Origin of the sequence: Stenotrophomonas sp. SI-NJAU-1, assembly GCF_020883215.1 — a bacterium.
Classification (GTDB): Bacteria; Pseudomonadota; Gammaproteobacteria; order Xanthomonadales; family Xanthomonadaceae; genus Stenotrophomonas; species Stenotrophomonas indicatrix.
The window spans coordinates 1460711-1571895 of record NZ_CP086598.1 but is presented as its reverse complement, the minus strand read 5'-3'; the positions used below and the strand labels follow the sequence as shown (position 1 = coordinate 1571895).

Sequence of the window (111185 nt, the reverse complement as noted above, 5' to 3'; positions counted from 1 at the left end):
CTGGATCTCTCTATCCGCTCCAGGGCCGCAGTGGCCTGCGCTGGCGGCGGTGGAAAACTAGTTCTTCTTGAAGACGACTGGCGTTCGGATGAACACTGTCCCGGGGCGAGAGGTATGCCCCTTGAAACGCCACTGGCGCGTCGCCCTCAGTGCTGCCTCGTCAAAGTCCTCGTATCCACTGGATTTCTCCACGACCGCCCCGATGGTTCCCAGCTTATCGTCCAGCAGCACGATCACGACAGTTTCGCCTTCGCGATCCTGCCTGTACGCCGCAGGTGGGTAATGGGCGAACGGTTGGTCCACGACCTGGACTTCGTATTCGTCGCCAAGATCCGGCTCAACGAAGCTGCCCGGACGGCAGCGACCATCCGCCGCACTTGGAACCAGGCTGACACGCATCTGCACGCCTTCATTCGGTTCCACCACGCCCTCCACAGTGTGGGGTATCGCATCCGTCACGGTCGTGCCGCCGCAGCGGGAGGTAGCCAGTGCGGCAAGTACGTTCCTCTGAGCGTCTGCAACCCTCAGGCTACTGGCCGTGCCTTCGAAATAGCATCCAGATCGATCCTGCTGCAGGCGAACCCCGCTTATCCTCGAATCAATAAACCGGAGCGAGGCAGGTAGCATCCGGCACCCTGACTGAACCACATCAGCCGCTCGTGCGTTGGCGCAACCGGCGAACAGCAGGGTTGACAGCGCGATACCCGGCAACAAGCTTTTGCGAACAGGCATGAAGGTTGCAAACTTCCGATTGGAGCGGGCGCAAAGTCTAGCAACTGCCGCAGCCGCTTGAGTCTTCAACAGTCCTGGAATGAGGAAGATCATCAGACGGCCTGCATCACGGCAACGTCCGATGTGCAGAAGGTGTTGTCCGCCAGGCGCCTGCAGCGCACGGAGTCGTTCGACATTCCGCGGCCTCGGTCTTGTTCATTTCGCCGGCCTTGAGCCGGCCCAGCGCCAGCCTGCGCTCAGATCGCCCGCGAATAACGCGGTTGCTCCTGCGCAGCGCGCAGATAGGGATCGAAGCACATCGCCAGCAGGCGCAGCAACGGCCGCCCCGGCTCGCTGGCACGCACCACGCCATCGCGGTATTCGGCCAGGCCATCCTGTTGCAGGCGCTGCACGGCCTGCAGGTCTTCAGCGAAGTAGGTCTCGAAGTCGATGCCATGGCGCTGGGCCAGTGACGTGCCATCCACCTCACCCTGGCACATCAACTGCTGGATCAGCTCGGCGCGCAGCTGGTCGTCGGCACTGAGTGCGACGCCGCGCCAGACCGGCAGCTGCCCCTGGTCCACCGCGCGCTCCCACGATGGCAGGTCACGCGGATTCTGGCTGTAGGTAGCACCCACATGGCTGATCGCACTCACGCCAAGGCCGAGCAGATCGGTGTCGGCGTGGGTGGTGTAGCCCATGAAGTTACGATGCAGCTGGCCGGCGCGCTGGGCACGCGACAGATCTTCTTCCGGCAATGCGAAGTGGTCCATGCCGATGTACTGGTAGCCGGCTGCGGACAGGCGCTCCACCGCCAGGCCAAGCAGCGCAAGCTTGTCTTCCGGCGAGGGCATCCGGCTTTCGTCGATCTGCCGCTGCGCGCGGAACAGGTGAGGCAGATGCGCATAGCCATACACCGCCAGTCGATCCGGACGCAGCGCCAGCACCAGTTCCAGGGTGCGGCCGAAGCCCTGCAGACTCTGCCCTGGCAGGCCGTAGATCAGATCGACGTTGACCGAACGCATGCCGCTGTCGCGGCACGCACGCAGGATATCCAGCGTCTGCCGTACGCCCTGCACCCGGTTGATCGATTCCTGCACCTGCGGGTCGAAATCCTGCACGCCCAGGCTGGCGCGGTTGAAGCCCAGCCGGGCCAGCATCGCTACGTCGCTGGTGTCGATGAAACGCGGGTCCAGTTCGATGGAAAAATCACGCTGCGACGAACCGCTGAAATCGAAGCGGCGGCGCAGGCCCTCGACCAGTGCGGTCATCGCATCGGCATCGAGGAAATTCGGCGTACCACCGCCGAGGTGCAGCTGGATCACTTCACGACCATCGGCGAACTGCGGTGCCAGCAGGTCCGCCTCGGCCAGCACGCGTGACACGTAGCTGTGGCCACGCCCGCGGTCGCGGGTGATCACCCGGTTGCAGCCACAGTAGAAGCAGGGGCTGGAGCAGAATGGCACGTGGACGTACAACGACAACGCCCGCGCCAACGGGTTGCTGTCGGCGATCGCCTGGCGCAGCGCGGGTGCATCGAAGCCGTCATGGAAGTGCGGCGCGGTGGGATAGGAGGTGTAGCGCGGGCCGGGTCGGTCATGCCGTCGCAGCAGATCGGGATCGAAGGTCCAGGCCAGGCCACCGGCAGCGGGAGAGAACGTGTCCATGGCGCCAGCATCGCCCCAAGCCTGCAGGTGCGCCTTGACCCAGATCAATCCCTGGTGGGCACGCCCAGCACCGGCAGCATGACCTGCGGCCAGCGCAGCATCTGGTAGCGGCGCCAGAAGGTGTCGGCGATGCGGGCGGCCACATCGTCGGCCAGCGCCTGCATGGGCGGGTTGTTGCATTCGGCCGTGGTGATGTGGAACAGCACCAGCCAGCGGTCGAACAGATCCTTTTCCAGATCGATGGCCATGTGCTTGGACATCGGCGAGCCCTTGAACCTGCGGGTCCCGCGCAGCATCGCCGACCAGAAATCGACGAGCTGGGCCAGGTGTTCCGGCCAGTCGCGCACATGCCCTTCGAATACCGGCCCCAGACGCTCCTCTTCACGCACGCGCGCATAGAAATCGTGGACCAACCGGGTCACTTCCTCCTCGCTGCACAACTCTGGCGAAGCAATGGGAAGGGCAGTGGTGGGCGTTGCGTTCATCAGGGCACCAAGTGCGGATCGGCAGTGTGCCGCATGCCGCCACCACCGCTGTTGATCCAGATCAATGTCAGCGCACTGCGGCGCACCTAGGCTGGCACGCTTGCAGGAAGCATGCCCTGCGGATGCTGCGCCAACCACGGCGAAGTATACGCGCCGCCCTCTTCTTCAACCCGAACCCGCATGAACACACCGACTTCCAGCCGCCAGCGGCGTATCCAGCATTGGGGTGCAGTCCTGTGGCCCAGCTTCATCGCCGCCGGCCTGGCCTGCGTGGTGTTCTTCGCCTTCGTCGATCCACTGCGGCTGCAGGCGATCAGCTTCCCGGGTACGGCCATCAGCCGTGAGCTGGGCTACACCGCAGGTTTCTTCATGTTCTGGGCGGTCACCGCACTTTCCAGCGCGGTAACCGGCTACCTGCTGCGGCCGATGCCGGACGAAGAGGATGAGGAGCTGCCACTGGGATGAGCATCACCGCCTCCTCGCCCCTGCGCGCATGGCGCTGGCGCCGCACCCTGGGCCTTGCGTTGCTGGTCCTGTTCCATGCGCTGCCGTGGCTGCAGTGGGATGGCCGGCAGGCCCTGCTGCTGGACCTCAACGCGCGCCGCTTCGACCTGTTCGCCTGGACCCTGTGGCCGGATGACATCGGTGTGTTGCTGGGACTGCTGGCGGTGATGGCGGTGGCCCTGGCCCTGCTCACCCATCTGGCCGGTCGCCTGTGGTGCGGACATGCCTGCCCGCAGACGCTGTGGACACGAGCGTTCGACGGAATTGCGCAGGCATTGGCCCGCGTGCTGCCGGCGAAGCTGGCGCGGCCGGCCACCCAGCTGGCCTGGTTGCTGCTGTCGCTGTGGACCGGGATCACGTTCGTCGGGCTGTTCAGCCCGATCCGCGAACTGGTCGCCGGCGCGTTCGATGGCGCATGGAGTGGCTGGGAGACCTTCTGGGTGCTGTTCTATGCCGGCGCCACGTGGGGCAACGCCGGGTTCCTGCGCGAGCAGGTGTGCCGATCACTCTGTCCGTTCGCGCGCATGCAGCCGTTGCTGACCGACCCGCACACCCCGCGCATGCTGTATGACCCCCGCCGCGGGGAGCCGCGCGGCGCCCGCCCACCGGCATTGGGCGGCGTGCTCAGCCGCGGTCGCGGCCTGCTCGACCCCACCACCGCGCAGGACTATGTCTTCCGTGCCGCGCATCCGCTGCTGGCCGGACCGATGCCCACCTTCAGCGCGGATCGGCTGGGCGACTGCCTCGATTGCATGGCCTGCGTGCGCGCGTGCCCGATGCAGCTGGACATCCGCCATGGCCCCCAGGCCGACTGCTTGGCCTGCGGTGCCTGCCTGGACGCGTGCACGCAGCAGCAGCATCAGGCCGGTTTCGGCCCCAGCCTGGTGCGCTACTGCAGCCCGCAGGTGATGGCAGGCCAGCCGCGCCGGTGGTGGCGCCCCCGCACCACGGCCCTGGCTTCGGTGCTGCTGGCCCTGCTGGTGTGCGGCGCTTGGCGCCTGCTCTGATCAGCCCGGCTCGCCCGGACGCGGCGGTACCAGCTGGGCGCGACGGACGATGCCCAGTTGTTCGATGATCAGCGCCATTTCATTGGTGACATCGGTTCGCCCGGTCCCCTGTGGAACCAGACGATCAAGCACCTGCTGGTAGGTATCCCAGAACGCCGGACCGCATCCGTGTTTGTGATAACTGGCTTCCAGTTCGCGGCGTACCCGTTCAGCCAAGCCATGCATGCCGTATTCCATACGACCTCCGTTGGACTTGTTCTGCATCGTTGACGGTCGACCGATTCACTTGCGAGCTACTGAAAGACTCCCGGCCTTCACAACCGGTTGATGCCAATTAGTCATAGATTTCACGACACGTCAATTACAGACCGCGACTTTCGCGATTGAAATTATTAATCGTTCATGAAAAGCCCTGGCGATCGGGATCGGAACAATCCGTGCCGATGTCGACAAAGCCAGCCGGCGAACCCGGGTAGCCATCACAGTTCGGACCATTGCTGGGGACACGTCGATCGATTGTGTCAATGTTGATAAGCATGCTTAGCAAATTGATTTTAGCGGTCTGTCTGCGACAGCCCTCGACGCATCTCATGCTGTTTCGTCGTGCGAGTCGTCATCCATCGGGAACAACGCAGGGTATCGCTGCTGCAGGATGTAGCGCCTCAGCGGCGGGATGGGAAAGCCTCTGGGCCATTGCGAGACAGCGGATCTGCTTATTCCGAACAACCTGGCGAGCTCTGCGTCGGTGGAAAAGCCCAGCCGTGTGCGGACCTGCCGCTTGCTCCAGAATTCGTCCATTTTCGATCCCTTTCATCATCAAACTTATTCTTGCGCCAAGGCCTCTTTCGCTTCCACGCGTTAAGCTGGCTTGCATAGATGAATACTCTTGGACAACGACTCGCGGTCGCCATGAAGGACGCCGGGCATGCACGCCCTGCCGACCTGGCGCGTGCCGCAGAAACGACGACGGCAACGGTCAGCAACTGGCTCAACGACCACGTCAAGGCCAACCACGTGAAAGCCGAACAGCTGTTCCGCATTGCCGATGCGGTGAAGCTGGACCCACGCGAGCTGCTGTTCGGCCCGCTGGGACAGGGAGTGGGCGAGCGCGGCACGGCCTACATGCACATGCCCAGCGAAGCCCATCTGGATGTCTGGCAAGCGGCCTATGAGCTGGTCGCCCACATCCTTGACGAGCGCGGCCTGGAGGTGGGCTACCGTCGCGAAGCCACGCTGGGATTGATGGCCCATGACCTGCTGATGGAGGGCGTCAGCCGCGGCAAGGTCGCACGCGTGGTGATGACTGCCCTGCCCTGACCCATCGCGGGCTGGTAGCATGGCCGTCGATGGGGATGGGGCTCCCCCGATAACCGCCTGAGATGGCTGATGGCTCCTGCTGAGACGAATCCGGCGTTCGTCGATGGCAGGCCGTGCCCGCCATTGCGTCCGCCGTCGAACCTGCGAACACGCACTCGAGGCAAGCAATGCAGACGTTCAACAACTATGTGCTGGTATTCCTGGGCGGCGGTGTCGGCGCCTGCCTGCGCCATGCCTGCAATCTGATCGGCGCCCGGGTGGCCGCCGGCAGCACCTGGCCCTGGTCGACGTTCCTGGTCAACATCAGCGGCGCCGTGCTGATGGGTGTGGTGGTGGAGGCGTTTGCGCTGCGCAATGGCGCGTCGCCGCAACTGCGCCTGCTGCTGGCCACCGGCGTTCTTGGTGGCTACACCACGTTCTCCACCTTCTCGCTGGAAACCGGCATGCTGCTGCAGCGCGGTCAGCACGGCCTGGCCGCACTGTACGCCGGCGGCTCGGTAGCGCTGAGCCTGGCCGGGCTGTTCGCCGGCATGAAGCTGACCCGGCTCGCGCTGGGGTGACACTCAGCCGGCAGCAGCGCGCGCCTGTCCCCGCCACTGCCGTGGCGATTGCCCGGTGTGCGCCTTGAACGCCCGCGACAACGCCGCCTCGCTGCCATAGCCAACCTCGTCGGCGATCCGTTTCAACGGTCGCCCCTGGCGCAGCGCCTGCTGCGCCAGGCCTACCCGCCAGCCCTGCAGGTACTGCCCGGGCGTGGTTCCCATGGCCTCGCGGAAACTGGCGGCGAACACGCTGCGCGACATGCCTGCAACGTCGGCCAGATCTTCCAGTGTCCAAGCCTGGGCGGGTGCCTGGTGCATGGCCACCAGCGCCAACCGCAGCCGTGGGTGGCCAAGCCCGGCGAACAGGCCGCCGCGCATCTCGCCCCCCTCCATCAACTGCCGCAGCACCTGGATCATCACCACCTCGAACAGGCGGTTGACCATCACCGTGCGACCGCAGCGCTGCTCGAATGCCTCCTCGAACAGCAACTCCAGGGCGGCATGGCCGCCATGCAGTTCAGCCAACGGCAGGCAGATGAAATCGGGCAGGGCGGCACTGATCGGGTTGAGCCTGCCGCCCTCGAAATGGAGGTTGGCGCAGGCCATGTCGGCGCCGTGCTGAGGATCGGTGTGGAAGCGATGTGGCAGCGGGCGCGGATACAGCAGCAGGCTGGGAACGTCGACCTGCACCGTCTGCGAGCCATGACTGACCTGCAACGGACCGCGCCGCACCAGGTGCAGCTGGCCGGCGTCGCCTTCGGCCTCCAGGCTGTTGATGCCGCACAGCGCGCCGGCATGGAACACCGAGGCGGTGACCGCGAAGCGTTCGAGCAGGATGGCGAGGCGATCGACCATGGCGGGACCCCAGATCAAATGGAAGGGAGCAGATACGGCAGATCGTATCGAATTCGATTGCATTGCGTCAGGGGCTAGCCACCGCGCAGGGGCAGCGCTATACAGGCGGCACCTTCCGCGCAGACCGCACCGGCCAGGGCAAAGACCATGATGCGAACCTTCCACCGGCTGGTCCTGGCACTGGTCCTGCTGCTGCCGCACGTGTCGCAGGCCGCCGCGCCGCCCGCCCCGCCACGCACCTCCAGTGGTGAGCTGCAGGGCGCGCGCTGGCGCCTGGACGTGCCCGCTGGCTGGAACGGCGAACTGGTAATGCTGGCGCATGGCTATGAACCCGTGGGCGTGCCGCAGCCATCACCAATGCCGGCTAACGACAGCACCGCCAGCCTGCTTGCAGCGGGCTATGCCGTGGCGCAGAGCGCCTATGCCAGCCAGGGCTGGGCAGTGGCAGATGCGGTCGTGGACATGGAACGCCTGCGCGCGCACGCCCTGTCCGAATTGAAGGACGTGCGTCGCACCTGGATTCTCGGCTTTTCGATGGGCGGAGCGGTGGCCATCGCCACCCTCGAACGCCTGCCACGGCACTACAACGGCGGCGTGTCGCTGTGCGGGGCCAACCTGCCCGGCGAACAACTGGCCAATGACCTGCTGACCACCCTGGTGGCGTTCGATTATTTCTTCCCCGGGGCCAAGGGGCTGCCCCGGCAGGGCCTGGCATCGGCGGAAGCTGCGGCACTGCCGCAGATGGAGCTCTATCAAGGCATCACCGCCGCGCTTCAGACCCGCCCGGCCGTGGCTGCGCAACTGGCTGCACGGCTGCAGGTAAGCGTGGAGGCATTGCCGGGCACGATCAGCCTGCACGCGATGATCCTGCACGAACTGGCCACGCGCGCCGGCGGCATGCCGGTCGGCAACGTTACGACCGTCTACCGCGGATTCGGTGACGACAAGGCGTTCAACGCGGGCGTGCAGCGGCTGGCACCTGCTGCGCCGGCACAGCGACACGTGCGCGAAAAGCTGGCGTTGACCGGCGCGCTCAAGCGACCGCTGGTGATCCAGTTCAACAACAACGACCCGAGCATCGTGCCGCGCATGCAGGCGATGTATCCGCAGCTGGCCGAGCACGCTGGCGCCACGCCATTGCCGCGCGTACTGCCTGCGGTGGGCGAAGGGCACTGCGGCTTTACGGATTCACAGGTGGTCGAGGCGTTGAAGGCAGCCGCGGCTCCCTTCTGAGCAGCCGACTGCATCAGTGGCCGAGCGTACCCATGGTGAAGGTATAGCCGGAGCGCATGAGGAAGTCGCGCATGCGCAGTTCGGCGCGGCGCGGAGACGGAAGATCCGGCGGACCATACAGGGCATAGACCACGCCAGCGCCCTCGATACTCTCCCGGCGCACATCGCAATGACGGCTCTCCGAGGCGACGACCCAGCCATCCTTCAGTTGATCGGGGCCGATGGACTGCCCGTTCTTCAGCCGGAAAGTAAGCCAGCGCACATCTGCGGTTGACCTGCTCATTGCCGACCAGCCGCATCGTGCATGCGGCCCCTCATGTCCTTGCCTGCCATTGCTGCTCCCGAAGACCAGGACTCCGACCATACCCCGTCGCAATGTCGTGGCCGGCTGAGACTGCCGGCGGCGCGCGGCGGGCCTCAGGCGCGTACGTCGAACAGCCTGCGGAATGCCTCCTGCCCCGCAGGGGTGACCTGCAGGTCGCGCCGCCCCGCGAGGCGACGCAGCCAGTGGTTCTGCAGGAAACTCTCCAGCAGTGCTTCACCCACCATGCCGGCCATGTGCGGGCGCCGCTCGGTGCAGTCCAGGCAGCCGCGGCAGTATCGCGCGGGCGTCACCTGTGGCGATCGCGCGATCAACGCTTCCAGCGGCTGACCCACGGCGCTCAGGATGGCGGCGCCATGGGACGTCATCTGCCAATGGTCTGCAGCCGTGAAGATCGCCCCGATGGTCAGCAGGTGGTCACAGATGGCAACGGCGTATTCGCCCGCCAGGTGCCGGTAGCAGGTGCGCGCCCGGCGGAAGCCGGCATCAACTCGTACCGCTCGTGGAGAAAGCGGTGGCCGTTGATCGCTGAAACGCAGGATGCCCTCCAGCATGTCGGCGACCTCGGTCGAGGCGAGCCGGTGATAGCGGTGGCGTCCCTGCACCGCCACGGCCAGGATGCCGCCATCGAGCAACCGCCGTAGATGACTGCTTGCCGTCTGCGGCGAGATGCCAGCCACGCCGGCCAGCTCGGACGCCGTGTGCGCCCGGCCATCCATCAACGTCAACAGCATGGCCGCGCGTGCATGGTCACCGACCAGCGTGCCGACATGGATGAAAGAGCGGGACGTCTGGACCATGGCCGCATTGTGGCATGCCGCTTTCCGCGCATCGTTCGACCCGGATCGAAGCATGCGCGCCCCTGCCCAGGGCACAGTCATCGCCCGAACGCCACGAGCCCAGGCATGCCACCGCAAGACTTCCAACGCCGCTGCATCACCCCCTCCGTGCTCTACCCGGGAACACCGGTGGTGCTGATGACCACGTTGAATGAAGACGGCAGTGCGAACATCAGCCCGCTTTCGTCATTCTGGGCGCTGGGCGACCGCGTGGTGCTCGGCATCGGCGAACAGGGCCAGGGCTGCAGCAATCTTCTGGCACGCGGCGAATGCGTACTGAACTTCGCAGGTGCCACGCAGGCGGCGCAGGTCGAGGCCATCGCCCGCGCCACCGCTCGTACCCCGGTGCCGGAGTCGAAGCGCGCCATGGGTTACGTGCATGTGCCTGACAAGTTCGCATTGGGTGGCTTCAGCCGCGTCGACTCGGTGCAGGTGGCACCGCCGGCGATTGCCGAATGCCCGCTGCAGGTGGAGGTAGCGCTGCTCGCCTCGCACCGGCCCAGCGGAACGCAGGATCAGGGCTTCATGATCGTCGAAGGACGGATCTGCCGGGTGCATGCGCACGAGGCGATCACCGTTGCCGGTACCCAGCACATCGACGTGCAGCGCTGGGCACCGTTGATCTACCTGTTCCGCCACTATGTGGGCACCACCACGCCGGTGGCGCGCAATTTCCGCGCCGCAGAACCTGCCTCGTCGCAGGTGTGAGCACGGCAATCAGAAGCGTTTCAGTCAGCACGCCGGTCAGCGACCGCCCCGCGCAGCCTCATTGCGTGCATGCAACCGATCGGCCAGATCTTCGATGGCCTCGCGCAGGGCCAGACGTTGCAGCCAGAGCTGTGGAATACCGGCCGCGCCATGGAACGCACCGGCCAACTGGCCGACGATCGCCGCGGTCGTATCCGCGTCGTCGCCCAGGTTGGCAGCCTCCAGCACTGCGTCGGCAAACGTCTCATGGCGGTGAAAGCACCAGAGCGCCGCTTCCAGGCTGTCGACCACGTATCCGCTACCGCGGATCCGATCGCGCGTGGTGTTCTGGTGGGCCCCCGCTGCAATGGACTGGAGGCGCTCACCCTGCAGGGGAACATCATGCAGGGCCAGTACCTTCTGCTTCGGCAAGCCCGCCAGTGCACGCTCCATTGCAACAGCCAGCAGTCGGCAGGCATCCAGGCACTCTTGCGCGGCATGGGTGGTGCGCGAACTCTGCTCGGCCATGACCGGAAGCTCCCGAAGCCCGGCGTAGCGCAGTACCACAGGGGCCAGGCGCATGATCGAACCGTTGCCTGCACTGCGCGGATCGTCGTTGCCCGCGAGCGGCTCACCGCTCGCCAGGAACCGTTCGATCGCAGCACGCGTGGCCATGCCGATGTCGAAGCATTCGCCAGTCGCGCTCCAGTAGCCGTGCCGGTACCAATTGGCGTAGCGGGTCATCTGGTCGCGTGCATCGAACCCCTCGCAGCGCACCAGACTCTCGGCCAGACACATCGCCATCGAAGTGTCGTCGGTCCACTGCCCTGCCTGCAGTTTGAAGGGGCCGCCCCCCACCATGTCGGTGAGTGGGGCAAAGCTGCCGCGTGGCTGGAACTCGACGGTAGTGCCGACAGCGTCGCCGCACGCCAGCCCGAGCAGCCCGCCGCGGAAATGATCGATCGCGCTCATGCGGTGATTGTAGCGGGCAAGGGCAATTCAGGTGCCAGCGGGGCGTGTCCGCAGCTCCAGCGCGGCGAAGGTGTACCAGCCGAACGCCGGCAGCACCGCGATGCGCTGGGTGAGGCCGCGATAAGGCTCCGGGTCGAAGCCGGAAAGCATCAGCCACAGATAGGCCATCCCCAGCAGCGAGATGGCACGCGCAATCCAGGCCATCCGCGTCGACGCAGCAGGGCCCAGCTCGGCCAGGAACAGCAGCGGGGTCAGGATCGAGAAGATGCCGATGCCATAGAGGCCATGCAGCGGGCTGCCCGTGGTGAAGACGCCATTGCTGACCATGGACACCCCGAACAGGGTGGAGGTGAGCACCGTGAGCGCGAAACGGCGGCTTTGCGCCAGCAACGCAAGGCTGAAGACGATGATGGCCGAGCCACTGACCACCGCGCCGACCTGCACCGCCTTGGCTGGCAGCCCCGGCATCAGGCCCAGCTCGCTGAGATGCTGGGAGAGCGGGTGGTAGCCGGGCACGGTGAATGCGAAAGCGATCAGCGCCAGCATGGCACCGAGGGGAACGTATACCGCTTGCTGGATTGCCAGGTTCCGCACTGCAGTCACCACCGCTGAAGAGGAGTGCGGCGACGTTAGCAGCCGGTCCCGCCGGGTCGCATGTGCAGTTTGGTACCCCTGCTGGCGCCAGGGGGACGCGCAAAGAAAAAGCCCTGACCGGAGTCAGGGCTTTTCAATTGGAGGCCTCAAGCGGAATCGAACCGCTGTAAACGGATTTGCAATCCGGTGCATAGCCACTCTGCCATGAGGCCAACGTACTGCGATCAGGAACGACGCCCCTGACATGACAAAACCCCGCGATGGGGCCTGTCGGAACATGGAGCGGGAAACGAGACTCGAACTCGCGACCTCAACCTTGGCAAGGTTGCGCTCTACCAACTGAGCTATTCCCGCATAAGCCGTATGGTACCGGAAGCCCGGGACACACACCAGCCATTTCACAACAGTTTTCACTTTTCTGACTGCGCGAAGAGCCTTGTGGCTCAACGTGCCCCGCCTTGCCCTGGCGGGAGAAAAACAAGGCCCCAACCGGGGCCCTGTGCTATCTGGAGCGGGAAACGAGACTCGAACTCGCGACCTCAACCTTGGCAAGGTTGCGCTCTACCAACTGAGCTATTCCCGCAGATTCTCCGACCTGCGTCGAAGGAGCGCTATTGTGTCCAAATTCCTTCACGCCGTCAACAGTCCGCAGCACCGATGAACCCGCCCACGAGACCTCGTTTCGCCCGCCTGTGCTGGAGCCTTGTCGCCCTGGCCTGGCTTGCGGTGATTGCTGCACTGATCAATGCGGGCTTCACCCCGGACTATTGGATGCTGCGCCACTTCGAAGGCGCAACCCTGCCCTACCCCACCGGCGCGGTCATCCAGTTCGCTGTACTGGCCGGAGCGGAACTGTTGGTCACCGTGCTGATTGTGCGTCCCTGGAAACCAGGGCGCGTGTGGTTGCGGCTGCTGATCGCCCTGATGCTGCTGCTGGCCTGGTCGTTCCCGTGGCTGGCCGCTGCCCTGCACCAGGCGCCGGTGCAGGGCATGCATCTGCTGTGCCTGCTGCTGCTCGACCTGGCTGTGCTGCTGGCGCTGTGCGTGGTGTCGCTGGCCAGTGCGTGGCGGGCGTTGACCGGGAAACAGACCCGACGCGCGCGCGCCTAGCGAAGCACGCCCCTACCTGTGGAACTCCACCCGCACATGCTGGCCGACGCGCGCCTTGGCGGCGCTGTCGAACTCCAGCACGCACTCCACCACCTTGGCCACGCCGCGCCCTGCGTCTTCGGGCAACCGTGCCTGCGCGAACACCGGGCTGATGCGGACCACACGTGCCACCGGCAGTGGCTTGCCCTCTGCGCCATCGCTATCGATCACCACCGTCGCGCGCATGCCAACCTGCACGGCATCGGCGTAGGCCGCACTCAGCTCGGCACGCACCTGCAACGGTCGCGCCGGCAACAGTGACATCGCCGGCTTGCCGGCCTGCACGAACGCACCCACGCCCGGCACCTGGCCGACCACGGTGCCGGCGTCCGGTGCGGTCAGCGACATCTGTCGCAGCTTCAGCCTGGCGTGCTCCAGCTTGTGCAGGGCCATGTCGACCTGCGCTCCGGCCACATCCACATCGGCGCGAACGCCGGCCAGCTGCTGCCTGGCTGCGTCGGCCTGCTGGCTGGACGACACGCCTTCGCTGGCGCCGGTGACCAGGCGGGCGGCGTTGCGCTCCAGTTCGCGCAGTTGCGCCTGGCTGCCCTTCAGCCGGTCGATGGCCAGCGCGAGATCGGCATTGGCCATGCCCACCTCCTGTTCAAGCAGTGCGCCATCCAGGGTGAGCAGGACATCGCCCTTGCGCACCACCGCCCCTTCCTTCACCGGCGTGCTGCTGACCGAACCCTCCATCGCTGGTACCAGTGCAATCAGCCCGCCTTCCACATCGATGATGCCGCGGGCGACGGCGACGTTGTCCGCGCTGGCGGACATGGCAGCGGTCGGCTGCGCGGGTACGGGTGCATCCTTGCTGCAGGCACCCAGCAGCAATGCCGCGCCCAAGGAGAAGCTGAGGGAGAACAACGGCGGCATTCTGGTCATGGGCTGGGCTCTACGGTTTCGTTCTGGCGGCGGTCATCGCGGACCGTGCCGTCTTCCATGGCGATCACCCGATCCGCATGGCGGATCAGGCGTGGATCGTGGCTTACACACAACACCGTGGCCTGATGCGCGCGTGCATAGCGGTGCAGGATGTCGATCACGCGCTGGCCGTTCTCGGCGTCCAGTGCGCTGGTGGGTTCGTCGGCGAAGATCAGCGTGGGTGACTTGGCGAACGCACGGGCGACGGCTACGCGCTGCTTCTCGCCGCCGGACAGCTGTGCCGGGCGCATGTGGCTGCGGTGCGAAAGGCCGACCTCGTCCAGCGCCTGCCGCGCCAACGGCTCGCTGTCGCGGTTGCGCATGCCGCGATAGCCCAACGGCAGCTGCACCTGCTCCAGCGCCGTCAGCGCCGGGAACAGATTGAAGCCCTGGAACACGAAACCGACGTGGTGCAGACGGAAACGCTCCACGTCGCTGCGGGTCATGTGGCTGACGTCCTGGCCAAGCGCATGCACGCGACCGCCATCAGGCGTTGAGAGCCCGGACATCAGCGACAGCAGCGTGCTCTTGCCGCAGCCCGAGGGGCCCGATACCAGGGTCAATTCGCCGGGATAGATGTCCAGCGACAGGCCACGCAGCACGGGCACATGCACATCGCCGGACGCGAAGCCCTTTTCGAGCGCGTCGGCACGCAGGGACGGGATCGCGATGGGAGCATTCGTCATCGGTGGCCCCTCAACGCAACAGCAGCGATGGATCGGAACGGACGACGCTGCGCACCGCCATGATGCTCGACAGCATGGCCATCACCGCGACCAGCGCCACGCAGCCAAGAACCACCGTCGGCGTCAGCTGTACCGGTACGCGCTGGGTCTGCGCGGCCAGCAGCACCACCGTGCTGAAGGCTGCGGCCAGCAGCATGCCGACACCACCGATCAGCACGGCCTGTTCGAACACCACACGGGCCAGCGCGTAGCGGCCTGCGCCGAGCGCATTGAGGGTGGCGTACTCGCGAACCGACCCGGCCACCACCGCGGCAAACGACTGGTTGGTGATCACCGCGCCGACGAAGCAGACAATGACCGCCATGAACAGCACTGCGATGCCGGCGCCGGTATCGAGCAGCCAGTATTGCTGCGAACGACTGGCGAACTCCGGCGCTGTCCAGAACTCGACGGGCGTGGCGCGGCCCGTCGATGCACTGAGGCGATCGCGCACGCGCGCGGCCAGCTCCGGTGAGCGCGTGCCCGCCACGAAATAGGTGCTGCCTTCATGCGGATCGGTTCCGGCGATGGCACGCGCGGTATCCAAAGACGCCAGCACGTTGACGCCGCCAAGGCCACGCAGGCCGGGTTGCGCTGCAACCACACGCACGGCCCTGCCATTGATCCACGCGCGGTTGCGGTGCAGATCGACGCCCAGCGTATCCAGGTCCGCGCTGTCGACGATCACCGCACCGGGTTCGCGCAACCGGGCACGCAGATCGGGCGACAGGATGCGCGAGAACATCATCGCGTTGCCTGCCGTGGAGATGCCGGACAGATACACCGACACGTTGCCGGCACCCTGTGCGCTGGAGCGCCACTCGCCATCGACCCACTCGTAGGGTTCGACGCGGGTGACATCCGGGTCCATCCGCAGGCGATTCTCTACATCCGCACTGATCGCATGACCGTAGTTCACGCTCTGCGTGCCGGCAAAGCCCGCCCAGACATCGGCGCTGGACGCCTTCACGTAGATCGCGGCGGTGCCGAAGATGCCCAGCACCAGCGCCGCCTGCACGATCAGCAGCACGCCGGCGAAACACATGGCCAGCACTACCGGCAAGAAACGGCGCCACTCGTAAACCAGGGTCTTGCGGGCAAGCGCGATCATTGCGCGTCGCCTTCAGGCTCGGCCGGCAAGGGGGCGCCGCCCACTGCGCGATAGAGCGACGCGAATGCAACTACGCGAGCACCCTGCGCGCCGATCAGGTCGGCCTGCGCGGACAGCGCGGCACGCTGGGTTTCCAGCCCGTCGAACTCACTGGAAAGACCAAGCTGCACCTGCCGGGCCTGTCGTACGACCTGCTGCCGGGCAGCTTCGTCGGCCACCTGCAACGACTGGATGCTGCTGTCCTGGCGGGCCAGGTTGCCCAGTGCACCCTCCACTTCCGCCACGCCCTGCAGCACTGCCTTGCGATACCCCAGCAAGGCTGCATCCAGCTGCTTGTCGTCGGATCGATAGCGCGCGTGACGTTGGCCCCAATCCCACAGAGGGATATCGATGTAGGGACCAATCGATGGGCTGGAATCGGAATTGGAGCGAGCGTTCTGGGTCAGGTTGTAGGCGTACAGGATGGAACCGCCCAGGCTCAGTTTCGGAAACATCGACGCGCGCGCACTGCCCTTTTCGGCAGCAGCCTGCAGCACATCAGCCTCGGCCAGCAGGATCTGCGGGCGATGGCGCAGCAGATCGGCGGGTACCTGCTGCAGGGCGAAGGCGCTCAACTGCGGTGGCGTGCGGTAGGCATTCCAGGCCGGATCCGGACCATCGCGACCCAGCAGCAGCGCCAACGCGCGCGCGGCGTTGCCCGCGTTTTCATTCGCCTGTGCAATGGCCGCGCGCGTGGCCGCCCGCCGCGCGCGCAGGCGATCCAGTTCACCGGGCTCGTCCAGGTGCAGGCGCTGCCGCATCAGGCCCAGTTGCTCGCCACGTGCGTCAACCGCCTGCTGCCTGCCCAGCAGATCCACCTGCGCCTGCGCGACGGAAAGATCCAGGTAGCTGCGCACCACATCAGCGATGACCGCCACCTGTGCCGCATCGCGCAGTGCTTCGGCATTTCCGTTGACCGCCTGCGCGCTCAGACGGGCACTCTCCGCTGCGCCAAACAGGCCAAGATCCCAGATCGCTTCGACGCCTGCGTGGAAATAGGTGTCGACCGCGGCGGCGTCCTGCACCTGCTTGGCACTGGCGGAGACTTCCGGACGGAAGCGCGCATCGGAGGTGCCCGACAGCAGGCATACTGCCTGCAACCGCAGGGTGGCCTGGCGCAGTTCCAGATTGCCGGCGACGGCCTCGTCCACCAGCGCGTTCAAGCGCGCATCGGCCAGCACCTTCCACCACTGCCGTGCGTCGACCGCTACGCCCTGCCCTGCCGCGGTCTGACTCCACACTGCTGGTACGCGATCAGGCAGATCGGGAACCGGCACCGACATGCAGCCCACCAGCATCATGCTGGTCAGCAGCGCCCCGGTACCCAGGACGATGCGTGGGACGACGGCATACCGTTGCGCGAACGCTGCCGGGAAAGTGATGCGACTGGCCACCCGCCCGCCTTCGTGGAGAGAGAAGCCGAGGAGGCTACGCCGCGATTGTGGAGTGGACATGGAGAATCGGTCGGAGGTGCGTTACAGCGCGTGTGCGGTGCATGCATTGCGAACCCTCGGCCTTTCCACAGCCTTTCATCGGCGCCGCCAAGCTGAACGCTGGACTGTCCGCGGGCGCTGCGGCACATTGTCCTGAACGCTTCCACCGGCAGGCAATACGCTTGAAATCCGCCCTTCGCCGTACGCTCGGCATCTTCGCGACCGTGCTCATCGTGGCCACAACGGCGATCTGCCTGACCACTCCGTTGGCGTCGAACGCGGCCATGCTGCTGATGGACCGCAGCAACTTCATTCCCGCGCAGTCGTCGATCTTTTCCTTCGAGCCCTACGTGATCAACGAGGGCTCGTCGAACTACTGGTTGTACGGCCAGGACCGGAACTACTACTACCACTTCACCTACCGGGCCGACGCCCCGTATCTGTACATCACGCGGAAGAACGCCTGCGCCGGCTTCGATCGTGCGGACGTGCGAACCTGGTGCGGTGCGGGCCGAGGCAGCCCGCGCTAGCGATCACAATCCCTTTCCGGTGCGCAAACGAAAAACGCCCCCTTGCGGGAGCGTTTTTCTGAATCTGGAGCGGGAAACGAGACTCGAACTCGCGACCTCAACCTTGGCAAGGTTGCGCTCTACCAACTGAGCTATTCCCGCAGATTCCGTTCGACCTGCGTCGAAGGAGCGCTATTGTGTCGGGATTGCTGCACGGCGTCAACAAGATTCTGCTGCCCTCTCATGAAGCAGCGTTCAGCTTCAGGATCACATCCGCACGCCCCGCCGATGGAAGTAGATCTGCTCGGCCAGCCCGCGCATCGGGCCGGTGCGCAGCAGCGCATTGACCGGCCAGTCCCGCTGCAGGTGGTCCATTGCCCAGCGCAGCATGCGCTTGCGGTGAAAGGTGGGGGCGGCCTGACGCGCCACCTGCTCTGCGGCCGGCCCCTTGCCGCGCCGGTGCAACCCGATCGCATCACCGACCGCCCAGCCATGCCGCCATGACGAGTGGATGCCGCCGGCCGACAGCGGCGAGACGACACCTGCCGCATCACCGGTCAGGATCACGCCCGGCGCGGTGATCGGACCATCCGGCAACCCGCAGGGCACCAGCCCCGCGCGGGTGCCGGCAACCTGGGCCGAGTGCGGAAGTCCCACAACGTCGCGCACGTGTTCAAGGAATCCCTCGATATCCGGCGGGCGTGCATGTGCGGGATCATGGCGCAGCGCCAATCCCACCTGCACGCCGGTGGGGTTCTGCGCGGCCCAGCCTATGTAGCCGGGTGCGAACCGGCGGCTGACAAAGCAGTGCAAGGCATCGCCTTCCGGCAGCTGCACGCCGGCAAACTCGCGCTCGACGCCATACAGGTTGTCGCGCACCTGACCCAGGCCGGTACGCTGGGCAACACGTGATCGTGCGCCATCAGCGCCGACCAGATAGGCCGTGCGCCCCACCCCTTCAACCTGCCACGCGTCGCCGTCGCGGCAGGCGTCGGTGAACGACTGCTGCAGCCGTAGGTCCACGCCACTGGCGCGCAGTTCGCTGGCCAGCCAGCGCATCATGTTCGGCGTATCGGTGGTGAGGAAGTAGTAACCCGGTGCGGTCAGCAGCACGTTGTGCAGGTTCGGCGCATACAGGCGCACGCGTGCGACGCGTTGCACGAGATGATCGGGCATGCGCCCCAGCCAGGTCTGTTCCATCGCCTCCTTCACCACGATACCGGTGGTGTGCAGGCGTTCGCCAGGGTCGGCCTTGCGCTCGAGCACGCAGACGCGCAGGCCGTACTGAGCGGCGGCGAGTGCGCAGGCGGCACCGCCAAAGCTGGCGCCGACGATGACCACGTCGTAGTCGTTGGCAGGGGGAGTGTGAGGCATCGCGGCATCACCTTGCTGGATCCGGGAGTACAGCGTGGGATCGGCAGATGGTGAGGCGATGGAGTGGCGGTGAAGTGGGGATGAAGCCGCTCCGGCCAAACGAAAAACGCCCCCTTTCGGGAGCGCTTTTCTTGAATCTGGAGCGGGAAACGAGACTCGAACTCGCGACCTCAACCTTGGCAAGGTTGCGCTCTACCAACTGAGCTATTCCCGCTTGGGAGGCGAAATTTTACCTGTTCCAAGGATTGCGTCAAGCGCTTTTTTTCAGGGATTTGCGGGAGTGGCCGACATTGCGTATCCACGCATGGCGTGGATCTACCGCAGACCCACATTCCCGTAGATCCACGCCATGCGTGGATGAGGTATCCCGCGTAGAACACATGCCCAGTAGATCCATGCCATGCGTGGATGGTGACAGCGATGGGGTCAGAGCCCTTTCCTGCGGAAAGGGATCCGACCCCGGTACTCAGTTGCCCAGCTTCTTCTGCCGCGCACGCTCGCGCGCGGCGCGCTCGTCGTCACGCAGGCTGGGCCAGGCGGCGTGCAGGTACTGCAGGCCCGACCACAGGGTCAGCACGGCGGCAATGGCCAGGGTCCAGTCACCGATATGGAATACCGGCGGGCCCATCCAGATGTCGTCGACCGGAACGTTCGGCGCCACCGAATACAGCAGGCACAGCAGCGCGACCATCTGCGCGGTGGTCTTGACCTTGCCGATCATCGCCACCCGCACCTTGGCGCGCTGGCCGAGTTCGGCCATCCACTCGCGCAGCGCCGACACCGCAATCTCGCGGCCGACGATCACCGCCGCCCAGAACGCCATCCACGGCGTCGGGTGGCCCTGCACGATCAGGAACAGCGCCACCGCCACCATCAGCTTGTCCGCGACCGGGTCCAGGAAGGCGCCGAACGCCGATTCCAGGCCGTAGCGCCGCGCGATCCAGCCATCGAGCCAGTCGGTGATCGCAGCCAGGCCGAAGATCGCCGCCGATGCGAAGTTGGTCCAGGTGTAGGGCAGGTAGAACACCAGCACCAGCACCGGGATCATCACGATCCGCAACAGGGTCAGCCAGGTGGGCAGGGTCAACGTCATGCGGCTTTATTCTCTCTCTACTCGGCCGGATCCGGCGCGGCCAACCCGTGCAGGTTAGCGTAGATGCGCGCTGCGAGGGCGTCATTGATGCCTTCCACCTTGGCAATTTCCGCTTCTCCGGCTGCTTTCAGGCCGACCAGACCGCCAAAATGCTTCAGCAGGCTGGCGCGCCGTCGCGGCCCGATGCCGGGGATGTCTTCCAGTTTGCTGGTCATCCGGGCCTTCTGCCGGCGCCCGCGATGGCCAGTGATGGCGAAGCGGTGTGCTTCATCGCGCACCTGCTGGATGAACTGCAGGGCGGGATCGGCCGCACCCGGGCGCAGTTCGCGGCCATCGGGCATCACCAGCGCTTCGTGGCCGGCACGGCGTTCCACGCCTTTGGCCACGCCCACCAGCAGCACGTCTTCCACGCCCAGATCGGCCAGCGCCGCCTGGGCCTGTGCCAGCTGGCCGGCGCCACCGTCGATCAGCAGCACATCCGGCAGCACGCCCTGCTCTTCCACTGCACGGCGGAAGCGGCGGTCGATCGCCTGGCGCATCGCGGCGTAGTCATCGCCCGGCTCGATGCCACTGATGTTGAAGCGGCGGTACTGCGCGCGCACCGGACCGGCCGCATCGAACACCACGCACGAGGCCACGGTGGCTTCGCCCATGGTATGGCTGATGTCGAAGCACTCCACCCGCTTCACCGGTTCGGCCAGCCCCAGCATCACCCGCAGCGCTTCGCTGCGCGCGTGCTGCGCGGTGCGGCTGTTGATCTCGGTGGCCAGGGTCAACTGTGCGTTGCGGCTGGCCAGTTCCAGGTAGCCGGCGCGCTCGCCGCGGACGTTCCATTTCAACTGCACCTTGCGCTCGGCCGAGGCCGACAGTGCAGAACCGATCAGATCGGCATCGGGAATTTCGCGGTCGAGCAGGATCTCGCGCGGCGGCTCGAATTCGATGTAGTACTGCGAGACAAAGGCCGCCAGCACTTCATCCGGGCTTTCCTCGCCATTGGTGCGGGGAAAGAACGGGCGGGTGCCCAGGTTGCGGCCATCGCGGAAGGCCAGCAGCATCACGCAGGCCTGCGAGCCCTGCATGGCCACCGCCAGCACGTCGAGGTCGGCCGCGCGGCCGTCCACGTACTGGCGGGTCTGCATGCTGCGCAATGAAGTAATCAGATCGCGCAGGCGCGCGGCCTGCTCGAATTCCAGCGCTTCGCTGGCCGCCTGCATCTGTTCGCCCAGCTCCCGGGTCAGCTCATCGCTCTTGCCTTCCAGGAACATCGCCGCGCGGCGCACCGACTCGGCGTAGTCCGATGCGGGCACCAGTTCCACGCACGGCGCGCTGCAGCGTCCGATCTGATACTGCAGGCAGGGCCGCGAACGGTTGCGGAACACGCTGTCTTCGCAGCTGCGCAGCTTGAACAGCTTGTGCATCAGGTTCAGCGTCTCGCGCACCGCGGTGACGCCGGGATACGGCCCGAAATAGCGCCCGGGAATGGCACGCGGGCCACGATGCAGGGCGATGCGCGGCCAGTCTTCGCGGGTCAGCAGCACATGCGGATAGGTCTTGTCGTCGCGCAGGGACACGTTGTAGCGCGGCGACAGCGACTTGATCAGCTGGTTTTCCAGCAGCAGCGCTTCGGCTTCCGAGCGCGTTACGGTCACATCCATGCGCACGATCTGCGAGAGCATCGACATGATGCGCGCGTTCTTCGGACTGCCGTTGAAATAGCTGCCCACGCGGTTGCGCAGCGCGCGGGCCTTGCCGACGTACAACAGTGTGTCGTCGGCCGCGTACATGCGGTACACGCCCGGGGCGGTACTCAGCTGGGCCGCGAATGCCTTGCCATCGAAGGTCGGGACAGGAACAACGGTCATTCGCTGATCGGCACTTCGCTGAGCACGCCGCTGTCAGGGTCCAGGCGCAGTACGGCGTGGGAATCGGTTTCGGCGATCCACACCGCGCCGGCACCGACGGCCAGCCCGGCCGGGCCATGCAGTCGCCGCGGCAAGGGCTGGGTGGTCAGTTCGCCGCCGCCCAGGCGCAACGTGCGCAGGCGGCCATTGCCGGTATCGGCGATCCACAGCAACGGGGCATCCGGGCTCAGTGCGATCGCCTGTGGAAACTGCAGGCTGGCCTGCGCACGCGGGCCATCGTCCTCGCCGAAACGCCAGGTGCCCTGCCCGACCAGGGTCTGCACCAGGTCGCCGCGCAACTGCAATGAACGGATCGAAGAGCCCAGCGCATCGGCCACGTACAGCACCTGCTGGACCACGGCCACGGCGGTGGGCTGAGCGAACGCCGCCAGATGGCCGCTGCCGTCGCGCTCGTCGATGGCGCCGCTGCCGGCGCGCCACTGCAGGCTGCGCTGGCCGAGGTGGTAGCTCCAGATGCGGTTGTCGCCGGCCATGGCGATGTGCAGCTGGTTTTCGGCGATGGCCAGGCCAACCGGATGATCCAGCGACACCTGCCGTGGCTGCGTCACCGGCCCTTCCACGGGGGCGCCCGCACGGCCGTTGCCACACAGCGTATCGACCAGGCCGGTCAGCAGGTTGATGCGGCGCACGGCATGGTTGCCGGTGTCGGCCACGTACAGCGACTCACGCTCCAGCGCCAGCGCCTGTGGCCTGTGGAAAGCGGCTTCGGCGAGGTTGCCGTCCATGAAGTCGGCGGTCCCCAGACCGAACTGGCGCAGCACCCGGCCGCCATGACTGCATTCCAGGATGCGGTGGTGGCCGCTGTCGGCGATGTACAACCGTTCCTGGTTCACCGCCAGACCCATCGGGAACCGCAGCGCCTGGCGCGGCTCGGGGTGCAGTTCACTGCCGCCGCGCGAAGGGGCCGACGGCGCGCCCTCGCAGAGGGCATTCAGGGCCCGCTCCAGCTCGCCGGGCACGCCCTGGCCGATCAAGCGCTGCTGTTCGCGGCCCTGGGCGTCCAGCAGCACCATGGTCGGCCAGGCGCTGACGCCGAAGCGGCGCCAGCCATCCCAGTCGGCATCGAGCAGCACCGGCATGGTCAGGCCCTGGCGGCGCAGCAGTTTCAGCGCAGCCGTGGCATCACGCTCGAAGTCGAAGCGCGGCACCTGCAGCACCAGAGGTTGCAGCTTGCCGGGGTGGCGTGACAGCCACTGGCTGAACTCGGCCAGCCGTTGCGCGCTCCATGCGGAAGCCGCGTTGACGAACAACAGCGCGACCGGCCGGCCACGCAGTTCGGTCAGGGTACAGGGCGCGGCATTGAGCCAGGCGGCGAACTCGGGAAGGTCCGGAACGGGCTGGATGTTCATGGCCCGATTATGCCGGAGTCGGCGTGATGCAACAGGCGTGCCACAGTGCGTTCGGCGGCAGCGTCGACCAGCGACCAGACCTGTTCGAAATGATCGCTGCCACCGGTATAGGGATCGGGAATCGCACGTTCGCCCTGCCCGCCCGACCACGGCAGGTACAGCGCCAGGCGCTCGCGCTGGGTGGCAGTGGCAAGGCGTGCGGCATCACGCAGGTTGGCCTCGTCGGCGCACAGGATCCAGTCGAAAGCGTCGAAGTCATGCGATTGCAGCTGCCGCGCGCGCAAGCCGCCAAGATCCACACCGTGGCCCGCCGCACATGCAATGGCACGCCGGTCGGGTGGCTGGCCCACGTGCCAGTCGCCGGTACCGGCCGAATCGACCTGCACCCGCCCGGCCAGCGCAGAGCCCTCCAGGCGGGCGCGCAGCGCGCCTTCGGCCATCGGCGAGCGGCAGATGTTGCCCAGGCAGACGACCAGCAGCCTCATCGCACCGCCATCGCCTGCAGCAGCATTTCGGCGCGCTGCAGGTCTTCAGGGGTGTCGATGCCCGGCGGGAAGGGTTCGGGCGAAATCGCCACGGCGATCGGGAAGCCCGCTTCCAGCACACGCAGCTGCTCCAGCGATTCCACCTGCTCCAACATTCCCGGCGGCATCGAGGCGAACTGCTGCAGGAAGCCGGCACGGTAGCCATAGATGCCGATGTGGCGCAGCCACTGATGGCCCTCGGGCAGGGTGTCGCGGCTGCGGGAAAAGCCATCGCGATGCCAGGCGATGGGCGCACGGCTGAAGTACAGGGCCTCGTTGCGTACGTTGCGCACCAGCTTGACCACATTCGGGTCGAAAAGCGTGTGTGCATCCTCGACCGGCGTGGCCAGGGTCGACATCGGGGCGTTGCCCGCCACCAGTGCCTCGGCCACGGCGCGGATGCCGGCAGCCGGCGCGAACGGTTCATCACCCTGCAGGTTGACCACCACGGTGTCATCGGCCCAGCCAGCGATGCGCGCACACTCAGCCAGGCGATCGGTGCCCGAGGCATGCGAGGCAGCGGTCATTGCTACCTTCACTTCCCCCAGGCCGGACAATGCGTCGGCAATACGCTGGTCGTCGGTTGCGACCCATACCTCACCTGCGCCGGCCTGCAGCGCGCGGCGCGCCACATGCAGCACCATGGGCTCTGCGCCCAGCAGGCGCAGCGGCTTGCCCGGCAGCCGCGAAGCGGCATAGCGGGCCGGGATGGCAACAACGAAGTTGGTCATGCGGGCGGTACTCGGAAGGCGCGATACAGCAGGAATGCGGCCGGCGACGTGCATTTGCAAGCGTCGCACGGCCCCTCAGTTCGGACGCAGCTTGTCCAGTCGGTCAGTCAACGCGATCCAGAAAGCAGCAGGCATCTCGGCACGCAGCGGCACGGCGTACTGCCAGTCGTTGGCGAACGCGCGGCACTTCACCGCGTCCTTTTCGGTCATCAGCACCGGCAACTGGCTGCCAAAGGACAGATCCTGCGGCTGGTAGGCATGATGGTCGGCGAAGGCGTGCGGCACCACGCCGATCGCACGCGCGCGCAGCATGTCGAAGAAGCGTTGCGGATTGGCGATGCCGGCCACGGCGTGCACGCGCTGGCCCGCGAAGTACGAAAGGGGACGTGCGCGCCCGCCGGCCAGCGGCTGTGCACTGTCGATGTGCAGGGACATCGGCCATTGGCCGAAGCCGCAGGACTGGGCAGCGGCCGCTTCATCCGCCTGGCCCAGGTTGACCACCCGGAAATCACACTCAGCGGCACGGCTGACCGGTTCCCGCAACGGTCCAGCGGGGATCATCCGGCCATTGCCATAGCGGCGCTGGGCATCGACCACCTCGATCTCGATGTCGCGCGCCAAGCGGTAGTGCTGCAGCCCGTCATCGCAGACGATCACGTCGCAGCCGGCCGCGATCAGCGCCTTGCCCGCCGCCACCCGATCACTGTCCACGCGTACCGGCACGCCCGTCTTCCAGGCGATCAGCACCGGCTCGTCGCCCCCCAGGGCGGTCGGCGTATCGGCTTCCACCCAACGTGCCCTGTCCGCTTGCTCACGGCCGTAGCCGCGGCTGGCGACGCCGGGCTTCCAGCCCGCGGCCCGCAGCCGATCGACCAGGGCGATGGTCAGCGGCGTCTTGCCGGTGCCGCCGGCGGTGATGTTGCCGACTACGATGACTGGCACCGCCAGTGCATGGCGCTTGCGCCAGCCACGCCGGTACAGGCGCCGGCGCAGCGCGGTGACGCCGGCATACAGCGGCGCCAGCAGTCGCATCGGCCACGGAGCGGGGCTGCCGTCGTACCAGTACGGCGGGGTCTGGGTACCGTTGCCCGCCATCAGTCCTGCCTTTCGCGGAACTGCATGTTGTGCAGGTGCTGGTACAGGCCGCCCATCGACAGCAGTTCCTGGTGGGTGCCGCGCTCAACGATACGGCCATGGTCCATCACCAGCACCTGGTCGGCATGCTCGATGGTCGACAGGCGATGCGCGATCACCAGCGTGGTGCGCTCGGGCATCAAGCGCTGCAGCGCATCCTGCACCAGGCGCTCGGATTCGTTGTCCAGCGCCGCGGTGGCCTCGTCCAGGATCAGGATCGGTGCGTCGCGCAGGATGGCGCGGGCGATCGCCAGGCGCTGGCGCTGGCCGCCGGACAGCAGCGCGCCATTCTCGCCCACCGGCGTCTGCAGCTGCTGCGGCATGCGTGCAATGAATTCCCACGCATTGGCCGCCTCGGCAGCTGCACGGATCTGCTCGTCGGTGGCATCCATGCCGTAGGCGATGTTGGCCGCGATGGTGTCGTCGAACAGCATGACCTTCTGCCCGACCATGGCCACCTGCCGGCGCAGATCGGCCAGCGGGTACTCATCCAGGGCCACGCCGTCGAGCAGGATACGCCCGCCATTGGGCTCGTAGAAACGCGGCACCAGCCGGATCAGGCTGGTCTTGCCACTGCCGGAGCGGCCGACGATGGCGGTGACCGTGCCCGGGCGGGCAACGAAATTGATGTCGTCCAGGGCAATGCCGCTGTCTTCGCGGTAGCGCAGCATGACATGCTCGAAGGCCAGCTCGCCGCGTACGCGCTGCACCGCGTGCTTGCCGTCGTCGCGCTCGACGGGCATGTCGATGATGCCGAACAGGCGCTCGGCCGCAGCCACGCCGCGCGAGATGGAGGTCTGCACGCTGGTCAGCCGGCGCAGCGACGGAATGATGGCCATCATCGAGGTCATCAGGCCCATGAACTGGCCCGCATTGAGCTTGCCGGCCAGTGCTTCGCGGGTGGCGACCCACACGATCACCGCCAATGCCAGCGCTGCCAGGAACTGGACGACGCTGGAGGCGGCGGCACGGGTGACCTCCACCTTCATGTTCAGCGCCAGCATGCGGTTGGCCAGGCGCGAGTAGCGCGAGATCTCGTGCTGCTGGGTGCCGTGCACCTTCACTTCCTGCTGCGCGGCCAGCGACTGCTCGGCGGTCTGCGCCATGGTGCCCATGCCGTCCTGGATGCCGCGGCTGATGCGCCGGTAGCGCTTGCCCACGTAGGACACGATCACCCCGATCAGCGGCACCACCACCAGCATGGCCAGGGTCACCTTGATGCTCATCTGCAGCATCACCGCCAGCATCGCGATGATGGTCAGGGTGTCGGCCACCACGGTCTTGAGCGCATCGGCGCTGGCCTGGGTGACCTGCTCGGTGTCGAAGTTCAGGCGGCTGACCATCACCGGCGTCGCTTCGGCATCGAAATGGGAGGACGGCAGGTGCAGGTACTTCTGCAGTACCTGCTCACGCAGGTCACGGACCACGCTGCGACCGGTCTTGGCCAGGGTGTAGTCACTGACCCAGGTGGCCACGCTGCGCATCAGGAACAGGCCGAGGATGGTCAGCGGCAACACCACGGCCGCGCGCGGCTGCGGGTCGACGAAGCCGTCATTGACCAGCGGTTCCATCAGCTTGGTGAAGTGGTAGCCGGCCAGGGCCTCGACCACCATGGCGATCACCGCCGCCACCATGAATACCCAGTAGGTGCGGGTATAGCCCAGCAGTCGTTTGTAGATCGGCCACACCGGCGCGTGATGGGAACTCATGGACGCACCTCTGGCGCTGTTGCAATGGCGATACGACGGAAACCGAGCTGGCCCAGCGCATCCTGCGCGGTCACCACGGCCTGGTAGGGAGTGCGCGCGTCGGCGCGCAGCAGCACGGTCTGCTCGCGGTCGCTGCCGGCAACGGCGGCAATGGTCTGCTTGACCGACTCGACGTCGCTGCGCAGCACTTCCTGATCGTTGACGAAGTAGCGGCCGTCAGCGTTGATCAGCACGCTCAGCGAGCGCGGCGGCTCGTTGGTCTGCTGCTGGCTGGCGGTCGGCAGCTGCACCTGCAGGGTCGATCGCGCGTCGAAGGTCGTGGTGACCACGAAGAAGATGATCAGCACCAGGATGACGTCGATCAGCGGCACCAGGTCGATATGCGGTTCATCCTGGGCCCGGTCGTTGCCGATACGCATCGATCAGGCCTTTGCCGTAGCGGCGGAGGGCGCGCGCGTGGCGGGGGCCGGAGTCATCACCCCGGGGCGGCCATCCAGCGTATCCAGCAGCGCGCTGGCTTCCTGCTCCATCTCCACCACGTAGCCGTGGATGCGGCCCTTGAAGAAGCGGTGGAACATCAGCGCCGGGATCGCCACGATCATGCCGGTGGCGGTGCACACCAGTGCCTTGCCGATACCGCCGGCAAGCTGGTTCACATCACCCACGCCGTGGTCGAGGATGCCCAGGAACATCTGGATCATGCCGACCACGGTGCCCAGCAGGCCCAGCAACGGGCCGGCCGAGGCGATGGTGCCCAGCGCGTTGAGGAAACGCTCCATGCGGTGCACCAGATGGCGACCGGTGTCCTCGATGCGCTCGCGGATCTGGTCGCGCGGGCGGTTGCGCGCTTCCAGCGCGGCGGCCAGCAGGGCACCCAACGGTGAATTGGCACGCAGGGTCTGCAGGTGCGCCGGGTCCAGCTTGCCGCGCGCGGCCCAGTTGCGCACCTCCTGGCCCAGGCCAGGCGGCAGCACCTCGTTACGCCGCAAGGACCAGAAACGCTCCAGGACGATCGCCAAAGCCAGTACGCCCAACAGCAGCAGCGGCACCATCGGCCAGCCACCGGCCTTGACCAGTTCCCACACGTTTCAACCCTCCGGCCCAGCGGCCGCTTGTTCGATCGGCGATAGGATAGCAGCCGACCGCGCCCGCCCAGCGGCATCCCACCACCGGGCGGCGTGGATACGCTGTTCACGCAGCTGCAGGCCTTGTGCGCCAAGCCATACGCGGATCGCGCCGGACTCGGCGGTGGACAGCACTTCGGCGCCCGCCGCCTGCCAGCGCCGCACCACGTCACGTTTCGGGTGGCCAAAGTGGTTCCGGTGCCCGGCCGAGACCAGCGCCAGCTGCGGCGCCACCGCCTTCACCCAGTCCGGCGTGGAACTGCCTCCGCTGCCGTGATGGGGCACCAGCACCACGTCCGCACGCAGCATATCGGCGGCGCCCGCCAGCAGCGCCTGCTCGCCCTGCCGGCCGATGTCACCGGGCAGCAGCACGACCCCGTGCGCGCCAGCAACCCGCAGCACGCAACTGGCTTCGTTGTCGGCGCCCTTCCCGCCAGCGGCAGGGAACGCGGCGGGCGGATGCAGCACCTGGAAATCGAGCCCGTCCCATTGCCAGCGCAGGCCCTGTTGGCAGCTGCCGGTCGTGGCAATCGCACTGCCCGGTGGAGCCAGTACGTGCAGACCCGGCCATTGCCGGCGCAGCGCGGCAAGGTTGCCGCTGTGGTCCAGGTGGTCGTGACTGATCATCACCCGTGCCGGCGGCTCCTGTCCCAGCGCCCGCAACGTCGGCAGCAGCATCCGCTCCTCGCCTTCGCCGCCGGCCGGCGGGCCGACGTCGTACCAGAGTGCGTGCTGGGCGGTCCGCAGCAGCACCGCCGCGCCCTGGCCGACATCGTGCACCACCAGTTCCAGCTCACCCTGCTGCGGCCCCGACCGTGCCGGCCACAGCAACGGCAGGCACAGCAGAGAACCGGCAAGCCCGGCCCCAGCACCGCGTGGCAACAGCCACCAGAACACCCCCAGCAAGGCCGCCGGCAACGCCCAGGCCGGCCCCTGCGCCAGCCACCACATCGCCTGCGGGTGCTCGGCCAAGGGTTGCAGCAGCTGCCAACTGGCCTCGAACACCCAGGCAGCCGTGCGCCAAGGCCACTGCCCTGCCCCGGTGCGCAGGGCCTCCACAGCGGTTCCCAGCAGAGCCAGAGGCACCACCAGCAGGCTCCACAGTGGAATGATCGGCAGGTTCACCAGCGGCCCCAGCCGTGCGCTGCCACCGAACAGTGCCACTGCCAGCGGCAACAGAGCGACACTGGCCACCCCCTGCCCTGCCAGAGCGCCGCGCAGCATTGCGGCGCCCCCTTTCGGCCGCCCCTGCGGCAGGCACCACAGCAACCACAGAACGCCGCCGAAACTGAGCCAGAAGCCCGCAGACAGCACCGACAGCGGCGCCGGCAGCAGCATCGCCAGCGCAGCCAGCGCCAGCCCCTGCGCTACCGTCACCGGACGGCGGGCGACGCGCGCCAGGGCCAGCACCGCAATCATCAGTGCGGTACGCACGGTCGGCAGCTCGCTGCCTGCAACGACGGCATAGCCGGACGCAGCCACCGCTGCCGCACAGGCCGCCGCCTGCGGTCGTGGCCAGAACCTGGCAAGCCCCGGCCAGGATCGCCAGAGCGCAGAACACAGCAATGCGGCGAAGCCCGCGACCAGACCGACATGGAAGCCGGAGATGGCGATCAGGTGGGTCAGGCCCAGCGCACGCAGCTGCGCCCAGTCGACGTCGGACAGGCCACGGGTATCGCCCAGCGCCAGGGCCTGGATGAACCGTGCAGACGGGTGTGCGACCTGCCTGGCAATGGCGGCACTGGTGCGCTCGCGCCACGCAGGTAGACCATGCGCAGGGCGCAGCTGTCGCGTGGAATTCAAGTCGCGCACGCTGGCGTTCCCTGCCAGCCCACGCAGCAGCGCATGCCGCTCGCCATCGAAGCCCCCCGGATTGATGCGTGAACGTGGTGGTCGCACGCGCAGCGACAACTGCCAATCCGCCCCGGCGTGCAGGAGACGTCTCTGATCAAGCCCGGCGTCGGTCGGCCCACCCCGTGGCGCGTGCCAGAGCACCTGCAGCCGCTTTCCACGCAGCGTCGGCATCGCATCGGACGCATCCACCCGGAATTCGAAGCGGGTGTGTGCAGGCGTTTCCTTCGGCAGATCGATGACCTGCCCCCGGACGAGCACATCCTGCGCAGCAGAACCGGCCGGCAGCTGCGTCTGCATTGCCCAATACCCGTGGCAGCAAGTCCAGGCCAAGCCGAACAACAACGCAGCCGCCGCGCGTCCGCGCCAGCGCAACACCCAGCCCAACGCGGCCACGACGGTCGCCGCAACAGAAGCCCACAGCGGTGGCAACACCGGCAGCAGCACGCAGACCAACGCACCGGCAACCAGAGCGGCAGCGCACGCGGGGCCAAACAAGGGCGACAAGGTCCGATCGGCTGCCATCGACACAGCGTGCCGAGGCGCGGCCTCACCCAGCCATCAGGCAACACCGTGTGGCGTTGTCAGCGCTCGGCTAGCGACGCACGCTGCCGCGGTGGAAGTTGACCCGGAAGCTCGCGCCGCCGCCGACGGCCTCGCCCACGCTCACCGTGCCGCCGTGGTGCTGCACGATCTCCTTGACCAGATGCAGGCCGAGGCCGCTGCCACTGCCAGCAGCACGCAGGCGGTGGAACGGCTCAAAGATCGCCTCGCGGTCACCGACCGGCACGCCGGCGCCCTGGTCGCTGACCTCCAGCAGGCCCTGCCGGTCCAGACGCACGCAGATGGTGCCGCGCCCGCCGCCATGGACGATGGCGTTGTGCACCAGGTTGGCAATCACCCGCCCCAGAGCGAGGCCATCGCCATGGATCCACACCGGCGTCTCCGGCGCATCCACTTCAAAGCCGTAGCCGGCGCCAACCACCAGAGGCGCAAGGTCGGCGGCCGCTTCGCGCACGACATGCGCAAGGTCCAGGCGCTGCAAGGCTGCGACGTTCCGGTCCAGGCGCTGCAGGTCGAGCAGGTGCTCGGCGACGTTGCCGAGACGGGCGACATCGGTCAGCAGCTGCGATTTGAGCTCCCCCTGCGGCAACTGCGACAGGCGCGCCTGCACCACCGCAATCGGTACCCGCAGCTCATGGGCGGCGTCGGCCAGGAATTTATCGCGTGCTGCGTAGCCCTGCTGCACCTTGTCGATCGCATCGTTGAACGCTTCGACCAGAGGCGCGACCTCGGTCGATACCAGCTGCGCATCCAGGCGCGCACCGGGCTGGCCGATATCCAGCTCCTTGGCCTGCTGCGCGGACCGGCGCACGCCACGCATGGCGCGATGGATCACCGTCGGCATCACCAGCAGCGTGACCACGATCAACGGCAGGAAGAACCACAGGCCAATCAACCGCAGCACCATCAATGCGCCATCCAGCAGGCCGCCCTTCGGCGCCCCCCCCACCATCACCGTGATGCGGCGGCCGTCTTCGTTGCGGATCATCACCCGCGCCACATCCAGGTACGGCGGCACCAGCGAACCCAGCTCGGTGGCACCCAGTGTCGGCAGGCGGGCCAGCAGCGGCGCGTGGATGGCAGGCAGCGTGCCGCGCTGCAGCCATGCACCGCGATCGTCCACCGCCGCGAACCACAGGTTGCCACCGGCACGCGCATCGAGCTTCTGCCAGCGCGCTTCGTCCAGCACCAGACGGCCGCCTTCGCTGTGCACCGCATTGGCTGCGCTCTCGGCCATGAACATGTCCATGCCCCAGGTGTCCTTGTCGCCCCAGGTCAGGATCAGCGCGACGACGGCGAACAACACCGTGAAGGCCTGCGCCAGGAACAGCCGCCATGCCAGTCCAAGAGTGATCGAACGGATCGGTCGTGCCATCTCAGGCCTCCGCCAGCAGGTAGCCAACGCCGCGGATCACGTGGATCTCCACGCCTGCCCCGGCCTGCTGCAGCGCCTTGCGCAGCTTTGAAATGTGCGCATCGAGCGCATTGGACTGGATCTCATCATCGAATCCGTACACCGCCGCTTCCAGCGCGCTGCGGGTGACCGTGCGCCCCTGCCGCATCGCCAGCGCCTGCAGCACCAGCACCTGCCGCCGCGGCAGTGCAACCGGCTGGCCGTCCACCTGCGCCTGCAGCGATTCGAAATCGAACTCCAGCCGGCCCAGCCGCAACCGGGGGGTCACCATCGCCGACGGTCGACGCGAGACGGCGCGGATGCGCGCCATCAGCTCTTCGATCGCCACCGGCTTGACCAGGTAGTCATCGGCACCGACGTCCAGTCCTTCCACCTTGTCCGACAGCCCGCCCTTGGCAGTGAGCATGATCACCGCCAGGTTCGGCCGCAGCGTACGGGCGGTCGCCACGAAGCCCACGCCATCACCATCGGGCAGCTGCCGATCGAGCAGCATCAGCTGATGCACCGGCTCACGCAGGGCGAGCGCAGCCTCGGCCAGGCTGCCGACCACGTCGGCGACCACACCCTGGCGCTCAAGCCCGGACTGCAGGGCTCGCGAGAGATCGGGGTCATCTTCGACCAGGAGAATGCGCATCGGGGGCTCGGCAACCGGAAACGGTGCCGATCATAGTGCCTTCGGCGTGCAGGTGGCGGCGATGCCAGCAGATTGCGCCTGCGCAATGTTCCGACAATGTTGCGCGCGCAGCATGCATCGCCATCCCTGCAACGCACTACATCGATGACCTCACTGTCCCCCGCCCTGCTGCGCCCCCTGCTGTGCACCGTCGCTCTCTCCACGCCGCTGCTGGCCACCGCGCAGGAACAGGCTCCGGGGGTACAGGCCGGCATCACCTTCGGCGCGACCACTGGCGCCTACGCGCACTATGACGACAAGCCGCTGGTGCTGCCGGCGCTGTCCTGGCAGGGCAAGCGCTTCTTCGCCAGCCCCGGTTCGCTTGGCATGAACCTCTACAAGGCCGACGGCCTGCGCCTGTCGGCGGTGGCGACGCCCTACACGTTGCGCTTCAAGACCGACGACGTGAACGATCCGCAGCTGCGCCGCCTGCATAGCCGGCAGATGTCGGCGATGGTCGGCATCAATGCCGACTACAGCGCCGACTGGGGCGCGGTGGCGGCCAGCGTGAAGCGCGAAGTAAGCGGGCACGGCGGCGGTGTTGAATCCAGCCTGCATTACAGCTATCCGATCCAGGCCGGCCGTTTCACCTGGGTGCCGCGCGTGGGCGTGGTGCATTCCAGCGCCCGCCTGCTCGACTACTACTACGGCATCAGTGACGAAGAAGCGCTGCGCTCCGGGCTGGCGGCCTACACGCCCGGCAGTGCCACCTCGCCGAGCCTGCAGATCGCGGTCAGCACGCCCCTGGGTACGAAATGGCGCGCAACTGGCGTCGTCGCCAACCAGTGGTTCGGTGATGCCGTCGAAGACAGCCCGATGGCACGGCGCAGCAGCCAGACCTCCGCTTTCATCTCGCTGATGCGCGCGTTCTGACCGAACCTGCATCCGCCCCACGGACAACAAGGATCCCGCATGGCCGCTGTCACCCCCACCGCCGATGCCAACGCGATCCTGCGCGCGCCGGATCTGGACAGCGCCGAGCGCGCCTACCTGGGCCTGCTGCCGGACATGGCTCATGTGGACGCGTTGACCCGACGTGCACTCGGCCTGTCACGCGCTGCCGATGCTGCGCGCGGATACGCACTGTCGATGACCCTGGTCGGCCTGCGCCTGCAGGAGCTGGAAATGGGCGAGCCGTGTGCGGCCGAATATCGCCAGGCGACGCTGCGCAGCCTGCGCCAGGCCTTCGCTGCGGCCTGAGCGTCGCGTCAGCGGAAGGTCGTCCAGGCCAGCACCGCAGACAGCAGTGCGACCCAGATCACGGCCTTGAAGGTGCCTTCCAGCATGTTGCCGCCGAACAGCAGTTCGATGATCGGGTTAGGCCGGGAAACGGGAGCATGGTCACTCATGGTGGCGTCCGGAGGTTTGGGAACTGCGTCACCGATGATACAAAAGCTTGACATTCCTGTTGCTCTCTCCGGTATGGTCGATGCAACGCGGCGTTCAAGGATGATCGATGCTCAAGCGTGCACTGTTTCCCGTAGTCGCCCTGCTGCTGGCCGCACTGGTCATCATGCTCTCCTGGCAGAACCGCCAGTTGCGGCAGCTCAACGAACAGATGGCGGCGCAGCTGCAGCAGACGCAGCTGGACGCGCATGGCCTTGCAACCGGCACCCGGCCTGAACCGTTGACCCTGCGGACGACGCAGCAGACCCATGTCGATATCGGTGGCGCGCGCGGCGTGCCGCAGATCCTCTACTTCTTCTCTACCGCCTGCCGTTACTGCCTGGCCTCGGTGCCACAACTGCAGCAGATCGCGGCTGCGCGAGGCAGTGCCGAGCTGGTGGGCGTGGGCCTGCCACCGTACGACCAGCTTGCCGACTACGCAGGCAAGCACGCGCTGGCGTTTCCGATCGCCGTGGACGATCAGGGCGAAGTCTCCAAGCGCTACCGCGCCACGCTGACACCAATGCTGATGGTGCTGGCCGCAGATGGCAGCATCGCCTACAAGCATGTCGGCCAGCTCGACGCCGGCACTGTCCAGGCCGTCGCCAACGCAATGAATCCGGGAAGCCACACCAACTGAAGGAGATACACATGATCGGGAAGAAAACGCTGTTCTCGTCCGTCGCCGGTATCGTCATCGTTGCTGCAATGTCATTCGGGGCCGCACAGGCCTTCGCCACGCCGGTGAAGACCGGCTTCGCGCCGGGGTGCAAGGAACATCCGAGCTGCCCCTATGGCAACGCAGGCTCCCACGGCCTGCTGGCCTGCTGCGATCCCATGTAACCCGCCTCGAAGCGCTGCAAAGGAGATACAGATGATCGGAAAGAAGAAGCTGTTCTCGTCCATTGCCGGCCTCGTCGTCGTGGCCGCCATGTCATTCGGCGCCGCGCAGGCCTTCGCGACCACCCCGGCCAAGACCGGGTTCGCACCGGGCTGTGAGTACACGCCGGGCTGTCCTTACGGCGGCAACGGCCGCTGGAGCGGCGGACGCGTCTGCTGCCAGGTTCCCTGATCCACCCCATCCAGCGCAGGACCTGACTTCGGCTTCCCGGCCACAGTTCCTGCATGGATGAGGCGCCCCGTCTGCACTGGGCGTTGCACCGGGCCGTCCGATTGGGCGGCCCTTTTTTCTGCGGCCCGGATTCATCCTTGCAGACGGCACTTGGCACGCGCTTTTCCGGTCTTCGTCGCATGCCGATTTCACAGCGCAGGCCACAGTGCAACGCTGGGCTCCCTTCTCCGGAGCACCGTGCCATGCCGATGCTTGCCCTGCTGCTGTTGATGGCCGGTCTGTGCAACCGCGACGGCGGTACCGGAAGCGATTCGCTGCGGATGCAGATCCTGCAGGCCGACGCCCAACGTGCCGTCCGCGCGCATGCCAGCTACGGCCAGACGGACAGCCAGAGCGTGCAGATCCTGCGCCTGAGTGCGGATCGCGTACTGCAGGTGGCCCACGCTCGCGTGCACGGTGATGCCGACGGTATACAGCGCGGGCAGTCGCACGCCCGGGGAATGCTGCAACTGTGGCAGCGCGTGGATGGTCATTGGCAGCTGCAGCGCAGCGCCAGTGTCGAGCAACGCAGTTGACGCTGGCAGCAAGCCGGCCAGGCTGGAACGAGCGCGGATCGCAGGCACAAAAAAGCCGGCCCCGGGGCCGGCTTTCATCGTTTCCACCGCTGCTCCGGCCATGCCGGGAACCGGTGGTGGGCGGTACAGGGTTCGAACCTGTGACCCCTACCATGTCAAGGTAGTGCTCTACCGCTGAGCTAACCGCCCAAATATTCCGTGCAGCCCGCAGGCTGGTGCTTCTACGTAAAAACCCGGCGCCAGGGCCGGGCTTTTGATCCTCACGACAGCCCCCTGGGGAACTTCGTGGTGGGCGGTACAGGGTTCGAACCTGTGACCCCTACCATGTCAAGGTAGTGCTCTACCGCTGAGCTAACCGCCCGTTTGTTGCTTCTGCAGCGCCGCGATTGCGTTGGTGCAGGCCGCGTATATTACGGACGACGACCGGCAAGCGCAATACTTTTGTGAAGAAAAGCCGCTTTACCGCGTTCAGCCCAGGCTGGCCTCCTTCAGCTGCCTGATCTGGTCGCGCACCCGGGCGGCATCCTCGAATTCCAGGTCCTTGGCATGCTGGTACATCCGCTGCTCCAGGGCCTTGAGGCGAGCGGCCAGCTGCGCCGGACTGAGCGACCGGTAGTCGATCGTGTCCTCTGCCACCCCGGAACGGCCTTTGCCCTTGCCCTTGCGGGACTCCTTCTCGGCGGCGTCCGAGCGTGCGCCCTCCAGCACGTCGACGATCGGCCGCGCCACGGAGCGCGGAGTGATGCCGTGCTCCAGGTTGTACTCGACCTGCTTGGTGCGGCGGCGGTCGGTCTCATCGATCGCTGCCTGCATCGAACGGGTGATCTTGTCCGCATACAGGATCGCCTTGCCGCGCACGTTGCGGGCCGCACGGCCGATGGTCTGGATCAACGAGCCGGTCGAGCGCAGGAAGCCCTCCTTGTCCGCATCCAGGATCGCCACCAGCGAGACCTCGGGCATGTCCAGCCCCTCGCGCAGCAGGTTGATGCCGACCAGCACATCGAACTTGCCCAGACGCAGGTCACGGATGATCTCCACGCGTTCAACGGTATCGATGTCCGAGTGCAGGTAGCGCACGCGGATGCCGTGCTCGGTCAGGTACTCGGTGAGGTTTTCGGCCATGCGCTTGGTCAGGGTGGTGACCAGCACGCGGTCACCGGCCTTGATCCGCTCGTTGGCCTCGCTCATCAGGTCATCGACCTGGGTGCCGACCGGGCGGATCTCCACCACGGGGTCGATCAGGCCGGTCGGGCGCACGACCAGCTCGGCCATGTCCTCTCCGGCCTCGCGGAATTCATACGGACCCGGTGTCGCCGACACATAGATGCTGCGCGGGCAGCGCGCCTCCCACTCCTCGAAGCGCAGCGGACGGTTGTCCAGCGCCGACGGCAGGCGGAAGCCGAACTCGACCAGGGTTTCCTTGCGCGACCGGTCACCCTTGAACATGGCACCGATCTGCGGAATGGTCACGTGCGATTCGTCGATCACCAGCAGCGCATCAGCCGGCAGGTAATCGAACAGGGTCGGCGGCGGCTCGCCCGCGTTCTTGCCGGTCAAATGCCGCGAGTAGTTCTCGATGCCGTTGCAGAACCCCACTTCGGCCATCATTTCGAGGTCGAACTGGGTGCGCTGGGCCAGGCGCTGCGCCTCGACCAGCTTGTTCTGCGCGTACAGCTGCTCCAAGCGCTCCTTCAGCTCGACCTTGATGGTCTCCACCGCCGCCAGCACCCGTTCACGCGTGGTCGCGTAGTGGGTCTTCGGGTACACGGTGAAGCGCATGAGGTTGCGCATGGTCTCGCCGGTGAGCGGATCGAACATCGTGATCTTTTCCACCTCGCCATCGAACAGTTCGATGCGCAGGGCCTCACTGTCCGATTCCGCCGGGAACACGTCGATCACTTCACCACGCACGCGGAAGGTACCGCGCTGCAGCTCGTATTCGTTGCGCGTGTACTGCAGCTGGGTCAGGTGATTGATCAGGTCGCGCTGGTCGATGCGCTCGCCCTTGGACAGGATCAGGCGCAGCGACAGGTAGTCTTCCGGCGCACCCAGGCCGTAGATGGCCGACACGGTCGCCACCACGATCGCATCCGGCCGTGACAGCAGGGTCTTGGTCGCCGCCAGCCGCATCTGTTCGATGTGTTCGTTGATCGAACTGTCCTTCTCGATGAAGGTGTCCGACGACGGCACGTAGGCTTCCGGCTGGTAGTAGTCGTAATAGCTGACGAAGTACTCCACCGCGTTGTGCGGGAAGAACGCCTTGAACTCACCGTACAGCTGCGCTGCCAGGGTCTTGTTCGGCGCCATGATCAGCGTCGGCTTCTGGATCTGCTGGATGACGTTGGCGATGGTGTAGGTCTTGCCCGAGCCGGTGACGCCCAGCAGGGTCTGCTTGGCCACGCCAGCCTCGAAATTGCTGGTCAGCTTGGCGATGGCATCGGGTTGGTCGCCCGCCGGCGAATACGGCGAGACAAGTTGGAAACTGTCGCTCATGGTGTTGCCAGGTCCCGGGGAAGGTAAGTATAGAGGGCGTCTGGTGACGGTCGGCTGAGGGGAAGTCTGCCCGCGAGGCAAGGGACAGGCTGATGGTCGCCATCAAGGCCTGCAGCCACGCTGTGGCCATGCCTGCGGCCACTCTCCTTCCCCACCCTGCGCGCCTGTCGCGCGGCCTTCACCTGCTGGAACTGGTGATCGTGCTGATGGTGTTGTCGGTTCTGCTGGCCTTGGCCTGGGGGCCGTGGCAACGCACGATCCGCCATCTGCAAGCCGAATCACTGCGCGCCGAACTGGCCACCAGCCTGGCACTGGCGCGCAGTACAGCCACCACCCAGCGCCGAAGAGTGACGGTCTGTGGGTCGGACGACGCCGTGAACTGCGGCAACGCCTGGAATCAGGGCTGGCTGGTACGGATGGAACCTCCGCCCTGGGCAGCGGCGACCGACGCCGCCGTCATCCACGTGCGGGAGCCTCTACCGGCAGCTGTGCGGATGCAATCCAGCCAGCACCGCCTCCATGTGCAGTTCCTGCCGGATGGTCGCAATGCCGGCACCAATCAGTCACTGCTGCTTTGCGTGGACGGCAAGGAACACAGCAGGGTGATCATCAGCGTAGGCGGACGCGTGCGCAGCGAGCGACCACGCTCTGAAAAGCCCTGCTGAACGCGGCCGACACCGGCTCCAAAAAACGAAAAAAGCCGCGATTTCTCGCGGCTTTCACGAATCTGGCGCCCGAAGTTGGACTCGAACCAACGACCCCCTGATTAACAGTCAAGTGCTCTAACCGGCTGAGCTATTCGGGCGGGGAGGCGCATTCTAGACGCTCATTGCGACGGTTGCAACACCCCCGACCGTTACCAGCATCCCGCCACCTTGGCTGCGGTGGGCGTCTTGCGACCGGCCTGATCCAGAGTGAGGGTGCCGCACTTGTCTTTGTCCTGACCAGTCCCCGGCACCGCCTGCAGCGTGAATGCCGATGACGTGGCCGCACCGGACAGCGACAGCGTGTAGTACGACTTGCCATCCCGAGGCGACTGGGTGAACGGCAGCGTCATCCCGCTGTACGTGTTCTGCACGGTATGGAAACGCTCCAGCTGCTGTGCCAGTTCCACCAGGTCCGCCTTGGCCTGAGCACGCCGGGATTTACGGACGTGCTCGCTGTAGGAAGGAATGGCGACGGCGGCGAGGATCGCAACAACGGCGACCGTGATCATCAACTCGATCAGCGTGAATCCGCGGGCCATGCGGCGGCGGCTGCAAGTCTTCATTCTTCAATGTCCTCGAACTGCATCATCAGCGGATCTGGCGCCACGACTGGCGACCGCAGGGACGCGGCTTGTACAGCGGATCGGCGCCGGGACTGCGCAGCACGAACGTACAGGCTTCGGCCTCAAGCAGCTTGTCGACCGTACAGCTGGAAGTGGTCGGGTCGCAAGGCGTCAGCTTGGGCACGAACATGCTGGTATCCGTCACCGGCGGCCCCTGCCCCAGATCTCCACCCTTGGTCAGCGCCACGCCCGCACAGTTGCCAGTACAGATCGAGGTTCCACCGATGGTCGAACTCAACCCACTCATGGCTCCTTCGCCGGTCAACAGGTTCAGGCCGTACATCCAGTTCACGCCACCACCGCTGCCACAGATGGCCGTGCCGGGAACGTAGGTGGTGAAGTACACCGTGCCACCCTGCACGTTCGGGTTGCCCACGAAGCGTTCACCTTCGATGCTGCCGTTCACCACCAGGTCCACATACCAGCCGCGAACGGTGCCGTACACGAAACTGGTGCTGCTGACGGCACGCGCCGAGTAACCATCGGTGGCCGTTGTGGTGATGATGTTCTGCTGCACCAGGTTGGCGCGACCGCCAGCCGCCGTCTGCAGGTTGTCCCACACACCGTACAGGCTCTGCACCGGCGACGAGCTGCTCACTGCATTGTCATCTGCAGCGAAATACTGGCCCGTGCCAAAGAACAGGCTGACGCCACCGCTGGGACCACGGGTTACTTCGATGCCGCCCATGATCGGCTGCGGTTTGCTGTTACGCACAGCTGTGAACAGCGGCGCCCCACCCAGTGCCACGCCCCAATTGGCCGGGTTGGCATCGGACAGATCGAACTTCCACAGATTGCCCTGCATGTCGCCGCTGTACACCGTATCGGTGATGCCGTCGTTGTTCTTCAGCGCCACTGTGGCGACGTTGATCAGCCCGTTGCGGTTGGCGTAGGCCGCACCGGTCGGGGAGATCCTGCGCAGCACCTTGCCGGTGGCGATGTCGACCACGAACAGAACGGGCTTGCCGCTGGTGGAATTGACGCCGTTGCCGAACAGCGCGACGAAACGTGGCTGGCCACCAGCCGTGGTCCCCGATACCGGAACCACCACCGGCTTGCCGAGTACGAAACCCAGATCCGACTCGGTCTTGCCCGAAACTTCCCACAGCACGTTGCTGGCAGCGAAACCTGTCGGATTGCCCACATCGAGCGCGAACACCGAACCATTGCTGGCCTTGCCGCCGCTGGGCGCGACCGACGAGCCGCCACCACCGGTGGTACCCACCAGCACGGTGCGCCAATTACTGCCGTCGTATACGTCCGACGATGTCAGCGGACCATCCACGTAGTAGCGGTGACCATACTTGGGATTGGCCAGTTCAGCGATGTGCTGCAGCGATGAAGACGGAATGAAGGCCAGCTCCTCGGTCCCGGCTGCGGCAGTGTCCGAGCCGTTGAAACCATGCAGCATGCCGTCGTTGGCACCCACATAGACCATCGTCGGTGGGCCACTGCTGGCCTGCTTTGCCTTCAGATACGTGGCGTACGACGTTCCCAGCGTCTTCTTCCACGCGGCTGCCTGGACGCTCCAGTAGCTGTAACCAAAGTCATCACGGTTGGAGACAACCTCGGTACCCGAGTTGACGATATCGCCCAGCGGCGAGGTGCGAGTACGGAAACCACTGATGGCCGCGCCGCGCAGGTAGCTGACCAGATTGGCCGATGTCTTGCCGGTGTACCAGTCCGGACGCGTGACCAGGCCCAGGGCCGCCGCCTTCGCATTGTCGTCGGCGCCGGGCAGGTTGGCCGAAGTAAACTCTGCCACCTTCGCAGCAGTAACCGTATCCTTGGCCGAATCGGTTGAGGTGGGTGCGGTCGCCATGTAGATGCGCCGGGTTGAAGAGGCGATCTTGCTTGATGCTCGCCACAGCTCTGCACCGTCGGCGCCGGTATTGGTGACCCGCGTGGCGATGACATCACCGGTCCAGTCGTTGCTGCCGGAGGGTACGCGGAAATGCGACGCTACCGTGAACGAACCGGTGCTGATGCGCGCGCCCGAGCCACTGCCACCCACAGGCGCATCGCCCTCGGCCGCGCTGTCGAAGATCTCTTCCAGCGCCTGTTTCAGCTTGGTCGGGTTGCGAGCCAGGAAGTAGTTGTCCGGCACGCCCTTTTTTTTGCTGTCCCATGCCTTGCCACCCGCAGGGACGCCGTACTTCGCCGCATACCACAACGGGCTTTCCAGCTGCCCGGCAGCGTTGGTCGACGCCTTGTACTTGATGACCACCGGCTTCTGCCAGTTGCTGGGGAAGTTGTTGGTGGTGCTCAGCACGGAGCCGTTGGAGTTACCCGGGCGCAGCGCGAGGCGCTGCACGGTATTGGATGCGTTGGAACCGGTGATCGTATAGCCCGTCAGCATCGCGTTGCCGGCATAGGCAGACAGGTTTTCGATGCGGACCAGCACCTCATCCTCAGCCACGGTGCCGCTGACGGTACCGTTTGTGTTGCAGACCGCAGCATTGTTTGCAGCGCTGACACTTTTGCTGGTATCGGCACGCCAGCAGATGTTGTTGAAGCCGGATGCGTCGTTGCAGGTCGCGCCCACACAGTAGCTCATCATGGCCACAACGTCATTGTCGTGGTCATTTCCCCACAGCGAGTCTTCCCATACCAGCGAAAAACTGCCGGCCTTTGCATCTGGGCGGTAAGGACGGCCATAGACGAGGTTGCCACCGCTGCTGTTGGCCTCCTTGATGCCGATCCCCACTGAACCCAGGAAGCAGCTGCGCCAGCCGTTGGTGGTCTGCGTCGCGCTGCCGGAATTGTTGGCCTGGCACAGCGGCGCCAGACCGATCTTGCGTCCGCCCACCGCAATTTCAAACTGCGGCAGGTTTTCGGCCATCGCGACGGTATAGGTAGTCGCCGTCAGCTTGTACGACGAGGGCTTGCTCTGCACGCCCGGGCGCATGTCGGTCTCGGCAGCCGCTTTGGCCAGGCCAGCCATCATGTAGCTGCCCTCCATCGAAGGGATATCGGGGCAGATGCCGCGCGCCTTGCTCAGGCTGGTTACGGCCCGACCTTGGCAGATATCTTCATGGGTATTGAGCGAAGTGCCTTTAGGGGTGTCGCCGATACGGCCGATCATGTACGTGTTGCCGGCGATGCCTTCGGCAGCGCCGATGGCATCGGTAGCCGTGGTGGCGGCGGCCAGATTGGCCACCGAGCCGATATTGTCGCTGTCGAACGAGGGCAGGCCCGAGGACAGGACCAGGATGCTGCAGGTCGCGCAGTAGGAGTTGCCACCATCTGCAGGCAGACGATAGGGATCCTTCCAGGCCACGCTGGTTGGCAGGCCGCTGAGGTCGCCACTGTCCCCGTAGATCTTGGCACCGCCCCCCACGTAGCGAAGTGCCTCGGCGTACATCTCCGCCAGAGGATTACCCCAGGCACTGCACTTCTGGCCACTGGTGCCCGGGTCGGCCAGGTTGCCATTGCCTCCCTGGTCCTGACGATTGAGGATGCCGTAGGTATTGCAGTCGTTCCAGTTGTTGCTCCAGTTCCATTGATCAATACGGAAGTTGGAGATCGTGTTGATGATGCCTTCGGCACCACTGGCCAGCGTGCTGCAGAACTGGCCAGTGGACAGGTTGATCTCATCGCCCGCGGCACAGAACGTGGTGCCGTTGCCGGCGATCTTGCCGATGTTGCGACGCAGGACGCCGCCGTCGCGCGGACTGGAGTAAGTGCCACTGATCAGGCCGAAGCGCAGGCGCCCGCTCTCACCATAGGTCTGCAGCACGCCAGCCGGCTTGTAACGGTCTGTGGCACCATCGTTGTACTTGCGGCAATTGCTTTCGCGCAAGGCTGCGTTGGTCGAGCCGCACACTTCGGCACGCACGGTGTAGTCAGCCGTCGAGCGCGGCGTATCCGCACTGCCCTCGCCAGAGCGATTGACGCCGCACTGGTAGGACGCGGTGGACGCCCACTCAGACCAGTTGCCCGACGCAACACGCATCAGCGGCGCACCATTGGCGGCGATGGTCGCATTGCAGAATGACTGGGTGCCGGAAAGTGGCGTGAAACTGCCGATGTCGCTGCCGCTGTAGACCTTGACCCAGGCATGAAGATCATTGGGAATCTGCGCGCGCTCGATGACAGTCTTGTCCTTCGTGTCTTCCGAACGCTGTCCGCCATAGAGCACGCCGCGCATCACGTCCAGGCGGCTCATCGTCACCCAGTTGAGGAAGTTGCCGGACCAGGCACTGCTGCAACTGTGGCCGTTTGCACCACCTGCGGTGGCAGACGCCTTGAACACGCCACTGGCGTACGCATAGCACAGCTTGGAATCGAAGTAGCCGCCGTACTCGAATGCATCCAGATAGGTGGTATCAAGAATGCCGTCCGGCTCCCCGCCCGGCCCACCGCCGATGTCGCTGTAGTCGCTGTAGGCCTTGTTGAACAGCTGCTCGTCGCGCGACATCACCATCATCATCAGCGGCGGCTGGCTCTGCTTGGTGTACAGCGGCTCCTGGGCGATATCGTAGTCGCCGAGCGCGGCCTGCAGCGGAAGAATCAGCGCGGCCAACCCGGCCAGCACAGCGACCCCGGCCCCGGCACGCAGCCAGGTCGAAGTGCGGAGACGAAGGAAACGACGTTCGTTGTTCATGGGATGAAGACCGTGTCGATGACGGCACTTGCGGAGGCGTCGGTGGGGGCATCACTGGCCAGGGCCGTGACCTGGTAGGTGTTTCCGGTTTCTTCGTTGGCGCGCTTCCCGGTCTTGATGCTGGAGCCGGTGGGGCCGGAAGAGCACTTGTCGATACGCCGGGTATAACTAGCTGCCGTCTTGCTGACACCGTTGGCCCAGGTCAGCGGATCGTAGGTCGGGCTGCACTCTTCCTGGTCGGCACTGAAGACGTTCGCGCTGTCCAGCGCGGTCTTGATGCTGGTCTCGATCTGGCGTGCACTGGATTCGGCATTCTGGAACGCCAGGTTCGTGCGCAGGTAGTTGGAAGCCATGCGCTCCTGCATGCTGGTGACCTGCATGCCGGCGATGCCGATCAATGCCAGCAGAATGAGCATGATGAGGGCTACATAAAGCACCGCGCCGCGTTGGCGGTGGGGAGCGACGGGCCGGAATCGGTGGGAGCGCATGATGACCTCAGTTGCCGAACAGGCGGTTGCGCAGTGCGACGGTAGTCTGGTAGACCGCGCGCATGCGTCCATCGGTAGGTGCGGTATAGGTGACCCCCATGGATACCAGCGCGGCGTTGGTGTCCGCCTGGCGGGCCGCTGCCGGATCCGGACTTGATACGAGCAGGCCCACCTGGACTACACCGACCCGGCGCCAGGCCAGCCCGACGTCGCTGGGCAATGACTCCTGCACCGCCTTCGCCGTACCCTGGCGATCGATGTAACCCGAAGGCCGGGCGCCCAGGCTGCGGTCCTGGCCGTAAAGCAGCTGCAGGTTCTCCACGCCCTCCACCATCGCTTCGGGGCTGGACGCCACCAGGTCGCCATTGGGCGCCGCGCCAAAGCGGACCCGGTACAGCGAGCTTTGCTTGGTGTTCGCGTCATAGCCAACGTAGTAAACAGCGCTTTCCGCGCGATACAGCATCGCCTGACCGAGCATGTAGCCAGTGCTGAAGGTACGTGAGCCGTTCAACTTCACGGTGTCGAAGGTGATGGTGCCGGCCGTTGCGTTGACTGCGCTGGCCTGGAAAACCGTGGCCGAACCACAATCGGCAACGCCGAAAAGCCCCGGGTTGGTGACGCCGCTGCGCAGCACCGGCCAACGCGCGGCCTCAAAGGAGTACACCGGCTTTTCGATGGTCCCGCCAATGGCCGTGATCGGAACGCCGTCTGGCATCAGATAACGCAGGGCGATGATGTCGCTGCCGTCGACCCGGTTGGTCAGCGCGCTGGCGATGGCCGTCGGCAGCGCCGGGTTATAGGCGGTTCCGCCCGTCGCCGGAGTCGCCGCCAGCGTCAGCGCCTTACCCGGCTCGGTGCCGGTGGCTTCGTAGCCCTGGACGGAACGCATGAAATCGAGCCCCGGATTGGCAGCGCCATCCAGCGTCGAGCGCAGCGTGGACGTCAACTCCATCGTATGCGCCTGGTCATTGGTACAGCCGAAATGGCCGGCCATTCGGATCTCACGCTGCAGCGTATCCATTGCGAAACGGCTGTTCTCCTGCACGCGGGCAAGACCCTCGGACAGCTGATAGGCGGTGCGCGAAGCAGAGAACACCTGCACCACGGCCAACAGGATGATCAGGCCGATGACCAGCGAGATCATCAGCTCGATCAGCGACAGGCCATGCATGCGCCGGGGAGATGAGCTGACGCGGCTCACAGGCGGGTACTCGCGGTGAAGGTGGTGTCGACCGCATCTGCCTTCCAGCGTTCGTCGCCCCAGGTGACCTGAACCGAATACAGGTTGCCATTGCGGGTGACCGAGGCTTTACTCTCCGCGCCCAGCGATTTACCCAGCCGGCAGCGCCAGTCAGTCATGTAGGTCTCCTTGGCGATGGCCGTGCCGGTAGGTGGTGCGCACTTGGTGGTTGTTGCGGTGTAATCACCTACGTACAGCGGTGCTGCAACGCGGTTGGCACGGATCTGGTCCAGCAGTTCGTAGCTGAGATTGGTGGCCTGGGTCCGGAAATTCGCGCTCTGCACGTAGCGGACGTTCATTGTCTGCAGCAGCGCGAAGCCCAGCAGGCCGAAGCCCAGCACGAGGATCGCGATCAGCACTTCGATCAGGGTGAAACCCTGCTGCGTGCGCCCGGAAAAACGACGGCGTTGATGCGCTGCGCGTGTCACTTGCAGGCCTCCTTCTGCAGGCGGGTCTGCCCGGTAAGCGAAATGGTCAACCGCCGCTGCAGCGGTTGGCTGCCGCAGTCGCTCGGACGCAGAGTGATGTCCTGCGCGGTTACGGCGCGGCTGCGGCCACGGGGGTCGAAGGCGATGGTAAGGGCCTGGTCGCTGACGCCCTGCATCTTCGTCCGCGCCTCTGCGTAGCGCAGCACGACCTCACCGGCATCGAAGCTGCCGTTGCCATTGGCATCATTCCAGACCATCCAGCCGTCGGCCCAGGTCTTGCCATCGCAGCTGGTGCCGGCCGTTGAAGCACATACCCCGCCGCCGTGTGTCCCACGGATGGCTTCCGAGCGCGCCAACGCCAGCGAGGCCATCAACTCGTTGCTGGTGGTGGCCATGCGATTGGAGCGGATCGTGCCCTGGAAGCTGGGATAGGCAATGGTGCTCAGGATCGCCAGCACGGCAATCGTGACCATCAGTTCGACCAGCGTGAAGCCGTTGGACCGGCGAAAGAACATTGGACGCTCCCCAGCGTGTTGGTGGCCACGATGGCGCACCGGCCTGCCGCCGGCAAGCGGCGGCAGGATGAACGGTCAGATCCGGGCGACGGGCGTCAAAGCCTTGACATCCCGCCCTCCCCCACCGGTCCGGCGCGGTCCCCGCCGCGCCGTCCAGCCACCCTCGCCTCGCTTACGCCAGCACCTGGTAGCAGGGCTGGTATTCACCGGAGATCTTCATCCGGCGCTGCTCGACGAAGGCACGCAACAGCGCGTCCAGGGCCTGCATCATGTCGGGGTCGCCATGGATCTGGAACGGCCCGAACTCCTCGATGCGGCGCATGCCGTCTTCCTTCACGTTGCCGGCGACGATGCCCGAGAAGGCCCGGCGCAGGTCGGCTGCCAGCGCGTGCGGCGCACGCCCGTGGTGCAGGTCCAGCGCCGCCATCGCTTCGTGGGTCGGCACGAACGGCTGCTGGTATTCCCACGGAATCTCGATGGACCAGTTGAAGAAGAACGAATCCTTCTGCGCCAGGCGATGCTCGCGCACGCGCTTGATGCCGGCCGACATCTTCTTGGCCACCGCCACCGGGTCGCCGATGACGATTTCGTAGCGCTCGGCCGCGGCGTCGCCCAGGGTCAGGCGGATGAAGCGGTCGATCTGCTCGAAGTATGGCGCGGCCACGGTCGGGCCGGTCAGGATCAGCGGGAACGGCAGGTCCTTGTTCTCCTCGCGCAGCAGGATGCCGAGCAGGTACAGGATCTCTTCGGCGGTACCCACGCCACCGGCGAACACGATGATGCCGTGGCCGATGCGGACGAAGGCCTCAAGGCGCTTCTCGATGTCCGGCATGATCACCAGGTGGTTGACGATCGGGTTCGGCGACTCGGCGGCGATGATGCCCGGCTCGGTCAGGCCGATGTAGCGCGTCACGGTCCGGCGCTGCTTGGCGTGGGCGATGGTGGCGCCCTTCATCGGGCCCTTCATCGCACCCGGGCCGCAGCCGGTGCAGATGTCCAGGCCGCGCAGGCCCAGCTCGTAACCGACCTGCTTGGTATACAGGTATTCGTCGCGCGAAATCGAGTGGCCGCCCCAGCAGACCACGAGGTTCGGATCACCCGGGTTGAGGATGCGCGCATTGCGCAGCAGCCCGAACACCGCATTGGTGATGCCCTCGGACGACTCCAGCTCGGCCGCGTAGGCCGGGCCCATCTCGATGGCCATGTACGCCAGGTCGCGGACCACCGCGAACAGCAGCTCGGCCACGCCGCGGATGATCTCGCCATCGACGAACGCCATCGCAGGCGCATTGGCCAGGTCGATGCGCACGCCGCGATCCTGCTGTGCGACCTGGATGTCGAAATCGGGGTAAAGATCGCGCGCGGCGCGCGGATCATCGGAGGCACTGCCACTGGTCAGCACGGCCAGCGCGCAGCGGCGCAGCAGCTCGTGCATGCCACCACTGGAGGCGTCGCGCAGGCGCGCAACCTCGGCCCGCGACAGCACATCCAGGCCACCACGCGGGTAGATCCGCGCGTCCTGCACCGGCAGCGTCCGCGCTGCCTTTTCATTCGTTGTCATATCCACTTTTCTGCTTCCTTCAAGGTTTCCGACTGTACTGCCGCCCCCTTAAAAAGCAAAACGGCCGGGAAGCCCGACCGTTGGATAGGTGCGTCCCGCGTTCGCCGCTCCGGGACCGCTTCGGCGGCATCTGCGCCGCGCACGCGGGCTGATGCTACGCCGATGCCCTGCCCCTCGCAAGGATTATCACCTGAACGGAAAACGGCCGGGTTTCCCCGGCCGTTTCCCTTTACTGCTTCAGGCTCTGAAGGATCAGAACTTGTACTTCAGGGTCAGCTGCATCGACCAGCGCGACACGGCGGTGTTGCCCTTGTCGTTGTTGTTTTCCTGGATCGACGAATCGTCAGCACCGGTGAACGAGTACACATACTTGCCGGTGGCCGGATCGATACCGGCGTAGTTGGCAACACGGCGGGTCGAGTAGAAGCCGTAATCGTCGATCAGGCCCCACTTCTTGTTGATCAGGTTGCCGACATTCATGATGTCCAGCGCGATCTCACCCTTGTGGCTCTTCACGAAGCCCGGGAACTCCTGGCTGATGCGGACATCGAAGGAGTTGATCCACTTGGCACGGTGCTGGTTGGCCGGGACGACGCTGCCACGGTAGGCCTCGAGCTCCGGATTCTTTGCGAGCCAGTCGAAGAAGCTCTTCTCCATCGCCGCGCCACCGGTGAACAGCACGTCGCCCGGTGCATTCGGCACGTAGAACAGGTCGTTGGTAGTTGCACCATCGCCGTTGGCATCGTTGTAGAAGATGTAGCTGTACGGACGGCCCGAGCGACCTTCGTAGAACAGGCCGATGCGGGTGGCGTTGTCACCGAAGAAGTTGTGCTTCCATTCCAGAGTGCCGGTGATGCGGTCCTTGATCGCGTAACGCGAATTGTAGGCCACGTCTTCATTGGCATTGAAGATCAGCGTGTTGTTCCAGTTCGAGGTGTTCTGCGAGCTGGACAGCGGGCTGACTTCCTTCGACTGGGTGTAGGTGTAACCCAGCGACCAGCCCCAGTTCTCGGTCAGCGGCTTGGCCAGCGAGAAGGTCGCCTGGCTGCCACGGCCCTTGTCGGTGTTGCGCATGACCAGTACATCGCCCATGTCGCTCGGACGGTTGGCGCGGTCACCCGCCCCCTTGGTGCCGGTGGACATGCCGAAGTTGGTGCCCTTTTCGATACGGGCGTTGGCCGGGTTGCGACCCGCTTCGTTCCAGTAGATGGCACGGCCGTCAGGGCCGTAGGTGGTCGGCGCGGACACGTCCAGGCGGTCGAAGTAGATGCCGTCCTTGACCTTGGTCACCAGCAGTTCGGCCGACGCCACGATGCCGTACCACGGCAGCTCATGGTCGAACGCCAGGTTGGCCTTCCACACCGACGGCAGGCGGGTGCCCGGCGCGATGATGTCCACGTTCTGACGGGCCGAAGCCGGGCCACCGGCCGGAACATACGGGTTGTTGCCGTCCGGGGTGAAGGAACCCACCGGCGGGTTGCGCTGGTCATACTCGATGTAGTTCAGACCGGTGTTCTGGTACGCACCGGCCAGCCAGACGTTCGGGGCGGCGCCACCGAACAGGCCCACGCCACCGCGCAGCTGGGTCGGACGCTCGCTGTCGAAGGTGTAGTTGAAGCCGACACGCGGCTGCACCAGGTTCTTGTCGACCAGCTTGGTGTTGTTGAAGCCGTACAGCTGCTCGATACGGGGGTTGTACAGGCGCTGGCTGCTGAAGTCAGGCATGTCGATGCGCACGCCGAACATCAGGTTCAGGTTGTAGTTGATCGCCCAGGTGTCCTGCACGAACACGCCGGTGTTCTTCAGGGTGAAGTCGGCCGGGATGTCACTGCGGCTGCCGTCGGCGCGCGGCGCACGCAGCTGGTAGCGCGCGGCCCTGCCCGCCAGGAAGTCGTTGACGCTGTCGAATTCGTAGACGCCGTTGAGATTGCGGCCATAGAAGTTCATCAGCTCGTTCTTCGAATAATCGAAGCCGAACTTGACGGTGTGGTCACCGACGTACCAGGTACCCGCACCGAAGGCGCTCAGCTCCTTCGACTCGACGATGTTGACGTGGGAATTCTGCTCGGTACCGACGTACAGCGAATCGTTGCCCGAGCGGATGCGGATCTGCGGCATGTCGACCAGCGGCACGCGGTTGGCCGAGTAATCCTTGTGCGAGACCTTGAACTCGGTCGAGAAGTTCTCGGACCAGTCGCTGAACAGTTCACCCATCCAGGTTTCGTATTCGGTCGGCTGCTGGTACCAGAAGTTGCTCAGCGAGATCGCGCTGCTGCTGACCTGCGGGAAGCGAACGACGTTCTGCTCCATCTTGTTGTAGCGCAGGGCGGCACGATGGTTCTCGTTGATGTTCCAGTCCAGCTTGACCGCGTACTCTTCGATTTCGGTCTTGCTGTTCGGCGCAGCCAGGCTGCCCGGGTCATACCCCAGGTTGCCCAGGTAGTTCTGGACATCGGTGATCTGCTGCTGGGTGATGGTGCCCTTGCCGATCGGGGTGTCGCTCAGGCTGATGCCGGCGGCCGAACGCTCGTACTTTTCGTAGTTGCTGAAGAAGAACAGCTTGTCCTTGACGATCGGGCCGCCGAAGGTCATGCCATAGGTCTTCTCGTCTTCGAAGCCGTTGAAGTCCTGGCGGTCGCCTTCCAGGCGCGAACGGACCATGTCCTTGTCGCGGTACGAACCGTACACGGTGCCGTGGAATTCATTGGTGCCCGACTTGGTCACGGCGTTGATCACCGCGCCGGTACCACCAGCGATGGTGGTGTCGTAGTTGGCCAGGTCGATGTTGATTTCCTGGATGGCGTCCATCGACACCGGCTGACGCTCGGTCGGCAGGTTGTTGGAGCCCAGGCCGAACGGATCGGAGGCACTGATGCCGTCGATGCGGATGGCGTTGTAACGGGTGTTCTGGCCACCGGCCGAAATCGCACCGTCAGCCTTGCTGACCTGCGAGATGCGCGGGTCGAGGCGGACGTAGTCCTGGATGTTGCGGTTGGCCGACGGCAACGCATCCATCGTTTCGCGGGTCACGTTGGTGCCGGTGCCCATCTTGTTGGCGCTGAAGATGTCCAGGCCACCCGCGGTCGCGACGACGTTCACGGCATCCAGGTTGGTGGCGGCAACATCGCCGGCCAGGTTGGCGTTGACCGTGTTGACCTGGTTCAGGTTCAGGTAGACACCTTCTTCGGTCTTGGTGCCCTCACCCGGCTTGGTGATGGTGATGGTGTACGGACCACCCACGCGCAGACCACGCGCGTTGTAACGACCCGACGCATCGGTGGTCGCGCGCGAAACAGTGCCCGACTCGGTGTGGGTGATGGTGACTTCAGCACCGGCCACGGGGGTGCCCGCGTTGGACACGACCTGGCCGCCGACACCGGCAGAGGTGCTCTGGGCGAAGGCGGGAGCGGCGGCGAGCGCAGCCACGAGACCAAGGGTAAGCTTGGACATCCGGAGTGGGTGGGTCATTTTTCGGTAGCCTCGATGCGAGTTGGGCGATGGCGGAAAAAAAGCGCATCCAAGCAGCCTTGCGGGTGGCTGACTGGACATTTATCTGGGGTTCCCTACCGTGAACGGCAGCTGCCGCAACGGTTAACACTAGATTAACACGCTACGCTTTGAATGTGACGGTTGTGCGACAAACGGCACCGGATCGCAACGCTATCGTGACGGAACCTTCATTCCGCTTTACGAACGCCTTCACCCGCCGATGGCGGATTGCCCGCATCGAACACCTGCCCACGCCATGCCAGCCCAGCGGCGGACAAGAGGGTTACGGCCGCTGCAGCAGCGGCCTCCGGACCACATGCGGCCGGATCCTGGTCGATCGAGTAGGCCCGCGCCCGCAGGGCGGTGCGCAAGGGGCCGGGATACAGGCCACTTACCCGCACCGGGCTGCGGGCCAGCTCGTCATGCAGGCTGCCGATCAGCCCGCGCAGGCCGTACTGGGCGGCACCGTAGCCGCCCCAATACGCCTGCCCGACCCGTTGGGGGGCATCGACGGTGAACACCAGCGCCGCATCTTCACGCTGGCGCAGCAACGGCAGGCAGGCCTGGGCCAGCCAGGCCGGAGCGGTCAGGGTGACGTGCACGGCGCGGGCGAAGCTGGCCGGGTCGGCCAGCTCGAACGGGGTCAGGCCGGGAAAATGCGCTGCGCAGATCAGCAGGCCATCAAGGCGCCCCAACTCCTGCGCCACTGCCTGGGCCAGTTCGGCATAGTCGTCGGGACCGGCACCTTCCAGATCCATCGGGTACAACAGGGGCTCCGGCCCGACCGCCTGCACCTGGGCGTAGACCCTGTCCAGTCTTCGTGGCTTGCGCCCCAGCAGGACCACGGTCGCCCCCGCCTCGGCAGCGGCAACAGCGGCAGCGCTGCCGAGCCCGCCGCCCGCACCGGCAATGAGTACCACACGATCCTGCAACGGGCGGCCATCGAGCGCCCCGTCTGCCGGTGACGTCGATGGCCAGGCGCTCATCCCTGCGCGGCCTCTTCGACGATGCGCTTGAGCTCGCCGGCTTCGAACAGTTCCATGACGATGTCGCAGCCGCCGATCAACTCACCGTTGATGAACAGCTGCGGGAAGGTGGGCAGATTGGAGAAGCGCGGCAGGTTGGCGCGGATCTCCGGCTCTTCCAGCACATTGACCGTGCGCAGTGCGACGGCGCCTGCGGCCATCAAGGCCTGCACGGCGCGGCTGGAATAGCCGCACATGGGGTACTGCGGGGTGCCCTTCATGAACAGCACGAGCGGGTAACGATCCACCTCGGCCTGGATTTGCTGCATTACCGCCACACCTCACTCCTTGCTTCGCCGGACGAACCAACCGCGATGGTCGGCTAGACTGCCCACGGTAGCCGCCATTGTAAGCCGATGGTACCGGCTGCCGCCGCCCCCTGGCCACGAACCTGTCCATGCCCGTCGAACTGCCCGCCCTGCCCTACCTGCCCTCGTCCCTGCAGCCGCACCTGTCGGCACAGACCGTGGAACTGCATCACGGCCGCCACCATCGCGCCTACATCGAGGCGGTCAATGCCGCCATTGTCGGCACCGAATGGGAAGAAGCCACGCTGGAGGACATCGTCCGCCACGCCCAGGGCGCGCTGTTCGATGCCGCCGCACAGGCCTGGAACCACGGTTTCTACTGGCAGTGCCTGCGCCCGCGCGGTGGTGGCGAGCCGCAGGCCCGCCTGGGCGAGCTGGTCAAGCGCCAGTTCGGCGACGGCCAGCGCCTGCGCGAGGAGTTCAATCGAACCGCGCTTGGCCTGTTCGGCTCCGGCTGGGTGTGGCTGGTGCAGCACCCCGGCGGGCAGCTCGGCCTGCAGGCCACCCGCAATGCGGGTACGCCGCTGACCGGCGACAGCACGCCGCTTCTCTGCTGCGATGTCTGGGAGCACGCGTACTACACCGACTACCAGAATGATCGTGCACGCTATCTGGAAGCATTCTGGCAACTGGTGAACTGGGAGTTCGCCGAGAGCCAGCTGCGCTGAGACCGACGGGCATCCGCATCCGCCGGGCATGGCCCGGCGCTACCGGCATCACGCCTGGCCGTAGTGGATGCTCATCCTGGTCGGCCTGTTCTGGTAGATGCCCACCTTGGTGGGCGTTGCTCTGGTAGATGCCCACCTTGGTGGGCGTTGCCGGCCAGCGGCCGGCACTACCGGGTTCAGCGGCGCCTGCCGGCCGACGGCCGGCATCACCTTGGTCAGCCGTTACGCAGCGCGTGTACCGCGGGGGCCACCTGGGCCTGGCGGTCGAGCTCCAGGCCTACCTGCTCCAGCGCATCGGCCAGTGCGTCGGCATCATCATCACGCAGGGTGGCGTGACCCACCTTGCGGCCGTCACGCGACTCCTTGCCGTAATCGTGCCAATGGCCACTGGCCTGCTGCAGCACCGGCGCCGGATCGGGCATCGCCCCCAGCCAGTTCAGCATGCAGGCATGGCCGAGCATGCGGGTACTGCCCAGCGGCAGGCCGAGCACCGCACGCAGATGGTTCTCGAACTGGGACGTCTCGCTGCCTTCGATGGTCCAGTGACCGGAGTTGTGCACGCGTGGCGCCATCTCGTTGGCCAGCAGTTCACCGTCGCGGCAGAACAGTTCGAGCGCGAACACCCCCACGTACTGCAGGTGTTCGGCAACACGACGGGCATAGCCGATCGCCGCTTCGTGCTCGGCAGCGGACAGCACCGCCGGTGCGACGCTGGCCGACAGCACGCCGTCGACATGCCAGTTGCCGGTGACCGGCCAGGCCTGGAAGCTGCCATCGCGGCCGCGCACGGCAATCACGCTGACTTCGCGCTGGAAGGCGACGAAGCCCTCGAGGATCAGGCCGGTGCGCTCGACCTGCGCGCCCAGGGCCTGCCATGCCGCATCGATGTCCGCTTCGCTGCGCAGGCGGAACTGACCCTTGCCGTCGTAGCCCAGTCGGCGGGTCTTGAGGATGCACGGCAGGCCGAATTCGGCGGCCCTGGCAGCCAGCTCGTCGCGGCTGCGGATATCGGCGAAGGCCGGCAGCGGAATGCCCAGCTGCTGGAACAGGGTCTTCTCGCTCAACCGGTCCTGGGCCACCGCCAGCGCCGACGGCGGCGGATAGACCGGCACGCGGTCGGCCAGCCATTGCGCGCTGCCAGCCGGCACGTTCTCGAAATCAAAGGTGATCACGTCGACTCTGGCAGCGAAGTCCGCCAGTGCCTGGCGATCATCGAAGGCGCCGACGGTGAGCGGCGCCAGCGGGCCACTGCAGGCGTCGGCCGCCGGATCGTACAGTTCGAAGCGCAGTCCCAGCGGCGCACCGGCCAGGACCATCATGCGGGCGAGCTGGCCGCCGCCGAGGATGCCGACGGTCAGGCTCATTGGCGCGGATCGTCGTGGGCCATCACGTCTTCGGTCTGGCGCGCGCGGAAGCTGTCCAGCGCCTGGCCGATGGCCGGCTGCTCGCTGGCCAGCATCGCGGCGGCGAACAGCGCGGCATTGGACGCGCCGGCATTGCCGATGGCGAAGGTGGCGACCGGGATGCCGGCCGGCATCTGCACGATCGACAGCAGCGAATCCATGCCGTTGAGGGCCTTGGACTGCACCGGCACGCCCAGCACCGGCACCGCGGTCTTGGCCGCGATCATGCCCGGCAGATGCGCGGCACCGCCGGCGCCGGCGATGATCGCGCGCAGCCCGCGCGAACCGGCCTGCTCGGCATAACTGAACAACACATCCGGCGTCCGATGGGCGGACACCACCTTCACTTCGAACGGAACACCCAGAGCTTCAAGCTTCTGGGCGGCGTGCTGCATGGTTTCCCAGTCGGAGCGGGAACCCATGACGATGCCGACAAGCGGCGCGATCGGGTTGGGGGTCATTGGCCGTCACCTGCCTTAAAGACGTATTCTAGCCATCTTCCACGCAAGACGAAGAACCATGGATCGCAAGCTGCTCGACCTGCTGGTGTCGCCCGACACCCGCCAGCCCCTGTCCCTGCTGGATGGCAAGGGCCTGGAAGCCCTCAACCGGGCGATCGCCGCCGGTTCCGTCAACCGCGCCGATGGCAACCCGCTGGCGCAGCCGCTGCGCGAAGCCCTGGTCACCCGCGACCGCAAGCAGGTGTTCCGCGTCGACGACGGCATCCCGGTGCTGCTGGCCGAAGAAGCCATCCCGACCGCACAGATCGCCGACTTCCCGGCCTCATGAGCGCGCTGCCGACGCCGGATCCAGCCGTCGTCGCGGCCGATGTCGCCCGCGCGTTGGCCGAGGACCTGGGCAGCGGTGACGTCACCGCCGCCCTGCTGCCCGACCAGCCCGACAGCGCCTTCCTGCTGTGCAAGCAGGATGCGGTGATCGCGGGCCGTCCGTGGTTCGACGCCACCCATCGCGCACTCGATGCGGACGTGCGGATCGAGTGGCGGGTGGCTGAAGGCGACAGCGTCAGCGCTGGCACCGTGCTGGCCCTGCTGCATGGGCGCAGCCGCAGCCTGGTCAGCGCCGAACGCACCTCGCTGAATTTCCTGCAGACCCTGTCCGGCACCGCCACCACCACGGCCCGCTACGTGGCTGCGGTGGCAGGCACGGGCACACGCATCCTTGATACCCGCAAGACCCTGCCCGGCCTGCGCATGGCACAGAAGTACGCGGTACGGTGCGGTGGTGGCGACAACCACCGCTTCGGCCTGTACGACACGGTGATGCTGAAGGAGAACCACATCCGCGCGGCGGGGTCACTGGCTGCCGCCGTGTCGGCCGCCCGCCAGCAATGGCCACAGCTGCCGCTGGTGGTCGAGGTCGAGGACCTGGAACAGCTGCGGCAAGCGCTGGAAGCCGGCTGTGAACGCATCCTGCTGGACGACTTCAGCCCGGAACTGCGGCGCGAAGCGGTGCGCATCACCGAAGGCCGCATTCCACTGGAGGTGTCCGGCAGCGTCGGCCTCGGCGGCCTGCGCTCGATCGCCGAAGATGGGGTGGACTGCATTTCCATCGGCGGCCTGACCAAGCACGTGCAGGCAATCGACCTGTCGTTGAAACTGGGTCCGCCTCCGGGTTGAGGGTGGATTGGCGGATCGTGATGTTGCCGGCCAGCGGCCGGCACTACCGTTCTCACACCCGGCGTTCACAACGGCGCTGCGACGCTGCGGCCATCCCCCACAGGAGCCGCGCATGCGCCGGATGCTCTTGCCTGCCTGCCTGCTGCTGGCCGCGACGCCTTTCTCGGCCGCCGCTGCCGAAGCCTGCGATGTCCCACCGCGTTTCGGCCTGAGCCCATTGGCGGTCGCCATCCGCAACACCGCCTGCAACGAGCATCGGCTCTGGTATCGCCCCTTCATCGACCGTGACGGCCGCGCCGCCAGCCTCAGTGTCACCGAGGCCGAAGGCGATCATCTGGCCGACAACGGCCTGATCGCCTGGCAACGGGTCACCAGCTACTGGCGCGAAAGCGGCACGCTCAACGCGCTGGGCAGCCAGCCCGGCGCCAGCAGCTGCCTGGCGCCGCTGGGCACGCGTTACACCGACAGCGATTGCCGCGCCTTCCTGATCGACAATCCGTGGTCGGCGGCCTTCATTTCCTGGGTGATGGTGCGTGCCGGCGTACCCGGCTTCAATACTTCCCCACGCCATATCGACTACATCCGCGCCGCCTACCAGGCAGGCCCTTCCGGCGTGCCCTACCGCCTGGTGGACCCGGCCACCGCCAAGCCTGCGCCGGGCGATCTGCTGTGCTTCCTGCGCGACCGCAGCAGCACGCTCAGTTACAGCGGATTGGTGCAGGCCCTGGGCAACGGCTCGGTCGGCCATTGGAAATCGCATTGCGAAGTGGTGGTGGCGGCCAACCTCGGTGGCGACCAGACGCTTTACCTGGTGGGTGGCAATGTCATGAACACCGTGGCGATGCGCCTGCTGCAACTGGATCGCACCGGCACGATCAAGCTGCCGCCGCCGCGCGAGCGCGACACCACCGGCATCGACCCGACCTGCACGCCGGGCCGCGAGGACGAATGCAGCTTCAACCGGCAGGATTGGGCCGCGCTGCTGCAGTTGAATGCCACTGCGCCGCAGCTTGCACCGCTTCCAACAGTGATTCCCGCTGCACCGCCGCAGCAGTCGGTGGAGCCCGGCAGCGTTCGCTGAGCACATGCCGCTTGATCCGGTCGCCATTCGTCGCCATCTTTGGCGGATCGACACCTGACGGCTGACGCCATGCCCACCCTGCTGTTGCTGCTGATTGCCGGCGGTATCGTCTACTTCTTCTGGAACGCAGCGCGTTCGGCCGCCGAACGTGCGATCGAGCTGGGCCGCAACGCCTGCCGTGCCGCCGATGTGCAGTGGCTGGACCAGGCAGTGCACGCCACGGGCCTGCGCCTGTCGCGCGGGGAAGACGGACGGCTCGGCTTCGAACGCACCTTCAAGTTCGAGTATTCCTACGACGGCATCGATCGCCATGTCGGCCGCATGGTACTGCGCGGCGACCAGCTGGTTTCATTCACCGGCCCGGGCGCGGCGCGGATCAGCCAGATCCGTGCGGGCACCGAAGATGCCGAGGACGTGTAGGGGCTGAAGGTGTGCCGACCAGCGGTCGGCCCCACCATTACTTGACCACGCGCAGGGTCGGGCGGCCTTTCGGCGGCGGACCAGCCGGCGGCGTATCGTCCGGCGGCGTCTGCTCACCGTCGTGCAGCAGCTCGTCGCTGGCCGGCGCCGGCTCGCCACCGGGAATGTCATCCGGCAGCGCCATGCCCTGCCCGGTTTCGCGGGCATACACCGCCAGCACGGCGCTGATCGGTACCTGCACCGGGTAGCTGGTGCCGGAGAAGCGCGCCGAGAAGCTCACCGACTCGTTGTCGATCACCAGCCGCACCACCGCGCGTTCGGCGATGTTGAGCACCACCCGGCCGTCCTTGATGGCCGAAGGTGGAACCTGCACGCCGGGAACGCCGGCGTCGACCAGGATGTGCGGCGTCAGCTGGTTGTCATTGATCCATTCCACCAGTGCCCGCAACAGGTACGGTCGGTGGCTGGTCATGTGGAAGAAGTCTTCGGTCATGCGTGAAGTGTAGCGCCCGACGCCCCGGTCGGGGCGTATCGCCTGCACGCCGGTCGGCGTGCAGACGGGAAAGCGGATGGCCGATCAGCCCGGCAGATCGCGCAGTTTCTTTTCCTGCTCGGTCAGGCTGCGGACGAAACCGGGGTGGCGGAAGATCCGGTTGCCGTAGTCCTCGATCGCCTTGCCGTCCTTCGGCAACGGTACATCCAGCGACTGCAGGCGCCAGATGATCGGCGCCATCGCGCAGTCGGCCAGGCTCATTTCCGGGTTGAGGAAGAACTTGCTGGCCTTGAACAACGGCAGCGAGGCCGTCAACAGTTCCTTCAGCCGCTTGCGCCCTGCCTCGGCCTGGGTCTTGTTGCCCAGCTGGATCGCCTGCACCTGCGGCACCCAGTCGTGCTCGATACGCAGCATGGCCAGGCGGATCCGCGCGCGCGACAGCGGGTCGACCGGCATCAGCGGCGGATGCGGATAGCGCTCGTCCAGATACTCGCTGACCACCGACGCGGCATACAGCACCAGCTCGCGCTCGACCAGGGTCGGCACCGAGTGGTACGGATTGAGATCGATCAGATCTTCCGGCGGGTTCTGTGGATCCACCGGTACGAAGTCGAAACTCACGCCCTTGGCCGCCAGCACCAGGCGCACACGGTGGCACAGTACATCGTCGTTCGAGGAAAACAGCGTCAGTGTATTGCGCATGCGTACGCTCGCCGCCATCAAAGGCTCTCCTACGACAGGAGACCGCCTGCCGTATCGGCGCCGCCAGCACCGTGCTGACGGTCGACTCCTCCCCGAGTGTGCAACCGACCATCACAAAAGCCAATAGGCCCGTTGCGATGGCCGGCCCTGGATCAGTGCACGTCCTTCCAGTATTCCTTCTTCAACAGGTACACCAGGAAGGTCAGCAGGGCCAGGAACAGGATCACCCAGACACCGAGCTGCTGCCGCTTCAGCGCGGCCGGCTCGCCGGCGTATTCAAGGAAGTTGGTGATGTCGCGCACGGCCTGGTCGTACTGCGCCGCATCGACCGAACCCGGGCTCTCGATGCGCAGGCCCGTCACCGGCGGGTCCATGCCCGCCGCTTCGGCCTTGCCATGCACCGCATGCTGCAGGCCCTGCATCTCCCACAATGGATTGGGCATGGATGCGTTGGCGAACAGCGCATTGTTCCAGCCCAGCGGGCGGCTGCTGTCCAGGTAGAACGACTTCAGGTAGGTGTAGATCCAGTCGCTGCCGCGCACCCGGGAAATCAGGCTCAGGTCCGGCGGCATCTTGCCGAACCACTTTTCGGCCTGCTCCTTGGGCATCGCCACCGGCACCGGATCACCGATCGCCGAGCCGGTGAAGTTGAGGTTGTTCATCACCTCTTCCTCGCTCAGCCCCAGGTCCTCGCCCATCCGCGAATAGCGCAGGTACTTCAGTGCATGACAGCCACTGCAGTAGTTCATGTACAACTGGGCGCCGCGCTGCAGCGACGCCCGGTCACCCAGGTCGTTGCCGGCCTGCAGCAGCTTGGTGCCGCCCTCGGCGGCCATGGCCAGGGTACTGCCCAGCATCAGGGCGGCCGCCAGGGCCAGCCGGACCATCCAGCGCTCAGTCATGCGTGGTCACCCTTTCCGGTACCGGCTTGGTCTTGTCCAGCCTTGTCCATATCGGCATGGTGATGAAGAAGGCGAAGTACAGGAAGGTCAGCACCCGCCCGACATAGGTCTCGTGTGCATCGGTGCCCGGGCCGGAGCCGATCACGCCGAGCCAGACGAAACACACTGCGAACACCCCCAGCAGCACCCGCGAGAGCACGCCACGGTAGCGGTAGGACTTGACCCGTGCGCGGTCCAGCCAGGGCACCAGGAACAGGATGGCGATGGCCGAGAACATCACGATCACGCCACCCAGCTTGTTGGGCACCACCCGCAACATGGCGTAGTACGGCGTGTAGTACCAGACCGGCTTGATGTGCTCGGGGGTGACCAGGCGATTGGCTTCGGTGAAGTTGTCGTGTTCCAGGAACAGGCCACCGAAGGCCGGTGCGAAGAAGATGATGAAGGCCGCGATGATCAGCAGGAAGCCCGCACCGACGCCGTCCTTGAGTGTGTAGTAGGGATGGAACGGGATGCCGTCGGTCGGTGCGTTCGGTGACCAGCGGTTGCCCTTCGGGCCCTTCTTGATCTCCACGCCATCGGGATTGTTCGATCCCACTTCATGCAGCGCGCCCAGGTGCAGCACCACCAGCAGCAGCAGGACCAGCGGCAGCGCGATCACGTGCAGTGCGAAGAACCGGTTGAGCGTGGCGTCGCTGGGCAGGTAATCGCCCATGATCCATTCGGTCAGGCCATTGCCGATCACCGGAATGGCGCCGAACAGCGAGATGATCACCTTGGCACCCCAGAACGACATCTGGCCCCACGGCAGCACGTAGCCCATGAAGGCCTCGGCCATAAGCACCAGGTAGATCAGCATGCCCAGGATCCACACCAGCTCGCGTGGCTTCTGGTAGCTGCCATACAGCAGCCCGCGGAACATGTGCAGGTAGACCACGATGAAGAACAGCGAGGCACCGGTGGAGTGCATGTAGCGGATCAGCCAGCCCCACTCCACGTCACGCATGATGTATTCGATGGAGGCGAATGCTTCGGCGGCATTCGTCTTGTAGTGCATGGTCAGGAAGATGCCGGTGACGATCTGATTGACCAGCACCAGCAGCGCCAGCGAGCCGAAGTAGTACCAGATGTTGAAGTTCTTCGGCGCGTAGTACTCGCTGACGTGCTTGCGGTAGATCGGCATCAACCCCGGCGCGCGGGCATTGACCCAGTCGGCCACGCCGGTGGCGGTACGGCTGAGGATGTTGGACATCAGGCAGCCCCCTGCGGATCGACACCGATGATGATGGTGTTGTCGTCCTGGTAGTGGTGCGCGGGCACCTTCAGGTTGATGGGTGCGGGCACGTCCTTGAAGACGCGGCCGGACATGTCGAAGCGCGACTTGTGGCAGGGGCAGAAATAGCCGCCCTTCCATTGCGGATCGTAGGGCTCGGGGCGGATTTCACCCACCATTTCCGGCGAACAGCCCAAGTGCGTGCAGAGACCAACCAGCACCGAGATCTCGGGCTTGATCGAGCGCAGCTCCGGGTTCTGCTTGAGCACGTACTCCGGCTGCTGGTCCTTCTCGCCGGACTCGGGGTCCTTCAAGCGGCCATCCAGCCCATGCAGCGCGTCAAGGATCGCCTTGGACCGTTTGACGATCCAGATCGGCTGGCCACGCCATTCCACGATCAGGCGTTGGCCTTCCTGCAGGGCGCTGATGTCGGCCACCACCGGTGCGCCGGCAAGCTTGGCGCGGGCACTGGGGTTCCAGGATTTGATGAAAGGAACTGCGGTGAATCCGACGCCGACGGCGCCCACCACGGCTGTGGTGGCAGTAAGAAAACGCCGACGTCCGGTGTTGACTGGATCGTGTACCCCATCGTTGGCCATCCGGCACTCCGATATTGATTAGGTAGCTTTAAGGCTGCCAGCGGTTCCGGTGGGGGCCAGAGCCGCATTGAATCTCGGTCGAGTGTAGCGGAACCGTTGCGCGCCACACAACGCATTGCAACAACTCTTTCAGATCCTTGCCGACTGACAGTCGGCACCTACCTGTTCAAAGGTGTGCCGGCCAACGGTCGGCACCTACTGCTTGGTCAGGGCGGTGCGATAGCGCTCGGCCAGCTGGCCGACCCGGCGCACGTAATACTGGGTCTCGCTGTAGGGCGGCACGCCGCGATGGCGATCGACCGCGCCCTCGCCTGCGTTGTAGCCGGCAGCCGCCAACGTCAGATCACCGTTAAAGCGCTTCAGCAACCACGCCAGATACTGCACACCGCCACGGATGTTCTGCCCCGCGTCGTAGGAATCGCTGACGCCGAAGCGCGCGGCGGTGGGTGGCATCAGCTGCATCAGGCCCTGGGCGCCGGCACGGCTGAGTGCGGTCGGGTTGTAGGCCGATTCGGCATGGATGATCGCGCGTACCACGGCCTCTTCCACCCCGAATTCGCGTGCGGCCGAGGTGATCTCGCTCTGGAAGGCCGTGGTGTTCAGGCGCACGCTGCCGAAATCGACGCGCGGATTGACCCCACAGGCGTAGCAGCGCTCCATGAAGCTGTAGCGGATCGTCCGCACCGGGCCGAGGTTGGCGACCTGGGTCGGGCGTGCGCTGGTGTAGTGGCGCACCCCGTCCTGCATGTACGAATAGACCTGTCCGCTGACCATCCTGCCGCCGCGCGGACTGGCCGGCGTAGAGCTCGTTGCGGGTGCCGGGGTCGCTGCGACAGCAGGACTGGCCGCAGCGGCGGCGACCGCGACCGGATTACGCTCGGCGCTGGCCACCACTGCAGCAGGTGCCGCAGGTACTGGTACCGGCGCCGGCGTGGCAACGGGAGCGCGCGCCGCCCTGCCCGCGCTGCGGGTGTAGCTGATGGTGCTGCAATGGGCACCGGCCACCCGCTTGCTGACATAGCTGGTGACACCGTCGGCGCCGAGGCACTTGTACAGGGTACCGGCGCTGGCCGGCGCAGCGGTCAGCGCAGCGATGATGATCGCCGTTATCCCCAGTCTCCCCTTCATGGCCGCGAGTGTCCCAGCTTCGCTGCGGCTTGCCAAGGGCGCCGGCTCAGACCGTGACGGCGGGCACGGCCAGGACCTGGCCAAGCCCGGTCAGGCGCTGGGCCAGCTCCTCGCGCAGCTCGGCCGGCGTGGTCCACAGCGCCACCGGCAGGCGATCCAGGCTGAGGATCTGCGCCAGCATCATGCCGCGGCTCTCCGCGCCCATCCGCAACAGGCAATGCGCTGGCCCGTCGGCCTCCAGCACACCGCACCAGGGCGGAATGCGCCCGGTCAGCTCCGCTTCGCTGCCGGCCAGGCGCAGGACGGCCTGCAGCGCGAACGGCGCCTGGCTGACCGCCTGCCGCACCATCACATCCGGCGGCGCCGGAGTGCGCCGATGCAGGCCGGGCTCTGGCAGCGGACGCACTGCGCCCATCCGGTCCACGCGCAGCGTGCGCCAATCCTGCCGCCCCAGGTCCCAGGCCAGCAGATACCAGCGCCGTCCGTAGTTGACCAGGTGCTGGGCCTCGACCTCGCGCTGCGTCACCGCGTCCTGCGCGCTGCGGTACTCGAAGGCCAGCCGCGCGGCCTGCCGGCAATGCTGGGCCAGCCGCCCGAGCAGGCGCGCGTCGGTGGATGGCAGGTCGGACAGGGTTGCGGTGGCGGCATGTACTTCGCCGGCCTGCTGGCGGCGACGCGCCGGCACCAGCGGGTCGAGCTTGGACAGCAGGCCGCGTGCGGTGTCGTCGATGCCGGACACCGTGGCCGACGCCGCGCGCAGGGCAATCGCCAGTGTGGTGGCCTCCTCCTCATCCAGCAGCATCGGCAGCACCGGCGCACCGGCGCCCAGCCGGTAGCCGCCACCTACACCGGCCGAGGCCTGTACCGGATACCCCAGCTCACGCAGGCGCTCGACATCGCGACGGATGCTGCGCCGGTCCACGCCCATGCGCTCGGCCAGCTCGGCGCCGGACCAGTGACGGCGGGCCTGCAGCAGGGAAATCAAGCGAAGCAGGCGATGGGCGGTATGGCGCATGACGGATCGCGGACAGAATTCGTCCGCAATTGTGCCCCAGCATGGGTCCCACTTCACCACCACCTGCAGGGAGCAATGCCATGACGTCACGCCAGATCACCCTCTACCACGCCGCCCGTTCACGCTCGAGCGGCGCGGTGGCCCTGCTCGAAGCACTGGGCGCCGACTACCGCATGCAGGTGCTGGACCTGAAGGCTGGCGCCAACCTGGCCCCGGCCTATCTGGCGATCAATCCCATGGGCAAGGTGCCGGCCATCGTCCACAACGGCGCCCTGGTGACCGAGCAGGTGGCGATCTATCTGTACCTGGCCGACCTGTACCCGGAAGCCGGACTGGCACCGCCGATCGGCGACGCCCTGCGCGGCCCCTACCTGCGCTGGATGGCCTTCTATGGCGCCTGTTTCGAGCCGGCGATGATCGACAAGGCCATGCATCGCGAGCCGCCGCCGCGCCTGATGTCGCCCTACAACGATGCCGATACGGTGCTGCAGGTGATCGAGGCGCAGCTGGCGCAGGGGCCGTACCTGCTGGGCGAGGTGATGAGTGCGGCCGACGTGCTGTGGGGCAATGCATTGGCCTGGACCAGTGCGTTCGGCCTGGTGCAGCCGGCACCGGCGACGGCCGCCTACATCGCACGGATGAGTGCGCTGACCGCGTTCGACCGCTCGCGGCAGATCGATGCGGAGCTGGTCGCGGCGTAAGGCACCCGGCCCGGCGCTGCCGAACGGCACGGGATGCAGGCAGCGCGGGGCCATGCCCCGCGAGCGCGCAGCGTGGCGCCGCTGCCGTTGCGCCGGGCGCACGCCCTGGGATGCGGGTAGAATCGCCCCCTTTCCCGCCACCCGAATGGATTAAGCGCCATGAACGGGACGCCAGACGTCTTTCCGCCCGCCACCCAGGGCGGCACCCCGCTCGTTGCCCTGCCCTCTGGTCCGCGCAAGCCCGACCAGGTGAAGGGCAAGCTGTACATCAAGACCCACGGTTGCCAGATGAACGAGTACGACTCGGCCAAGATGGCCGACGTGCTCGCCGCCAGCGATGGCCTGGAACTGACCGATCGCCCGGAGGACGCCGACGTCATCCTGGTCAATACCTGCTCGATCCGCGAAAAGGCGCAGGAGAAGGTGTTCAGTCAGTTGGGCATCTGGAAGAGCCTGAAGAACCAGGGCCGCGAGGTCATCATCGGCGTAGGCGGTTGCGTGGCGTCGCAGGAAGGCGAGGCGATCATCAAGCGTGCGCCGTTCGTCGACCTGGTGTTCGGCCCGCAGACACTGCATCGCCTGCCGGAACTGATCCGCGCCCGTCGCGAGCAGCAGCGCCCGCAGGTGGACATCAGCTTCCCGGAAATCGAGAAGTTCGATCGCATGCCCGAACCGCGTGCCGATGGCGCATCGGCATTCGTATCGATCATGGAAGGCTGCTCCAAGTACTGTTCGTTCTGCGTGGTGCCCTACACGCGTGGTACCGAAGTCAGCCGTCCGTTCGAGGACGTGGTGGTGGAAGTGGCACAGCTTGCGGCACAGGGCGTGCGCGAGATCAACCTGCTCGGCCAGAACGTCAATGCCTACCGCGGCCCCTATGGTGACGGCGAGCTCGCCGACCTGGGCCTGCTGATCCGCACCATCGCCGAGATCGACGGCATCGGCCGCATCCGCTTCACCACATCGCACCCGCTGGAGTTCAGCGATTCGCTGATCGACGCGTTCCGCGATGTACCGCAGTTGGCCAACTTCCTGCACCTGCCGGTGCAGGCAGGCAGCGACCGCGTGCTGTCAGCGATGAAGCGCGGTTATACCGCACTGGAATTCAAGTCGAAGATCCGCAAGCTGCGTGCAGTGCGCCCCGATATCTCGATCAGTTCGGACTTCATCGTCGGTTTTCCTGGCGAGACGGATGCTGATTTCGAGAAGACCATGAAGCTGATCGAGGATATCGGCTTCGACCACAGCTTCTCCTTCATCTATTCGCGTCGCCCGGGCACGCCGGCTGCAGACCTGGAAGACACGATCAGCGACGCGGAAAAGCATGCGCGCCTGTCGCGGCTGCAGGAACGGATCAACGCGCATGCCGCGCAGATCTCCGAAACGATGGTCGGCAGCATACAGACCGTGCTGGTGGAAGGCCCTTCGCGCAAGAACCCGAACGAACTGACCGGCAAGACCGAGAACATGCGTTCGGTGAACTTCCCGGCGCACCCGCGCCTGATCGGCCAGTTCGTGGACGTGGTGATCACGGAAGCGATGACCAACTCGCTGCGCGGGCGCGTCGTGACGGAATAAGGTGTGCCGAACAACGGTCGGCACCTATCGAGGAATTGAGGTGTGCCGAACAACGGTCGGCACCTACCGGGGTGGATGCCGACCGTTGGTCGGCGTGCTTCAATCCAGGCGTTTGCGGAAGCGCAGGATGGCCAGGGTCATCATCGCCACGATGAACACCAGCAGTGCCAGCGCGTCCGGCCACAGCTCCCACAGCGAAGCCCCGCGCAGCATGATGCCGCGGACCAGGCGCAGGAAGTGGGTCAGCGGCAACACTTCCGCCAGCCACTGCACCGGCCGGGGCATGCCGGCGAACGGGAACATGAAGCCCGACAGCAGGATGGAAGGCAGGAACAGGAACAGGGTCATCTGCATGGCCTGGAACTGCGAACGCCCCCGGGTTGAAATCAACAGGCCCAGCGCCAGGTTGGCCAGCACCAGCAGCACGGCGGCAAGATAGACATCCAGCAGGCTGCCGCGGATCGGGACCTCGAACAACCACGTGCCCAGCAGCAGCACCAGGGTGGTCTGCAGCAGACCAATCGCTGCGTATGGCAATACCTTGCCGACCATCAGTTCGCTGCGCGATACCGGCGTGGCGATCAGCAGCTCCATGTTGCCGCGTTCGCGCTCGCGTACCACCGCCACTGCAGTGAACATCACCAGGGTCATGGTCAGGATCACCCCGATCAGGCCGGGCACGATGTTCACCGCTGACCGTCGTTGCGGGTTATAGAAGCTGATGACGCTTACCGGCCCGCTGGCAATATTGCCCTCGCGCAGCGGCCGTGTGTTGCTGGTCGGCCGCGTGTCCAGCGGCACCTGCGCCAACTGGATCGCCGCACTCTGCACCACCGTGTCGCTGCCGTCGACCAGCACCTGCACCGCTTCGCGGCCTTCGTAGCGGCGTCGTTCGAAATCGGCGGGGATCACAATGCCCACGCTGATCCTGCCCTGCCGCAGTGCCTGCATCAGCTGGTCGGGCGTATAGGCTTCGCTGCGCGGTGTGATCACCCCCGTGGCGACCATGTCCTGCACCAGCGCACGCGAGGCGGCGCTGTTGGCCTGGTCGGCGATGCCCGCATCCAGGTGCCGCAGGTTGAGGTTGATCGCATAACCGAACAGCAGCAGCTGCATCACCGGGATGCCGATGATCATCGCCAGGGTGATGCGGTCGCGGCGCAGCTGCCGCAGCTCCTTGAGCATGATCGCCCACAGCCGGCGCGGGTTCATGCGGCCGGCTCCCGGCCACGGCCGCGAGTGGCGGCAACGAAGACATCTTCCAAGTTGGGCGCCACCGGTTCGATGCTGGCCTGCGGATCGGCGTCGGCAAGGGCCTGCGCCAACACGCGGGTATCGGCCGCGCCCTCGCTGCACAGCACGCGCAGTTCGGTGCCGATCTGCGCCACGCTGAGCACGCCCGGCAGCGCCGCCAGCGCGCGGCTGGCCTGCCGGGGTTGCGCGGTGGTGACGGCCAGGGTGCGGCCCTGCAGTTGCGCGCACAGTTCGGCCGGCGTGCCATCGGCTACCAGGGCACCGCGATCAAGGATCGCCAGCCGGTGGCAGCGTTCGGCCTCGTCCATGTAATGGGTGGACACCAGCACCGTGGTACCGGCATCGGCGAGTTCGAACAGCGCCTCCCAGAAATCACGACGCGACTCGGGATCGACCGCACTGGTCGGCTCATCCAGGAACAGCAGTTCCGGCGCATGGATCACCGCACCGGCCAGCGCCAGCCGCTGCTTCTGCCCCCCACTGAGGGTGCCGGCCAACTGCACCTGGCGATCCTGCAGGCGGTACTGCTGCAGCAGCGCATCGACCCGTTGCCGTGCCTGCGCGCGTGGCAGATCCTGGATGGCGGCAAGGAATTCCAGGTTCTCCCGCACCGACAGGTCTTCGTACAACGAAAAACGCTGGGTCATGTAGCCGATGCGGCGGCGCAACGCCTCGGCCTGCGCCGGGATCGCCAGGCCCAGTACGTCGATCTCGCCCGCGCTCGGCTCGAGCAGCCCGCACAGCATGCGGATGGTGGTCGATTTGCCCGAGCCGTTCGGGCCGAGGAAACCGTATACGTGCCCACGCGGCACCTGCAGATCGACGTTGTCCACCGCCAGCAGGTCGCCGAAACGGCGGCTCAGGCCCCGCGCACGCACGGCGATGTCATCGACCGGATTCAGAAACGCACCTGCACCGGCAGCCCGGCGGGCAGCGCCTGCATGTCGGCACTGTCGTCGATCTCGATCTCGGCCAGGTAGCTCAACCGCGAGACGTCATCACCAGTCAACGCGTAATAGGGGGTAAAGGAAGGTTCGCTGCGGATCGACCGCACATGCCCTTTCAGTACGGTGTTGGCGCCGTCCAGCTGCACCAGCGCGGCCTGCCCGACCTTCACCTGCAGGCGCAACGGCTGCGGCAGGTACACGCGCGCATACGGCCGTTCGCCCACCAGCATCACCACCAACGGTGCACCGATCGGTGCCTGGTCGCCTTGCCTGTAGGGCAACGCATCGACCACGCCATCGCGCGGTGCGCGCAGCTGCAGCTTCTGCAGGTTGACGGCCTGCACGACCTCCTGTGCCTGTGTCGCCCTGGAGGCGGCCTGGCCCTGGGCGATGTCCTCACGACGGTTGCCGCGCTGCAGCTGCAGCCATGCCTGTTCGGCAGCACGCACGCTGGCCACGGCGTTGTCGGCGGCCGCGCGGGCCCGGTCCAGATCAGCGGCAGCCACCAACCGCTGACGGGCCAGCGGTTGCACCCGGCGGTAGTAAGCGGTGGCTTCCGCCGCCTGCGCGCGCAGCGCGGTGAGCTGTGCCTGCGCCTGGGCGATCTGCTCCGGACGCGGGCCCACCTGCAGTTCCTCGAGCTGTGCCTGCGTGCGGGCCGTTTCGGCCTGTGCGGCGTCGAGCTGGGCTGCGCCGCGGGCAGGGTCCAGGCGCATCAGCAGCGCGCCCGCCTTGACCGCCTGCCCCTCGCGCACGTCAACGGTACTGATCACTTCAGCCGCCGGTGCGGGCACGCTGATCCGGTCCCATTCAAGCGTACCCAGTGCTGCTGGTGGTGCTTCGCCGCAACCCGCCAGAAGGCAGCTGCCCAGCAATCCCATCCTGCGCACCCACGTGCCCACGGCCATGCGCCACCTCCTGCGATGGCGCCACGGTGCCATGCTCCCTGTGCACCCGCAATGATCCAGATCAGCGCTGGCCAATAATTGATCAGTCGCTGCCAAGGCCACTGCCGCAAGGCTCGCTGCCACCTATCCACAGGTTCGTGGCAACACCGTCCACACCGCATGTGGAAAACCCTGCAGGCACTGGCACAATTTTCACCACGGCATCATCTTCCTTGTGGCACAAGCCCTGCGAAGATCTATCCACAGGTTTCTTCGGCGCCGGTCCACACCCGGTGTGGAGAACTGTTGTCATGCCGGCTTGCGCGTTACCCTTGTCGTCCCTGACTCCATCGCGGTGGACGGCGACCCCGCCCCACCCCAAGCAATGAAAAGCATCGAGCATCGAGACTTCACCCTGTCGCCGGAAGACAACGCGCAGCTGGCCAACCTGTGCGGCCCGTTCGACGGCCACCTTCGCCAGATCGAACTGAAGCTTGGCGTGGAAATCGCCAACCGGGGCTTCGTGTTCCGCGTCAGTGGCCCGGCCGAAGCCAGTGCCGAGGCACAGAAGCTGATCGAGGCGCTGTACGAGGAAGCCGCCGAGATCACCTTCGACAACCACGCCATTCACCTGCGGCTGAACGCGGCCAACATCGAACAGATCGCCGACCGCTCCTACGAAGCGCAGGACGTGGCGATCAGGGTCAAGCGCGGAACCGTGCGCGGCCGGGGTTCCAACCAGAGCCGCTACCTGCACCAGATCGTCAGCCACGACATCAACTTCGGCATCGGCCCGGCCGGTACCGGCAAGACCTTCCTGGCCGTGGCCAGCGCGGTGGAAGCACTGAACGAATCGCGCGTGCAGCGCCTGATCCTGGTGCGTCCGGCGGTCGAGGCCGGCGAGAAGCTAGGCTTCCTGCCCGGCGACCTGAGCCAGAAGGTCGACCCGTACCTGCGCCCGCTGTACGACGCCCTGTATGAAATGCTGGGCGTGGAAAAGGTGCTCAAGCTGCTGGAAAAGAACGTCATCGAGATCGCGCCGCTGGCCTACATGCGCGGCCGCACGCTCAACGATGCATTCGTGATCCTGGACGAAGCGCAGAACACCACCATCGAACAGATGAAGATGTTCCTGACCCGCCTGGGCTTCGGCTCCACCGCCGTGGTCACCGGCGACCTGACCCAGACCGACCTGCCCAAGCATGTGAAGTCCGGCCTGCGCGATGCGATCGACGTGCTGCGCGATGTGGAGGGTGTCAGCTTCACCTTCTTCGAAGCCCGCGACGTGGTCCGCCACCCGCTGGTGGCGCGCATCGTCAGTGCCTACGACCGCCGCGACCTTCATGAGATCCAACCTGGAGCGGAATGACACTACACTGCGGGCTCCTGTGCACATAAGGACGTGTCATGGTTCGCCCGGGTCTGCTGCTGTCGTTGTGCCTGCTGGCCCTCGGGCCGGTCCATGCACTCGCCTCTCCCCCGCCTGCCGCCGAAGCGCGGGCGTATGTTGAATCCAGCTATGTGATTGCTCCCTACCAGGTGGAGGATTTCACGCTCGTACGCAGCAGTTACAACCCGGACGACCGATTGGCGGGGGCCGGGTTCAGTTACCGCAGCCGCCTGCACCCAGAGGCGGCGATCAGTGTTTTCGTGTATCCGGCGGGCCGATTGGACCCGCAGGTTGCCGTGGACCGCGGCATGCAGGCCTTGCAGGCGGACCTCAGGCAGGCGGTTGCGTCCGGCGTCTACGCGGACCTGCAGGAGCTGGGACAGGAGCCCTTCCCGTTGTCGGCCGAGGCAGTTGCTGCGGAAGGTGCCAATGACATCGACGCAGCGGTGATCCAGGCCATTGCCAAGGCCGAGCAGGTCCGAGGCGAGAAGCTGCGCCTGAGCCTGCTGCACGTGTCCAGCAACCAGCCGCTGCATTCCAATGGCTATCTGTTCTATAAGCAGCTGCATTTCTTCAAGCTGCGCATCTCGGCCAATCAGTCCGTCCTGCCGCGCGAGGCATTCGATGTCCTCGCTGATCGCGCCACGCGCGGCCTGATCCCGGCGCTGGAAGTGGCCAACGTAGGCGGCTGTGCCAACGCCACCCTGTATGTGGATCCCGATGCGGCGCCGGAGCAGGGGGCAATCCAGTTGGCCAGACAGGTGACGCTGCAGAACGGCTACAACTGCCACCCATCGACCGGCGGTGCCGACATCCAGGGGCGTGCGGCCAAGGCGTCGGTGATCGAAATCGCCTACGAAGCCGGCGACTGGAAGTCGCAGTGAACGGCGACACGCGCGATACTGTGACCTCCTGTTCGATCTGAAATGCCGGTGTTGCCATGACCAAGGGTCCCGTCCGCCTCGATGTCGCCGTCAGCTATGCCCTGCCCCGTGCCGGGCTGCCCTCTGCCGTCAGCTTCCGCAAGTGGGTGGCGGCGGCGCTGAAGGGCCGGATCCGCGAGGCCGACCTGGCCATCCGCGTGGTCGACAGCAAGGAAGGGCAGTCGTTGAACCGGCACTACCGGGGCAAGGACTACGCCACCAACGTGCTCAGCTTTCCGGCCGACGTGCCGGAGGGCCTGCCCAAGGGCGTAAAGTTCCCGCTGCTGGGCGACCTGGTGATCTGCGCACCGGTGGTGGCGCGTGAAGCCGAGGAGCAGGGCAAGGGGCTCAATGCCCACTACGCGCACCTGACCGTGCACGGCGTGCTGCACCTGCTTGGCTGGGACCACGAGGACGACAAGGAAGCCGAGGCGATGGAACAGCTGGAGCGCGAGATCCTGGCCGAGCTTGGCATCGACGACCCGTACGCCGGCGAGCGCTGAAGCGGGGGCAGCGCTATCCTGTGCCTGCACCCCTGCCGGAGACATGGATGATGATGGGCAACATCGGGCCGCTGCTGGCCGGAACCGGAAGTGCGATCTTCGCCCTGCTGCTGGTGGTGGCCGCCAATGTGGTGCACCGGGTCAGCGCCCGCCACCCCGATGGCCGGCACTGGCTGCTGCGCACGCTGGCCCTGCTGGCGCCTGTCAGCCTGCTGGCGGGTGTGGCCGTGGGCATGGTCGGGCCCCATCTGCTCGGCGGCGATGGACCGGTGAACAGTACGCCGGCGCTCTGGATGACCGCGATGGTGCTGATCCTGATCGGTGCGCTGTGCGCACCGGTGAGCTGGCGCGTGGTCCTGCAGCAGCGCCTGGGGCGTGCAAGCGGCAGCCTGCCTTTCTTCCATGCAACGCGTGCGCAGCTGCGGATGCTGTTCCTGCTCGCCGCGGTGTACATGGTCGCTATCCGCCGGGTCAGCACGGACCTGCCGGACGGGCTGCTGGAGCCGGCTGCACTGCAGGTTGCGGTCGGTGCGGTGATGCAGCTGGTCCACATGGCAATGCTCTCGGCGTTGCTCACCTTGCCGGTGATGGCGCTGCGCGCCGTGGCCCGCTGGCCGCTACGGCGCATGCAAGCGCGGCTAGGCCGCACTTCGCAGGACTGAGCGCGCCCCTGTTATCCGGCTCGCAGCGGTTCCCGCCCTGAACCGGCCGGCGCGGTCGCCGGACACGGCGACGGCCGCTACCATGCTCCGGTTTCCTTCCATCGCGGACCTTCTGCCTGTGCTGCTGCGTACTGCCCTGCCCCTGCTGCTCGTTGCCTCCACCGCTTCCGCCGCGCCACTGGACCTGCCTGCGCTGATCGAATGCCGCCAGGGCGTGGCCGAGCACGCCGCGCTGGCACCGCTGCTGGCCGATCCGCTGAAGGCCGTGGCGCATGGCCTGCAGCCGCTGCCGCAGGGCAACCAGTTCATGAGCGAGTACCGCCTGGCCGGCCCGATCACCGTGTTCGGCCAGCAGACCGAGCGTGTGGCCGTGGCCGGCGCCAGCATCATGGCCGTGCTCGACCAGGCCGATCCGCGGCCGCTGGCCAAGCAGCTGGCCCTGGAGATCGGCTACGACCAGGACGGCAAGTTCATGGCCGGGCGCGAGCTGGTCAGCCGCGATGTGACCGACCCGAAGACCGGGGAGGCGCAGATCGAGTCGATCATCCTCAGCGTATCCACCGTCGCCAGCCACCCCGGCAGGACCCTGGCCGGCTGCACCTACAGCCTGGACCTGCCGGCCGAGGACGAGGGCCCGGCCGCCACCGCCCCGGCGGCCGGCGGTCACTGACAGGCCCCCACATCCTGCTAGACTTGGGCCATCGCCCGGCCTGCCGGGTGCCTTTTTTCCAGAGATGTCAGAAGACGACAGTAGTAGCTCCTCCGTGGAGCACAGTGAAAAGAAGCGCGGCTGGCTTGAACGCCTGACGTCTGCTTTTTCCGGCGAACCCCACACCCGCGACGAGCTGGTCGCTGTCCTGCACACCGCGCAGGAAGAAGGGTTGATCGCCGCCGATACCCTGAAGATGATGGAAGGTGCCATTTCGGTGGCCGAGCTGACCGTGGGCGACGTGATGATCTCGCGTTCGCAGATGGTCTCGCTGCCGGTCGAGGCGCCCTTCCTGGAGCTGATGAAGCAGGTGGTCGAGTCCGGCCATTCGCGCTTCCCGGTGCATGGCGAGAACAAGGACGACATCCTCGGCGTGTTGCTGGCCAAGGACCTGCTGCGCGGCGTGGTTGCCGACAACGGTCCCGGCAACGTGCGCGAACTGCTGCGCCCGGCGGTGCTGATTCCGGAAGCAAAGAAGCTCAACGTGCTGCTGAAGGAATTCCGCCTGTCGCGCAACCACATGGCGATCGTGGTGGACGAGTACGGCGGTGTCGCCGGCCTGGTCACCATCGAGGACGTGCTGGAGCAGATCGTCGGCGAGATCGACGACGAACACGACGAGGCCGAGGATTTCTCCGCGCAGATCGCCATCCAGGCCGATGGCCAGTACGTGGTCGATGCACTGACGCCGATCGGCGATTTCAACGAGCGCTTCGGTGCCAGCTTCTCCGATGAAGACTACGACACCATCGGCGGCCTGGTGACCGAAGCGGTGGGCCATCTGCCGGAAGTCGGTGACGAACTGGCGCTGGACCGTTTCATGTTCCGTGTGGCCCGTGCCGATGCGCGCCGGGTGCAGGCCTTCCATGTAACGGTGCTGGCACCGGACGCGCAGGACGACGCTTGAAGCACCGTGGCCTGATCCTGACGGTGTGGCTGGCGGTGTGCGTGCTGGCCACGACCCTGCCACTGACCGCGTTCGCGCAGGCGGCGCCACCGGCCGTTTCGACGGCCAGTGATGCCCCTGCCCCGCGCGTTGGTGTGGTCACCATGCAGCCCGGCACCGTGTTCTTCGAGCGCTTCGGCCACGATGCCATCGTCGTGCTGGACCCGGTGAGCGGCGAGGCGATCTCGTACAACTTCGGCTACTTCGATCCGTCCGAACAGGATTTCATCGGCCGCTTCGTGCGTGGCGACATGATGTATTACCTGGTGGCGCTGCCACTGCAGCAGGACCTGTCGTACTACGACGAGACCGGCCGCGGTGCCAGCGTGCAGTGGCTGGATATCACCCCTGACCAGGCGCGCTCGCTGGCCGCCGACCTGGCCGAACGGGCCAAGCCGGAAAACGCGCGCTACCACTACGATTACTACACCGCCAACTGCGCCACGATGGTGCGCGACACGCTCGACAAGGCTCTGGGCGGCGGGCTGCATTCACAGCTGTCGGGCCGTTCGCGTGGCAACACCTATCGCAGCGAGTCGGTACGGCTGGCGTCCCCGGCCCCGTGGATGTGGCTGGGCTTCGATATCGGCCTGGGCCCGTTTGCCGACCAGCCGCTGTCGCGCTGGCAGGAAGCCTTCGTGCCGATGCGCCTGGCCGATGCCCTGCGGCAGGCCCGCAACAGCGACGGCCGCCCGCTGGTGCAGTCCGAGCAGGAACTGCTGCCGCACCGCATCGACCCCGAACCGAAGGAATTCGCGCGCCACTGGTGGCCGTGGCTGCTGTGTGGCCTGGTGATTGCAGCGGGCGTACTGGCGCTGCGCAGGCGTACGCGCCTGCTGGCCGGCCTGGCCCTGCCGCTGTGGCTGCTGTGCACCATCGCCGGTGGCCTGCTGGTGTTCCTGTGGGGCTTCAGCACGCACTACGCTGCCTGGGCCAACCGCAACCTGCTGCTGCTGTCGCCGCTGTGCGTGCTGCTGTTGCCGGGGGCGATCCGCCTGCTGCGGCGGCGCGTGCCCGGCCGCATGTTCAGGATCGTGCTGTGGCTGGTGGCGGTGCAGGCGGTGGCTGCCCTGGTGCTGCACTGGCTGAGCCTGCAGGCGCAGTACAACGTGCAGTGGATCGTGCTGCTGCTGCCGGTCCACGCGGCGCTGGCCTGGGTGCTGGGGCGCCGTCCTCACTTGTCGGAAACGCAGCACTGACGCACGATGGCGGGCATGTCATTGCCCGCCCCACTGCCCGCCCCACTGCCCGCCCCTGCTGCCGCCTCCGCCGCAGCCAATCCCACCTGCGTCATCAACTGCGTCCACTACGATGACGACGGCAAACGCCACGACATCAGCCTGGATGCCATCAGCGATGTCATCGCCAGCAACAATGGTTTCGTCTGGGTCGGCCTGTACGATCCGAACGAAGACGTGCTGCTGAAGCTGCAGGAAGAATTCTGCCTGCACGACCTGGCCGTCGAAGATGCGCGCAACGCGCACCAGCGCCCCAAGGTGGAGGCCTACGGCAACTCGTTGTTCGTGGTGGTGACCACCGCGCAGATGGTTGACGAGCGCATCCAGTACGGCGAGACCCACGCCTTCCTCGGCCCACGGTTCCTGGTGACCGTGCGCCATGGCGCCTCGCTCTCGTACGCACCGGTGCGCGCGCGCGTGGAGCGCGAACCACAGCTGCTGAAGATGGGCCCCTCGTACTGCCTGTACGCCGTGGCCGACTTCGTGGTCGACAATTACCTGCCCATCACCAACCGCTTCCGCGACACCCTGGAACTGCTGGAAAAGGACATCTTCGCCGACAGCTACAAGCGCAGCACGGTGGTGCGCCTGTATGAGCTCAAGCGCGAGTTGAACAAGATGCGGATGGCGGTGGCGCCACTGCAGGATGTACTGGCACAGCTGCGCCGCTACCAGGGCGAGCTGTTCCCGGACGAAGTGAAGCTGTATATCCGCGACGTGCACGACCATGCGGTACGCATCAGCGATGTCATCGACACGCTGCGCGAGATGCTGGGTACGGCCCTGAGCGTTAACCTGTCACTGGTGACGCTGGCCCAGGGCGAGACGGTGAAACGGCTGGGTGCTTGGGCCGCGCTGCTGGCCGCACCGACGCTGATCACCAGTTGGTATGGCATGAATTTCAGCCATATGCCGGAACTGAACCAGCCGTGGGCCTACCCGCTGATGATCGTCGCTGTCGGTGGCATCTGCGTTGGCCTGTACCGGCTGTTCAAGCGGGTAAAGTGGCTGTAGGGCGTATCGACCAACGGTCGATACCCACCGGACCGGTAGGCCACGACCGTTGGTCGTGGCACATGACCTGCCTTGGGTAGTGCCGGCCGCTGGCCGGCAACCAGGCAATGCCGGCCAGCGACCGGCACTACCGTTGGGAATCAAGCCACGTAGATGGTCTTGATGTTCATGAACTCATGGATGCCGTGGTCGGCCAGTTCACGGCCGAAACCTGATTCCTTGCTGCCGCCGAACGGCAACCGGGCATCGCTCTTGACGATGGCGTTGACGAAGGCCGCGCCGCATTCCATGCGCTGGGCGAAGGACTCGCCACGCACCGGGTCACGCGTCCACACGCTGCCGCCGAGGCCGAAGCGGGTGTCGTTGGCCACGCGCAGCGCTTCGGCTTCATCCTTGACCCGGATGACGGCAGCGACCGGCCCGAACAGTTCTTCGTCATAGGCGGGCATGCCCGGCCCCACCTGGTCGAGCACGCTGGCCGGGTAGCCCGCATGCGAACCGGCGATCGGTTCGCCGCCGATCAGCACCCGCGCACCTTTGGCGACGCTGGCCTGCACCTGCTTGTGCAGTTCGTCGCGCAGGTCGGCACGGGCCATCGGCGCCAGTGTGGTGCCGCGCTCGTTCGGGTCGCCGTACTGACGCTCGCCCGCGGCCTCGACGAAGCGCCGGGTGAATTCATCGGCCACCGCTTCAACCACGATGAAGCGCTTGGCGGCAATGCAGGTCTGGCCACTGTTGTCGAAGCGCGACTTCACCGCGGCGGCAACCGCCTTGTCCAGGTCGGCATCATCGAGCACCACGAAGGCGTCGCTGCCGCCCAGCTCCATCACCGACTTCTTCAACTGGCTGCCCGCATTGGACGCGATGGAGCGCCCTGCCCGCTCGCTGCCGGTCAGGGTGACTGCCTTCACCCGTGCATCGCGCAGTACGTCGGCCGCCTGGTCGTTGTCGATGTGCAGCACGTCGAACACACCGTCCGGCAGGCCGCCATCGCGGCACACCGCCAGGATCAGGTCGGCGCACTGCGGCACGTTGCTGGCATGCTTGAGCAGCGCCACGTTGCCGGCCATGAACGCCGGGGCCAGGAAGCGGAACACCTGCCAGATCGGGAAATTCCACGGCATCACCGCGAACACGCAGCCGATCGGTTCATAGCGCACGTAACTGCGCTGGGCCTCGGTATCGATCAGCTGCGGCTTCAGGTAATCGGCGGCGTGGTCGGCATAGAACTCACAGGTGGTCGCGCACTTTTCCACTTCGGCCAGGGCCTCGGCCTTCAGCTTGCCCATCTCGCTGGTCATGGCCTGCTGCAGGTCATCGCGGCGCGCACGCAGCTGGCCGGCAATCTGCTTGAGGATCGCCCCGCGATCCTGCAGCGAGCGCTCGGCCCAGCGTGGGAACGCCTCGGCTGCGGCCTGCAGGCGCTGCTCGATGGCAGCGGCATCCATCAGCTCATGGCGGTAGGTCACCTGGCCGGTGGCCGGGTTGATGATCTCGACGGTCATGGGGGATCTCCATCAGGTAGACCCCCATTGTGCGCCGGCCGCCGTGAGCCGGATGTTGCCGGCTCAGCCGTTGTCCTGGCGGGCCAGCTGCAGGTCGCGCTGGCGTCGCTTCTCCGCACGCGCATTGATGTACCAGCCGATCACCGCAGCAATGGACACTGCAGACACCAGCAGCGTGGCCAGCGCATTGATCTTCGGGCTGATGCCCATGCGAACCGAGGCGAACACCTTCATCGGCAGCGTGGTCGAGCCCGGCGTGGCAACGAAGCTGGCCACCACCACGTCATCCAGCGACAGGGTGAACGCCAGCAGCCAACCGGCCACCAGCGCCGGGGCGATGATCGGCAGGGTGATGCGGGTGAACACGGTCAGCCGGCTCGCGCCGAGATCCATCGCCGCTTCTTCCAGCGACAGGTCCATCTCCTGCAGGCGCGAGGACACCACCACGGTGACGAAGCACAGGGTGAAGGTGACGTGGGCGATCCAGATGGTGGCCAGGCCGCGCGCCGGGAAGCCAGGTATCGCGCCCATCGAGGCCAGCAGCGCCATCAGCGAGAAGCCGAGGATCACATCCGGCATCACCAGCGGCGCGGTCACCAGCGCACCGAAGAACGGCTTGCCGCGGAAACGCTTGAAGCGGGTCATCACCATTGCCGCCAGCGTGCCGAGCACGGTGGCGGTACAGGCGGTCCAGAACGCGACCACCAGGCTGGTCCACATCGCCTCCATCAGCGCGCGGTCGGCAAACAGGTCGCTGTAGGCACGGGTGGAAAACCCGGCCCAGACCATGGCCAACCGCGAGCTGTTGAACGAATAGAACATCAACAGCAGGATCGGCAGGTACAGGAAAGCGAAACCGAGCAGCAGCACGCCCAGGCCCAGGCCCTTGGCAGAACGCGGGCTCATGCCTGCTTCCCTTCCAGCAACCGCTGCTGGGATCGGTTGAACAGCAGGATCGGCACCAGCAGCAACAGGATCATCGCCGCCGCCATCGCCGAGGCGCCCGGCCAGTTGCGGTTGTTGAAGAACTCGTTCCACAGCTGTCGGCCAACCATCAGCGTTTCCGAGCCACCGAGCATTTCCGGAATCACGAATTCACCGATCGCCGGGATCATCACCAGCATGCAGCCGGCGATGATGCCCGCCTTCGACAGCGGCAGGGTGATGCGCAGGAACGCCTGCCACGGCTTGGCGCCGAGGTCGTAGGCTGCTTCCAGCAGTCGGTGGTCATGCTTGACCAGGTTGGCGTACAGCGGCAGCACCATGAACGGCAGATAGCAGTACACGATGCCGATGTAGGCCGCAGTCGGGGTGTCGATCAGCTGCAGTTTCGGCAGGCCCATCGAGGTCATCAGCGACTGCAGGCCGGTGTACTGCAGGAACTGGTCGAGCAGGCCGTTGCGGTCCAGGATCGCTTTCCATGCATAGACGCGGATCAGGAACGAGGTCCAGGACGGCAGCACCACCAGCATCATCGCCACGTTGCGCGCGGCCGGCGACAGGCGGGCGATGGCATAGGCCATCGGATAGCCGATCAGCAGGGTGAGGAAGGTCGAGATCGCGGCGATCCTGATCGAGCTCAGGAACGCCTGCGCATAGATCGAATCACGGAACAGCGCCAGGTAGTTCTCGAGGTTGAGCTTGAGCGAGAGCCCACCATCGACGTACTGCAGCAGCCAGGTGTACGGCGGCGAGCCGACCCGGCTGTGCGAGAAACTGATCATCAGCACGATCAGGAACGGCACGGCGAAGAACAGCAGCAGCCACAGGTACGGAATGCCGATCACCGTGGCACGCAGCCCCGGCAGCCAGCGCTTCAGGCCGGCGGCGCTCATGAGGTCAGCACCACGCCGTCGTTGTCGCGCCAGTGCACCCACACCTGGTCGCCCCAGGTCAGGCCATCACTGGCCCAGCGCTGCGAGTTGGCGAAGTTGGCCAGCACCTTGGCGCCGCTGGGCAGGCGCACGTGGTAGACCGAATGGCTGCCGAAGTAGGCGATGTCCTCGATCACGCCCTGCGCCTTGTTGGTGTGCCCTTCCGGCTCGTCCTTGCCGATCATCACCTTCTCCGGGCGCAGCGCGAACGCGACCGGCTGCCCTTCATAGCAGGTGATGCCATGGGCGATGTAGACCGGCGCCGGGAACAACGGCGAGCGCACGGTCACGTATTCGGGCAGGTCCTCGTCGATCACCCCGTCGAACAGGTTGACCGAACCGATGAACTCGGCAACGAAGCGGTTGGCCGGCTGCTCGTAGACCTCATCGGGCTTGCCGACCTGCTGGATCCAGCCGGCGTCCATCACCGCGATGCGGGTGGCCATGGTCATCGCCTCTTCCTGGTCGTGGGTGACCATCACGCAGGTCACGCCCGACGACTCGATGATGCTGACCAGCTCCAGCTGCATCTGCGAGCGCAGCTTCTTGTCCAGCGCGCCCATCGGTTCGTCCAGCAGCAGCAGCTTGGGCCCCTTGGCCAGCGACCGCGCCAGCGCCACGCGCTGCTGCTGGCCGCCGGACAGCTGGTGCGGCTTGCGCTTGCCAAGATGGCCCATCTGCACCAGGTCGAGCATCTCGCCCACGCGCTTGGCGATGGCCTCGCGGCCGAGTCCGTCCTGCTTCAGGCCGAAGGCGATGTTCTGCTCCACGGTCATGTGCGGGAACAGCGCATAGGACTGGAACATCATGTTGACCGGCCGCTGGTACGGCGGCAGCGCGTCCATCCGCTGGCCATCGACGGTGATGCTGCCCTTGGTGGGTGTCTCGAAGCCGCCCAGGCAGCGCAGCAGGGTCGACTTGCCGCTGCCAGAGCCACCGAGCAGCGCGAATATCTCGCCCTTGCGGACGTCCAGGTTGACGTCGTCGACGGCGACGAAGCCATCGAATTCCTTGCGCAGATCACGAATGGAGAGATAGCCGGGCACACCGGTCGCTTCGACGACGGCGGCTTCCGGCTGGGCTTCAACGGGCATGGGGGCTCCGGGAGCGGGCGGTGGACAGCGGCCGCCATTCTAACGGCCGGGGGCCGATGGGGATATGACGACGGCGGGCGGGAAGGCGCCGCTGGCCGTCCTGGAGTACCGGACCGGTGTCGGGTTTGGCCCGCAAATGGCGCACTCCAGGCGCAACACGCGCCCCCCTGCGTGGCCGTTGCCTGGTGTTTCCGCCTTGGCCTGCGGGTGCCGCGCCGAATCTGCAACGTTTTTCAGAACCGGGAGCCTTGATCGCCCGCCACTACCCCGTCGCAATCCCCAGGATCGAGGCCGACCATGGACGAACACGCGTGACATCCGCAGACACTTCTGTCTTCGCCCCACCCGCCCCCCAGCCCTCGTCAGCTGATCGGCTGGAGGTGGCCATCATCGGCGCCGGCCAGGCCGGGCTGTCACTCAGCGCGGTCCTGCAGGAGGCCGGCGTCGCGCATCGCGTACTGGAGGCGGAAACCGTGGGCGCCAGCTGGCGGCGGCGCTGGGATTCCTTCCAGACCAACACCGCCAACGCGACGATGGCCCTGCATGGCCACGCCTATGCGGGCGACGACCCGGAGGGCTTCATGGCCGCACCGGAAGTGATCCAGCGGCTTCGCGACTACGCCAGCGAAAGGTCACTGCCGATCCACGAAGGCTGCGCGGTCCTGCGTGTCACGCCCAAGGCGGGCGGCTACGCCATCGAATGCAGCCGCGGACCGATCCAGGCCGCTGCGGTGGTGGTGGCCACCGGCGAATACGGCCGTCCCCGGATGCCCCGCGTTCCCTTTGCGCCCGGGCCGGCACTGGCGGTACTGCACTCCAGCAGCTACCGCAATTGCCGGCAGCTTCCCGACGGCGCGGTGCTGGTCATCGGCGGCGGCCAGTCCGGCGCGCAGATTGCCCAGGATCTCCGCGCCAGCGGCCGCAACGTGTATTGGTCGCTGGCCGAGCGCCATTCGCATACGCGCCGGCTGCGCGGCAAGGATTCGATGACCTGGTGGGACATGGCCGGACGCATCCACCAGCATGTGAGTGAATCGGCCGGGGTACTCGCCGGGGAGCCGGACGCGCTGCGCAAGGCCCGGACCGCAGAGTTCCCGCTGATTTCCGGCAAGGGACGCGCAGGCCTGGGCAGCTCGATCAGCCTGCTGTCGATGCATCGCGAGGGCATCACACTGCTGGGCCGCCTGCAGGGCTTGGACGCGGACATCGCGCGCTTCGCCGATGTCCGCCCACAGCTGCGCACGGCGGTCGAGGCGACGCGGGCCGAGTACGCCTATCTCGATTCACTGGCAAGCGGGTACTACGCCACGCGGCCCGAACCGCGCACCGACGACGCCCGCTACATTCCCGAAGAGGTGTACCTGCACTGGGAGCCGGACGCATCGCCGCGCGAACTGGATCTGAACGCTGCCGGCATCCGCTCGGTTGTCCTCGCCACGGGCTTCGTCGCCGAATGGCCGTGGCTGCATGTGGACGGCGTGCTGGACGAACACGGGTACCCGCTCGGCGAGTTCGGTGTCTCCCCGCAGCCTGGCCTGTTCTTCATCGGCATGCACAACCTGCAGCGGATGAGCTCATCATTCCTGTGCAACGGCGGTCGCGATGCGCGCGACCTGTTGCCCGCCATCCTGCGGCACCTTGGCCGGGCCGGTGGTGCCGCTTCCGGGAAGGGCTGAGGCCATCCGCCGGGCATGGCCCGGCGCTACCACTTTCTTCCAGCGGGCAGGACCGCTTACCTGCCGGTCTTCACCTCGGTCCACAGCCGGGTGTAGAGCTTGTCGGTCTCCGGCGTGTTGATCGAATAGGTGAACATCTTCGCGGCCACGTCGGCCGGCGGGTAGATGGTCGGGTCGGTGCGGATCGCCTCGTCCACCAGCGGGGTCGCGGTCGGCACCGGGTTGCCGTAGTGGATGAAGTTGGTGTTGGCCGCGGCCACCTTCGGTTCCAGCAGGTAGTTGATGAACGCGTAGGCCGCTTCCGGGTGCTTGGCATCCTTCGGGATGGCCAGCATGTCGAACCACTGCGGCGCGCCTTCCTTCGGGATCGAGTAGGCCACGTGCACGCCGTTGCTGGCTTCCTCGGCGCGGTCGCGGGCCTGGATGATGTCACCCGACCAGCCCACCACCAGGCAGGTGCCGCCGTTGGCCAGCGAGCCCACGTACTGCGAGGAGTGGAAGTTCTGCACGTACGGGCGGATCGACTTCAGCAGGTCGGCCGCCTTCTGCAGGTCGGCCGGATCGCCGCTGTGCGGGTCCAGGCCCAGGTAATGCAGCGCGATCGGAATCATGTCCGCCGGCGTGTCCAGGATGGTCACGCCGCAGTCCTTCATCTTGCTGATGTTTTCCGGCTTGAACACCAGGTCCCAGCTGTTGGCGATGTCGGTGCTGCCACCGAAGCGCTCCTTCAACATGTCCACGTTGTAGCCGATGCCGGTGGTGCCGATCATGTACGGCACACCATACTGGTTGCCCGGATCCTGGGTGGCGATGCGCTTCATCACCTCCGGGTCGAGGTTGGCCAGGTTCGGGATCTTCGACTTGTCCAGCGGCAGGAACACGCCGGCCTGGATCTGCCGGCCGAAGAAGTTCAGCGTCGGCACCACCACGTCGTAGCCGCTGTTGCCGGCCAGCAGCTTGGTCTCGACCATCTCGTCGCTGTCGAACACATCGTAGGTGACCTTGATCCCGCTCTGCTTCTCGAAGTTGGGGATGGTGTCTTCGGCGATGTAGTCGCTGTAGTTGTAGACGTTCAGGACCTGGCTGTCCTGTCCGCCGCCGTTGCCGCCGCCACAGGCGGAAAGCATGGCGGAGGCCAGGCCGAGCGTGAGGATACGCAGCTTCATCGGGTGCTCCAGAATGCGGAAAGGGGGGCCGGCCGGGCCGGCGACGGGTGCCAGCCTACCCCCCGGCGAGGGATTTTTCTATTCGCGGCCTTCACACGTTCAGCAGCAGGAACTCGCGCTCCCACGAACTGATCACGCGGAAGAAGGTCTCGTATTCCTTGCGCTTGACCGAGGTGTAGGCGCGGCAGAAGCGCTCGCCGAGCAGGGCCTGCAGCTCGCTGCACTGCTCCAGCCCGTCCAGCGCTTCACCCAGCGAACGCGGCAGGTCGTAGCCCAGTTCCTTGGCACTGCCGGTCACCGGCGCATCCGGCGCCAGGCGCTCACGGATGCCGAGCAGCCCGCAGGCCAGGGTCGCGGCCATCGCCAGGTAAGGGTTGGCATCGGAGCCGGCAAAGCGGCTTTCCACCCGCATGTTCTCCGGCGTATCCAGCGGCACCCGCAGGCCGCAGGTGCGGTTGTCGAAGCCCCAGTGCACGTTGCTCGGCGAGACCTCACCGAACACCAGGCGCCGGTAGGAATTCACGTTCGGCGCGAAGAACGCCATGGCCATCGGCACATATTTCTGCAGGCCGGCCAGGTAATGGGCGAACAACGGACTGAAATCCTCACCACCGTGCTCGCCGGTGAACACGTTCTGGCCATCGCTGATGCGCAGCAGGCTCTGGTGGATGTGCATCGCACTGCCCGGCTCGTTCTCCATCGGCTTGGCCAGGAAGGTGGCATACACCCCATGGCGCATCGCCGATTCGCGCATGGTGCGCTTGAACAGGAACACCTGGTCGGCCAGATCCATCGCATTGGCGTGGGTGAAGTTGACCTCCAGCTGCGCTGCGCCGGATTCGTGGATCAGCGTATCCACGTCCAGCTTCATCGCATCGCAGTAGTCGTACATCAGGTCGAGGATCGGATCGAACTCGTTGACCGCGTCGATCGAGTACGACTGCCTTGCCGTTTCCGGGCGGCCGGAGCGGCCCGCCGGTGGCAGCAGCGGAAAATCCGGATCGGTGTTCTTCTGCACCAGGAAGAATTCCAGCTCGGGCGCGACCACTGGCCGCAGGCCGAGCTCGGTATAGGCATCCAGCACCCGGCGCAGCACGTTGCGCGGCGCCAGCTCATGCGGCTCGCCGTTCTTGGTGTAGCAGTCATGGATGACCTGCGCGGTCGGGTCGGTCGCCCACGGCACCATGCGCACGGTGTCCGGGTCGGGGCGCAGGATCATGTCCGAGTCCGACGGCGAGGTCAGGTCGTAGTAATCGTCCGGAAATTCGCCGGTGACGGTGGTCGCGAAGATGCCTTCGGGCAGGCGCGTGCCGTAATCGTGCGAGAACTTGTCGGCCGGGATGATCTTGCCGCGCGCATTGCCGGTGATGTCCGGAACCAGGCACTCGACCTCGGTGATGCGCCGCTCCTTCAGCCAGCGCAGCAGGCTGCTTTCCTGCGGGGGCGGGGGCGTGGCCGTCTTGCGCGGGCGCGTTCGGGAACTCATGGGGATTCCAGTCGATTCTGTTGGTGCTGCCGGCAAGCTTGGCCGAACGCACGGAAAATAGCGTGATAGAACGGCGTCTGCATGACACGCCACTCCGGGTGCCACTGTACGCCGAGCACGAATCGATGGCGCGGGCTGCGCGCTGCTTCGACCAGGCCATCATCGGCCCAGGCCTCGATCTGCAGGTCGTCGGCGACCTGCGCGATGCCCTGCCCGTGCACCGAATTGACCTGCACCCGATCGGCGGCACACCACTGCGCCAGCCAACCCCCATCGGCCAGGGTGATCGCGTGGGCCGGCCCATACTGCACCTCCACCGGCGCCTGTGGATCTTCGCGATGGTCGGCCACGCCAGGTACTGCATGTACCTGCGGATGCAGCGCGCCACCGAGCGCCACATTCAATTCCTGGAATCCGCGGCAGATCGCCAGCACGGGTAGATCCATCGCCAGCGCCTCGCGCAGCAGCGCGAACGCAGTGGCGTCGCGCGCCGGGTCATGCCGGTTGCCGTTCCAGGTGCGGCCCCCTTCGTAATGCTGCGGCTCGATGTTGCTGACCGCGCCGGTCAGCAGCAGGCCATCCAGGCCCTGCAGCCAATCGTGCGCCGGCAGCGGCGGCTGCAGGCTCGGCAGCACCAGCGGTGTTGCCTGCGCAGCGTCAACCAACGCACGCACATATTTTTCCCCGGCCACCGCGAAACGATGATGGCGGAGCACGGTGCTGTCGGTGGGCAGGCCCACCCAGGGCAGGCGGCGCATGGGGAAACTCCTTGGCGTGGCATCAAGGTACGCGCCCGGCATCGGCATCGGCAAGCCGCTGCCCTCACACCACGGGCGCCCGGCTTGGGCCAAACTATCGGCGTGAAGCCCGACCGTCCTCCCCCGCTCCGACGCCCTTTCCCGCTTCTGCGAGGCCGCCGGTGAGCGCCGCCTTCCCGCCCAGCTGGTACGCCAGCAGCCTGCCCGAACCGCCCGCATTGCCGCCGTTGCGCGGTGAACTGCATGCCGATGTGGCGATACTGGGCGCCGGCTATACCGGCCTCACCGCCGCCCTGGAACTGGCCCTGCGCGGCCAGCGGGTGGTGGTGCTGGAAGCGCAGCGGATCGGCTGGGGAGCCTCGGGCCGCAATGGTGGCCAGGCGCTGGTCGGCTACGGCTGCGAAGTGGACGAGCTGGAACGCCAACTCGGCCGCGAGGATGCGCGCCGCCTCTTCGACTGGTCGCGCGAGGCGGTACAGGCGATGCGCGCGCGCATCGACCAGCATGGCATCGAGTGCCATTGGGTGGAGGGCCACGCCAGCGTCGCCATCCGCGCACGCCACGAGCGCGACCTGCGCGCCAACTGTGAACACCTGCAGCGACATTACGATTACCCGATGCAGTGGTGGGAGCGCGATACCCTGCGTGGGCAACTGGACAGTCCGCGCTACCGCGCGGCGATGTTCGACCCGCTCAGCGCCCACCTGCATCCGCTGGCCTACGCCCGCGGGCTGGCCGATGCCGCACGCGCAGCCGGGGTGGTCATCCACGAACAATCGCCGGTGACGCGCATTCAACGCGGCGCACATGCGGTGCTGCATACCGACCACGGCAGCGTGCGCGCGCCGCAGCTGGTGGTGGCCGGCAACGCCCTGCTGCAGGGGCTGGTGCCTGAGCTCGAGCGGCGCATCATGCCGGTCGGTACGTATATCGGCGCCAGCGCACCGCTGGGGGCCGAGCGCGCCCGTGCCCTGATCGGCAACAACATGGCGGTCTCCGATACGGCCTGGGCGCTGGACTATTTCCGGCTCAGCCATGACCACCGCCTGCTGTTCGGTGGCCGCGCCAGCTATTCCGCGCTGCCGCCGCCGGGCCTGCACCGGGTGATGCAGCGGCGCATGCACGAGGTGTTCCCGCAACTGGCCGACATCCCGCTGCAGCAGGTCTGGGGCGGTTATGTGGACATCACCCGCAACCGTGCCCCGCACTGGGGCCGGCTGGATGGGAATGTGTACTTCGCGCAGGGCTTCTCCGGCCACGGCGTGGCAGCGGCCGGGCTGGCCGGTGAAGTGATCGCCGAAGCCATCGTTGGCCAGAGCGAGCGGCTGGACGTGTTCCAGCGCCTGCGCCATGGCCCCTTCCCCGGTGGGCGCCTGCTGCGCATGCCACTGCTGGTGGCGGCCATGTCCTGGTACAAGCTGCGGGATGCGTTGTGGTGAGCTGATCAGGAAGCGAGCTGAATCTACCGCCCGCCGAAAACTGTGAAACTCGTCGCCGCCGGCATTCCTGTGATGACTTTCTCACTTGCCGGGCCGAGCGCTGAGGCGATTGCATAATCGAACGCGTGTCGATACCGTCGGTAAGAACCGGGTCCCGCGGCGAATGGATGCTGACAGGGAACGTACTGTGAAGGGGTAGTGCGATTGAACTGGTGGAATGAAGGCCTGCAGCTGAAGTTGCGCATCCATCCGGCAGGACTTGCCTTGGCTGTGCTGTACGCGATTGCCTGCTGGGCCACACGGCAGCTCTCGCTTGATCAGTTCTATCTTCCCGCCGGCGTACGCGTTGCTGCGGTACTGCTCTGCCCACCTCGGCTTTGGCCTTATCTGCTGCTGGGCGAGTATGCCTACTTCGCGCAGATGCGGTATCCAATGATCGAGAAGTATGGTGTGACCTGGGCCGTCCTTGCTTCGGTCTCTCTGATGCCTGCGGTGATGTTCATCACCTATTGGGGCCGCAGGATGATCGCGAACTCGGTCAATGCCCGCCTGCTCGCCATTGCATTGCTGTCCTCCATCGTGGTCACACTTCTGAATGTGAGCTTCTCCCAACTGCTTTGGCCAATGCCACCTGCAGATTCCGCGCTCGCGTTCCTCTCCCGTGCAGTTCGTTTCAGCGTCGGTGATTTCATTGCCATACTTACTGTGGCTCCGCTCGCGCTGCTTTGGGCGAAGCGCAACACCGAACCACTCTGGAGGACCATTTCCACAGGACCCACCGCCGTAGCACTGTCAACGATGACACTTCTTGGCGTTACCGCATCCTTGATTCCAACCGAGGCCAGTACACTCAGGACTTCCCTGCAGCTGCTGATGGGCCTTCCAGCAATTGCTCTGACGTGCTTGCACGGCTGGCGCGGTGCGGCCATCGGGGTGCCCGCGTTGAATCTGATCATTGGCCTGACTACGCCGAAGCCCTATGCAGCGGCCTTCGATGCTTCAACGTTTACGACACAGCAGATCATGGCCATTACGGGTGTAGCGCTGCTGCTGCTCGGCTCCCGCATCAGCCACTACCACCGGCGCTATCAGCTCCGTGAGGTGGGCGAAAAGAACGCCATCAAGCTCGCACGCAGCTCGCACCTTGCGAGCGAATCAGATCTTCGCGAGCGCGCAATTCACCTGCGTAAACTGGGTGATGGCATCGACCTGTCGCTTTCGGAAGTCATCAACTGGCTCAACAGCCACGGGCATTCGGCGATCGCCAGCAGCCTTACGCACACGGCCAATGTGCACTCCCGGCTGTTCCGCGAACAGGCTAGTTTGGTGTATCCCACCGCACTTGAGCAGTTGGGACTGTATGTCGCACTGCAGGCCGGAGGCGTGCGCTCGGCATGGATAGACACGCACCGTGTAACCGAACCGCGCCTAGCCGGTGACCCCTGCCGGCTCAGCCTCGACCTGCAGCTGACGGCATACCGGAGTCTCATCGACGCCGTGTCGTTGCTGTTGAAGAGCGAATCCGGGCAGGTCATCGTGCGGGCGCGCTGCATCAGCGTTGGGCAACAGCGTGGAATTGTCATGACAGCCTCGCTGCTGGATCGGCATCGCGCATTGTCTGGAACCACCGCCAACCTGGTCAGGGAACGGTTGGCCGGGCGTGCGCTGGCGTTTGGTGGCTCCGTCCATTGCCGCCACAACCGCATTGTGATGGTATTGGTAGAGTCAGGCACCACGACACGGCGCGAATCCCCGAAGGGAATTCATTTGGCTCCCGCGTAGCCTTTCCTGCCTGGAAACAGCAGCAGGCAAAACTCTGATCCCAGTCACCCCGGCGTGCCCGGTGTATGGGTGCAGCTGACGAAAGGTTGGCTGAAACCAGTCGACCAGCAGGCGACGCTCGTCCCCTGCTGACCCATGATTACTGCGTTTCGATAGCCCAGACCACGCTCGTACCAGCGCTGTAGCGCACCAGCACGAAACCGTTGCCGCGATAGACCAGCGAACGGACTGCACTGCCTGGCACGGGCAACGACTGGCCCGGCAGTGATACGGGCAACCGCGCATCGCCGGCTGGGAGTACCCAGAAAACGCCACCGGCATTGCCGATGATGAGCTGCACGCGACCAGCGAGGTCATTCACCTGAAAATAGGAAATGCCATCACGCTGGAAACCGTAAACCTGCCACGCAGGATCCTGGCTCAGATTGACCGTTGCAGGGAATGCCTCCCCCAGGCCCCGCTGACTCATACGGATACCGTGATCGTCGGATTGCGCCCAGGCCGACATCGGCAGGCAAGCGGCAATGACCGCTCCCAACGCCACCCCAGCATTAGCTACTCGCATTTTTTCCTCCTCGGTAGAAAATAATGATGAGCGCGATGAAACACCCACCTGGTTGAGCCGGGCACCCACGTCGACGCCCCGCCACACGACCTCTTGCCGCTCCCGGGCAAGCAAGGGCCACTATATGTCTACTGCCCCCCCTTGATACAGAGCAGCACGCATCCGGAAGCGATCTGGATAATTTCGTCCGCTGCTGAAGATCAGGCATCGTCTACCGGCACATCTGCAGGCGCTCAATGCAATCGCAGCAATTGCACGTCCCTTCCTCCGCGGATTGTGTCCGCACCGGAGCTTGGCATTATGCCCCGGAGCAAGTGAGGCTCAGCCTTGGACCGATTCAACAAGACAATTGGGCTGAGTTTCCACCTGTGGCCGGGCAGGCTTGCGCCGTCAGCCGTCTGCGCTACCAGCTGCCTCATCTGGCGCCAGTTCTCGACCGGAAACCCATGCATGCTGGCGGTCTCGCTGCTGCTGGAACTGGAGGCGGGCCAGATCTGTGTACGGACCCGGTGTGGCACGGCCGGTAGCCGCCGTGGCATCGTCGCGGTCGTCGCACTGCTGGACCGTGGCTGTGCGCTGTCCACTGACACGACCCACCAGGCCGTCGAGCGCCTGAGCGGACGGATTCAGGCCTACGGTGGCGCGGTACATTGCCGCAGCAATCGGCTCCGCCTTGCGGTATACGACTCGATTTCCAGTGTGCAGCCGCAGATTCCAACGTCGGCCTGACACACCCGCTGCGTGCCGGTTATCCTGCGCGGCTAAAGTTGCACCTGAAACCGCCGCTATCGGTGCCGAGCCCTCCCACGTGAGCCACCGCATCATGCCCGTCCTGCCGCAGGCCGCTGTCGATGGCGACCTGGCCGATCCGCTGCCGCAGCGCATCCTGCTGGTGGAAAATTCCCGTGCCTTCACCGGCATGCTGCGCGAAGCCATCGAACAGCGCCTGGAACTGCCGGTGGTGGTGGCCAGCTCGCTGGCCGAAGCCGATCGCCTGCTCAGTGAAGAAGGCGGCTGGTTCCTGGTGCTGACCGGGCTGGTACTGGCCGATGGCGACCGCGACGCGGTGGTCGAGTTCTTCCTCAAGCGCAACCTGCCGACCGTGGTGGTCAGCGGCGTGTACGACGAGGACCTGCGCAAGCGCGTGCTGCAGCAGCAGATCATCGATTACGTGCTGAAGAACACTCCGGGCAGCATCGACTATCTGGTCTGGCTGGTGCAGCGTCTGGAACGCAACCGGCGCATCGCCGCGCTGGTGGTGGACGACTCGCCGTCCGCACGCGGCTATGCCGCCGCCCTGCTGCGCATGTACGGTCATGAGGTGTACGAGGCGGCCGATGGCAGCGAAGGCCTGGCAGCGATCGAGGCGCACCCGGCGATCCGCCTGGCCGTGGTCGACCAGGAGATGCCGGGCATGCAGGGCGTGGAGTTCACCCGCCGCCTGCGTACCCTGCGCTCGCGCGACAAGGTGGCGGTGATCGGCATTTCCGGCAATACCGATGCGTCGCTGATTCCGCGCTTCCTGAAGAACGGCGCCAATGACTTCCTGCGCAAACCCTTCTCGCGTGAAGAGTTCTTCTGCCGTGTCTCGCAGAATGTGGACCAGCTGGAACTGATCGGCACGCTGCAGGATCTGGCCACCCGCGATTTCCTCACCGGCCTGCCCAACCGCCGCTGCTTCCTGGAACAGAGCCAGCGCCAGCTGCCGCAACTGCAGCTGCATGGCCAGTGCGTGGCGGTGGCGATGATCGACATCGACCATTTCAAGCACATCAACGACACCCACGGCCACGAAGCGGGTGACGATGCGCTGCGCGCGGTAGCCCGTGCTGTCGGCGACCACGCGCGAAGCCAGGACCTGATCGCGCGCTTCGGCGGCGAGGAATTCTGCCTGCTGGTGCCGGACATGGAACAGGACGAAGCTCTGCTCTATTTCGAGGAGCTGCGCCAGCGCATCGCCGCGCTGGAAGTGGACATCGGCACCGCCACGCTGCGCATGACGGTCAGCATCGGCCTGTGCTGCCTGCGGCCGCAGCGTGATGCGCTGCACCGGCTGATTTCCGAGGCCGATCGCCAGCTGTACCTGGCCAAGGCCGGAGGCCGCAACCGGGTCAGCTGCACCACGGTGGCCAGCCCGCTGCGCCCGCGCGAGACTGCGCTGTCCTGACAGGCATGCCTTGATCCAGATCAACGCCGCCGGTGGGCGGCGCCTCTACAGTCGGCCCCGACATCAGCATGAAGGGGAGCCGGGGATGGCACTACTGGTCTGGCAGGACGATCTGAACATCGGCATCGATGTGATCGATCAGCAACACCGCCGCATCATCGAAATGCTCAACCACCTGCACGTGGCGCAGACCAGCCTGCAGCGGGCAGCGGTGGGCGAAGTGATCGACGAGGTGGTGGACTACACCATGTCGCACTTCGCATTCGAAGAAGAGCTGATGGAAGAAGCGGGCTATCCATTCTGTGCCGCGCACAAGCGCGTGCATGAGGTCTTCATCAAGCGGGTATCGGAATACCGCATGCGCTTCCAGGCCGGTGAGGACATCAGTGACGAGTTGCGCACCATGCTCTCGCGCTGGCTGTTCAACCACATCCGCGGCGACGACCAGGCCTATGCCGAACAGGTCAAGCAGCACCTGAACCAGTTTGCCCGCGAGCACCAGAGCGGCGGCTGGCTGGGCCGCACGCTCAAGCGCTTCTTCGGCTGATCAGCGCTGGCGGCGCTGCAGGGCGAGCAGCGCGCACAGGGTGATCACTGCGGTCAGGCACAGGTAGTAGCCGACCGCGACCAGCCCATAACGCTCGGCCAGCCAGGTCGCCAGGTACGGCGCCGGGGCTGCGCCCAGAATGCCGGCCAGGTTGAACGACAGCGAGGCACCGGTGTAGCGCACTTCCACCGGATAGATTTCGGCCAGGAACGTGCCGCACGGGCCGTAGGTCAGCCCCATCAGGAACAGGCCCAGGCACAGGAACGTCAGTACCAGCCACGGGCTGCCGGGTTGGAACAAAGGCGCGAACAGCACACCGAAGCCGATGATCAGCAGGCTGGCGATGGCCATCGTGCGGCGCGTTCCCCAGCGATCACCGTAGCGCGCCGACAGCGGGATGCCGGCGGCGAAGAACAGCATCGCCACCATCTGCATCAGCAGGAACTGCTCGCGGCTGTAGCCGAGCACGGCGGTGCCATGGCCGAGGCTGAACACCGTCATCAGGTAGAACAGCACGAAGGTGGCGAACGCACCCAGCGTGCCCAGCAGCATCGGCAGCGGATGGTCGCGCAGCACCGTCCACATCGGCAGGCGCACCGGCGCCTTGCGCTCCAGCGCGCGCTTGAAATCCGGCGTCTCGTGGATGTTCAGCCGCACCCACAGGCCAAGGCCGACCAGCAGCGCGCTGGCAACGAAGGGAATGCGCCAGCCCCATTGCAGGAAATCGTCCTGGCCCAGAAAGCGACCGAGCAGCAGAAAGATGCCGGCTGACAGCAGGAAGCCGATCGGTGCACCCAGCTGCGGGAACATGCCGTACCAGGCGCGCTTGCCCTGCGGCGCATTCTCGGTGGCCAGCAGCACCGCCCCACCCCATTCGCCGCCCAGGCCCAGGCCCTGGCCGAAGCGGCACAGCGCCAGCAGTGCCGGCGCCCACAGGCCGATCTGCGCATGGGTGGGCAGCAGACCGATGGCGACCGTGGACAGGCCCATGGTCAGCAGCGCGGCCACCAGGGTGGCCTTGCGGCCGATACGGTCACCGAAGTGGCCAAACACCGCCGAGCCCACCGGGCGTGCGATGAACGCCACCGCGAAGGTGGCCAGGGACTGCAGCAAGGCGGCCTGGTCGCTGCTTTCCGGGAAGAACAGGTGCGGGAACACCAGCACTGCGGCGGTGGCGTAGATGTAGAAGTCGAAGAACTCGATGGTGGTGCCGATCAGGCTGGCCAGCAGGACACGGGGGGGAGAATTCACGGGTGGCGCGGCAGCGGTGATCGTCGACATCGGCAAGGCGGGTAACGGCGGATCGACCGATTCTGCCACGCTTGGCCGCCCCGCCGGGGCAATGGTTTCAGGCGACACCGACGCCAACGAATTCTTTCCGGGGGGCCGCTACGCTGCACCATCGGTCCCTGCATGGATGCTTCACCGATGGGTTCTGCCGCCCCGCAGTCGTGCTCCGATTCCCCGCTGCTGCCTCGCCTGGCTGCATGGCTGGTGGTGCTGCTGGTGCATCTGCTGATGCTGTGGTGGCTGTTGCATGCGGGGCGCATCGCCTTGATCGCACACGACAATTCGCGGATCAGCCTGCGTTGGCTGCCGCCGGAAGCGCCGTCGATGAGCCCTCAGGTTGTCGATGCATCACGGCCGTCGGCTGCGCCGCACCAGGTTTCGCACGCCCCCGCGCTTCCTCCTGCGCAGGCCGAGCAGCGCTCAGCGCATGTCGATCGGCAACGCAGCGCGGCTGCGCGCAACCAACCACTGAATCTGAGGCTGCCGGCTGGCAGCATCGATGGTGGCGATGGCATCACTGCCTAGGGTGTGGCCGCAAAGCTGATCGGCCGCCGTGAGGTGCATGCGGCGTTCGCGCCCCGTCGCCCACCTTTCCGGATCCACCGGCAAATGACGCCCGAGCAGATCCTGCAGGGTGTTGCCCAGATGCTCGGCACCTGGCCACCGGGCTACATGGTTGACCCGTGTACGCTGGGCCAGCAGGACATGCACTACTTCCAGAACGCAGTGGAGGAAGTGGACCGGCAGTTGCTGCGCGAGGCGGTGCTGCAGGTCAGTGCAAGCTGCCGGTAGCGCGGTTTACAGCTGGATCCAGGTGGCCTTGATCTCGCTGTACTTGTCGAAGGCGTGCAGCGACTTGTCGCGGCCGTTGCCGGACTGCTTGTAGCCACCGAACGGTGCCGTCATGTCACCGCCATCCCAGCCGTTCACCCAAACGCTGCCCGCGCGCAGCTGGCGGGCTACGCGATGGGCGCGTCCAAGATCCCGCGTCCACAGGCCGGCGGCCAGTCCATAGCGACTGTCGTTGGCCAAGCGCACGGCCTCGGCTTCGTCATCGAAGCCGAGCACGGCCAGCACCGGGCCGAACACTTCCTCGCGGGCCAATGCCTGTTCCGGGCGTACCTGGTCGAACACCGTCGGCTGCACATAGCAACCACCCGCCTCCACCTCGGCACGCTGGCCGCCCAGCAGCAGGCGCGCGCCATCGGCTTCGGCCCGGGCGATGTCGGCCAGTACCTTGTCGACGTGCGCGGCATCGACCAGCGCGCCCATCGGTGCATCGGCCTCCAGTGGATGGCGGGGCTGCATGCGTTGGCCGTAGGCGATCACCTGGTGCACGAAGTCATCGCGGATCGAACGCTGCACCAGCAACCGCGAACCGGCGGTGCAGACTTCGCCCTGGTTGAAGAAGATGCCCTGCGCCACGCCCTTGGCGGCCGCATCCAGGTCCGGCGCATCGGCGAACACCACGTGCGGGCTCTTGCCACCGCATTCCAGCCAGACCCGCTTGAGGTTGGAGCGCCCCGCGTATTCGAGCAGCCTGGCGCCGGTAGCGGTGGAGCCGGTGAAGGCCAGCACGTCCACGTCCATGTGCAGGGCCAGCGGCTCGCCCACGCGTGAGCCGTGACCGGGCAGCACGTTGAGCACGCCGTCCGGCAATCCCGCTTCGGCCGCCAGTGCGGCCAGCCGCAACGCACTCAGTGGCGAGCGCTCGGAGGGTTTCAGCACTACTGAATTTCCCATCGCCAATGCCGGCGCGATCTTCCAGCACGCCATCAGCAGCGGAAAATTCCACGGCACGATGGCCGCCACCACGCCTGCAGCCTCGCGTGTGACCAGACCCAACTCGTGCGGACCGGTGGGGGCGATTTCACCGTACAGCTTGTCCACCGCTTCAGCGGTCCAGGTCAGGCAGCGCACCACGCCGGGCAGATCGATGCGACGCGCATCGCGGATCGGCTTGCCCATGTCCAGCGTTTCCAGCAGGGCCAGCTCATCGGCGTGCGTCTCCACCAGCGCGGCCAGCGCCAGCAGCACGCGCTTGCGATGGGCGGGGCTGGCCTGCGACCAGTGGCCTGCCTCGAACGCGCAGCGCGCCGAGGCCACCGCACGCTCGACGTCCTGTGCATCACAGTCGGCCACCGCACCCAGTACGCGCCCGTCGATCGGGCTGATGCAATCAAAGCGCGCGCCGCTGGCGGCATCCACGTAGCGGCCATCGATGAACGCTTGCACAGGAATCGCCACGCGGCTGCGCAGGGCCTGCCAGTGGCTGCGGTCGGGGAAGTCGGCCATGGGTCGCTCCAGCAATCAACGATCCTCGTTTATACCGGCGCGGCCGCGACCCCACCGTGAGCGACCGCGCTGCGCGCTCGCCGGGCCATGCCTGCCGACAGAACCGTGACGCGGCTGCGCTAGAGTCGCAACCATCGGACCCGACGGAGCCGGCATGAAAACCCCTGCAAGCGACCTGCACGACCTGGCCACCCAGCGCCCCGATTCACTGGACGCGTACTGGATGCCGTTCACTGCCAACCGCCAGTACAAGGGCGCGCCGCGCATGCTGGTACGTGCCGAGGGCATGCACTACGAGGACGTCGATGGGCGCGCCATCCTCGATGGCACCGCTGGCCTGTGGTGCTGCAATGCAGGGCACGCCCGCCGACGCATCGTCGACGCGATCGCCGAGCAGGCCGCCACCCTCGATTACTCGCCGGCCTTCCAGATGGGTTCGCCGCCGGCCTTCGCCCTGGCGCCGCGGCTGGCGGCACTGGCCCCGGCCGGGTTGAACCACGTGTTCTTCACCAGCTCGGGTTCGGAGGCGGTGGATTCAGCGATGAAGATCGTGCTGGCCCACCACCGCCTGCGCGGCGAAGGACAGCGCACGCGCTTCATCAGCCGCGAGAAGGCCTACCACGGGGTCGGCTTCGGCGGCATGGCACTGGGCGGGCTGCCCAACAACCGCCGCCAGTTCGGCCTGCAGCTCGGCGGCGTGGACTACCTGCGGCATACCCTGGACCTGTCACGCAATGCGTTCAGCAAGGGCCTGCCACGCCAGGGCGCCGAGCTGGCCGACGATCTGGAACGGCTGATCGCCCTGCACGATCCGTCCACCATTGCCGCGGTGTTCGTTGAACCCATCGCCGGCTCGGCCGGGGTGATCCTGCCGGCGCCGGGCTATCTGCAACGACTGCGCGAGATCTGCGACCAGCACGGCATCCTGCTGGTGTTCGATGAGGTCATCACCGGCTTCGGCCGGGTTGGCATGGCGTTCGCCGCGCAGCGTTTCGGGGTCACCCCGGACCTGTTGACCTTCGCCAAGGGAGCCAGCAACGGCGCGGTGCCGCTGGGAGGCGTGCTGGTCGGCGACAGCGTGCATGCCAGCTTCATGCAGGGTCCGCCACAGGCCATCGAGCTGTTCCATGGCTATACCTATTCGGGCCACCCCTTGGCCTGCGCGGCGGCGTTGGCCACGCTGGACATCTACGCCGAGGAACGGTTGTTCGAGCGCGCGATCGAGCTGGGCGAATACTGGCAGGAGCGCCTGCACGCCCTGCAGGGGTTGCCGAACGTGATCGACATCCGCAACTTCGGCCTGGTCGGTGCGGTGGAGCTGGCACCGCGCAAGGATGCCCCCGGCAGCCGTGGCTACGAGGTGTTCCGCCGCTGCTTCCACGAGGGGCGCCTGCTGGTGCGCTGCACCGGCGACATCATCGCGCTGTCACCGCCGCTGATCGTGGACAAGGCACAGATCGACCAGATCACCGGCACCCTGGGCGAGATGATCCGGGCCACCGCCTGAGGCCAGGCCGGTGCTGGCGAGCGGGTACAATGGGCGGTTCCGCTCCTGCCTGTTGCCGTGCCCATGAACATCGTCGTCAAAGAAGAACTCAAGGCCTACATCGACCCGCTCACCGCCGACGAACACGAGGCGCTGGAGCGCAGCATCCTCGCCGAAGGCTGCCGCGATGCGCTGGTACTGTGGGGCGACGTACTGGTGGATGGACACAACCGCTTCGGCATCTGCCAGAAGCATGGCCTGCCGTTCAACACCGTGCAGAACACCCGCTTCCAGAGCATGGAAGACGTGCACCTGTGGATGATCGAGCAGCACCTGGGCCGGCGCAGCGTTTCCGATTTCCAGCGCGGCGTGCTGGCCCTGCGCAAGCGCGACATCCTGTCCGCGCGCAAGCAGGTCGAACAGGCGCAGCTGCAGCGCGAAAGCGACGGCACCGCCGAGCCTGCCGACGAGGCCGGCGAAGACAGCCCACCGTGGGAACCGGCGCCGAAGATCAGCCGCGCCGAACTGGCCCGCGAAGCCAAGCTGAGCACCAGCCAGGTGAGCATGATCGAGCGCATCCACGCCCAGGCTGCGGCCGAGGTGGTGGAAGCGGTGAAGGCCGGCGTGATCTCGATCAGCGCCGCCGCCGCCGTGGCCGACCTGCCGGAAGAAGAGCAGCGCGCGGCGGCTGCCGGTGGCAAGGATGAACTGAAGCAGGCTGCAAAGCGCGTGCGTGAGTCCAAGCGCAAGCCGCGTGCGCCGAAGCCGGAACCGGAGTCGGCGGAAATGGACTTCGAAGAGGCCAACGAGGATGAGATCGCCAGCCGCGATGCCGAGGTGCTGGCCGCGCTGGAGCAGCTTGGCGAGGATGCCCCGGCGCTGCGCCGCCGCGTGGTTGCCCTGACCCGCGAGAACGACACCCTGCGCGCACAGCTGGCCCATCTGCGCAGGCAGCTGGAAACGCTCTGAGCATCCCCCGGTAGTGCCGGCCGCTGGCCGGCAGCTGCAAGGTGCTACCAACGTCCATGGGTTGCCGGCCAGCGGCCGGCACTACCGGGTACTCACCGGCCTGCGGGTAGACTTCGGGCATGACGTCTGCCATCGATCCGCGCCGCGCCCAGCTGCGGCGCCTGAAAACCCTCGCACTTGGCCTGCTGCTGCTGATGCTGGCCGGTTTCGCGGTCAGCCACTGGCAGGGCGAGCGTGGCATCTGGGCCTGGGTCTCGGCCTTCTGCGAGGCCGCCGCGGTTGGCGCGCTCGCCGACTGGTTCGCGGTGGTTGCCCTGTTCCGGCGGCCGATGGGCCTGCCGATTCCGCATACGGCGATCATTCCGCGCAGCAAGGAACGCATCGGCGACAGCCTGGCCCTGTTCGTGCGCGACCAGTTCCTGGAACCGACGGTGTTGCTGGCCAAGCTGCAGGTATTCGATCCAGCCAGCCGCCTCGGCAGCTGGCTGGCCGATCCCGCGCGTTCACGGATGCTGGCCGACATGGCCCGTGGCTGGGCGCTGCAGGCGCTGGACTTCTTCGACGAAGCTGCGGTGCGGCGGCAGCTGCACAGCTTCGTGGTGCAGCAGCTGCGGCAGTGGAACGCCGCAGCCACCGCCGGCGAACTGCTGGGCCTGCTGACCGCCGATGGCCGCCACCAGCGCGTGCTGGACGAAGGCCTGCAACGGCTGGGGCGCTGGCTGGAGCAGCCGGAAGTGAAGGAACGCGCCTCGCAGCTGATCGTGCGCTACATCCAGCGCGAATGGCCGACGCTGTCGAGCACGGTGAACTGGGTCAAGCCGATCGATGAGATCGGCGACAGCCTTGCCGAACGCCTGGCGCGCGCGGTGCTTGAGGAACTGCAGCAGGTGCTGGCCGAGCCGCAGCACCCGCTGCGCCAGGACTACGAACAATGGCTGGGCAACTACGTGCAGCGCCTGCGCGAAGACCCTGCACTGGCCGAGCGCATCGAGCAGCTCAAGCAGGAAATGATCGACCACCCCGCCCTGCAGGACTACGTGCAGGGCCTGTGGTCGCGCATCCATGCCAGCCTGCGCGGCGATCTGCAGCGCGAGGATTCGGCACTGGTCGGTCATCTGCAGCGCAGCCTGGCCTCGCTGGGTGACAGCCTGCAATCGGACCCGGCGTTGCGCGAGGCATTGAACCAGCACCTGCTGGAAGGTGCGCAGCGGCTCACCGGGCGCCTGCGCGAGGGCGTCACCAGCCATATCGCGCAGACGGTGAAGAGCTGGGACGAGCGTCATCTGGTCGAGCAGCTGGAACTGAGCGTGGGCCGCGACCTGCAGTTCATCCGCTTCAACGGCACCCTGGTGGGTGGGCTGATCGGGCTGCTGCTGCATGCGGCTACGGTGCTGTTCCGGTTCTGAGGGGGGGGGCCCGGCCGGGCTGCGCCCGGCACCCGCAGAGGCCCGATCCAGAGCAACAGCCACAGCTGGTTTCCTGCGGGATGGCAGGGCGCTGTGGGTTTGCGGGGCCGCCGTGAACCCGTCCCTGGGGGCTTGGTCGCCGCATCCATGCGGCTCACACCCCGCAAACCCACAGCGCCCCGCCTTCGACCGTTTCCCTCGATCTGCCTGGATCCACATGTTCGGGGACGAATGGGGCTGTCACACTTGCTTAACGAAATGCGAATGCCTATCATTTACTGATCGGTTGTACGCTTAGCCAAGCGGGGCACGGAAGCACGCGCCCACCCGCCCCTTCGCCCGTGTACATCCCCCGACCACTGGGTCGCCTGCCTGCCGCAGGTGGCGCACCGTCGATGGGAATCACGCTGGGTGACGTGCGCGGAGCGCATGGCCGCCATGGGTGCGTTTGCCATCGCCTGTTTTTTGTCCTGCATGGAATCGCACCGATGGCTTCTCCCCTGATTACTCCCCGCCCAACCCTGCTGGCCCTGGCCCTGACCGCTGTGATGATCGCTCCGCTGGCCCACGCCGATGCACCGCTCGCTGCCGATGCGCGCACGCTGGACACGGTGAAGGTGACCGCTGACGGCGAGATCGCAAACGGCTACACGGTGAAGAACACCCGCAGCGCGACCAAGCTGGATCTGTCGCTGCGCGAGACGCCGCAGTCGGTCACCGTCATCACCCGGCAACGGCTGGATGACATGGGGCTGTTCTCGTTGTCCGACGTGATGGGCCAGGTCACCGGGGTCAGCGTGTCGGTCACCGACAGCGAGCGCATCAGCTATGTATCGCGTGGCTACACGATCGAGAACTTCCAGATCGACGGGATGCTCAACACCTTCGGTGGGTCGATCAAGACCAACACCGACAACGTCATCTACGAACGCATCGAAGTGATCCGCGGCGCCACCGGCCTGACCACGGGCGCCGGTGATCCGTCCGGCACCATCAGCATGGTGCGCAAGCGCCCCACCGACACCTTCCAGATGAGCAGCAACCTGACCGTGGGGCGCTGGGGCAACCAGCGCCTGGAAGCCGACCTGGGCGGTCCCGTGGCGTGGGACGGGCGCATCCGCGCACGCGTGGTCGCGGCCAAGCAGCAGAGCGATTCGTTCCGCGATGTCTACAAGCTCGACAAGGACGTGTTCTACGGCATCGTCCAGGCCGACCTGACCGACAGCACCCTGTTCGAGCTGGGCTATGAATACCAGTCACCGCACACCACGGGCGTGACCTGGGGCGTGGTGCCTTACTGGGGTGCTGACGGCAACCCGGCCAACCTGCCGCGCTCGACCAATCTGTCGGCGTCGTGGAGCGAATGGCCGATCATTGAAAAGACCACCTTCGCCCGCCTCGAACAGCAGCTGGGCAGCGGCTGGTCGCTGAAGGGCAACGTCAGCCATGCCGTGCGTGATACCGATGGCAGCGTCTGGTACGGCGCAGCCGGCTACCCGCGCGCGGACGGCACCGGCGTCACCGCCTACGTCTCGCACTTCAACGAGCACAGCACGATGGACGTGTTCGACGTCAACGTCGGCGGCCCATTCCAGCTGTTCGGCCGCGAGCATGAACTGGTGTTCGGGCTGGGCCAGTCCGTGCGCAAGGGCGAATCCGAAGCGACCAGCTTCGACACCAGCGCACCGGGCTACATGCAGGTTCCCGACTGGCGCAACTGGACCGGCAAGGTGCCGGTCCTGCCGGTGACACGCTACGGCCGTCTTTCCTCGGAAAACGAGCTGCGCCAGCGCGCCGCCTACATCGCCGCGCGCCTGCGCCTGGCCGACCCGCTGCTGGCCGTGGTCGGCGCCCGCTATGGCAGCTGGGAAACCCGCCAGTGGGGCTACGGCTACGACACCAACGGCAACCGCAACCGCACCACCCGCACCGGCTACAAGCCCGACGACACGCTGACCCCGTATGCCGGCCTGGTCTACGACTTCAATTCGATGTTCAGCGGTTATGTCAGCTACACCGACATCTTCAAGCCGCAGAACTACCGCGACCGCAACGGCAACTACCTTGAGCCGGTGGTCGGCGACATGTACGAGGCTGGCGTCAAGGCTGAATTCTTCGGTGGCCTGCTGAACGCCTCGGCCGCCGTGTTTGAGGGCAAGCAGGACAACGTGGCCGAGATCGATGATTCGGTGCCGCTGAACTCGCTGCCCGATGGCGGCCAGGCCTATCGCTCGACCGGCAAGGGCAACAAGGTGAAGGGTTGGGAACTGGAAACCCAGGGCAGCATCGGCGAGCAGTGGAACATCTCGGCCGGTTTCGCCCGTACCCGGATCCGCAACGCCGCGGGTGTGCTGCAACGGACCACCACCCCGCAGGAAACCTTCCGCCTCAACACCAGCTGGCGGCCGGGCGGCATCGAAGGCCGCTTCTGGCTGGGCGGTGGCGTGACCTGGCAGAGCCGCATCTGGAACAACAGCACCAAGCCGACGGCCGACTACCTGACCACCGGCCGCACCGAAAGTGCGCGCATCACCCAGGACGCGTTCTACCTGCTGAACCTGGCCGGTGGCTACCGCTTCAACGAGAACTTCAGCGCCCAGCTCAACATCAGCAACCTGCTGGACAAGAAGTACTACAACAACGTCGGCTTCTACCAGGGCGTGTACTGGGGTGAACCCCGCAACGTCAGCGTGACGCTGCGCTGGAAACTCTGATGACCTGATGGATGGTGCCGGTTCTGCGACCGGCACCCGGCCACGGATGGCCAACCCCGGCGCGCTTCGGTGCGCCGGCCTTCTCTTCATTCAACCTGCAGGACCGCCGTGGACCGCTCGCCCGCAACCGCCAGCCCCCGCCTCAGCACCTTCTTCGCCAACCCGCGATGGGGCGTGCTGTCCCGATCCCTCGCCGCCATCTTCGGCGGCTACGCGCTTGCCTCGATGACCACGGTGTTCTGTGCGCTGGCGCTGCCGGGCGCGCGCGGCCAGGCCGTGCTGACCGGCATGCTGCTGGCGATCCTGGTCGCCGCCTGCGCCGCGCTGTGGGCGTTCGCCACGCGCAGCGCGCTGCGTGCCTGGGTCGGCATTCTTGCCCCCACCCTGCTGATGGCCGGCATTTCGCGCCTGCTGGGGGCGTGGGCATGAAGAATGGATTCCGCCAATCCATGGCCTGGCTGCATACCTGGACCGGCCTGCTGGTCGGCTGGTTGCTGCTGCTGATCTTCATGGCCGGCACCGCCAGCTACTACCGCGAGGAAATCAGCCGCTGGATGCGCCCGGAGCTGCCGCGCAGCTCGGTCAGCACCGACGAAGCGGCGCAGCGCGCGGCCGACTACCTGCTGGCCAACGCACCGCAGGCCGAGAGCTGGTTCGTCACCCTGCCGCAGCCACGCAATCCGGCCATGCAGATGTTCTGGCGGTTGCCGGCCGAGCTGGCCGACCCCAGCAAGGGCCGACGCGGCGCCTTCGGTGATGCCACCCTAGACCCGAACACCGGCACCGAGCTGAAGGCCCGCGAGACACGTGGCGGCGACTTCTTCTACCGCCTGCATTTCGACCTGCACTACATTCCCGTGCTGTGGGCGCGCTACCTGGTGGGCTTCTGCGCGATGTTCATGCTGGTGGCCATCATCACCGGCGTGATCACCCACAAGAAGATCTTCAAGGACTTCTTTACCTTCCGGAAGGACAAGGGCCTGCGTTCCTGGCTGGACTTCCACAACGTCAGCGCGGTGATGGCCCTGCCTTACCACGCGATGATCACCTACACCGGCATCGTCACGTTGATGATCATGTACCTGCCGTGGGGAGTGAACGTGGCCTACGGCACCGACCAGGATGCGTTCTACGCGGAGGCCTTTGGTGGCCTGCCCGAGGTCACCGCGCCCGCCGAAGGCAAGGCAGCCCCCCTGCCGCTGCGGCAGCTGCTGGACAGCGCCCGCACGCATTGGCACGGCACCGAGGTCGCCGGTTTCAGCGTTGCCAATCCCGGTGCCGCCAATGCAGTGATCGATATCCGCCAGCGCGATGGCAAACGCCTGTCCATCGATACCCCGGCGCTGCGCTATGACATGGTCACTGGCGCGCTGCTGCAGGAAACGCCGCCTTCCGGTGGCGCCACCGCCACCCGTGGCGTGCTGTATGGCCTGCACCTGGCCCGCTTCGCCGATTGGGGCCTGCGCGCGTTGTTCTTCCTGTCCGGCCTGACCGGCTGCCTGATGGTGGCCAGCGGCGTGGTGCTGTGGGCGGTGAAGGAGCGGCCGAAGCATGCCAAGAGCGGTCGCACCGGCTTCGGCCTGCGCCTGGTCGATGCACTGAACATCGGCGCCGTGGCCGGTCTGCCGATCGCCTTTGCCGCCTATTTCTGGGGCAACCGCCTGCTGCCGCTGGGCCTGGCCGAGCGCTCCAACGCCGAAGCGAACGTGTTCTTCTACGCGTGGGGCGCCTCGCTGCTGGCAGCCTTCATCTGGCCCAAGCGGATGATGTGGGCGTGGCAGCTGTACATCGGCGCGGCCGCGTTCGCGCTGATTCCGGTGGTCAACGCCTTGACCACCCACGCGCACCTGGGCGTGACGCTGTTCAACGGTGACTGGGCATTGGCCGGTTTTGACCTGTCGATGATCGCCTTCGGCGCGATGCTGGCCCTGTGCGGCTGGCGCATGCAGCGCTGGACGCCGCCGCTGACTGCCGCCGAGAAGAAGAAACGCGCGGCGGCCGCTGCAGCGCCGAAGGCACCGGCCGATGCAGTGGAAGCGGAGGCCAGCGCATGATGCTGCTGGTATTGGGGTTGTCGTTCACAGCGTTCACCGCGCTGTCGCTGGCGATGGAAAAGCACCAGCAGGAACTGCACGGCAAATCCGCGGCATCACCGGCACGGCGCACGCAATGGCGGGTGCTGGGCTGGGTGCTGCTGACGGTGGCTTTCGCACTGTGCGTGGTCGACCACGGCTGGGCGATGGGCCCGGTGCTGTGGCTCGGCGCGCTCACCGTGGGTGGAATCGTGCTGGCGTTCGCGCTGTACCCGTACCGGCCGCAATGGATCGCGCCGCTGGCGATCGCGTTGCCGGTGATCGGGCTGGTGGTGGCGCTGTTGTAACCCGTGCGGTGGACCGCATCCACGCATGGCGTGGATCTACCGGACCCACGCTCGCCGGGCATGGCCCGGCGCTACCGTTCTGCGCGCACGTGGGTAGCGCCGGGCCATGCCCGGCGACGCGTCACGCCAGGCGCTTCAGCTCCCACGCACGATGGATGCGCGCGTTGCGCTCGAAATCCGGGCCGATGGTGCTGGCGCTGATCTCGCGGCACTGGGCGAATTCGGCGATGGCGTTCTCTTCCAGCTTGAAGCGGCGGAAGTTGTTGGAGAAGTACAGCACGCCGTTCGGCGCCAGTCGCGCGACGGCCGCACGCAGCATCTTCACCTGCTCGCGCTGTACGTCGAAGTCCTCGGCGCGGGCCGAGTTGGAGAACGTCGGCGGGTCGCAGAAGATCACGTCGTACTGGCCGCGATCGCCTTCCAGCCAGGCCATCGCATCGGCCTGCACCAGCAGGTGCTGATTGCCGCCCTGCCCGTTCAAGGCCAGGTTGTCGTAGCACCACTGCAGGTAGGTGGCCGACAGGTCGACGCTGGTGGTGCTGGCCGCACCGGCCACCGCCGCCTGCACGCTGGCCACGCCGGTGTAGCAGAACAGGTTGAGGAAGCGCTTGCCACGCGCCTGCTCGGCCATCAGCCGGCGCAGCGGGCGATGGTCGAGGAACAGGCCGGTATCCAGGTAATCGAACAGGTTCACCTGCAGCAGCGCGTTGTTCTCGCGCACCACGAGGAACTCATCGCGCTGCTCGAAACGGCCGTACTTGCTGCCGCCCTTGCCACGTTCACGCGATTTCATCGATACCTGTTCCGGCGGCACGCCGAACACCTCGCGCGCAGCGGCCAGCAGTTCATTGCGGCGGCGGCGCACGTCGTTCTCGGGAATCGCGGCCGGTGCAGCGTATTCCTGCACATGCAGGAACGTGCGGCGCTGGCCGCCATCCTCCTCGTACACGTCGATGGCCGCTGCGTATTCCGGCAGATCGGCATCGTAGGCACGGAAACAGGTGATGCCTTCGCGCGCGCGCCAGCTCTTGAACTTCTTCAGGTTCTTGCGCAGGCGGTTGGCCACCATCTGCGCGCCTTCGCTCAGCTCGCGCACCTGTGCCGGGTCGCGGCCCGCCACCGCGATCGGATCGCAGACGATCAGTGCGCATTCCAGCGCACCATTGAACATCTGGTACTTCTTGCCCGCACGCAGGCCGGTGGCGAAGGCCAGTTCGTCATTGCCGCACAGCAGGCTGGCGCGCCACTGCGGCACGGCCTTCTGCAGGGCATTGCCCAGCTTGCGGTACAGCGCCGGATCGGCGGCCAGGCGCTCGTCATACGGCGGGTTGCAGACCACCGCGCCGATCTCCTGCTCCGGGGTGGGCAGCTCAGCCACATCGGCGCGGGTGAAGCGGATGGCATGGGCGACGCCGGCAACTTCGGCGTTCTCGCGCGCGGCCTGGATCGCCACCGGGTCGATGTCGCTGCCGTGGATGACCGGCTTCAGCGCGGCAAGGCCGGCCGCTTGGCGATCACGCGCTTCGCTCTGGATGGTTTTCCAGGCGACCTTGTCGAAGCCCAGCCAGCGGCTCGGCGGCAGGCTGCCATGGCGCATCAGGCCGGGGGCGACATCGGCCGCCATCAGCGCGCCTTCGATCAGCAGGGTGCCGCTGCCGCACATCGGGTCCAGCAGGCCGCCACCGGCAGCGTGCAGGCGCGGCCACTGCGCGCGCATCAGCAGCGCGGCAGCCAGGTTTTCCTTCAACGGCGCGTCATGCGCCGCACCGCGCCAGCCACGGCGATGCAGCGGGCCGCCGCCGAGGTCGATCGACAGCGAGGCGCGGCCCTTGCGCAGCGACAGGTTGACGCGCACGTCCGGCAGGTCGGTGTTGACCGAAGGGCGCTCCAGGCCTTCGTCGCGCATGCGGTCGACGATGGCGTCCTTGATCCGCTGCGCGGCGAAACGGGCATGGGTGATCTTGTCGCCGGACACATGTGCGTCCACCGCCAGGGTCATCTCCGGCTTGATGTGTTCGTGCCACGGCAGCGCACGCACGCCGTCGTACAGCGCCTGCTCGTCCGGGCATTCGAATTCGTCGATCGGCCACAGCACGCGGCTGGCCAGCCGCGACCACATCACGATCCGCAGCGCCTGCTCCAGTTCTCCATCGGCGTTGACGCCGGCAATGGTGGCGGTGGCCTTTTCCAGGCCCAGGGCCGACAGCTCATCGGCAAGCAGGTATTCCAGGCCCTTGGCGCAGGAGACAAAAAATTTCACGGGATCGGTTCGCAGGTGGTCAGGCACGGCAGGGGGCCGGGCCATTCGGAAGGGAGGGCCGTGGACACGGCCGGCAGGCCCGCGCCGGGGGCGGCGGGGCTGCCATTGTAGTCAATGCGGGCGGGCGCGCCGTGCGCCCGGGCTTCACAGCTGCCGCAGCAGGCGCTCGAAGGCCTGCGCAGAGGCTTCCACGTGGTGCTCCAGGCGATGGCCATCGTCCACCAGCAGCAGCTGCGCCGAGCGCGCCTGCGCCCAGGCGATGACTCCGGCGGCCGGCACCACCTCGTCATGCCAGGCCTGCACCACCGTGGTCGGCACCGGCGCGGCATCCAGCGCCGGCATCGGGCCCATGGTGGTGGGCGGCACCATCAGGAACAGGCCGGCCACCGGCACCTGCAGCGAGGCGATGGCGGAGATGTAGGCGCCCAGGCTGGAGCCGGCCAGCACCACCGGCCCCTGCGCAGCGGCAGCGGCCGTGCGCTCGATCAGGCGTTGCAGGCGGGTGCGCACATCGCCAACGCGGCTGACCTGGCTCATCGCGTCCAGGTCGGTGTAATCGGGGCGCTCATGGGTCCAGCCCAGTCGCTCGGCGACTTCGGCCAGCGCGGTGACCTTGGTCGCCTCCGGGCCGCTCTCGAAGCCGTGGGACAGGATGCAGTGACCGCGGCTCATGCGTGCGCTCCCACGGAGCGGATCGACAGCAGAAGGGAAGGCAGTTTCATCCGGCAATGCTAGCATCGCCGCATGCCCAAACCGCTCCTGCCCGGCCTGCAGCTGCAGCCGTTGCCCTACCACGACCGCCTGCCACTGCGCGATCCATCCAGCCTGGCGATGGTGGTGATCCACTGCACCGAACTGCCCGACCTGGCGACCGCCCGGGAGTACGGCGAGCGCGTGCTGTACGACAGCGGCGCAGGCAACAGCGGGCATTTCTACATCGACCGCGACGGCAGCGTGGTGCAGTACGTGGCGCCGGAGCGCATCGCCCACCACGTGCGCGGCATGAATGCCGATACCGTGGGCATCGAACTGGTCAATTCGGGGCGCTACCCGCACTGGCTCGACAGCCGCCACCAGGCGATGGACGAGCCGTACACCGAAGCGCAGCTGCTGGCGCTGGAACAGCTGCTGCAGGCACTGGTGGCTCGTTACCCGTCGCTGCGGCGGATTGCCGGGCATGACCAGCTGGACCTGGAGCAGGTGCCGGCCAGTGATGACCCGGCAGTGAGCGTGGCGCGCAAGCGTGATCCGGGCCCGTTGTTCCCGTGGGCGCGGGTGCTGGCGAAGGTGCCATTGCAGGGGTTGGAGTAAGCGCCGGCAGGGCTGCGCCCTGCACCCGCACAGGCAACAGCCGAAGCAACAGCAAACGCTGGGTATCCTTGGATGGCGGGGTGGGGCCCGCGGCTGTTGGTAGGTGTCGACCTTGGTCGACACGTAGATCCACGCCATGCGTGGATGAACGGCAAATCGACCAACCCGCTTCGCTCAGGCGCCGGTGGCGACCGGGCGGCTGCTGTCGCTGACCCAGCCACTCCATGAGTCCGCGTAGATGCGTGCGCCGGACAGGCCCGCGCTTTCCATCGCCAGCAGCAGGTGGCAGGCGGTCACGCCCGAGCCGCACATCAGCACCACGCGTTGCGGGTCCTGGTTGCCGATCACACCCTGCAGCTCGGCACGCAGTTCCTGTGCATCGCGCAGGCGGCCGTCCAGCACGTTCAACGCGAACGGGCGATTGACCGCGCCCGGTACATGGCCGGCGACCGGGTCCAGCGGCTCCACCTCACCGCGGAACCGCTCGCCCGCGCGGGCATCGACCAGCCAGCCCGGTGCATGCTTGAGGCGTGATTCGATCTCGTCCGCGCTGGCAACCTGGCTGCCATCGAAGCGCCCCGGATACGCGGGCAACGCGGTGACCTGGCTGCTGCCGGTCGCCAGCGGCTGGCCGGCGGCCTGCCAGGCGGCGATGCCTCCATCGAGCACGGCCACGTTCGCATGCCCGATCAGGCGCAGCAGCCACCACAGGCGCGCGGCGGCCATGCTGCCATCGCTGCCGTCATACACCACCACCAGCGTGTCGGTGCCGATGCCCCATTGCCCCAGTCGTGCGGCGAACGCATCGCTGTCGGGCAACGGGTGGCGGCCATGGCCCACCCGCGTCAGATCGGACAGGTCGCGGTTGAGATCGGCATGCACTGCGCCGGGAATGTGTCCCTGCGCGTAGAGGCTGTTGCCCGCCTGCGGGTCGGCCAGCGATGCACGCGCGTCGACCACGCGCACGGTACTGGCGGTCGCGCGGGCATCGACCACGCGTACCCCATCGCCCAAGGCCGCAGCCAGGGTCGCAACATCGACAAGGGTGGTCCACGGTGGGTCGATCGGCTTCATTGCGCTTGCTCCAGGCGGCGACGCAGGTTGTACAGGATGGCCGCAGTGGCGCCCCAGATGCGCTGGCCGGGCCAGCCATATTCAAGGACATGGCGGACGCGGCCGCGATGGTTGATTTCGACCTGGCGCAGGTTGTCGGCGGCCATCAGATAGTCCAGCGGCACTTCGAACACCTCGGCCACTTCGCTGGGCTGCGGAACCGCCACGAAATCCGGATCGATCACCGCCACCACCGGGGTCACCCGGTAGCCGGTGATGGTCACGA

At 66.3% G+C, this 111185-nt stretch carries 110 protein-coding genes, 8 tRNA genes, 1 pseudogene and 1 riboswitch (1 of these 120 cut by a window edge); of the genes and pseudogenes, 46 read left to right on the top strand and 73 right to left on the bottom strand.

The window, feature by feature from the left end; genetic code table 11:
• Positions 1-57: 57 nt before the first annotated feature.
• From LMF57_RS07310 to LMF57_RS07300, 3 genes are all read right to left on the bottom strand, one after another.
• Positions 58-825: an energy transducer TonB gene (locus LMF57_RS07310; RefSeq protein WP_229291154.1), complete on the bottom strand. Its 768-nt coding sequence runs from the start codon at positions 823-825 to the stop codon at positions 58-60.
• 143 nt (positions 826-968) lie between these two features.
• On the bottom strand, positions 969-2378 hold the full coding sequence (hemN, locus tag LMF57_RS07305; RefSeq protein ID WP_117311876.1) for an oxygen-independent coproporphyrinogen III oxidase: 1410 nt from the start codon (positions 2376-2378) through the stop codon (positions 969-971).
• A gap of 44 nt (positions 2379-2422) precedes the next feature.
• Entirely contained in the window at positions 2423-2863 is a 441-nt protein-coding gene (locus LMF57_RS07300) for a group III truncated hemoglobin (protein WP_093817860.1), read from the bottom strand.
• A gap of 180 nt (positions 2864-3043) precedes the next feature.
• Between LMF57_RS07300 and LMF57_RS07295 the strand changes: the two genes are divergently transcribed.
• Together LMF57_RS07295 and LMF57_RS07290 are read left to right on the top strand one after the other, a co-directional pair.
• Positions 3044-3328 carry a hypothetical protein gene (locus LMF57_RS07295; protein ID WP_105163816.1) on the top strand — a complete coding sequence of 95 codons (285 nt, stop codon included), beginning with the start codon at positions 3044-3046 and terminating at the stop codon, positions 3326-3328.
• Positions 3325-4374 carry a 4Fe-4S dicluster domain-containing protein gene (locus tag LMF57_RS07290; protein ID WP_229291153.1) on the top strand — a complete coding sequence of 350 codons (1050 nt, stop codon included), beginning with the start codon at positions 3325-3327 and terminating at the stop codon, positions 4372-4374. The genes LMF57_RS07295 and LMF57_RS07290 overlap by 4 nt, the downstream gene beginning before the upstream one ends.
• Here LMF57_RS07290 and LMF57_RS07285 read toward each other — a convergent pair whose 3' ends face one another.
• Together LMF57_RS07285 and LMF57_RS07280 are read right to left on the bottom strand one after the other, a co-directional pair.
• Positions 4375-4611, bottom strand: a complete 237-nt coding sequence (locus LMF57_RS07285) for a hypothetical protein (protein WP_093817858.1) — start codon at positions 4609-4611, stop codon at positions 4375-4377.
• Between the two features lie 351 nt (positions 4612-4962).
• The gene (locus LMF57_RS07280; protein WP_025875167.1) at positions 4963-5172 is read right to left on the bottom strand and encodes a transcriptional regulator; all 210 of its coding nucleotides are present in this window, start codon (positions 5170-5172) and stop codon (positions 4963-4965) included.
• Positions 5173-5250: 78 nt separating this feature from the next.
• Here LMF57_RS07280 and LMF57_RS07275 point away from each other — a divergent pair, with 78 nt between their 5' ends.
• Together LMF57_RS07275 and crcB are read left to right on the top strand one after the other, a co-directional pair.
• Entirely contained in the window at positions 5251-5691 is a 441-nt protein-coding gene (locus LMF57_RS07275; RefSeq protein ID WP_229291152.1) for a helix-turn-helix domain-containing protein, read from the top strand.
• A 22-nt stretch (positions 5692-5713) separates the two neighbouring features.
• Positions 5714-5777: riboswitch (Fluoride riboswitch) on the top strand.
• Between the two features lie 81 nt (positions 5778-5858).
• Positions 5859-6251 carry a fluoride efflux transporter CrcB gene (gene crcB / locus LMF57_RS07270; protein WP_208082003.1) on the top strand — a complete coding sequence of 131 codons (393 nt, stop codon included), beginning with the start codon at positions 5859-5861 and terminating at the stop codon, positions 6249-6251.
• A 3-nt stretch (positions 6252-6254) separates the two neighbouring features.
• Here the strand turns inward: crcB and LMF57_RS07265 are convergent, their stop codons facing one another.
• Positions 6255-7088: an AraC family transcriptional regulator gene (locus LMF57_RS07265; RefSeq protein ID WP_117310002.1), complete on the bottom strand. Its 834-nt coding sequence runs from the start codon at positions 7086-7088 to the stop codon at positions 6255-6257.
• Positions 7089-7238: 150 nt separating this feature from the next.
• Here LMF57_RS07265 and LMF57_RS07260 point away from each other — a divergent pair, with 150 nt between their 5' ends.
• Positions 7239-8321, top strand: coding sequence for an alpha/beta hydrolase (locus LMF57_RS07260; protein WP_229291371.1), 1083 nt, complete (start codon positions 7239-7241; stop codon positions 8319-8321).
• Positions 8322-8334: 13 nt separating this feature from the next.
• Here the strand turns inward: LMF57_RS07260 and LMF57_RS07255 are convergent, their stop codons facing one another.
• Together LMF57_RS07255 and LMF57_RS07250 are read right to left on the bottom strand one after the other, a co-directional pair.
• A complete protein-coding gene (locus LMF57_RS07255; protein ID WP_025875177.1) occupies positions 8335-8604 on the bottom strand; it encodes a hypothetical protein in 270 nt (89 codons plus the stop codon).
• Between the two features lie 134 nt (positions 8605-8738).
• Positions 8739-9524 (bottom strand): winged helix-turn-helix domain-containing protein, encoded by a 786-nt coding sequence (locus LMF57_RS07250; protein WP_229291151.1) that lies wholly within the window; start codon positions 9522-9524, stop codon positions 8739-8741.
• 24 nt (positions 9525-9548) lie between these two features.
• Here LMF57_RS07250 and LMF57_RS07245 point away from each other — a divergent pair, with 24 nt between their 5' ends.
• A complete protein-coding gene (locus LMF57_RS07245) occupies positions 9549-10190 on the top strand; it encodes a flavin reductase (RefSeq protein WP_229291150.1) in 642 nt (213 codons plus the stop codon).
• 36 nt (positions 10191-10226) lie between these two features.
• Here LMF57_RS07245 and LMF57_RS07240 read toward each other — a convergent pair whose 3' ends face one another.
• The 5 genes from LMF57_RS07240 to LMF57_RS07220 all read right to left on the bottom strand — a co-directional run bounded on the left by LMF57_RS07240 (position 10227) and on the right by LMF57_RS07220 (position 12318).
• Positions 10227-11141 carry an ADP-ribosylglycohydrolase family protein gene (locus tag LMF57_RS07240; protein ID WP_208082005.1) on the bottom strand — a complete coding sequence of 305 codons (915 nt, stop codon included), beginning with the start codon at positions 11139-11141 and terminating at the stop codon, positions 10227-10229.
• A 27-nt stretch (positions 11142-11168) separates the two neighbouring features.
• A complete protein-coding gene (locus LMF57_RS07235) occupies positions 11169-11687 on the bottom strand; it encodes a DUF998 domain-containing protein (protein WP_208082006.1) in 519 nt (172 codons plus the stop codon).
• A gap of 186 nt (positions 11688-11873) precedes the next feature.
• Positions 11874-11947 (bottom strand) — tRNA-Cys (locus tag LMF57_RS07230).
• A 66-nt stretch (positions 11948-12013) separates the two neighbouring features.
• Positions 12014-12089 (bottom strand) — tRNA-Gly (locus LMF57_RS07225).
• Between the two features lie 153 nt (positions 12090-12242).
• Positions 12243-12318 (bottom strand) — tRNA-Gly (locus tag LMF57_RS07220).
• A 74-nt stretch (positions 12319-12392) separates the two neighbouring features.
• On the opposite strand from LMF57_RS07220, the gene LMF57_RS07215 reads away from it, so the two are divergent.
• The gene (locus tag LMF57_RS07215; protein WP_208082015.1) at positions 12393-12845 is read left to right on the top strand and encodes a hypothetical protein; all 453 of its coding nucleotides are present in this window, start codon (positions 12393-12395) and stop codon (positions 12843-12845) included.
• Between the two features lie 12 nt (positions 12846-12857).
• On the opposite strand, the gene LMF57_RS07210 is transcribed toward LMF57_RS07215, so the two are convergent.
• From LMF57_RS07210 to LMF57_RS07195, 4 genes are read right to left on the bottom strand one after another with little or no spacing between them, the layout of a single operon-like run.
• A complete protein-coding gene (locus tag LMF57_RS07210; protein WP_208082016.1) occupies positions 12858-13769 on the bottom strand; it encodes an HlyD family efflux transporter periplasmic adaptor subunit in 912 nt (303 codons plus the stop codon).
• The gene (locus tag LMF57_RS07205; protein ID WP_208082017.1) at positions 13766-14494 is read right to left on the bottom strand and encodes an ABC transporter ATP-binding protein; all 729 of its coding nucleotides are present in this window, start codon (positions 14492-14494) and stop codon (positions 13766-13768) included. Before LMF57_RS07205 ends, LMF57_RS07210 begins: the two co-directional genes overlap by 4 nt.
• 10 nt (positions 14495-14504) lie before the next feature.
• Positions 14505-15644: an ABC transporter permease gene (locus LMF57_RS07200; protein WP_208082018.1), complete on the bottom strand. Its 1140-nt coding sequence runs from the start codon at positions 15642-15644 to the stop codon at positions 14505-14507.
• The gene (locus LMF57_RS07195; RefSeq protein ID WP_229291370.1) at positions 15641-16984 is read right to left on the bottom strand and encodes a TolC family protein; all 1344 of its coding nucleotides are present in this window, start codon (positions 16982-16984) and stop codon (positions 15641-15643) included. Before LMF57_RS07195 ends, LMF57_RS07200 begins: the two co-directional genes overlap by 4 nt.
• A gap of 314 nt (positions 16985-17298) precedes the next feature.
• Here LMF57_RS07195 and LMF57_RS07190 point away from each other — a divergent pair, with 314 nt between their 5' ends.
• Positions 17299-17646: a hypothetical protein gene (locus tag LMF57_RS07190; protein WP_229291149.1), complete on the top strand. Its 348-nt coding sequence runs from the start codon at positions 17299-17301 to the stop codon at positions 17644-17646.
• A 65-nt stretch (positions 17647-17711) separates the two neighbouring features.
• On the opposite strand, the gene LMF57_RS07185 is transcribed toward LMF57_RS07190, so the two are convergent.
• The 15 genes from LMF57_RS07185 to LMF57_RS07115 all read right to left on the bottom strand — a co-directional run bounded on the left by LMF57_RS07185 (position 17712) and on the right by LMF57_RS07115 (position 33048).
• Positions 17712-17787 (bottom strand) — tRNA-Gly (locus LMF57_RS07185).
• Between the two features lie 105 nt (positions 17788-17892).
• A complete protein-coding gene (locus LMF57_RS07180; protein WP_229291148.1) occupies positions 17893-18999 on the bottom strand; it encodes an NAD(P)/FAD-dependent oxidoreductase in 1107 nt (368 codons plus the stop codon).
• Positions 19000-19137: 138 nt separating this feature from the next.
• Positions 19138-19213, bottom strand: a tRNA-Gly gene (locus LMF57_RS07175).
• A 252-nt stretch (positions 19214-19465) separates the two neighbouring features.
• The gene (pgsA, locus tag LMF57_RS07170; protein ID WP_093817847.1) at positions 19466-20092 is read right to left on the bottom strand and encodes a CDP-diacylglycerol--glycerol-3-phosphate 3-phosphatidyltransferase; all 627 of its coding nucleotides are present in this window, start codon (positions 20090-20092) and stop codon (positions 19466-19468) included.
• A 17-nt stretch (positions 20093-20109) separates the two neighbouring features.
• Positions 20110-21954 carry an excinuclease ABC subunit UvrC gene (gene uvrC, locus LMF57_RS07165; RefSeq protein WP_117309992.1) on the bottom strand — a complete coding sequence of 615 codons (1845 nt, stop codon included), beginning with the start codon at positions 21952-21954 and terminating at the stop codon, positions 20110-20112.
• Positions 21951-23363, bottom strand: coding sequence for a hypothetical protein (locus LMF57_RS07160; protein WP_117309991.1), 1413 nt, complete (start codon positions 23361-23363; stop codon positions 21951-21953). Before LMF57_RS07160 ends, uvrC begins: the two co-directional genes overlap by 4 nt.
• Positions 23360-23848, bottom strand: coding sequence for a low molecular weight protein-tyrosine-phosphatase (locus LMF57_RS07155; protein ID WP_117309990.1), 489 nt, complete (start codon positions 23846-23848; stop codon positions 23360-23362). Before LMF57_RS07155 ends, LMF57_RS07160 begins: the two co-directional genes overlap by 4 nt.
• Entirely contained in the window at positions 23845-24618 is a 774-nt protein-coding gene (kdsB, locus tag LMF57_RS07150) for a 3-deoxy-manno-octulosonate cytidylyltransferase (protein ID WP_229291147.1), read from the bottom strand. Before kdsB ends, LMF57_RS07155 begins: the two co-directional genes overlap by 4 nt.
• A gap of 75 nt (positions 24619-24693) precedes the next feature.
• A complete protein-coding gene (gene lpxK, locus LMF57_RS07145; RefSeq protein WP_117309989.1) occupies positions 24694-25713 on the bottom strand; it encodes a tetraacyldisaccharide 4'-kinase in 1020 nt (339 codons plus the stop codon).
• On the bottom strand, positions 25713-27461 hold the full coding sequence (gene msbA / locus LMF57_RS07140) for a lipid A export permease/ATP-binding protein MsbA (RefSeq protein ID WP_117309988.1): 1749 nt from the start codon (positions 27459-27461) through the stop codon (positions 25713-25715). The genes lpxK and msbA overlap by 1 nt, the downstream gene beginning before the upstream one ends.
• Entirely contained in the window at positions 27458-27880 is a 423-nt protein-coding gene (locus LMF57_RS07135; RefSeq protein ID WP_117309987.1) for a biopolymer transporter ExbD, read from the bottom strand. The genes msbA and LMF57_RS07135 overlap by 4 nt, the downstream gene beginning before the upstream one ends.
• 3 nt (positions 27881-27883) lie before the next feature.
• Entirely contained in the window at positions 27884-28546 is a 663-nt protein-coding gene (locus LMF57_RS07130) for a MotA/TolQ/ExbB proton channel family protein (protein WP_117309986.1), read from the bottom strand.
• A 3-nt stretch (positions 28547-28549) separates the two neighbouring features.
• The gene (locus LMF57_RS07125; protein ID WP_117309985.1) at positions 28550-30961 is read right to left on the bottom strand and encodes a DNA internalization-related competence protein ComEC/Rec2; all 2412 of its coding nucleotides are present in this window, start codon (positions 30959-30961) and stop codon (positions 28550-28552) included.
• A gap of 70 nt (positions 30962-31031) precedes the next feature.
• The gene (locus LMF57_RS07120; RefSeq protein ID WP_032975720.1) at positions 31032-32375 is read right to left on the bottom strand and encodes a HAMP domain-containing sensor histidine kinase; all 1344 of its coding nucleotides are present in this window, start codon (positions 32373-32375) and stop codon (positions 31032-31034) included.
• A gap of 1 nt (position 32376) precedes the next feature.
• On the bottom strand, positions 32377-33048 hold the full coding sequence (locus tag LMF57_RS07115; RefSeq protein ID WP_093817843.1) for a response regulator transcription factor: 672 nt from the start codon (positions 33046-33048) through the stop codon (positions 32377-32379).
• A gap of 144 nt (positions 33049-33192) precedes the next feature.
• On the opposite strand from LMF57_RS07115, the gene LMF57_RS07110 reads away from it, so the two are divergent.
• Together LMF57_RS07110 and LMF57_RS07105 are read left to right on the top strand one after the other, a co-directional pair.
• Positions 33193-33960 (top strand): MipA/OmpV family protein, encoded by a 768-nt coding sequence (locus LMF57_RS07110; RefSeq protein ID WP_117309984.1) that lies wholly within the window; start codon positions 33193-33195, stop codon positions 33958-33960.
• 39 nt (positions 33961-33999) lie between these two features.
• Positions 34000-34287 (top strand): hypothetical protein, encoded by a 288-nt coding sequence (locus LMF57_RS07105; RefSeq protein WP_117309983.1) that lies wholly within the window; start codon positions 34000-34002, stop codon positions 34285-34287.
• An 8-nt stretch (positions 34288-34295) separates the two neighbouring features.
• Here LMF57_RS07105 and LMF57_RS07100 read toward each other — a convergent pair whose 3' ends face one another.
• Positions 34296-34436, bottom strand: coding sequence for a hypothetical protein (locus tag LMF57_RS07100; RefSeq protein WP_162887621.1), 141 nt, complete (start codon positions 34434-34436; stop codon positions 34296-34298).
• Positions 34437-34543: 107 nt separating this feature from the next.
• Between LMF57_RS07100 and LMF57_RS07095 the strand changes: the two genes are divergently transcribed.
• The 4 genes from LMF57_RS07095 to LMF57_RS07080 all read left to right on the top strand — a co-directional run bounded on the left by LMF57_RS07095 (position 34544) and on the right by LMF57_RS07080 (position 36120).
• Positions 34544-35113, top strand: coding sequence for a TlpA disulfide reductase family protein (locus LMF57_RS07095; protein WP_117309982.1), 570 nt, complete (start codon positions 34544-34546; stop codon positions 35111-35113).
• A gap of 11 nt (positions 35114-35124) precedes the next feature.
• Positions 35125-35316, top strand: coding sequence for a hypothetical protein (locus tag LMF57_RS07090; RefSeq protein ID WP_117309981.1), 192 nt, complete (start codon positions 35125-35127; stop codon positions 35314-35316).
• 31 nt (positions 35317-35347) lie between these two features.
• The gene (locus tag LMF57_RS07085) at positions 35348-35545 is read left to right on the top strand and encodes a hypothetical protein (RefSeq protein ID WP_117309980.1); all 198 of its coding nucleotides are present in this window, start codon (positions 35348-35350) and stop codon (positions 35543-35545) included.
• Positions 35546-35787: 242 nt separating this feature from the next.
• A complete protein-coding gene (locus LMF57_RS07080; RefSeq protein ID WP_117309979.1) occupies positions 35788-36120 on the top strand; it encodes a hypothetical protein in 333 nt (110 codons plus the stop codon).
• A gap of 114 nt (positions 36121-36234) precedes the next feature.
• Here LMF57_RS07080 and LMF57_RS07075 read toward each other — a convergent pair.
• From LMF57_RS07075 to uvrB, 3 genes are all read right to left on the bottom strand, one after another.
• Positions 36235-36309: transfer RNA gene (locus tag LMF57_RS07075), tRNA-Val, on the bottom strand.
• Between the two features lie 97 nt (positions 36310-36406).
• Positions 36407-36481 (bottom strand) — tRNA-Val (locus LMF57_RS07070).
• Between the two features lie 107 nt (positions 36482-36588).
• The gene (gene uvrB, locus LMF57_RS07065; RefSeq protein ID WP_117309978.1) at positions 36589-38613 is read right to left on the bottom strand and encodes an excinuclease ABC subunit UvrB; all 2025 of its coding nucleotides are present in this window, start codon (positions 38611-38613) and stop codon (positions 36589-36591) included.
• Between the two features lie 92 nt (positions 38614-38705).
• On the opposite strand from uvrB, the gene LMF57_RS07060 reads away from it, so the two are divergent.
• Positions 38706-39278, top strand: a complete 573-nt coding sequence (locus LMF57_RS07060) for a GspH/FimT family pseudopilin (RefSeq protein ID WP_229291146.1) — start codon at positions 38706-38708, stop codon at positions 39276-39278.
• 63 nt (positions 39279-39341) lie between these two features.
• Here the strand turns inward: LMF57_RS07060 and LMF57_RS07055 are convergent.
• The 11 genes from LMF57_RS07055 to grxD all read right to left on the bottom strand — a co-directional run bounded on the left by LMF57_RS07055 (position 39342) and on the right by grxD (position 53573).
• A tRNA-Asn gene (locus tag LMF57_RS07055) sits at positions 39342-39418 on the bottom strand.
• Between the two features lie 51 nt (positions 39419-39469).
• Positions 39470-39883 carry a type IV pilin protein gene (locus LMF57_RS07050; protein WP_140226509.1) on the bottom strand — a complete coding sequence of 138 codons (414 nt, stop codon included), beginning with the start codon at positions 39881-39883 and terminating at the stop codon, positions 39470-39472.
• A gap of 25 nt (positions 39884-39908) precedes the next feature.
• Positions 39909-44549, bottom strand: coding sequence for a PilC/PilY family type IV pilus protein (locus tag LMF57_RS07045; protein WP_208082021.1), 4641 nt, complete (start codon positions 44547-44549; stop codon positions 39909-39911).
• Positions 44546-45037 (bottom strand): PilX N-terminal domain-containing pilus assembly protein, encoded by a 492-nt coding sequence (locus LMF57_RS07040; RefSeq protein WP_140226511.1) that lies wholly within the window; start codon positions 45035-45037, stop codon positions 44546-44548. The genes LMF57_RS07045 and LMF57_RS07040 overlap by 4 nt, the downstream gene beginning before the upstream one ends.
• 7 nt (positions 45038-45044) lie before the next feature.
• Positions 45045-46238 carry a PilW family protein gene (locus LMF57_RS07035; protein WP_229291145.1) on the bottom strand — a complete coding sequence of 398 codons (1194 nt, stop codon included), beginning with the start codon at positions 46236-46238 and terminating at the stop codon, positions 45045-45047.
• A complete protein-coding gene (gene pilV / locus LMF57_RS07030) occupies positions 46235-46705 on the bottom strand; it encodes a type IV pilus modification protein PilV (protein ID WP_140226512.1) in 471 nt (156 codons plus the stop codon). The genes LMF57_RS07035 and pilV overlap by 4 nt, the downstream gene beginning before the upstream one ends.
• Positions 46702-47220 carry a Tfp pilus assembly protein FimT/FimU gene (locus LMF57_RS07025; RefSeq protein ID WP_208082022.1) on the bottom strand — a complete coding sequence of 173 codons (519 nt, stop codon included), beginning with the start codon at positions 47218-47220 and terminating at the stop codon, positions 46702-46704. Before LMF57_RS07025 ends, pilV begins: the two co-directional genes overlap by 4 nt.
• Before the next feature lie 172 nt (positions 47221-47392).
• Positions 47393-48781, bottom strand: coding sequence for a nucleotide 5'-monophosphate nucleosidase PpnN (gene ppnN, locus LMF57_RS07020; protein WP_025875258.1), 1389 nt, complete (start codon positions 48779-48781; stop codon positions 47393-47395).
• A 252-nt stretch (positions 48782-49033) separates the two neighbouring features.
• A complete protein-coding gene (locus tag LMF57_RS07015; protein WP_208082023.1) occupies positions 49034-52249 on the bottom strand; it encodes a TonB-dependent receptor in 3216 nt (1071 codons plus the stop codon).
• A gap of 209 nt (positions 52250-52458) precedes the next feature.
• The gene (locus LMF57_RS07010) at positions 52459-53256 is read right to left on the bottom strand and encodes an SDR family NAD(P)-dependent oxidoreductase (RefSeq protein WP_117309971.1); all 798 of its coding nucleotides are present in this window, start codon (positions 53254-53256) and stop codon (positions 52459-52461) included.
• Positions 53253-53573 (bottom strand): Grx4 family monothiol glutaredoxin, encoded by a 321-nt coding sequence (grxD, locus tag LMF57_RS07005; RefSeq protein ID WP_025875264.1) that lies wholly within the window; start codon positions 53571-53573, stop codon positions 53253-53255. Before grxD ends, LMF57_RS07010 begins: the two co-directional genes overlap by 4 nt.
• Before the next feature lie 119 nt (positions 53574-53692).
• Between grxD and LMF57_RS07000 the strand changes: the two genes are divergently transcribed.
• A complete protein-coding gene (locus LMF57_RS07000; protein ID WP_117309970.1) occupies positions 53693-54271 on the top strand; it encodes a superoxide dismutase in 579 nt (192 codons plus the stop codon).
• Between the two features lie 215 nt (positions 54272-54486).
• Here LMF57_RS07000 and LMF57_RS06995 read toward each other — a convergent pair whose 3' ends face one another.
• Together LMF57_RS06995 and purE are read right to left on the bottom strand one after the other, a co-directional pair.
• Positions 54487-55635, bottom strand: a complete 1149-nt coding sequence (locus tag LMF57_RS06995; protein ID WP_229291144.1) for a 5-(carboxyamino)imidazole ribonucleotide synthase — start codon at positions 55633-55635, stop codon at positions 54487-54489.
• Positions 55632-56135: a 5-(carboxyamino)imidazole ribonucleotide mutase gene (gene purE, locus LMF57_RS06990; protein ID WP_208082025.1), complete on the bottom strand. Its 504-nt coding sequence runs from the start codon at positions 56133-56135 to the stop codon at positions 55632-55634. Before purE ends, LMF57_RS06995 begins: the two co-directional genes overlap by 4 nt.
• A 58-nt stretch (positions 56136-56193) precedes the next feature.
• Between purE and LMF57_RS06985 the strand changes: the two genes are divergently transcribed.
• The 4 genes from LMF57_RS06985 to LMF57_RS06970 all read left to right on the top strand — a co-directional run bounded on the left by LMF57_RS06985 (position 56194) and on the right by LMF57_RS06970 (position 58812).
• The gene (locus LMF57_RS06985) at positions 56194-56463 is read left to right on the top strand and encodes a Trm112 family protein (RefSeq protein ID WP_208082026.1); all 270 of its coding nucleotides are present in this window, start codon (positions 56194-56196) and stop codon (positions 56461-56463) included.
• A complete protein-coding gene (gene nadC / locus LMF57_RS06980) occupies positions 56460-57311 on the top strand; it encodes a carboxylating nicotinate-nucleotide diphosphorylase (protein ID WP_208082027.1) in 852 nt (283 codons plus the stop codon). Before LMF57_RS06985 ends, nadC begins: the two co-directional genes overlap by 4 nt.
• Positions 57312-57423: 112 nt before the next feature.
• The gene (locus LMF57_RS06975) at positions 57424-58392 is read left to right on the top strand and encodes a DUF2272 domain-containing protein (RefSeq protein WP_208082028.1); all 969 of its coding nucleotides are present in this window, start codon (positions 57424-57426) and stop codon (positions 58390-58392) included.
• A gap of 69 nt (positions 58393-58461) precedes the next feature.
• Positions 58462-58812 carry a DUF3301 domain-containing protein gene (locus LMF57_RS06970; protein WP_117309966.1) on the top strand — a complete coding sequence of 117 codons (351 nt, stop codon included), beginning with the start codon at positions 58462-58464 and terminating at the stop codon, positions 58810-58812.
• A 37-nt stretch (positions 58813-58849) separates the two neighbouring features.
• Here the strand turns inward: LMF57_RS06970 and LMF57_RS06965 are convergent, their stop codons facing one another.
• The 7 genes from LMF57_RS06965 to LMF57_RS06935 form a co-directional block, all read right to left on the bottom strand.
• On the bottom strand, positions 58850-59305 hold the full coding sequence (locus tag LMF57_RS06965; protein ID WP_117309965.1) for a ClpXP protease specificity-enhancing factor: 456 nt from the start codon (positions 59303-59305) through the stop codon (positions 58850-58852).
• A gap of 84 nt (positions 59306-59389) precedes the next feature.
• The gene (locus LMF57_RS06960) at positions 59390-60025 is read right to left on the bottom strand and encodes a glutathione S-transferase N-terminal domain-containing protein (RefSeq protein ID WP_049466972.1); all 636 of its coding nucleotides are present in this window, start codon (positions 60023-60025) and stop codon (positions 59390-59392) included.
• 134 nt (positions 60026-60159) lie between these two features.
• A complete protein-coding gene (locus LMF57_RS06955) occupies positions 60160-60909 on the bottom strand; it encodes a cytochrome c1 (protein ID WP_025875282.1) in 750 nt (249 codons plus the stop codon).
• Positions 60902-62161, bottom strand: coding sequence for a cytochrome bc complex cytochrome b subunit (locus LMF57_RS06950; protein WP_117309963.1), 1260 nt, complete (start codon positions 62159-62161; stop codon positions 60902-60904). Before LMF57_RS06950 ends, LMF57_RS06955 begins: the two co-directional genes overlap by 8 nt.
• Entirely contained in the window at positions 62161-62781 is a 621-nt protein-coding gene (gene petA, locus LMF57_RS06945) for a ubiquinol-cytochrome c reductase iron-sulfur subunit (RefSeq protein WP_025875286.1), read from the bottom strand. The genes LMF57_RS06950 and petA overlap by 1 nt, the downstream gene beginning before the upstream one ends.
• Before the next feature lie 195 nt (positions 62782-62976).
• Complete coding sequence (locus LMF57_RS06940; RefSeq protein ID WP_208082029.1) at positions 62977-63909, bottom strand: lytic transglycosylase domain-containing protein; 933 nt, start codon at positions 63907-63909, stop codon at positions 62977-62979.
• Positions 63910-63955: 46 nt separating this feature from the next.
• On the bottom strand, positions 63956-64924 hold the full coding sequence (locus LMF57_RS06935; protein WP_140226521.1) for a WYL domain-containing protein: 969 nt from the start codon (positions 64922-64924) through the stop codon (positions 63956-63958).
• A gap of 80 nt (positions 64925-65004) precedes the next feature.
• Here LMF57_RS06935 and LMF57_RS06930 point away from each other — a divergent pair, with 80 nt between their 5' ends.
• Together LMF57_RS06930 and miaB are read left to right on the top strand one after the other, a co-directional pair.
• Positions 65005-65625 carry a glutathione S-transferase family protein gene (locus tag LMF57_RS06930; RefSeq protein ID WP_117309960.1) on the top strand — a complete coding sequence of 207 codons (621 nt, stop codon included), beginning with the start codon at positions 65005-65007 and terminating at the stop codon, positions 65623-65625.
• Between the two features lie 159 nt (positions 65626-65784).
• Positions 65785-67203, top strand: coding sequence for a tRNA (N6-isopentenyl adenosine(37)-C2)-methylthiotransferase MiaB (gene miaB, locus LMF57_RS06925; protein WP_208082030.1), 1419 nt, complete (start codon positions 65785-65787; stop codon positions 67201-67203).
• Positions 67204-67302: 99 nt separating this feature from the next.
• On the opposite strand, the gene LMF57_RS06920 is transcribed toward miaB, so the two are convergent.
• Genes LMF57_RS06920 through LMF57_RS06910 form a run of 3 tightly spaced genes read right to left on the bottom strand, consistent with a single transcriptional unit; the run spans position 67303 to position 70312 of the window.
• A complete protein-coding gene (locus LMF57_RS06920; RefSeq protein WP_208082031.1) occupies positions 67303-68415 on the bottom strand; it encodes an ABC transporter permease in 1113 nt (370 codons plus the stop codon).
• A complete protein-coding gene (locus tag LMF57_RS06915) occupies positions 68412-69335 on the bottom strand; it encodes an ABC transporter ATP-binding protein (RefSeq protein ID WP_117309957.1) in 924 nt (307 codons plus the stop codon). The genes LMF57_RS06920 and LMF57_RS06915 overlap by 4 nt, the downstream gene beginning before the upstream one ends.
• A 20-nt stretch (positions 69336-69355) precedes the next feature.
• Complete coding sequence (locus LMF57_RS06910; RefSeq protein ID WP_117309956.1) at positions 69356-70312, bottom strand: HlyD family efflux transporter periplasmic adaptor subunit; 957 nt, start codon at positions 70310-70312, stop codon at positions 69356-69358.
• Between the two features lie 364 nt (positions 70313-70676).
• On the opposite strand from LMF57_RS06910, the gene LMF57_RS06905 reads away from it, so the two are divergent.
• The 8 genes from LMF57_RS06905 (at position 70677) to LMF57_RS06870 (ending at position 77676) form a co-directional block, all read left to right on the top strand.
• Positions 70677-71660, top strand: coding sequence for a PhoH family protein (locus LMF57_RS06905; RefSeq protein WP_117309955.1), 984 nt, complete (start codon positions 70677-70679; stop codon positions 71658-71660).
• Between the two features lie 38 nt (positions 71661-71698).
• Positions 71699-72565 (top strand): hypothetical protein, encoded by an 867-nt coding sequence (locus LMF57_RS06900; protein WP_229291143.1) that lies wholly within the window; start codon positions 71699-71701, stop codon positions 72563-72565.
• A gap of 56 nt (positions 72566-72621) precedes the next feature.
• The gene (ybeY, locus tag LMF57_RS06895) at positions 72622-73107 is read left to right on the top strand and encodes an rRNA maturation RNase YbeY (protein WP_208082032.1); all 486 of its coding nucleotides are present in this window, start codon (positions 72622-72624) and stop codon (positions 73105-73107) included.
• A gap of 50 nt (positions 73108-73157) precedes the next feature.
• Entirely contained in the window at positions 73158-73769 is a 612-nt protein-coding gene (locus LMF57_RS06890) for a hypothetical protein (protein WP_229291142.1), read from the top strand.
• 82 nt (positions 73770-73851) lie between these two features.
• The gene (locus tag LMF57_RS06885; protein ID WP_208082034.1) at positions 73852-74439 is read left to right on the top strand and encodes a hypothetical protein; all 588 of its coding nucleotides are present in this window, start codon (positions 73852-73854) and stop codon (positions 74437-74439) included.
• A gap of 64 nt (positions 74440-74503) precedes the next feature.
• Entirely contained in the window at positions 74504-75385 is an 882-nt protein-coding gene (locus tag LMF57_RS06880) for a transporter associated domain-containing protein (protein ID WP_229291141.1), read from the top strand.
• The gene (locus tag LMF57_RS06875) at positions 75382-76623 is read left to right on the top strand and encodes a DUF4105 domain-containing protein (protein ID WP_208082035.1); all 1242 of its coding nucleotides are present in this window, start codon (positions 75382-75384) and stop codon (positions 76621-76623) included. The genes LMF57_RS06880 and LMF57_RS06875 overlap by 4 nt, the downstream gene beginning before the upstream one ends.
• A 6-nt stretch (positions 76624-76629) precedes the next feature.
• Complete coding sequence (locus tag LMF57_RS06870) at positions 76630-77676, top strand: magnesium and cobalt transport protein CorA (RefSeq protein ID WP_229291140.1); 1047 nt, start codon at positions 76630-76632, stop codon at positions 77674-77676.
• Between the two features lie 140 nt (positions 77677-77816).
• Here LMF57_RS06870 and LMF57_RS06865 read toward each other — a convergent pair whose 3' ends face one another.
• The 4 genes from LMF57_RS06865 to potA form a co-directional block, all read right to left on the bottom strand.
• Positions 77817-79181 carry an NAD-dependent succinate-semialdehyde dehydrogenase gene (locus LMF57_RS06865; protein ID WP_032975683.1) on the bottom strand — a complete coding sequence of 455 codons (1365 nt, stop codon included), beginning with the start codon at positions 79179-79181 and terminating at the stop codon, positions 77817-77819.
• Positions 79182-79244: 63 nt separating this feature from the next.
• Positions 79245-80087: an ABC transporter permease subunit gene (locus tag LMF57_RS06860; protein WP_093817808.1), complete on the bottom strand. Its 843-nt coding sequence runs from the start codon at positions 80085-80087 to the stop codon at positions 79245-79247.
• Positions 80084-81016, bottom strand: coding sequence for an ABC transporter permease subunit (locus LMF57_RS06855; RefSeq protein ID WP_080149305.1), 933 nt, complete (start codon positions 81014-81016; stop codon positions 80084-80086). Before LMF57_RS06855 ends, LMF57_RS06860 begins: the two co-directional genes overlap by 4 nt.
• Entirely contained in the window at positions 81013-82149 is a 1137-nt protein-coding gene (potA, locus tag LMF57_RS06850; protein WP_093817806.1) for a polyamine ABC transporter ATP-binding protein, read from the bottom strand. The genes LMF57_RS06855 and potA overlap by 4 nt, the downstream gene beginning before the upstream one ends.
• Before the next feature lie 275 nt (positions 82150-82424).
• Here potA and LMF57_RS06845 point away from each other — a divergent pair, with 275 nt between their 5' ends.
• Positions 82425-83825, top strand: a complete 1401-nt coding sequence (locus LMF57_RS06845) for an NAD(P)/FAD-dependent oxidoreductase (protein ID WP_229291369.1) — start codon at positions 82425-82427, stop codon at positions 83823-83825.
• A 56-nt stretch (positions 83826-83881) separates the two neighbouring features.
• Here LMF57_RS06845 and LMF57_RS06840 read toward each other — a convergent pair whose 3' ends face one another.
• From LMF57_RS06840 to LMF57_RS06830, 3 genes are all read right to left on the bottom strand, one after another.
• Positions 83882-84991 (bottom strand): polyamine ABC transporter substrate-binding protein, encoded by a 1110-nt coding sequence (locus LMF57_RS06840; protein WP_117309948.1) that lies wholly within the window; start codon positions 84989-84991, stop codon positions 83882-83884.
• A gap of 91 nt (positions 84992-85082) precedes the next feature.
• Positions 85083-86477 carry a glutamine synthetase family protein gene (locus LMF57_RS06835; protein WP_025875326.1) on the bottom strand — a complete coding sequence of 465 codons (1395 nt, stop codon included), beginning with the start codon at positions 86475-86477 and terminating at the stop codon, positions 85083-85085.
• Positions 86474-87235 carry a gamma-glutamyl-gamma-aminobutyrate hydrolase family protein gene (locus LMF57_RS06830; RefSeq protein ID WP_208082188.1) on the bottom strand — a complete coding sequence of 254 codons (762 nt, stop codon included), beginning with the start codon at positions 87233-87235 and terminating at the stop codon, positions 86474-86476. Before LMF57_RS06830 ends, LMF57_RS06835 begins: the two co-directional genes overlap by 4 nt.
• Before the next feature lie 200 nt (positions 87236-87435).
• Here LMF57_RS06830 and LMF57_RS06825 point away from each other — a divergent pair, with 200 nt between their 5' ends.
• On the top strand, positions 87436-88674 hold the full coding sequence (locus LMF57_RS06825) for an FAD-binding oxidoreductase (RefSeq protein ID WP_229291368.1): 1239 nt from the start codon (positions 87436-87438) through the stop codon (positions 88672-88674).
• 198 nt (positions 88675-88872) lie between these two features.
• Positions 88873-90456, top strand: a complete 1584-nt coding sequence (locus LMF57_RS06820; RefSeq protein WP_117309945.1) for an MASE1 domain-containing protein — start codon at positions 88873-88875, stop codon at positions 90454-90456.
• Positions 90457-90595: 139 nt separating this feature from the next.
• On the opposite strand, the gene LMF57_RS06815 is transcribed toward LMF57_RS06820, so the two are convergent.
• Positions 90596-91090, bottom strand: a complete 495-nt coding sequence (locus LMF57_RS06815) for a hypothetical protein (RefSeq protein ID WP_229291139.1) — start codon at positions 91088-91090, stop codon at positions 90596-90598.
• Positions 91091-91471: 381 nt separating this feature from the next.
• Between LMF57_RS06815 and LMF57_RS06810 the strand changes: the two are divergent.
• The 3 genes and pseudogenes from LMF57_RS06810 to LMF57_RS06800 all read left to right on the top strand — a co-directional run.
• Positions 91472-91750: pseudogene (locus LMF57_RS06810) on the top strand (hypothetical protein); the annotation flags it as partial.
• A gap of 94 nt (positions 91751-91844) precedes the next feature.
• Entirely contained in the window at positions 91845-93188 is a 1344-nt protein-coding gene (locus LMF57_RS06805; RefSeq protein ID WP_229291367.1) for a diguanylate cyclase, read from the top strand.
• Between the two features lie 85 nt (positions 93189-93273).
• Complete coding sequence (locus tag LMF57_RS06800) at positions 93274-93735, top strand: bacteriohemerythrin (protein WP_025875341.1); 462 nt, start codon at positions 93274-93276, stop codon at positions 93733-93735.
• Here the strand turns inward: LMF57_RS06800 and LMF57_RS06795 are convergent, their stop codons facing one another.
• Positions 93736-95016, bottom strand: coding sequence for an MFS transporter (locus LMF57_RS06795; RefSeq protein WP_229291138.1), 1281 nt, complete (start codon positions 95014-95016; stop codon positions 93736-93738). It abuts the gene before it with no gap.
• Positions 95017-95163: 147 nt separating this feature from the next.
• Here LMF57_RS06795 and LMF57_RS20175 point away from each other — a divergent pair, with 147 nt between their 5' ends.
• Positions 95164-95550 (top strand): hypothetical protein, encoded by a 387-nt coding sequence (locus LMF57_RS20175; protein ID WP_324255958.1) that lies wholly within the window; start codon positions 95164-95166, stop codon positions 95548-95550.
• Between the two features lie 84 nt (positions 95551-95634).
• Positions 95635-95817 carry a hypothetical protein gene (locus LMF57_RS20170; protein ID WP_235204640.1) on the top strand — a complete coding sequence of 61 codons (183 nt, stop codon included), beginning with the start codon at positions 95635-95637 and terminating at the stop codon, positions 95815-95817.
• Positions 95818-95823: 6 nt separating this feature from the next.
• Here the strand turns inward: LMF57_RS20170 and LMF57_RS06785 are convergent, their stop codons facing one another.
• A complete protein-coding gene (locus LMF57_RS06785) occupies positions 95824-97320 on the bottom strand; it encodes an aldehyde dehydrogenase (protein ID WP_229291137.1) in 1497 nt (498 codons plus the stop codon).
• A 154-nt stretch (positions 97321-97474) separates the two neighbouring features.
• Here LMF57_RS06785 and LMF57_RS06780 point away from each other — a divergent pair, with 154 nt between their 5' ends.
• The 7 genes from LMF57_RS06780 to LMF57_RS06750 all read left to right on the top strand — a co-directional run bounded on the left by LMF57_RS06780 (position 97475) and on the right by LMF57_RS06750 (position 106275).
• Complete coding sequence (locus LMF57_RS06780; protein WP_208082184.1) at positions 97475-98827, top strand: aspartate aminotransferase family protein; 1353 nt, start codon at positions 97475-97477, stop codon at positions 98825-98827.
• Positions 98828-98890: 63 nt separating this feature from the next.
• Entirely contained in the window at positions 98891-99775 is an 885-nt protein-coding gene (locus LMF57_RS06775) for a plasmid replication/partition related protein (protein ID WP_117309942.1), read from the top strand.
• Positions 99776-99894: 119 nt separating this feature from the next.
• Positions 99895-101181 (top strand): DUF445 family protein, encoded by a 1287-nt coding sequence (locus tag LMF57_RS06770; protein WP_208082183.1) that lies wholly within the window; start codon positions 99895-99897, stop codon positions 101179-101181.
• A 488-nt stretch (positions 101182-101669) separates the two neighbouring features.
• Positions 101670-103895 (top strand): TonB-dependent siderophore receptor, encoded by a 2226-nt coding sequence (locus LMF57_RS06765; RefSeq protein ID WP_099842209.1) that lies wholly within the window; start codon positions 101670-101672, stop codon positions 103893-103895.
• 108 nt (positions 103896-104003) lie between these two features.
• Positions 104004-104324 (top strand): DUF3649 domain-containing protein, encoded by a 321-nt coding sequence (locus LMF57_RS06760; RefSeq protein ID WP_025875358.1) that lies wholly within the window; start codon positions 104004-104006, stop codon positions 104322-104324.
• A complete protein-coding gene (locus LMF57_RS06755; RefSeq protein WP_229291136.1) occupies positions 104321-105949 on the top strand; it encodes a PepSY-associated TM helix domain-containing protein in 1629 nt (542 codons plus the stop codon). Before LMF57_RS06760 ends, LMF57_RS06755 begins: the two co-directional genes overlap by 4 nt.
• On the top strand, positions 105946-106275 hold the full coding sequence (locus LMF57_RS06750) for a DUF3325 domain-containing protein (RefSeq protein WP_229291135.1): 330 nt from the start codon (positions 105946-105948) through the stop codon (positions 106273-106275). The genes LMF57_RS06755 and LMF57_RS06750 overlap by 4 nt, the downstream gene beginning before the upstream one ends.
• A 121-nt stretch (positions 106276-106396) precedes the next feature.
• On the opposite strand, the gene rlmKL is transcribed toward LMF57_RS06750, so the two are convergent.
• Together rlmKL and LMF57_RS06740 are read right to left on the bottom strand one after the other, a co-directional pair.
• Positions 106397-108535, bottom strand: a complete 2139-nt coding sequence (gene rlmKL, locus LMF57_RS06745) for a bifunctional 23S rRNA (guanine(2069)-N(7))-methyltransferase RlmK/23S rRNA (guanine(2445)-N(2))-methyltransferase RlmL (protein WP_229291134.1) — start codon at positions 108533-108535, stop codon at positions 106397-106399.
• 144 nt (positions 108536-108679) lie between these two features.
• Positions 108680-109207 (bottom strand): alpha/beta hydrolase, encoded by a 528-nt coding sequence (locus LMF57_RS06740; protein ID WP_025875362.1) that lies wholly within the window; start codon positions 109205-109207, stop codon positions 108680-108682.
• Between the two features lie 72 nt (positions 109208-109279).
• On the opposite strand from LMF57_RS06740, the gene LMF57_RS06735 reads away from it, so the two are divergent.
• A complete protein-coding gene (locus tag LMF57_RS06735) occupies positions 109280-109846 on the top strand; it encodes an N-acetylmuramoyl-L-alanine amidase (protein WP_117309938.1) in 567 nt (188 codons plus the stop codon).
• 174 nt (positions 109847-110020) lie between these two features.
• Here the strand turns inward: LMF57_RS06735 and LMF57_RS06730 are convergent, their stop codons facing one another.
• Positions 110021-110920 (bottom strand): sulfurtransferase, encoded by a 900-nt coding sequence (locus tag LMF57_RS06730; protein ID WP_229291133.1) that lies wholly within the window; start codon positions 110918-110920, stop codon positions 110021-110023.
• Positions 110917-111185 carry the final stretch of a CoA pyrophosphatase gene (locus tag LMF57_RS06725; RefSeq protein ID WP_140226730.1) on the bottom strand. 535 nt of this gene lie beyond the right edge of the window, so the window shows 269 of its 804 coding nt (coding positions 536-804); its start codon lies off the right edge, out of view; it ends in the stop codon at positions 110917-110919. The genes LMF57_RS06730 and LMF57_RS06725 overlap by 4 nt, the downstream gene beginning before the upstream one ends.

Coding starts and splice junctions, on each gene's coding strand:
- LMF57_RS07310 (WP_229291154.1), bottom strand. CDS start 825: ATGATCTTCCTCATTCCAGGACTGTTGAAGACTCAAGCGGCTGCGGCA.
- LMF57_RS07235 (WP_208082006.1), bottom strand. CDS start 11,687: ATGCTGGCGCTGATCGCTTTCGCATTCACCGTGCCCGGCTACCACCCG.
- LMF57_RS06830 (WP_208082188.1), bottom strand. CDS start 87,235: ATGCGCCGCCTGCCCTGGGTGGGCCTGCCCACCGACAGCACCGTGCTC.
- LMF57_RS07300 (WP_093817860.1), bottom strand. CDS start 2,863: ATGAACGCAACGCCCACCACTGCCCTTCCCATTGCTTCGCCAGAGTTG.
- LMF57_RS06885 (WP_208082034.1), top strand. CDS start 73,852: ATGCTCCGGTTTCCTTCCATCGCGGACCTTCTGCCTGTGCTGCTGCGT.
- LMF57_RS06930 (WP_117309960.1), top strand. CDS start 65,005: ATGACGTCACGCCAGATCACCCTCTACCACGCCGCCCGTTCACGCTCG.
- hemN (WP_117311876.1), bottom strand. CDS start 2,378: ATGGACACGTTCTCTCCCGCTGCCGGTGGCCTGGCCTGGACCTTCGAT.
- nadC (WP_208082027.1), top strand. CDS start 56,460: ATGAGCGCGCTGCCGACGCCGGATCCAGCCGTCGTCGCGGCCGATGTC.
- LMF57_RS07090 (WP_117309981.1), top strand. CDS start 35,125: ATGATCGGGAAGAAAACGCTGTTCTCGTCCGTCGCCGGTATCGTCATC.
- LMF57_RS07135 (WP_117309987.1), bottom strand. CDS start 27,880: ATGCGTATCGGCAACGACCGGGCCCAGGATGAACCGCATATCGACCTG.
- LMF57_RS06975 (WP_208082028.1), top strand. CDS start 57,424: ATGCGCCGGATGCTCTTGCCTGCCTGCCTGCTGCTGGCCGCGACGCCT.
- pgsA (WP_093817847.1), bottom strand. CDS start 20,092: ATGACGTTGACCCTGCCCACCTGGCTGACCCTGTTGCGGATCGTGATG.
- LMF57_RS07110 (WP_117309984.1), top strand. CDS start 33,193: ATGACCTCACTGTCCCCCGCCCTGCTGCGCCCCCTGCTGTGCACCGTC.
- LMF57_RS06950 (WP_117309963.1), bottom strand. CDS start 62,161: ATGTCCAACATCCTCAGCCGTACCGCCACCGGCGTGGCCGACTGGGTC.
- LMF57_RS07155 (WP_117309990.1), bottom strand. CDS start 23,848: ATGAGGCTGCTGGTCGTCTGCCTGGGCAACATCTGCCGCTCGCCGATG.
- LMF57_RS07260 (WP_229291371.1), top strand. CDS start 7,239: ATGCGAACCTTCCACCGGCTGGTCCTGGCACTGGTCCTGCTGCTGCCG.
- potA (WP_093817806.1), bottom strand. CDS start 82,149: ATGCCCGTTGAAGCCCAGCCGGAAGCCGCCGTCGTCGAAGCGACCGGT.
- LMF57_RS07105 (WP_117309983.1), top strand. CDS start 34,000: ATGGCCGCTGTCACCCCCACCGCCGATGCCAACGCGATCCTGCGCGCG.
- LMF57_RS06970 (WP_117309966.1), top strand. CDS start 58,462: ATGCCCACCCTGCTGTTGCTGCTGATTGCCGGCGGTATCGTCTACTTC.
- LMF57_RS06920 (WP_208082031.1), bottom strand. CDS start 68,415: ATGAACCCGCGCCGGCTGTGGGCGATCATGCTCAAGGAGCTGCGGCAG.
- LMF57_RS07060 (WP_229291146.1), top strand. CDS start 38,706: ATGGTCGCCATCAAGGCCTGCAGCCACGCTGTGGCCATGCCTGCGGCC.
- LMF57_RS06900 (WP_229291143.1), top strand. CDS start 71,699: ATGGTTCGCCCGGGTCTGCTGCTGTCGTTGTGCCTGCTGGCCCTCGGG.
- ppnN (WP_025875258.1), bottom strand. CDS start 48,781: ATGACAACGAATGAAAAGGCAGCGCGGACGCTGCCGGTGCAGGACGCG.
- LMF57_RS06935 (WP_140226521.1), bottom strand. CDS start 64,924: ATGCGCCATACCGCCCATCGCCTGCTTCGCTTGATTTCCCTGCTGCAG.
- LMF57_RS06740 (WP_025875362.1), bottom strand. CDS start 109,207: ATGAGCCGCGGTCACTGCATCCTGTCCCACGGCTTCGAGAGCGGCCCG.
- LMF57_RS07115 (WP_093817843.1), bottom strand. CDS start 33,048: ATGCGCATTCTCCTGGTCGAAGATGACCCCGATCTCTCGCGAGCCCTG.
- LMF57_RS07095 (WP_117309982.1), top strand. CDS start 34,544: ATGCTCAAGCGTGCACTGTTTCCCGTAGTCGCCCTGCTGCTGGCCGCA.
- LMF57_RS06835 (WP_025875326.1), bottom strand. CDS start 86,477: ATGAGTTCCCGAACGCGCCCGCGCAAGACGGCCACGCCCCCGCCCCCG.
- LMF57_RS07025 (WP_208082022.1), bottom strand. CDS start 47,220: ATGTTCTTTCGCCGGTCCAACGGCTTCACGCTGGTCGAACTGATGGTC.
- LMF57_RS06910 (WP_117309956.1), bottom strand. CDS start 70,312: ATGGCCGTGGGCACGTGGGTGCGCAGGATGGGATTGCTGGGCAGCTGC.
- petA (WP_025875286.1), bottom strand. CDS start 62,781: ATGGCCAACGATGGGGTACACGATCCAGTCAACACCGGACGTCGGCGT.
- crcB (WP_208082003.1), top strand. CDS start 5,859: ATGCAGACGTTCAACAACTATGTGCTGGTATTCCTGGGCGGCGGTGTC.
- LMF57_RS06870 (WP_229291140.1), top strand. CDS start 76,630: ATGGCGGGCATGTCATTGCCCGCCCCACTGCCCGCCCCACTGCCCGCC.
- LMF57_RS20175 (WP_324255958.1), top strand. CDS start 95,164: ATGGGTTCTGCCGCCCCGCAGTCGTGCTCCGATTCCCCGCTGCTGCCT.
- LMF57_RS06940 (WP_208082029.1), bottom strand. CDS start 63,909: ATGAAGGGGAGACTGGGGATAACGGCGATCATCATCGCTGCGCTGACC.
- LMF57_RS07120 (WP_032975720.1), bottom strand. CDS start 32,375: ATGGCACGACCGATCCGTTCGATCACTCTTGGACTGGCATGGCGGCTG.
- LMF57_RS06795 (WP_229291138.1), bottom strand. CDS start 95,016: ATGTCGACGATCACCGCTGCCGCGCCACCCGTGAATTCTCCCCCCCGT.
- LMF57_RS07040 (WP_140226511.1), bottom strand. CDS start 45,037: ATGCGCTCCCACCGATTCCGGCCCGTCGCTCCCCACCGCCAACGCGGC.
- LMF57_RS07085 (WP_117309980.1), top strand. CDS start 35,348: ATGATCGGAAAGAAGAAGCTGTTCTCGTCCATTGCCGGCCTCGTCGTC.
- miaB (WP_208082030.1), top strand. CDS start 65,785: ATGAACGGGACGCCAGACGTCTTTCCGCCCGCCACCCAGGGCGGCACC.
- LMF57_RS07205 (WP_208082017.1), bottom strand. CDS start 14,494: ATGACGAATGCTCCCATCGCGATCCCGTCCCTGCGTGCCGACGCGCTC.
- LMF57_RS06765 (WP_099842209.1), top strand. CDS start 101,670: ATGGCTTCTCCCCTGATTACTCCCCGCCCAACCCTGCTGGCCCTGGCC.
- kdsB (WP_229291147.1), bottom strand. CDS start 24,618: ATGACCAACTTCGTTGTTGCCATCCCGGCCCGCTATGCCGCTTCGCGG.
- LMF57_RS07275 (WP_229291152.1), top strand. CDS start 5,251: ATGAATACTCTTGGACAACGACTCGCGGTCGCCATGAAGGACGCCGGG.
- ybeY (WP_208082032.1), top strand. CDS start 72,622: ATGACCAAGGGTCCCGTCCGCCTCGATGTCGCCGTCAGCTATGCCCTG.
- uvrC (WP_117309992.1), bottom strand. CDS start 21,954: ATGACCGTTGTTCCTGTCCCGACCTTCGATGGCAAGGCATTCGCGGCC.
- LMF57_RS07010 (WP_117309971.1), bottom strand. CDS start 53,256: ATGAGCGCCTGGCCATCGACGTCACCGGCAGACGGGGCGCTCGATGGC.
- LMF57_RS06865 (WP_032975683.1), bottom strand. CDS start 79,181: ATGACCGTCGAGATCATCAACCCGGCCACCGGCCAGGTGACCTACCGC.
- LMF57_RS06770 (WP_208082183.1), top strand. CDS start 99,895: ATGACGTCTGCCATCGATCCGCGCCGCGCCCAGCTGCGGCGCCTGAAA.
- LMF57_RS07200 (WP_208082018.1), bottom strand. CDS start 15,644: ATGATCGCGCTTGCCCGCAAGACCCTGGTTTACGAGTGGCGCCGTTTC.
- LMF57_RS06860 (WP_093817808.1), bottom strand. CDS start 80,087: ATGAGCCCGCGTTCTGCCAAGGGCCTGGGCCTGGGCGTGCTGCTGCTC.
- LMF57_RS06800 (WP_025875341.1), top strand. CDS start 93,274: ATGGCACTACTGGTCTGGCAGGACGATCTGAACATCGGCATCGATGTG.
- LMF57_RS07250 (WP_229291151.1), bottom strand. CDS start 9,524: ATGACTGTGCCCTGGGCAGGGGCGCGCATGCTTCGATCCGGGTCGAAC.
- LMF57_RS06985 (WP_208082026.1), top strand. CDS start 56,194: ATGGATCGCAAGCTGCTCGACCTGCTGGTGTCGCCCGACACCCGCCAG.
- LMF57_RS07180 (WP_229291148.1), bottom strand. CDS start 18,999: ATGCCTCACACTCCCCCTGCCAACGACTACGACGTGGTCATCGTCGGC.
- LMF57_RS07210 (WP_208082016.1), bottom strand. CDS start 13,769: ATGACCAGAATGCCGCCGTTGTTCTCCCTCAGCTTCTCCTTGGGCGCG.
- LMF57_RS06775 (WP_117309942.1), top strand. CDS start 98,891: ATGAACATCGTCGTCAAAGAAGAACTCAAGGCCTACATCGACCCGCTC.
- LMF57_RS07290 (WP_229291153.1), top strand. CDS start 3,325: ATGAGCATCACCGCCTCCTCGCCCCTGCGCGCATGGCGCTGGCGCCGC.
- LMF57_RS07285 (WP_093817858.1), bottom strand. CDS start 4,611: ATGGAATACGGCATGCATGGCTTGGCTGAACGGGTACGCCGCGAACTG.
- LMF57_RS07050 (WP_140226509.1), bottom strand. CDS start 39,883: ATGAAGACTTGCAGCCGCCGCCGCATGGCCCGCGGATTCACGCTGATC.
- lpxK (WP_117309989.1), bottom strand. CDS start 25,713: ATGGCGGGCAACGGTACCCAGACCCCGCCGTACTGGTACGACGGCAGC.
- LMF57_RS07255 (WP_025875177.1), bottom strand. CDS start 8,604: ATGAGCAGGTCAACCGCAGATGTGCGCTGGCTTACTTTCCGGCTGAAG.
- LMF57_RS06840 (WP_117309948.1), bottom strand. CDS start 84,991: ATGAAGCTGCGTATCCTCACGCTCGGCCTGGCCTCCGCCATGCTTTCC.
- LMF57_RS06750 (WP_229291135.1), top strand. CDS start 105,946: ATGATGCTGCTGGTATTGGGGTTGTCGTTCACAGCGTTCACCGCGCTG.
- LMF57_RS07160 (WP_117309991.1), bottom strand. CDS start 23,363: ATGAACATCCAGCCCGTTCCGGACCTTCCCGAGTTCGCCGCCTGGCTC.
- LMF57_RS07015 (WP_208082023.1), bottom strand. CDS start 52,249: ATGACCCACCCACTCCGGATGTCCAAGCTTACCCTTGGTCTCGTGGCT.
- msbA (WP_117309988.1), bottom strand. CDS start 27,461: ATGAGTTCCCATCACGCGCCGGTGTGGCCGATCTACAAACGACTGCTG.
- LMF57_RS07245 (WP_229291150.1), top strand. CDS start 9,549: ATGCCACCGCAAGACTTCCAACGCCGCTGCATCACCCCCTCCGTGCTC.
- LMF57_RS07215 (WP_208082015.1), top strand. CDS start 12,393: ATGAACCCGCCCACGAGACCTCGTTTCGCCCGCCTGTGCTGGAGCCTT.
- LMF57_RS07125 (WP_117309985.1), bottom strand. CDS start 30,961: ATGGCAGCCGATCGGACCTTGTCGCCCTTGTTTGGCCCCGCGTGCGCT.
- LMF57_RS07240 (WP_208082005.1), bottom strand. CDS start 11,141: ATGAGCGCGATCGATCATTTCCGCGGCGGGCTGCTCGGGCTGGCGTGC.
- LMF57_RS07100 (WP_162887621.1), bottom strand. CDS start 34,436: ATGAGTGACCATGCTCCCGTTTCCCGGCCTAACCCGATCATCGAACTG.
- LMF57_RS06905 (WP_117309955.1), top strand. CDS start 70,677: ATGAAAAGCATCGAGCATCGAGACTTCACCCTGTCGCCGGAAGACAAC.
- LMF57_RS07045 (WP_208082021.1), bottom strand. CDS start 44,549: ATGAACAACGAACGTCGTTTCCTTCGTCTCCGCACTTCGACCTGGCTG.
- LMF57_RS07195 (WP_229291370.1), bottom strand. CDS start 16,984: ATGATGCTGGTGGGCTGCATGTCGGTGCCGGTTCCCGATCTGCCTGAT.
- LMF57_RS07265 (WP_117310002.1), bottom strand. CDS start 7,088: ATGGTCGATCGCCTCGCCATCCTGCTCGAACGCTTCGCGGTCACCGCC.
- LMF57_RS06955 (WP_025875282.1), bottom strand. CDS start 60,909: ATGACTGAGCGCTGGATGGTCCGGCTGGCCCTGGCGGCCGCCCTGATG.
- LMF57_RS06735 (WP_117309938.1), top strand. CDS start 109,280: ATGCCCAAACCGCTCCTGCCCGGCCTGCAGCTGCAGCCGTTGCCCTAC.
- LMF57_RS06755 (WP_229291136.1), top strand. CDS start 104,321: ATGAAGAATGGATTCCGCCAATCCATGGCCTGGCTGCATACCTGGACC.
- LMF57_RS07000 (WP_117309970.1), top strand. CDS start 53,693: ATGCCCGTCGAACTGCCCGCCCTGCCCTACCTGCCCTCGTCCCTGCAG.
- LMF57_RS20170 (WP_235204640.1), top strand. CDS start 95,635: ATGACGCCCGAGCAGATCCTGCAGGGTGTTGCCCAGATGCTCGGCACC.
- LMF57_RS07295 (WP_105163816.1), top strand. CDS start 3,044: ATGAACACACCGACTTCCAGCCGCCAGCGGCGTATCCAGCATTGGGGT.
- LMF57_RS07080 (WP_117309979.1), top strand. CDS start 35,788: ATGCCGATGCTTGCCCTGCTGCTGTTGATGGCCGGTCTGTGCAACCGC.
- uvrB (WP_117309978.1), bottom strand. CDS start 38,613: ATGAGCGACAGTTTCCAACTTGTCTCGCCGTATTCGCCGGCGGGCGAC.
- LMF57_RS06890 (WP_229291142.1), top strand. CDS start 73,158: ATGATGGGCAACATCGGGCCGCTGCTGGCCGGAACCGGAAGTGCGATC.
- LMF57_RS07280 (WP_025875167.1), bottom strand. CDS start 5,172: ATGGACGAATTCTGGAGCAAGCGGCAGGTCCGCACACGGCTGGGCTTT.
- LMF57_RS06805 (WP_229291367.1), top strand. CDS start 91,845: ATGCCCGTCCTGCCGCAGGCCGCTGTCGATGGCGACCTGGCCGATCCG.
- purE (WP_208082025.1), bottom strand. CDS start 56,135: ATGACCCCCAACCCGATCGCGCCGCTTGTCGGCATCGTCATGGGTTCC.
- LMF57_RS06730 (WP_229291133.1), bottom strand. CDS start 110,920: ATGAAGCCGATCGACCCACCGTGGACCACCCTTGTCGATGTTGCGACC.
- LMF57_RS06880 (WP_229291141.1), top strand. CDS start 74,504: ATGTCAGAAGACGACAGTAGTAGCTCCTCCGTGGAGCACAGTGAAAAG.
- LMF57_RS06995 (WP_229291144.1), bottom strand. CDS start 55,635: ATGAGCCTGACCGTCGGCATCCTCGGCGGCGGCCAGCTCGCCCGCATG.
- LMF57_RS06785 (WP_229291137.1), bottom strand. CDS start 97,320: ATGGCCGACTTCCCCGACCGCAGCCACTGGCAGGCCCTGCGCAGCCGC.
- LMF57_RS06960 (WP_049466972.1), bottom strand. CDS start 60,025: ATGGCGGCGAGCGTACGCATGCGCAATACACTGACGCTGTTTTCCTCG.
- LMF57_RS06965 (WP_117309965.1), bottom strand. CDS start 59,305: ATGACCGAAGACTTCTTCCACATGACCAGCCACCGACCGTACCTGTTG.
- LMF57_RS06855 (WP_080149305.1), bottom strand. CDS start 81,016: ATGAGCGCCGCCGGCCTGAAGCGCTGGCTGCCGGGGCTGCGTGCCACG.
- LMF57_RS06780 (WP_208082184.1), top strand. CDS start 97,475: ATGAAAACCCCTGCAAGCGACCTGCACGACCTGGCCACCCAGCGCCCC.